The 115343-nt window shown below is 71.7% G+C and carries 86 protein-coding genes, 1 tRNA gene, 1 pseudogene and 3 riboswitches (1 of these 91 running past the window's edge); of the genes and pseudogenes, 36 read left to right on the top strand and 52 right to left on the bottom strand.

Annotated features, from left to right (window positions below; all coding sequences use genetic code 11):
* Positions 1-953, bottom strand: partial view of an MFS transporter gene (locus MXD59_RS01435; protein ID WP_248823107.1) — the 5' portion only. 532 nt of this gene lie to the left of the window's left edge; only the first 953 of its 1485 coding nucleotides appear in the window; its start codon is at positions 951-953; its stop codon lies beyond the left edge, outside the window.
* 82 nt (positions 954-1035) lie between these two features.
* Here MXD59_RS01435 and MXD59_RS01430 point away from each other — a divergent pair, with 82 nt between their 5' ends.
* Positions 1036-2166, top strand: coding sequence for a DUF3027 domain-containing protein (locus MXD59_RS01430; protein ID WP_248823106.1), 1131 nt, complete (start codon positions 1036-1038; stop codon positions 2164-2166).
* A gap of 1 nt (position 2167) precedes the next feature.
* Here the strand turns inward: MXD59_RS01430 and MXD59_RS01425 are convergent, their stop codons facing one another.
* The 3 genes from MXD59_RS01425 to MXD59_RS01415 all read right to left on the bottom strand — a co-directional run bounded on the left by MXD59_RS01425 (position 2168) and on the right by MXD59_RS01415 (position 5032).
* Positions 2168-3160, bottom strand: a complete 993-nt coding sequence (locus tag MXD59_RS01425; RefSeq protein ID WP_248823105.1) for an ABC transporter substrate-binding protein — start codon at positions 3158-3160, stop codon at positions 2168-2170.
* A gap of 472 nt (positions 3161-3632) precedes the next feature.
* The gene (locus MXD59_RS01420) at positions 3633-4310 is read right to left on the bottom strand and encodes an ABC transporter permease (protein WP_248823104.1); all 678 of its coding nucleotides are present in this window, start codon (positions 4308-4310) and stop codon (positions 3633-3635) included.
* Positions 4307-5032: an ABC transporter permease gene (locus MXD59_RS01415; protein WP_248823103.1), complete on the bottom strand. Its 726-nt coding sequence runs from the start codon at positions 5030-5032 to the stop codon at positions 4307-4309. The genes MXD59_RS01420 and MXD59_RS01415 overlap by 4 nt, the downstream gene beginning before the upstream one ends.
* Before the next feature lie 30 nt (positions 5033-5062).
* Here MXD59_RS01415 and MXD59_RS01410 point away from each other — a divergent pair, with 30 nt between their 5' ends.
* A complete protein-coding gene (locus tag MXD59_RS01410; protein WP_248823102.1) occupies positions 5063-6295 on the top strand; it encodes an ABC transporter ATP-binding protein in 1233 nt (410 codons plus the stop codon).
* On the opposite strand, the gene MXD59_RS01405 is transcribed toward MXD59_RS01410, so the two are convergent.
* Together MXD59_RS01405 and MXD59_RS01400 are read right to left on the bottom strand one after the other, a co-directional pair.
* The gene (locus MXD59_RS01405; RefSeq protein WP_248823101.1) at positions 6269-7000 is read right to left on the bottom strand and encodes an ATP-binding protein; all 732 of its coding nucleotides are present in this window, start codon (positions 6998-7000) and stop codon (positions 6269-6271) included. The two genes, MXD59_RS01410 and MXD59_RS01405, sit on opposite strands and share 27 nt — an antisense overlap.
* Before the next feature lie 45 nt (positions 7001-7045).
* Positions 7046-8008 (bottom strand): NAD(P)/FAD-dependent oxidoreductase, encoded by a 963-nt coding sequence (locus MXD59_RS01400; RefSeq protein ID WP_248823100.1) that lies wholly within the window; start codon positions 8006-8008, stop codon positions 7046-7048.
* Positions 8009-8484: 476 nt separating this feature from the next.
* On the opposite strand from MXD59_RS01400, the gene MXD59_RS01395 reads away from it, so the two are divergent.
* Both MXD59_RS01395 and MXD59_RS01390 read left to right on the top strand, forming a co-directional pair.
* Positions 8485-9540 (top strand): DUF5926 family protein, encoded by a 1056-nt coding sequence (locus MXD59_RS01395; RefSeq protein ID WP_372511867.1) that lies wholly within the window; start codon positions 8485-8487, stop codon positions 9538-9540.
* A 75-nt stretch (positions 9541-9615) separates the two neighbouring features.
* The gene (locus tag MXD59_RS01390) at positions 9616-10833 is read left to right on the top strand and encodes a geranylgeranyl reductase family protein (RefSeq protein WP_248823230.1); all 1218 of its coding nucleotides are present in this window, start codon (positions 9616-9618) and stop codon (positions 10831-10833) included.
* Positions 10834-10856: 23 nt separating this feature from the next.
* On the opposite strand, the gene MXD59_RS01385 is transcribed toward MXD59_RS01390, so the two are convergent.
* A complete protein-coding gene (locus MXD59_RS01385) occupies positions 10857-13511 on the bottom strand; it encodes a nucleotide-binding protein (protein WP_248823098.1) in 2655 nt (884 codons plus the stop codon).
* A gap of 358 nt (positions 13512-13869) precedes the next feature.
* Between MXD59_RS01385 and MXD59_RS01380 the strand changes: the two genes are divergently transcribed.
* On the top strand, positions 13870-14622 hold the full coding sequence (locus MXD59_RS01380; RefSeq protein WP_248823097.1) for a phosphatase PAP2 family protein: 753 nt from the start codon (positions 13870-13872) through the stop codon (positions 14620-14622).
* On the opposite strand, the gene MXD59_RS01375 is transcribed toward MXD59_RS01380, so the two are convergent.
* Positions 14566-16044: a hypothetical protein gene (locus tag MXD59_RS01375; protein WP_248823096.1), complete on the bottom strand. Its 1479-nt coding sequence runs from the start codon at positions 16042-16044 to the stop codon at positions 14566-14568. The genes MXD59_RS01380 and MXD59_RS01375 overlap by 57 nt on opposite strands.
* Positions 16045-16895: 851 nt before the next feature.
* Between MXD59_RS01375 and MXD59_RS01370 the strand changes: the two genes are divergently transcribed.
* The 9 genes from MXD59_RS01370 to MXD59_RS01330 all read left to right on the top strand — a co-directional run bounded on the left by MXD59_RS01370 (position 16896) and on the right by MXD59_RS01330 (position 27111).
* The gene (locus MXD59_RS01370) at positions 16896-17807 is read left to right on the top strand and encodes a GNAT family N-acetyltransferase (protein ID WP_248823095.1); all 912 of its coding nucleotides are present in this window, start codon (positions 16896-16898) and stop codon (positions 17805-17807) included.
* Positions 17804-18745 (top strand): dihydropteroate synthase, encoded by a 942-nt coding sequence (gene folP / locus MXD59_RS01365; RefSeq protein WP_248823094.1) that lies wholly within the window; start codon positions 17804-17806, stop codon positions 18743-18745. The genes MXD59_RS01370 and folP overlap by 4 nt, the downstream gene beginning before the upstream one ends.
* Complete coding sequence (gene folB / locus MXD59_RS01360; protein ID WP_248823093.1) at positions 18745-19146, top strand: dihydroneopterin aldolase; 402 nt, start codon at positions 18745-18747, stop codon at positions 19144-19146. The genes folP and folB overlap by 1 nt, the downstream gene beginning before the upstream one ends.
* Complete coding sequence (folK, locus tag MXD59_RS01355; RefSeq protein WP_504858125.1) at positions 19124-19726, top strand: 2-amino-4-hydroxy-6-hydroxymethyldihydropteridine diphosphokinase; 603 nt, start codon at positions 19124-19126, stop codon at positions 19724-19726. Before folB ends, folK begins: the two co-directional genes overlap by 23 nt.
* Complete coding sequence (locus MXD59_RS01350; RefSeq protein ID WP_248823092.1) at positions 19723-20160, top strand: DUF3180 domain-containing protein; 438 nt, start codon at positions 19723-19725, stop codon at positions 20158-20160. The genes folK and MXD59_RS01350 overlap by 4 nt, the downstream gene beginning before the upstream one ends.
* A 1306-nt stretch (positions 20161-21466) precedes the next feature.
* A complete protein-coding gene (locus MXD59_RS01345; protein WP_248811223.1) occupies positions 21467-21664 on the top strand; it encodes a hypothetical protein in 198 nt (65 codons plus the stop codon).
* A gap of 429 nt (positions 21665-22093) precedes the next feature.
* Positions 22094-22600: a hypothetical protein gene (locus tag MXD59_RS01340; protein ID WP_248823091.1), complete on the top strand. Its 507-nt coding sequence runs from the start codon at positions 22094-22096 to the stop codon at positions 22598-22600.
* Positions 22601-22677: 77 nt separating this feature from the next.
* Complete coding sequence (locus tag MXD59_RS01335) at positions 22678-25227, top strand: helicase-associated domain-containing protein (protein ID WP_248823090.1); 2550 nt, start codon at positions 22678-22680, stop codon at positions 25225-25227.
* Positions 25228-25446: 219 nt separating this feature from the next.
* Positions 25447-27111 (top strand): DNA repair helicase XPB, encoded by a 1665-nt coding sequence (locus MXD59_RS01330; protein ID WP_248823089.1) that lies wholly within the window; start codon positions 25447-25449, stop codon positions 27109-27111.
* Here the strand turns inward: MXD59_RS01330 and MXD59_RS01325 are convergent.
* The 3 genes from MXD59_RS01325 to thrC form a co-directional block, all read right to left on the bottom strand.
* Entirely contained in the window at positions 27108-27704 is a 597-nt protein-coding gene (locus MXD59_RS01325; RefSeq protein ID WP_248823088.1) for a Uma2 family endonuclease, read from the bottom strand. The two genes, MXD59_RS01330 and MXD59_RS01325, sit on opposite strands and share 4 nt — an antisense overlap.
* 798 nt (positions 27705-28502) lie before the next feature.
* The gene (gene groL / locus MXD59_RS01320) at positions 28503-30125 is read right to left on the bottom strand and encodes a chaperonin GroEL (protein WP_175084902.1); all 1623 of its coding nucleotides are present in this window, start codon (positions 30123-30125) and stop codon (positions 28503-28505) included.
* A 541-nt stretch (positions 30126-30666) separates the two neighbouring features.
* Positions 30667-31953, bottom strand: coding sequence for a threonine synthase (thrC, locus tag MXD59_RS01315; protein WP_163550659.1), 1287 nt, complete (start codon positions 31951-31953; stop codon positions 30667-30669).
* An 8-nt stretch (positions 31954-31961) separates the two neighbouring features.
* Positions 31962-32081: riboswitch (SAM riboswitch) on the bottom strand.
* A gap of 132 nt (positions 32082-32213) precedes the next feature.
* On the opposite strand from thrC, the gene MXD59_RS01310 reads away from it, so the two are divergent.
* Both MXD59_RS01310 and MXD59_RS01305 read left to right on the top strand, forming a co-directional pair.
* Complete coding sequence (locus tag MXD59_RS01310; RefSeq protein WP_248823087.1) at positions 32214-33011, top strand: HAD family hydrolase; 798 nt, start codon at positions 32214-32216, stop codon at positions 33009-33011.
* Positions 33012-33169: 158 nt separating this feature from the next.
* Positions 33170-34792, top strand: coding sequence for an alpha,alpha-trehalose-phosphate synthase (UDP-forming) (locus MXD59_RS01305; RefSeq protein ID WP_372511849.1), 1623 nt, complete (start codon positions 33170-33172; stop codon positions 34790-34792).
* Between the two features lie 18 nt (positions 34793-34810).
* Here the strand turns inward: MXD59_RS01305 and otsB are convergent, their stop codons facing one another.
* The 3 genes from otsB to MXD59_RS27190 form a co-directional block, all read right to left on the bottom strand.
* On the bottom strand, positions 34811-35680 hold the full coding sequence (otsB, locus tag MXD59_RS01300; RefSeq protein ID WP_248823085.1) for a trehalose-phosphatase: 870 nt from the start codon (positions 35678-35680) through the stop codon (positions 34811-34813).
* Positions 35681-35763: 83 nt separating this feature from the next.
* Entirely contained in the window at positions 35764-36426 is a 663-nt protein-coding gene (locus MXD59_RS01295; RefSeq protein WP_248823084.1) for a LytR C-terminal domain-containing protein, read from the bottom strand.
* Positions 36427-36433: 7 nt separating this feature from the next.
* The gene (locus tag MXD59_RS27190) at positions 36434-36949 is read right to left on the bottom strand and encodes a DUF3263 domain-containing protein (protein WP_372511848.1); all 516 of its coding nucleotides are present in this window, start codon (positions 36947-36949) and stop codon (positions 36434-36436) included.
* A gap of 67 nt (positions 36950-37016) precedes the next feature.
* On the opposite strand from MXD59_RS27190, the gene MXD59_RS01285 reads away from it, so the two are divergent.
* Positions 37017-37628 carry an RNHCP domain-containing protein gene (locus tag MXD59_RS01285; RefSeq protein WP_308301612.1) on the top strand — a complete coding sequence of 204 codons (612 nt, stop codon included), beginning with the start codon at positions 37017-37019 and terminating at the stop codon, positions 37626-37628.
* Positions 37629-37884: 256 nt separating this feature from the next.
* Here MXD59_RS01285 and MXD59_RS01280 read toward each other — a convergent pair whose 3' ends face one another.
* Positions 37885-39141 carry a Glu/Leu/Phe/Val family dehydrogenase gene (locus tag MXD59_RS01280; protein ID WP_248811232.1) on the bottom strand — a complete coding sequence of 419 codons (1257 nt, stop codon included), beginning with the start codon at positions 39139-39141 and terminating at the stop codon, positions 37885-37887.
* Between the two features lie 196 nt (positions 39142-39337).
* Between MXD59_RS01280 and MXD59_RS01275 the strand changes: the two genes are divergently transcribed.
* Positions 39338-40849 (top strand): glycosyltransferase family 87 protein, encoded by a 1512-nt coding sequence (locus MXD59_RS01275; RefSeq protein WP_248823082.1) that lies wholly within the window; start codon positions 39338-39340, stop codon positions 40847-40849.
* On the opposite strand, the gene mptB is transcribed toward MXD59_RS01275, so the two are convergent.
* On the bottom strand, positions 40758-42338 hold the full coding sequence (gene mptB / locus MXD59_RS01270) for a polyprenol phosphomannose-dependent alpha 1,6 mannosyltransferase MptB (protein WP_248823081.1): 1581 nt from the start codon (positions 42336-42338) through the stop codon (positions 40758-40760). The two genes, MXD59_RS01275 and mptB, sit on opposite strands and share 92 nt — an antisense overlap.
* Before the next feature lie 155 nt (positions 42339-42493).
* On the opposite strand from mptB, the gene MXD59_RS01265 reads away from it, so the two are divergent.
* Entirely contained in the window at positions 42494-44293 is a 1800-nt protein-coding gene (locus MXD59_RS01265; protein WP_372511847.1) for a hypothetical protein, read from the top strand.
* 240 nt (positions 44294-44533) lie between these two features.
* Here MXD59_RS01265 and MXD59_RS01260 read toward each other — a convergent pair whose 3' ends face one another.
* The 5 genes from MXD59_RS01260 to MXD59_RS01240 all read right to left on the bottom strand — a co-directional run bounded on the left by MXD59_RS01260 (position 44534) and on the right by MXD59_RS01240 (position 54705).
* Positions 44534-46492, bottom strand: a complete 1959-nt coding sequence (locus MXD59_RS01260) for an NAD-binding protein (RefSeq protein ID WP_248823080.1) — start codon at positions 46490-46492, stop codon at positions 44534-44536.
* A complete protein-coding gene (locus MXD59_RS01255; RefSeq protein WP_248823079.1) occupies positions 46489-48054 on the bottom strand; it encodes a PP2C family protein-serine/threonine phosphatase in 1566 nt (521 codons plus the stop codon). Before MXD59_RS01255 ends, MXD59_RS01260 begins: the two co-directional genes overlap by 4 nt.
* A gap of 421 nt (positions 48055-48475) precedes the next feature.
* The gene (locus tag MXD59_RS01250) at positions 48476-51577 is read right to left on the bottom strand and encodes a YML083C domain-containing protein (RefSeq protein ID WP_248823078.1); all 3102 of its coding nucleotides are present in this window, start codon (positions 51575-51577) and stop codon (positions 48476-48478) included.
* Positions 51578-51623: 46 nt separating this feature from the next.
* A complete protein-coding gene (locus tag MXD59_RS01245; protein ID WP_248823077.1) occupies positions 51624-52439 on the bottom strand; it encodes a hypothetical protein in 816 nt (271 codons plus the stop codon).
* Positions 52440-53058: 619 nt separating this feature from the next.
* The gene (locus tag MXD59_RS01240) at positions 53059-54705 is read right to left on the bottom strand and encodes a purple acid phosphatase family protein (protein WP_372511846.1); all 1647 of its coding nucleotides are present in this window, start codon (positions 54703-54705) and stop codon (positions 53059-53061) included.
* Positions 54706-54934: 229 nt separating this feature from the next.
* Here MXD59_RS01240 and MXD59_RS01235 point away from each other — a divergent pair, with 229 nt between their 5' ends.
* A complete protein-coding gene (locus MXD59_RS01235; protein WP_248823075.1) occupies positions 54935-55687 on the top strand; it encodes a sulfite exporter TauE/SafE family protein in 753 nt (250 codons plus the stop codon).
* A gap of 118 nt (positions 55688-55805) precedes the next feature.
* Here MXD59_RS01235 and MXD59_RS01230 read toward each other — a convergent pair whose 3' ends face one another.
* The 10 genes from MXD59_RS01230 to MXD59_RS01185 form a co-directional block, all read right to left on the bottom strand.
* Positions 55806-58310 carry an ATP-dependent Clp protease ATP-binding subunit gene (locus tag MXD59_RS01230; RefSeq protein ID WP_248823074.1) on the bottom strand — a complete coding sequence of 835 codons (2505 nt, stop codon included), beginning with the start codon at positions 58308-58310 and terminating at the stop codon, positions 55806-55808.
* A 578-nt stretch (positions 58311-58888) separates the two neighbouring features.
* Positions 58889-59821, bottom strand: a complete 933-nt coding sequence (locus MXD59_RS01225) for a (2Fe-2S)-binding protein (protein ID WP_248823073.1) — start codon at positions 59819-59821, stop codon at positions 58889-58891.
* A 354-nt stretch (positions 59822-60175) separates the two neighbouring features.
* On the bottom strand, positions 60176-61144 hold the full coding sequence (locus tag MXD59_RS01220) for an SGNH/GDSL hydrolase family protein (RefSeq protein ID WP_248823072.1): 969 nt from the start codon (positions 61142-61144) through the stop codon (positions 60176-60178).
* A 157-nt stretch (positions 61145-61301) separates the two neighbouring features.
* Complete coding sequence (locus MXD59_RS01215) at positions 61302-62054, bottom strand: type III pantothenate kinase (RefSeq protein ID WP_248811244.1); 753 nt, start codon at positions 62052-62054, stop codon at positions 61302-61304.
* Positions 62054-63154 carry a carboxylating nicotinate-nucleotide diphosphorylase gene (gene nadC, locus MXD59_RS01210; RefSeq protein ID WP_248823071.1) on the bottom strand — a complete coding sequence of 367 codons (1101 nt, stop codon included), beginning with the start codon at positions 63152-63154 and terminating at the stop codon, positions 62054-62056. Before nadC ends, MXD59_RS01215 begins: the two co-directional genes overlap by 1 nt.
* Positions 63151-64935 carry an L-aspartate oxidase gene (locus MXD59_RS01205; RefSeq protein ID WP_248823070.1) on the bottom strand — a complete coding sequence of 595 codons (1785 nt, stop codon included), beginning with the start codon at positions 64933-64935 and terminating at the stop codon, positions 63151-63153. Before MXD59_RS01205 ends, nadC begins: the two co-directional genes overlap by 4 nt.
* Entirely contained in the window at positions 64932-65414 is a 483-nt protein-coding gene (gene panD, locus MXD59_RS01200) for an aspartate 1-decarboxylase (RefSeq protein ID WP_163548868.1), read from the bottom strand. Before panD ends, MXD59_RS01205 begins: the two co-directional genes overlap by 4 nt.
* A 2-nt stretch (positions 65415-65416) precedes the next feature.
* Entirely contained in the window at positions 65417-66478 is a 1062-nt protein-coding gene (gene panC, locus MXD59_RS01195) for a pantoate--beta-alanine ligase (RefSeq protein ID WP_248823069.1), read from the bottom strand.
* A gap of 331 nt (positions 66479-66809) precedes the next feature.
* A complete protein-coding gene (locus MXD59_RS01190; RefSeq protein WP_372511842.1) occupies positions 66810-69374 on the bottom strand; it encodes an MMPL family transporter in 2565 nt (854 codons plus the stop codon).
* 211 nt (positions 69375-69585) lie between these two features.
* Positions 69586-70497, bottom strand: a complete 912-nt coding sequence (locus MXD59_RS01185; protein WP_163548864.1) for a phosphoribosylaminoimidazolesuccinocarboxamide synthase — start codon at positions 70495-70497, stop codon at positions 69586-69588.
* Between the two features lie 152 nt (positions 70498-70649).
* Here MXD59_RS01185 and MXD59_RS01180 point away from each other — a divergent pair, with 152 nt between their 5' ends.
* The 7 genes and pseudogenes from MXD59_RS01180 to MXD59_RS01155 all read left to right on the top strand — a co-directional run bounded on the left by MXD59_RS01180 (position 70650) and on the right by MXD59_RS01155 (position 74959).
* On the top strand, positions 70650-71156 hold the full coding sequence (locus tag MXD59_RS01180; RefSeq protein ID WP_248823067.1) for a hypothetical protein: 507 nt from the start codon (positions 70650-70652) through the stop codon (positions 71154-71156).
* Between the two features lie 265 nt (positions 71157-71421).
* Entirely contained in the window at positions 71422-71820 is a 399-nt protein-coding gene (locus MXD59_RS01175) for an HIT family protein (RefSeq protein WP_248823066.1), read from the top strand.
* Positions 71821-71840: 20 nt separating this feature from the next.
* Positions 71841-72380 carry an NUDIX hydrolase gene (locus MXD59_RS01170; protein WP_248823065.1) on the top strand — a complete coding sequence of 180 codons (540 nt, stop codon included), beginning with the start codon at positions 71841-71843 and terminating at the stop codon, positions 72378-72380.
* Positions 72319-72450, top strand: a pseudogene (locus tag MXD59_RS27185) (hypothetical protein); the annotation flags it as partial. The gene MXD59_RS01170 and the pseudogene MXD59_RS27185, both read left to right, overlap by 62 nt.
* Before the next feature lie 130 nt (positions 72451-72580).
* Positions 72581-72766 carry a zinc ribbon domain-containing protein gene (locus MXD59_RS01165; protein WP_308301620.1) on the top strand — a complete coding sequence of 62 codons (186 nt, stop codon included), beginning with the start codon at positions 72581-72583 and terminating at the stop codon, positions 72764-72766.
* A gap of 19 nt (positions 72767-72785) precedes the next feature.
* Entirely contained in the window at positions 72786-73943 is a 1158-nt protein-coding gene (locus MXD59_RS01160; RefSeq protein WP_248823064.1) for an LLM class flavin-dependent oxidoreductase, read from the top strand.
* A gap of 38 nt (positions 73944-73981) precedes the next feature.
* Positions 73982-74959: a CehA/McbA family metallohydrolase gene (locus MXD59_RS01155; protein ID WP_248823063.1), complete on the top strand. Its 978-nt coding sequence runs from the start codon at positions 73982-73984 to the stop codon at positions 74957-74959.
* On the opposite strand, the gene purB is transcribed toward MXD59_RS01155, so the two are convergent.
* The 9 genes from purB to fbaA all read right to left on the bottom strand — a co-directional run bounded on the left by purB (position 74908) and on the right by fbaA (position 85592).
* Positions 74908-76215 (bottom strand): adenylosuccinate lyase, encoded by a 1308-nt coding sequence (gene purB, locus MXD59_RS01150; RefSeq protein WP_163550035.1) that lies wholly within the window; start codon positions 76213-76215, stop codon positions 74908-74910. The two genes, MXD59_RS01155 and purB, sit on opposite strands and share 52 nt — an antisense overlap.
* Positions 76212-76769 (bottom strand): 5-(carboxyamino)imidazole ribonucleotide mutase, encoded by a 558-nt coding sequence (purE, locus tag MXD59_RS01145; protein ID WP_248823062.1) that lies wholly within the window; start codon positions 76767-76769, stop codon positions 76212-76214. The genes purB and purE overlap by 4 nt, the downstream gene beginning before the upstream one ends.
* 44 nt (positions 76770-76813) lie before the next feature.
* Positions 76814-78070 carry a phosphoribosylamine--glycine ligase gene (purD, locus tag MXD59_RS01140; protein WP_248823061.1) on the bottom strand — a complete coding sequence of 419 codons (1257 nt, stop codon included), beginning with the start codon at positions 78068-78070 and terminating at the stop codon, positions 76814-76816.
* Positions 78071-78203: 133 nt separating this feature from the next.
* Positions 78204-79217, bottom strand: a complete 1014-nt coding sequence (locus tag MXD59_RS01135; RefSeq protein ID WP_248823060.1) for a hypothetical protein — start codon at positions 79215-79217, stop codon at positions 78204-78206.
* Between the two features lie 228 nt (positions 79218-79445).
* Positions 79446-80729, bottom strand: coding sequence for an adenylosuccinate synthase (locus tag MXD59_RS01130; protein WP_248823059.1), 1284 nt, complete (start codon positions 80727-80729; stop codon positions 79446-79448).
* Positions 80730-80831: 102 nt separating this feature from the next.
* On the bottom strand, positions 80832-81302 hold the full coding sequence (locus MXD59_RS01125) for a DUF3151 domain-containing protein (protein WP_248823058.1): 471 nt from the start codon (positions 81300-81302) through the stop codon (positions 80832-80834).
* 42 nt (positions 81303-81344) lie between these two features.
* Positions 81345-82073, bottom strand: coding sequence for a transglycosylase family protein (locus MXD59_RS01120; RefSeq protein ID WP_248823057.1), 729 nt, complete (start codon positions 82071-82073; stop codon positions 81345-81347).
* 2 nt (positions 82074-82075) lie between these two features.
* Positions 82076-82221, bottom strand: a riboswitch (cyclic di-AMP (ydaO/yuaA leader).
* 507 nt (positions 82222-82728) lie between these two features.
* The gene (locus MXD59_RS01115; RefSeq protein ID WP_248823056.1) at positions 82729-83409 is read right to left on the bottom strand and encodes a transglycosylase family protein; all 681 of its coding nucleotides are present in this window, start codon (positions 83407-83409) and stop codon (positions 82729-82731) included.
* Between the two features lie 7 nt (positions 83410-83416).
* A riboswitch (cyclic di-AMP (ydaO/yuaA leader) is annotated at positions 83417-83647 on the bottom strand.
* A gap of 907 nt (positions 83648-84554) precedes the next feature.
* A complete protein-coding gene (fbaA, locus tag MXD59_RS01110) occupies positions 84555-85592 on the bottom strand; it encodes a class II fructose-bisphosphate aldolase (protein ID WP_248823055.1) in 1038 nt (345 codons plus the stop codon).
* A 387-nt stretch (positions 85593-85979) separates the two neighbouring features.
* On the opposite strand from fbaA, the gene MXD59_RS01105 reads away from it, so the two are divergent.
* The 5 genes from MXD59_RS01105 to MXD59_RS01085 all read left to right on the top strand — a co-directional run bounded on the left by MXD59_RS01105 (position 85980) and on the right by MXD59_RS01085 (position 91383).
* Positions 85980-86711 (top strand): DedA family protein, encoded by a 732-nt coding sequence (locus tag MXD59_RS01105; RefSeq protein ID WP_248823054.1) that lies wholly within the window; start codon positions 85980-85982, stop codon positions 86709-86711.
* A 155-nt stretch (positions 86712-86866) separates the two neighbouring features.
* On the top strand, positions 86867-87814 hold the full coding sequence (locus tag MXD59_RS01100) for a CAP domain-containing protein (RefSeq protein WP_248823053.1): 948 nt from the start codon (positions 86867-86869) through the stop codon (positions 87812-87814).
* Positions 87815-88101: 287 nt separating this feature from the next.
* Positions 88102-89328 carry an NAD-dependent epimerase/dehydratase family protein gene (locus tag MXD59_RS01095; protein ID WP_248823052.1) on the top strand — a complete coding sequence of 409 codons (1227 nt, stop codon included), beginning with the start codon at positions 88102-88104 and terminating at the stop codon, positions 89326-89328.
* Entirely contained in the window at positions 89321-89890 is a 570-nt protein-coding gene (locus MXD59_RS01090; protein ID WP_248823051.1) for a GNAT family N-acetyltransferase, read from the top strand. Before MXD59_RS01095 ends, MXD59_RS01090 begins: the two co-directional genes overlap by 8 nt.
* A gap of 419 nt (positions 89891-90309) precedes the next feature.
* Positions 90310-91383, top strand: a complete 1074-nt coding sequence (locus MXD59_RS01085) for a nucleotidyltransferase domain-containing protein (protein ID WP_163548806.1) — start codon at positions 90310-90312, stop codon at positions 91381-91383.
* Positions 91384-91432: 49 nt separating this feature from the next.
* On the opposite strand, the gene MXD59_RS01080 is transcribed toward MXD59_RS01085, so the two are convergent.
* From MXD59_RS01080 to MXD59_RS01035, 10 genes are all read right to left on the bottom strand, one after another.
* The gene (locus tag MXD59_RS01080; RefSeq protein WP_248823050.1) at positions 91433-92875 is read right to left on the bottom strand and encodes a PH domain-containing protein; all 1443 of its coding nucleotides are present in this window, start codon (positions 92873-92875) and stop codon (positions 91433-91435) included.
* Entirely contained in the window at positions 92872-93357 is a 486-nt protein-coding gene (locus MXD59_RS01075; RefSeq protein ID WP_248823049.1) for a PH domain-containing protein, read from the bottom strand. The genes MXD59_RS01080 and MXD59_RS01075 overlap by 4 nt, the downstream gene beginning before the upstream one ends.
* 25 nt (positions 93358-93382) lie before the next feature.
* Entirely contained in the window at positions 93383-95581 is a 2199-nt protein-coding gene (locus MXD59_RS01070) for an MMPL family transporter (protein ID WP_248823048.1), read from the bottom strand.
* An 80-nt stretch (positions 95582-95661) separates the two neighbouring features.
* Complete coding sequence (locus MXD59_RS01065; protein ID WP_248823047.1) at positions 95662-96582, bottom strand: pseudouridine-5'-phosphate glycosidase; 921 nt, start codon at positions 96580-96582, stop codon at positions 95662-95664.
* A gap of 68 nt (positions 96583-96650) precedes the next feature.
* On the bottom strand, positions 96651-99278 hold the full coding sequence (gene clpB / locus MXD59_RS01060; protein WP_248823046.1) for an ATP-dependent chaperone ClpB: 2628 nt from the start codon (positions 99276-99278) through the stop codon (positions 96651-96653).
* A 296-nt stretch (positions 99279-99574) separates the two neighbouring features.
* Entirely contained in the window at positions 99575-100135 is a 561-nt protein-coding gene (locus MXD59_RS01055) for a heat shock protein transcriptional repressor HspR (protein WP_248811268.1), read from the bottom strand.
* Positions 100132-101319, bottom strand: a complete 1188-nt coding sequence (gene dnaJ / locus MXD59_RS01050) for a molecular chaperone DnaJ (RefSeq protein ID WP_248811269.1) — start codon at positions 101317-101319, stop codon at positions 100132-100134. Before dnaJ ends, MXD59_RS01055 begins: the two co-directional genes overlap by 4 nt.
* Positions 101320-101519: 200 nt before the next feature.
* Positions 101520-102281, bottom strand: coding sequence for a nucleotide exchange factor GrpE (grpE, locus tag MXD59_RS01045; protein WP_248823045.1), 762 nt, complete (start codon positions 102279-102281; stop codon positions 101520-101522).
* Entirely contained in the window at positions 102278-104116 is a 1839-nt protein-coding gene (dnaK, locus tag MXD59_RS01040) for a molecular chaperone DnaK (protein WP_163548772.1), read from the bottom strand. The genes grpE and dnaK overlap by 4 nt, the downstream gene beginning before the upstream one ends.
* A 1104-nt stretch (positions 104117-105220) precedes the next feature.
* Entirely contained in the window at positions 105221-106504 is a 1284-nt protein-coding gene (locus tag MXD59_RS01035; RefSeq protein WP_248823044.1) for an NERD domain-containing protein, read from the bottom strand.
* Positions 106505-107188: 684 nt separating this feature from the next.
* Between MXD59_RS01035 and MXD59_RS01030 the strand changes: the two genes are divergently transcribed.
* On the top strand, positions 107189-109411 hold the full coding sequence (locus tag MXD59_RS01030; RefSeq protein ID WP_248823043.1) for a (Fe-S)-binding protein: 2223 nt from the start codon (positions 107189-107191) through the stop codon (positions 109409-109411).
* A gap of 199 nt (positions 109412-109610) precedes the next feature.
* Here MXD59_RS01030 and dcd read toward each other — a convergent pair whose 3' ends face one another.
* Complete coding sequence (gene dcd, locus MXD59_RS01025; RefSeq protein ID WP_163549903.1) at positions 109611-110198, bottom strand: dCTP deaminase; 588 nt, start codon at positions 110196-110198, stop codon at positions 109611-109613.
* 237 nt (positions 110199-110435) lie between these two features.
* Here dcd and MXD59_RS01020 point away from each other — a divergent pair, with 237 nt between their 5' ends.
* From MXD59_RS01020 to MXD59_RS01010, 3 genes are all read left to right on the top strand, one after another.
* Positions 110436-111206 carry an HAD family hydrolase gene (locus MXD59_RS01020; protein ID WP_248823227.1) on the top strand — a complete coding sequence of 257 codons (771 nt, stop codon included), beginning with the start codon at positions 110436-110438 and terminating at the stop codon, positions 111204-111206.
* Entirely contained in the window at positions 111203-113620 is a 2418-nt protein-coding gene (locus MXD59_RS01015) for a glycoside hydrolase family 65 protein (RefSeq protein ID WP_248823042.1), read from the top strand. Before MXD59_RS01020 ends, MXD59_RS01015 begins: the two co-directional genes overlap by 4 nt.
* Before the next feature lie 32 nt (positions 113621-113652).
* Positions 113653-113726 (top strand) — tRNA-Gly (locus MXD59_RS01010).
* 539 nt (positions 113727-114265) lie between these two features.
* On the opposite strand, the gene darG is transcribed toward MXD59_RS01010, so the two are convergent.
* Positions 114266-115312, bottom strand: a complete 1047-nt coding sequence (gene darG, locus MXD59_RS01005; protein ID WP_248823041.1) for a type II toxin-antitoxin system antitoxin DNA ADP-ribosyl glycohydrolase DarG — start codon at positions 115310-115312, stop codon at positions 114266-114268.
* Positions 115313-115343: the final 31 nt, after the last annotated feature.

Genomic DNA, 115343 nt, shown 5'->3' with positions numbered 1-115343 from the left:
TCCGGCCGGCGTTGGCCGAGGCGACCACCGGCGACCACGCCGAGCCCGCTGCCGACACCGGCGGCGACGGCGAGGCCGCCCAGCCACAGATTGTTGCCGCCGTTCGTGCGCAGCAGGAACGCCAGATAAAAGGTGAGGAAGCCGACCAGTCCGCGCAGGACCAGAGTGGCCCGCAACGCCACCGGCATTGCGCCCAGAACGGCGCGCAACCGGGCGCGCAACCGGGTCCGCATCCCGGCCCGCGATCCGGGCCCCGCGGCGTCGGGTTCCACCGCCACCGCCGCCGCCCGCAGCGGGAGTTCACCGGCCGCTGAATCGACGTGCCCGGGAAGGTTGAACGCCAGCAGCACGCCGGCCATGTACACGATCGCGCACATCCGCAGCACCCATGGGTAGCCGACGAACGGAATGTTCGCGAGGCCCAATCCCACCGGCGCCACAATCGCTCCGGCGACGACGTTGATCAGAGTGATGCGCGCATTGACCTTCACCAGGGTGAGTTCGGGCGGCGCCACCCGGGGGGTGACAGCGCTGCGGGCGACACCGAAGGCGCGGGAGAGCACCAGCAGCCCGAGTGCCAGCGGGTAGACCGACAGCCCGTCCAGCGCGCCGGCCAGCTGCCAGGCGAGCAGTCCCCGGGCCAGACAGAGCGCGGCGAGCGCCGTGCGCCGGCCGTGCGCCACCCGGTCGAGCAGCGGCCCGATCACCGGTGCCAGCAGGGCAAACGGCACCATGGTGATCAGCAGGTAGAGGGCGACCTTCGACCGCGCCTCGGCCGAGGACACCGAGAAGAACAGCGACCCGGCCAGCGCCACGGTGACCAGCGCGTCGCCGGCGGCGTTCACGAAGGACAGCTCGGTCAGCGAGGACAACCCGGTGCGCTCCGCGTCCGCCCCGCGGACCCGTGTGCGCAGGCGACGGGCGCCCCCCGAGATGCCTCTGAGCACGTTCACCGTGCCGAGTGTCCTCGTCCCTGGCCCGCGCTTCCACGACCATGTCGGGCAGCGCACGTGTCCGTGGGTGAGAATACGTTGCGTGGATGCTCCAGAGGCTCGTTTCGCCGCGACCGAGTCAACCCGCGTGCCCGTGTCAAGCCCGTCCGTCGAGGTGGCTCACGCGGACGAACTCGCCGGGCCGCCCGCGGCCTTCGACCTGCCCGCGGTGACCGACGAACCCGCGGCACCCCAGCCTCCAACCGACAGCGAACTTCCGGCTGGCAGCGAACTTCCGGCTGGCAGCGAACCCTCGGCTGATACTGGCGAGGCCCCTGCCGGCGGTGCGGGCGCGGTGGCGCCCGAACAGTCGCGGGGCGCGCGGGCAGGTCGGGATTCGGGGGTGGACGCGGCCTGTGCCGCCGCGGTCGATCTGGCCCGGGCCGCGGCCGTTGCGGAGGCCGGCAGCGAGGAGGCGGTCGGCGCGCATCTCGGTGTCGAAGCCGAGGGCGACCGGATCGTCCTGCACCGTTTCGCCTGCGAATCGCCCGCCTACTACGGCTGGGTGTGGACGATCGTGGTCACCCGGGCAGCCCGGGTGCGTAAGGCGACCGTCGACGACGTGGTGCTGATGCCCTGGGACGAAGCGCTGCTCGCTCCGGCCTGGGTGCCGTGGTCGCAGCGGCTGCGCCCCGGGGATGTCGGCGTCGGCGACCTGCTGCCGACCGCGATCGATGATCCGCGGCTCGCGTTGCGGGTGACCGACGTCGAGGAGCTCGTCGACACCGACGACTTCGTCGAACTCGGCCTGGGCCGGCCGCGGGTGCTGTCGGTGGCCGGCCGGGAGGAGGCCGTCGAACGCTGGTACGCCGGTGAGGCGGGCCCCGGCGCGTCCATCGCGAAGGTGGCGCCAGCCTCGTGCCTGACCTGCGGCTTTCACGTCCGGCTGGCCGGGGCGTTGGGTCGGCTGTTCGGCGCGTGCGCCAACGAGCTCGCCCCGGACGACGGCCGGGTGACTTCGATCGACCACGGCTGCGGTGCTCATTCCGAGGCGATGGTGGCCCCGTCGGCGCATCCGGAGCCGGTCATCTTCGACGAGGATCCCAGCGATCTCGTCCCCACGGACGTGGAACTGATCGGTGTCGGGGCTCATACCCCCGGCTCCGTGTCGGACCCGGAGCCGGGGGAGGAGTCAGGCGACGGTCCCGGCTCCGAGCCCTACGGCCACTCCTGACCTAGAGCAGGCCCTTGTCCTCGAGGTAGGAGCGGGCGACGTCGGCCGGCTTCTCCCGGGAGGAGTCGACCTTCTTGTTGAGTTCGCCCAGGTCGGCGGTGGTGAGCACCGGGGCGAGGCTGTTCAGCGCGGCGGAGATCTTCGGGGTCAGCGACTTCGTGGTGACGATTGGGACAAGGTTGTCCGCGTTCTGCAACTTCTTGTCGTCGGTCAGCACGACGAGGTCACTGTCGGCGACGGTGGCGTCGGTGGTCAGTACCAGGCCGAGCTGGGCCTTGCCGTCCTTGACGGCGGCCTTGGTCTGCGGGGTGTCCACTCCGGTGCGCACGATCTCGCTGACCTTGATGCCGTAGGTCTTCTCCAGCCCCGGCTGGCAGAACGGCCGGGTGGCGCACTCCGGGCCGGCGGCAAGCTTGACGCTCAGGCCGCTGGCTCCCAGGTCGGACAGGGTTCGCAGCTTGTGCTCGGTGGCGAACGACCTGCTCACCGCGAAGGCGTTCTGGTCGACGGCGGACGCCGGGTTGAGCACGGTCAGGCCGCGGCGCCCGGCGAGCGAACGCAGCGCCGTCAGGGACTTCTGCAGGTCAGGTGAGGAGACCGAGGCCGCCTGCGCGCCGTTGATCTCGGTGTTGAGCAGGTCCGCGTATGTCGCGACGTACTGCGGCATGGCGTCCACGATGCCCTTCTCCAGGGAGGACTGGGCGAGCTCGGTCTGCTGCACCGACGTCCGCTCGACCTTGTACCCGGCCTTCTCCAGCAGCGCCGCGTACATCTCCGCGAGAATCCTGCTCTCGGTGAAGCCGGCGTCGGCGACCGTGAGCGTCCCCCCGGCGGACGACGCGGTGGCACCGGACGAACGTCCGCCGCTGGTGCTGCCGCTGGTGTCCGAGCCGCAGGCGGCCAGCCCCAGGATCAGGGCGACCAGGGCGGCCAGGCCTGTCACCAGGGCACGCGGCCGACGCCGCGTTCCGATCAGTGCTGTCGGGTCTGTCACGAGGTCGGCCCTCCGGCGGTCTCTGGACGGGTTCGGCCGTCACCCTCCCGCAGCGGATGCCCCACCGCAACCGCAACCGACATAAACGACAGCGCCAAGGTGGGAAATCCCGATCCGCGTCCCGCCCGGCCGCCCCCGACGTGTGATCGCACACCGTCACGGTGGAGTCTGCCGTCGGCAACGATTCTGCCGGCTTGTTCGTGCGACGCGGCACAACCCTCAACCATGGCCACGTTCCGTGATGCCGTGGCTGGGGGGCGCGGGTGTGCAGGGTGCCCACGGGTCGTCGTGGGGGTGTTCGTGTCCGATTTGCCCCCATGGCGACCCGTGTAGGCGGATCTTGCTGTGGGGCTCGTGGCGAGGCGTGATGGGGGCGGGGTGGAGTGCTGTTCGTGCGGTCTGGCCGCGGAGAGTGGGTGTTCGGGTGGACAGGTTCGCGGCGGCTGGCTGGGACGGTCAGCGGTTGGGACGGTCAGCGGCGTGGACGGGTGGGCTGTGGGGCCCGGGTGAGCAGGCGGGTCAGGGCGAACAGGGTGCCGTCCACCACGAGGGCGAGCACGGCGACCAGGATGGCACCGCCGACGACCTTGTTCTGCTCGTGGTTGGCCAGACCGTCCACGACGAAACGGCCGAGGCCACCGCCGTCGATCAGCGCGGCGATGGTCGCGGTCGCCACCACCTGCACCGCGGCCAGCCGCAGACCCAGCAGGATCATCGGGAGGGCGAGGGGGAGTTCCACCCGGCGCAGCACCTGGCCACCGGACATGCCCATACCCCGCGCGGCCAGCACGGCGCCGGGGTCGACCTCGCGGATCCCCACGTAGCTGTTCGTGACCAGGGGGGCGATGGCGAACAGGGTGAGCGCGAGCACCGTGGTCAGGTCGCCGATGCCCAGCGGACCGATGGCCAGCAGCACCAGCACGGCGAGCGTCGGCACGGCCCGGCCGATGTTCGAGATGTTGATCGCCAGGGTGCCGCCGCGCCCGAGGTGACCCAGGGCGATCCCGATCGGCAGGGCCACCGCCGACGCGATCCCGACCGAGGCGGCGGTGAGCAGCACGTGTTCGCCGAGGCGGGTCGCGATCCCCTCCCCGCCGCGCCAGCTCGAGCCGGTGGTGAGCCAGTCGAAGGCACTGGTCAACGTGCTCATGCGGTCGTCGCTTCAGGTTGGCCGCCGCCCGGTCGGCGGCGGGACCGCCGGCGGTGCCGCCAGGGGGTGAGCAGCCACTGCAGGGCCACCAGCAGCAGGTCGGCGACGACGGCGAGGGCCACGCACAGCACCGAGGCGGTCAGCACCTCGGACTTGAACGAGCTGTTCAGACCGTCGTAGATCAGGTTGCCGAGACCGCCGTGGCCGATCACCGCCCCCACGGTGACCAGGGCGATGGTCGAGACGGTGGCGACCCGGATCGCGGCCATGATCGCGGGCAGCGCGAGGGGGAGTTCGACGGTCAGCAGCAGCCGGGTGGGGCCGTAACCCATCCCGCGGGCGGCCTCCCGCACGTCGTCCGGGACGGCGTCGAGCCCGGCCAGCAGGCCCCGGAACAGGATGACCAGCGTGTAGACCACCAGCCCGATGCGCACCGTCGTCACCGACAGGCCGGTGACCGGCAGCAGCAGTGCGAAGAACGCCAGCGACGGCACCGTGTACAGCACGTTCGTGAGCCCGCCGATCCAGGGCACGCTCACCCGGTAGCGCCGGGCGAACAGGACCAGCACAGCGGCGATCACCAGGCCGATCGGAACCGCGGTCACCGTCAGCGAGATGTGTTCGCGGGTGGCCGTCCACAGCTCGTCGGAACGCGTACGGACGTAGTCTCCGCAGATCCACGCGTTCTGCTCGAGGCAGGTCCCGGACGTGGCGATGGCCATCGATGCACCGTAACCGGTCGGGAGGACACGATGCCGACAACCGGTCAACCCACCGCCGCGAAGCCCGAAGCCGGCGCGGATCCCATGATCTCGCTGGTCGGGGTCGGTCGGCGCTATCCGGATGGCACAGTGGCCGTGCGCGATCTGAGCTTCGACGTGCCGGCGGGAGAGCTGCTGTGCATGGTGGGTCCGTCCGGCTGTGGCAAGACGACCACCATGAAGATGATCAATCGACTGGTCGAGCCCACCAGCGGGCGGATCCTGGTGGCCGGCGAGGACGTCGCCCGGACCAACCCGGTGCGGCTGCGTCGGCGGATCGGCTACGTCATCCAACAGGTCGGGCTGTTCGGGCACCTGACCGTCCGGGGCAACGTCGCCACCGTGCCGCGGCTGCTCGGCTGGCCGTCGACGCGCATCCGGGCGCGGGTGGACGAACTGTTGGAGCTGGTCGGGCTGGACCCGGCCACCATCGGACGGCGTTATCCCCATGAGCTGTCCGGCGGTCAGCAGCAGCGGGTCGGGGTGGCCCGGGCCCTGGCGGCCGACCCGCCGGTGTTGCTGATGGACGAGCCGTTCTCGGCGATCGACCCGATCGCCCGGGCACGGTTGCAGGCCGAGTTCCTGCGCCTGCAACAGGAGATCCGCAAGACGGTCGTGTTCGTCACGCACGATCTGGACGAGGCGATCCGGCTTGGTGACCGGGTCGCGGTGTTCAGTCAGGGCGGCACACTGGAACAGATCGACCCGCCCGCGCGCATCCTCGGCCGTCCGGCGACCGATTTCGTGGCCGACTTCGTCGGCGCCGACCGGGCGCTGCGCCGGCTGGCCGTCACCCCCCTGCTCCCCGCCGATCTGGAACCACCCCGCCCGCACTCTGCCGCCGGGACGAACGGCGCTGGTGGGACGAACGGCGCTGGTGGGACGGATGGCCGGGGCGCGGTGGGGACCGGCCCGGCCAGGGTTCGGGTGGGCGCACCGTTGCGCCAGGCGCTCGCCGCGCTCCTGGCTCAGGACCGGGACACCCTCGACGTCTATGCCGCGACCGCCGGGGCGAGCCCGTCCGGCGGCGGCACTCCTGGTGGCGGCGTGCCCGGTGGCGCCGTGTCATCCGGTGCCGCAGCGGACGAGGGTGATCCACGTGAGCAGCCGATCGGAATGCTCACGCCCGCCGGGCTGCACGCCGCCCTGCGTCGGTCGGTGGCCGCCGACGACGCCGGCGGCACGGGCGGCGGGCCGTCAGTGGGGCTTGTCGATGGTCTCTGACGCGACCGAGCGGCCGGGGATTTCTGCGGATGCCGAGGATGCCTGCGCGGGTGAGGGTGGCGCGGTGCTGGGGGTGAGGCCTGGGGTGGGAGTGAGGCCCGGGGTGGGGGTTCCCCATGGTCCGGAGGGAGTGCGTGGTCGGCTCAGGCGTGCGCCGGGTGCGCTCTCCTCCCAGGCCAGAACCTTCTCCAGATGGACGCGGGTGCCCCGGTGCGGACCGTCCACCCGGTGGAACTGCACCTGATCCATCAGCGCCCTCATGAGGAAGATTCCCCGGCCCTGCTCGGGAACGCCATCGGTGGCGATGTCACTGAGACCGTCCGGAGTGCTGCTGGGGGCGCTGTCGGGGGCGGCCTCCGCCGCGACCGCGCTGGCGATCAGGTCGGGATCGACGGTCAGGTCGAAACCGCCGCCGCGATCGCTGACCTCGATGACGGCAACCTCGTTGTCCACGCCGACCGAAACCTCGTACTCGTCCTCGATCTGGGCGTGAATCAGCACATTGGCACAAGCTTCTGTCAACGCAAGCTCAACGTCGTCGATGCATTCACGGATGACACCGAGAACCTTCAGGGATTGCGTGCAGATTCTTCGAACCACCGGAATGGAGATCTCATCGCGTGGCAACGACAGACTGAGTTTGATCTCCATGTCGGCAGGTGTACCCCCCCGTGACAGCATCAATCGAACCAGCTCGGCCGACATTTGTCAGTTCTTGGTCACATGCGCCGGCGCCGGTCGGCGTGTCGCTCAGGAGAGCCGCTCGATGATCGCATGGCCCAGCGCGGTGCCGGAGAGCCAGGCATTCTCGATCTTCGATTGTGTGCCCCAGCCGTCACCGGCCAGGCCGATCGCATTGTCAGACAGGAAGAAAGGATGATCGTGGACCTGCGCGGGTCGGGCGAACGACCAGCGCTGCACCTGCAGCCACTGCGGCGCCTCGTCGACGGCCAGCAGCCGGCGCACCGCCGCGAGCAGCCCGGGCCCGGCGGCCGCGGGCTCGACCAGCCGAGGGGCGGCATAGCCGGCGGTGGAATGGGCGACCAGGACCGCCGCCTGGTCGCCCCGGCGGCGGCCATCGTCGGCGATCCATGTCAGGGTGTCGTCCTCGTGGACGAAGGCACCGTCGAGCGGCGTCCAGCAGCGGTGCGACCAGCCGGCGAGCAGCGTCAGCGCGGGTAGCCACGGCCGGTCGACGACCATCGCCCGCTCGGCGGTGAGGGACGCGTCCAGGTGTCGGGCGGCCTGCGGGTCGGGCATGGCCAGCACCGCGGCGTCGACCCGTTCACCATCGACGCACGGGCCGGGGGTGATCCGGGCGATCGGCGCCGCCTGGGTGACCCGGACGCCGCTGCGGGAGGCGAGGTCGGCGACCAGGGACCGCAGGCCGCCCGGCGCGGTGTAGCGCATCGGGCCCGGCTCGCCGACCACCAGAGCCTGGTCCGAGCCGCGCAGCACCGACATCCGTCTGGTCCAGGCCCGGGCCACCCCACGGGTGGTCCAGTCCGCGACGACCTCGGCGAACTGCGGCGAGGTCACCGTGAAATACGACGCGCCCGTATCGACGATGCGACCGTCGATCCAGCGTGAGGCCATCCGGCCACCGATCACGCGGCCGCGGTCACGGACCCGCACCGAGATCCCACCCGCCTGCAGCACGCAGGCGCAGGCGATTCCCGCAATTCCCCCACCGGCGACCAGGACCTTTGGCACCAGCCCCCCAATGTCCTACTCGACGACAGTCCAACACAACTAACGTCCAACTACCACCAGGGCGCCGGTGCGGCCCGTCCAGCTCACCATCATCGTGCCCGGTCGACCTGTGGATCGCCGGGTCGAGGTGACATCGGCGTGGGATAACGTGCGTCCCGGTCGAGGGTTTTCCCGGACATTTTCTGGGGGCTGCCGCCCGATTGAAGGGGTAACGGTGTGGCACCGGCGGGAATCACCCTCGCTGCCGTCGCGTGTCCGGCGGTGACGATGGCCTAGCCTTACCGGGGCCGGAGTCCCCCGGTGCCAGGTTGCCCCGAATCCTCCAGGAGCCAGCGATCGCACGTCGAACCGCCTCCCAGCGCCCGGGCGCCCGCTCCACCCGGCCCACCGCCACCGGCTCCCGGTCCGGCTCGTCCGCCGGCGCCGGTACGGTTGATCGAGACCGGTCGGGCGCGCAGCCGTCCACCGACGGGGAGATCGCGGTGGTCGGGCCGCGCGAACCCTGCCCGTGCGGGTCGGGGCGCCGCTACAAGGCCTGCCATGGTGGGCGCAGTCGGCCCGCCCCCGTCCTGCGGCCGTTCGTCGGTCGCCGCGACGAGCCGGACCTGGTCGCCCTGCGGGAACTGGTGCCAAGCGCGACCGCGCCGTTGCAGCTGTCGGCGGCCCATCTGGAGGCTCATCCCGAGCATGCCGGGCGGCGCATCATCCTCGGCACGATGCTGCCGCAGGCGGCACCGGCGCTGGTCCGCGATGACGGCGAGATCCTCATCGCGATCCAGACCGCGGTGCCCGGCCTGGACGCGTCCCGCGACATCGCCGGCGCGCTGCTGGCCGCCCTGGACGCCACGCCGGGCAGCGTGATCGACACCCCGGCCGCCTCGTCGCCGTTGCTCGTCAACCAACAGGCCGGCGGCCTGGCGGCGCTGCCCGGACTGGTCGACGTGCTGGACCCGGCGCCGCTGGAGATCACCGTCTGGGACGGGTTCGGCTGGTGGCTGCCGTCCACGGACGGCGCCGAGGGGGACGCCCTCAACCAGGAGGCGGCCGCGCTGCTCGAGCGGGCGAACGCCACGGTCGTGCCCACCGTCCGACTGGGTGGTGTCGCGGCCGCGTACTGGTGCCATCCCGGCGACCGCTGGCATCTGCGCTGGTCACTGCCGCTGGCCGCACCCGGCGGCACCGACGCCGGCTCGCCGTCCGACAGCGACACCGATGCCGGCACCGACACCGATGCCGACGCCGTGCCGGTGGCCGCTTCGGAGGAGGCGTTGCTGGACGCCCTCGCCCGGCTGGCCGCCGCCGATCAGTTGACCGTCGGCCCGGGATCGCGCTTCGTCGGCTTCTTCCGGGCGAATGGCCTGGTCGTCCCGGTCTGGGATCTGGCCGCGGGTACCGAGGCGTCGGCCTGCGAACAGCCGGCGGTCGAGCTGCTCACCGCCTACCGGGCCGCACTGGCCGAGCGGGTCCCGCTCGACGCTGCCCAGCGGCGGATTCGTGCCGGCCTTGTCGGCCGCAGCCTCACCCTGCGCTGATCCATGCCGGACGCTGACCCCATGCCGGACGCTGACCCCATGCCGGCCGTGGACCCCATGCCGGCCGTGGACCCCATGCCGGCCGCGGACCGTGGGCCGGATGCCGCTGGTGGAAACGACGTGTTCGATGTCGTCGTGGTCGGGGCCGGGCCCGCGGGGGGCAGTGCGGCCCGGGCAGCCGCGGCGGCCGGCGCGCGGGTCTGCGTGCTCGAACGCGCCGCGGTGCCCAGGTACAAGACCTGCGGTGGTGGGCTGGTCGGACTGTCCGCCGATCATGTCGGGCTTGACCTCACGGGCCTGGTCCGCGCGACGGCCAGCTCCCTGACCCTGACCCTGGACGGCCGGTACGAGGTCAGTCGTGGGCGACGCCACGGCCAGCCGTGGCTGTCGATGGTGATGCGCGCGGAGCTGGACGCCGCCCTGCTCGCGGCCGCCCAGACGGCCGGTGCGACCGTCCGGACCGGGGTGCAGGTCATGGGCCTCACCGAAGCGGCCGAGGACGGCGAGGACGCCGGGTGGGTCACGGTGCGGTTGCGGCAGGGCGCCGATGTGCGCGCTCGGGTCGTGATCGGGGCGGATGGCACGTCCGGTCGGTGCGGTACCCATGTCGGGGTGCGCTGCGACCAGGTGGACGTGGGACTGGAAGGCGAGTTCGTCGTCGACGCCGCGATGGCCGACCGCTGGACCGGTCGGATGCTGATCGACTGGGGTCCGGTTCCCGGATCGTACGGCTGGGTGTTTCCCAAGGGACGGGTGCTGACCGTCGGCGTGATCGGCGACCGGGAGCAGGGCGCGGCGCTGCGGGGCTACTACCGGAGTCTCGTCGACCGGTACGGGCTCACCGATCTGCCCCGGGAGCATGACTCGGGGCATCTCACCCGGGTTCGGGCGGCCGGCTCACCGCTGCGCCGCGGCCGGGTGCTGGTCAGCGGCGACGCGGCCGGTCTGCTCGATCCGTGGACGCGGGAGGGGATCTCGTTCGCGCTTCGTTCGGGCCGGCTCGCCGGGGAGGCCGCCGCCGCCGCGGTGGCGGCGCCCCGGGCCAGCGGGCCGCACGGTGTGGCGGCGCTGGCGGCCTATCCCGCCCGGGTCGAGCGGATTCTCGGCCCGGAGATGGATGCCGGTCGCGAGGTGCTGGCCGCGTTCGCCCGTCGGCCGGCGGTCATGCACGCGCTGCTGTCGAGCCCGGGCACGTTCGGCCTGTTCACCCGGCTGATCGAGGGCCGTACGACGGTGGCCCGCCAGCTGCGCAGACCCGGTGTCCGCGCGGCGGTCGCCGCACTCGCCCGCTGAGCCCGCCTGACGGGGGCGTCCCGTCAGGGCCGGCCGCCCTCCTGCCCGAAGCGTTCCGCCACCGCGCCGGCGATCTCCCGATACGCCTCCTGGGTCTCCCGACGCAGGTCCGCGAGGGCGATCCGGCCACCGGCGGCCAGGTGCGGGTCGTGCGGGACCTGCACCACCCGACGGGTGCGTCCCTCGAAGTGGTGGGTGAGTTCGTCCACGTCCACACGTGGGGCCGTGGCCGGGAACATGGAGATCACGGCCACGGCCTCGCGGACCTGGGCGGCGTAGCCGTTGTCCTCGAGCCAGTCGAGGGTTGCCTCGGCGCTCTCCCCGCCGTCCGCCGTGGCGCTGCTGACGATGACCAGGGTGTCGGCCATGTCCAGGACCCCGTGCATGGCGCTGTGCAGGATGCTCGTCCCACAGTCGGTGAGCAGGATCGAGTAGTGCCGCTGGAGCAGGTCGTCCACGGCCCGGTACTCGGGCTCGCCGAAACTCTCGGCCAGCTCCGGATCGTTCGCCGAGGCCAGCACCTCGAGCCGGGAGTCGGCCTGGGAGAGGTACTTGCGGACGTCCACGTAGCGGTGCAGGCGCCCGGCGTCCGCGAGCAGCTCCCGCACGGTGTGCGCGGACGTGCGTGGCACCTTGGAACTGAGGGTGCCCCGGTCCGGATTGGCGTCGATCGCCACCACCCGGTCGCCGCGCAGGCTGGCGAGCGTCGAACCGAGGGCGACCGTCGCCGTCGTCTTGCCGACCCCGCCCTTGAGGGAGAGCACCGCGATCCGGTGACAGTCCTGTAGCGGGGTGCGGATGCGGGCGACGAGCCGGTTGTCGCGAACCTCGTCCGCTGACGGCCCGGGGTTCACCGCACCGGCCGACACCTGGTAGACGAGCTTGCGCCAGCCGCGCGACGCCGTCTGCGCAGGTGCGGGCAGCAACGCGCTGGTCAGCCGTGGCTGGCCGGCGGCTGCGTGCGCACCGGTCGAAGCCGGCTGGTCTGGCCCCGAGCGCGGGTCCGGCCCCGAGCGCTGCCCCGGCGGGTTACCCGGCCACGTTCGGTAGCCCGCCCACGCCGCCGCGACGTCGTCCGGCGACTGGTGGGTCGTGCCCTCCGGACGGCCAGGCCGGTCATCCGGATAGGGCTGATAGTCGGAACTGGGCGGGTAGGCGGAGCGGTCCGGGTACCCGTCGTCCTGGTACTCGTCGTCCTGGTACCCGTCGTCCTGGTAGCGGTCGTCCTGGTAATCGTCGGCCGGGTAGCCCTGACGACCCTGGCGCTGCTCGGCCGGGTAGCCACCGGTCTGGTAGCAATCGGCCTGGTAGGCGGACTGCGCCGGGTAGCCGGAATCGAGCTGACCCGGATGAGGCTGGTAGCCGGGGTCGGCCTGGTAACCAGGTTGGGGCTGGTAGCCGGGGTTCGACGGTTGGCGCGGGTCGATCGGGCGAACCTGCTGGCCTGGTTGCGGCCGGTGAGCGGGATGCGGCTGTCCCGCTGGGACCACGCGCGCGGCGGCGGGCAGCGGCTGGGCGCCGGAGAGCGACGGCGGTAGATAGCTCGGATAACTGGGATGCTCGCGATAGCCGGGGTGCGGCTGGGTTCCCGGCGGCGGCTGGAGCGCCGGGGGCGGGCCGTGACCTGTCGGCGGGCGCTCGTCCAACGGCAGTGACCGGGTCGGCTGCTGCCGCGGCGGCAGTGGTGGCGTTGGCGGCAGCGGTGGTGGTGTGTCGCCAGAAGCCACCGGGGCCCCTGGGCGGGGCAGCATCCCGCGGGGCACGATCCGGCGCCGTCCGTCCGGGCGTGGGTGGGCCGGGTGGGCCGGTGCCTGACCGGCGAGCGGGTCCGGTGTGGACGGCTCGGGATCCCGAAGCCAGGACGGCACCCGACCGGCCGTGGTTCGCGCCCGCATCGGACGGGTCCCGGGATGGCCGTACGACGAGGTGTCGTCGGCGACGGTGGGCGGCGGGGCGGGATATTCAGTGGACGGACGGTATGCCTCGAACTGCGCGTCGTAGGCGGGTGGCACCACGCCGGGCCCGGTCGAGCGCCCGAGCCCACCCGCGACCGTCAGCCCACCGACCGTGGGCCCCACACCTGCGGGTCCGGTGACCGTGGGGCCAGCGACCGGGGGGGCGCCAACCGTGGGGCCGCCAACCGTGGGGCCGCCAACCGTGGGGCCAGTGACTGTGGGGCCGCCAACCGTGGGGCCAGGGACCGTGGATCCGGCGACGGTGGGCTCGCCGATCGTGGGGCCGGTGACGGTGGGGCCGTGGAGGGGATCGAACGTCCGTGTCCCGAGCGGCGACGCCCAGCCGTTCGAACTGTCCGGTTCGCGGGCTGGTGCGGGCCACGCGGCTGTCGGAGTGGCCGGATCCGCGCGGGCCGGCGCGACATCTCCCACCGACCAACCCTGATCAGTCAGGGCGGCGATGGAACCGTCCCACATGGAACTGTCGGCCGGTGTGCCGCCGACGACCGGGCCGCGCTGGTCGCGGCCGCTGGCCCAGACGCCGTAGGCGGGCTGGCTCGCCACGATGGGCTGGCTCGCCACGATGGGCTGGCCGGTCACGGTGGGGTAGGTGGGCGGGGGCGGGTCGTCGACGCCGTCCACGCGGATGAAGTCGAGGTCGCGCCGATCGTCTGCCCACGGATTGTTTGACGGCGAGCCGTCCGGTGGAATCGATCCCTCCACGCGGTTCAAGGGTCTCCCTCCAGACGGTCGGCCCGCTCGGGCGGCCAGGTCGCTTTGGCGCCCGACACGGGCGGTCGGTCCTGCACGGGCGGGCGACGTGCTGCGGTCACCGTCCGACGTGAATGTGCGGTCCGTCGCACCCGACGGGTTTGACCAGAATGACATGCGTCCGACGGGACCGCACGGACCGCCCAACCCGAATCGACGGACCGCCCGCCGCCGCACCGGGCCGCCGTGGCCGGCGGTAACCACACCCGGGGGTGGGCAGGAGGTCCGCGGGGGGCGCAGTACCGGGGGACGAACGGCGAGGGGCCGGACACCGGGGAGGACACCAGGCAGTGATCGGATGATGACGCGGATGCGTGGCGCGGCGCGGCGCGTGGTGCGGGCGGGGACGCGGGCCGGAGGGCGTGGCTGGTCGTGGCCGGCGGTCGCGGCCGGCGTGTTCGGGGTGCTGCTGCTGGCATTGGCGGTTCGGGTGCCCTGGGCGCCCTGGGTGCGCGTCGATGTGGACATCACCGCGACGCTGGTGCGGGTCTCCGCCGGCGACGACGCCCTGGCTGGTGCCCTGCGGTGGGTCAGTGTGGTGTGCGCTCCCACTGTCTGGCGGGTGCTCGCGGTTGTTGCGGCCGCCTGGCTGTGGTGGCGCGCGCGTGGTGGTCGGGGGGTGGGTGCCCGCGACCCGGATCTCATGCGGCGGCTTGCCACCTTTGTGCTGGTCACGGTGGAGGTCGGTGGGCTGGTGGCCCGCCTGGCCAAGGAGGTCGTCCGCCGGTCGCGGCCGTTGGTCGACGATCCGGTCGCATCGGCGGCCGGGTTCAGCTTCCCGTCCGGCCATGCGTTCGGGGTCGTGGTCGCCGCGACGGTGGTGCTCGTCGTCACGGGCGCGCTGACTGGGCGGACGGCCCGTCCGGTGTGGTGGGGCATCGCCGCGGTGGTGATCGCCGGCACCGGCTTCGCCCGGGTGGGGCTCGGCGTCCACTATCTGTCGGACGTCGTCGCCGGATACCTGCTCGGGGTGGCATGGGCGCTCGGCCTGGCCGCCTGGTTTCGGCTACCGGTGGCCGGGAGCCGTGACCGCGCCCGGAGCGGGTCGCTGGTTGGCGGCTGAGCGCTGCCACTCCCGGACCAGCAGCGCGACGCGGCGCACCGCCCGGACCTCACTGTGCGCTCGGGTGGCGGTGAGCAACTGGTCGGCGCGGATGGAGACCGACGCCACGGTGCGACCCCAGGAGATCTCGATCGCCTCGCTCGCCAGCGTGCAGACCCGGTCGAGTTCGAGTCGACCCTGCCGGGAGAGGGCGATGGCGAGGTCGAGACGGATCACCGAGCGGAACCCGGGCACCTCGAGGGCGTCGAGTCCGGGCAGGGCGAGTTCGGCGTGCTGCTCGGCCGCCGTCGGCCGGCCGAGCAGGCACATCGCCGTCGTCGCGTGGTAGGGCACCAGTACCGGGTGGCACGTCTCGAACGCCGGTCCTGGTCGTCCCCACTGGTCGGGGGGGACGAGATCGGCCAGGTCGTAGGCCTCGTCCAGGGACAGCGCGGCACCGCGGACGTCACCCAGGGCGGCCAGGGCACGGGCGACCTGACAGACCAGTCGGACGTGCACCGGACCGTCGTCGACCCGGGTCAGGCCGTCGCGGGCCAGCCGCAGCGCCTCCTCCGGCCGTCCGGCGTAGAACTCCGCGACGGCGGCGACCTCACGGGCCGACCCGCACAGTGCCGCGTCACCGAGGGCCTGACCCACCTGGAAGCCGAGCGTGGTCAGGGAGCGGGCGGTGACGGTGTCGCCGAGCTTGAACGCGGCGTCCGCGCCGAGGACGGCCACTCGGCCGATCAGCAGGTCCCGTCGTCGGGCGTCGCCGCCGGGCACGGAACGCCGAGCGAGCCGTTCGAGCCCGCGGCGTAGCCGGACGGTCTGGGCCAGGATGTGCGCCGGGGGCGTCCGCTCGTGCGCGCAGAGCAGATCGTCGAGCAGGTCCTCGGCGCGCTCGAGGGCGAGGTCCACCGGGCTCGCGGCGAGGACGTCGGAGACCTCCATGATCTGACCCTCGGCCAGCATCGCCGTCATCATCGTGGCGCCCGCGTACCCGCGGCGCCGTCGGGAGCGCTGCGCCGGTGCCCGCAGACCCGTGACGGTGGGGCCGGCGACCAGACGGCCGGCGACCGGGTTCCCGGCGGTCAGCGGACCCGCGGTCGCGGGGCCCGGGACGGGTCGTGGCGCCGGAGCGAGCCTGGTGCGGCGGTTGAGGACGGGAAGCAGGGCGGGTACGGCGAGTTCGCTGCGGCGGGCGAACGCCGCGAAGCCGAGCGCGTACGGATGGCGGGCGGGCGCGGCACAGGACGGCGGCGGCGGCGGGGGTGGTTCCACCGGGTAGTCCTCGGGGCAGTCGTCCGGTGGGGTTCGGGCGGGGGGGATGAGGATCGACTCGCCGGACGCCGATCGAACCGGGTGCGGGCCGGGACGACCGGCCGGACCCGGGATCCCGCGCTCGGGACCACGGTCCGGCGAGGATCCGCTCGACTGCGGCATGCCGCGCGTCCTTCCTTCCGATAACACCACGGTCAGCGACCGTGCCGACAAGGTAGCGGAGAGTCGGCCCGCTGCGAGGAGTGACGTGGCGCAAGCGCACGGTGGGACCACGCTGCTGGGCTGACGCTCCGGTCCGTCGGCGACGGTGACGACGGTGGTGGCCCTCCGGGCGGCGACGCCGCCGCGGGTGGGCCGGCCGGATGAACCGGTGGGCGCCGGCTCGTCCGGCACTACCGGATCCGCATGGCCAATAGTAGGAGCACCCCTGCGCCGGAGGGTAACGATGGGGATCGTGAAAGGTATCAGCCATCGTGGCTCTACGTGGTGTTTCTCGCGGGTTTCCGCAGCCGATCCGGTCGGTGCGGCACCGGATTACCGGCCGCCGCGGGCGTGGTTGATCCGGTCGAAGGGCATACGGACGAACGAACACGCGGCGTGAGCAGGCTGAGCGACGGAAGCCTTGTGCACCAGCCCGAGAATGCGCCGACGGAGTTCGCCGTCGGCGCGTCGGACGGACCGGGAGCCGATCCTCACAGTGCGTTTATATCGGGACATGTTTGGAACAATCTCGCAATAGTCCCGCAACTATGTCATTAGGTCATAGGCGCCCGGAGGTGGGCGTGTCGGTGCCGGCGATGCGACCAAGGTCGCCGGTCGAGGCGCCCCCCGGGTCGGTAGCCTCGGCACGATGGCTGACGCGGCCCCGCGGGACCTTCCGACGCGCCCGACTCGCCCGACGCGCCGCGGGCGCGGGCCCGGCGGCCGCTGCACGGTGTCCGGAGCCGACGGAGCATGCGGGCTGACCCCGGTCGGTGGCGCGGCTCGGGGCGCCGCCCCCGGCGAGGCCCGCCATGTCGGATGATCCACTCGTCGCACCCCGGGCCGGCCTCACCGGAGCGCGGGCGGAGCTCGCCCGCGACCTCGAGGTGGTGGCCCACCGGGCCTGGCCGCCGCTGCACGTGACGGAGCTCGCCGGTTGGACACTGCGGGCCTCCGCCGGGGCGTCCCGGCGCGGGAACTCGGTCTGGGCCCACGGCGACGTCCCCGACCTGCCGGCCGCGCTCGCCACGGTCACCGACTTCTATCGCGCCGCCGGCCTGCCACCCACCTTCCAGCAGACACCGGTGAGCAGACCGAGCGGGCTGGCCGCCGTGCTCGACGCCGCGGACTTCGACGACACCGGCCCCACCGACGTCTGCACCGCGCCGCTGACCGGCTTCGCCCGCCCCGTCCGAGCTGGCCCGCCCACCCTGCGGGTGCTGTGCGCGAGCGGGCCGGACGAGACCTGGCTGACGGTCGCGGGCCAGGTACTGGCCACCTTCGACACCCAGCGGGACGCCACACTGGCCGTGCTCGGCGCGCTGCGGCTGCCCACGGTCTATGTCACCGCCGCCGTCGACGGAGTGCCCATCGCGGTGGGTCGAGGTGTCGCGGACGGCCGCTGGCTGGGCATCTACAGCATGGCGACGCTGCCCGCCGCCCGCGGCCAGGGCGCCGCCCGTCAGGTGGTCGCCACCCTCGCCAGCTGGGCGGCCCAGCAGGGCGCGACCTATGCCTACCTGCAAGTTGAGGAGGTCAGCACCGTGGCCAGGCGGTTGTACGCCGAGCTCGGCTTCCGACCGGTCTACCGGTACTCCTACCGGCGCGGCCCGATCCCACCCGCTCCACCGATCCCAGCGACCAGTTCGACCAGTTCGGCCAGTTCGACCAGTTCGGCCAGTCCGGCTCGTCCGGCTTTCTCGGCGCAGGAGCGGAACGCATGAACGCGGATGTGGCGGGACTGTTCACACCGGGTGAGCTGACCCGGGTGATGGGAGTGGTCAACGTGACCCCGGATTCGTTCTCGGACGGCGGCACGTTCCTCGACCCCATCGACGCCGTACGGGCGGGCCTGCGGATGGTCGCCGAGGGCGCCGATCTCATCGATGTCGGGGGCGAGTCCACCCGGCCCGGTGCGCTGCGGGTGCCCGCGAGTGAGGAGATGCGCCGGGTGCTGCCGGTCGTCGCCCAGCTCGCGGCGGCCGGCGTGCGGGTCAGCGTGGACACGACCAGGGTCTCGGTCGCCGCCGCGGCGGTGGACGCCGGCGCCGTGCTCGTCAACGACGTCTCCGGCGGCCACGATCCGGAGCTGCTGGCCATGGTGGCCGACCGTGGGGTCCACTACGTCCTCATGCACGCCCGTGGGCCGAGCGCGACCATGGCCGAACAGGCCGTCTACGGTGACGTCGTCGCCGAGGTGGTGGCGGAGCTGGACAGTCGTCTCGAGGCGGTCCTGGCCGCGGGCATCGCCGAGGAACAGGTGGTCATCGATCCCGGGATCGGCTTCGCCAAGACGTCCGCGCACAACTGGGCGCTGCTCGGCCACCTGCACGCGTTCGCCGCCTTCGGTCGTCCCCTGCTGGTCGGGACGTCACGCAAGTCGTTCCTCGGCACGGTGCTCGCCGACGGCCAGGCGCAGCCACGCCCGAGCGACGCGCGTGACGACGCCACCCAGGCCACCACCGCCCTGCTGGCCGCCGCGGACGTCTGGGGTGTGCGGGTGCACGCCGTACGTCCGGCCGCCGACGCCGTGCGGGTGGTCCGCGCCTGGAAACGCAGCGCCCAGGCCACCGCGCCGACCACACTGGTCGCGAACCCCACCACCAGCGCCCCCGGTGGTTCCAGGACCGCCGACGCCTCCAGGACAGGATGGTCGCCTTGATGAGCGCAGCCGTGGATCCGACCGGTCCGCACCAGGATCGGATCACGCTGCGCGGCCTGCGGGTGCGTGGCCACCACGGGGTGCTGCCCGCCGAACGGGAACTCGGCCAGGAGTTCGTCGTGGACGCGGTGCTCTGGCTGGACGTGACCGATGCGGCCCGCACCGACGATGTCACCCGCACCGTGCACTACGGCGAGCTGGCCGAGGCGCTGGCCGCCATCGTCGCCGGCGAACCGGTGGACCTGATCGAGACGCTGGCCCACCGCCTCGTCGATGCCTGCCTGCGCCCGCCGCGGGTGCTGCGGGCCGAGGTGAGCGTGCACAAGCCGGCGGCGCCGATCCCGCTGGTCTTCGACGATGTGGCCGTGACGGTCGTCCGTGACCGCCCCGAACCCCGCTGAGCCGGCGGTGACACCGGACGCCCCCGCGCCGGACCGCTCGGCCCGGCACGCGGTGTTGGCCCTCGGCTCCAACCTCGGCGACCGCCTCGCGCTGTTGCGGGCCGCGGTGGCCAGTCTCGACGCGCGGCTTGGCGTACTGGCCTGCTCGCCGGTGTACGAGACCGCGCCGGTCGGCGGGCCGGAGCAGGACGACTACCTCAACGCCGTCGTCCTGGTGGCGTCGGCCGGGCCGCGCGAGCTGCTGGCCGCCGCCCACGTCGCGGAGGCGGCGGCACACCGGGTCCGACAGGTCCGTTGGGGACCTCGCACCCTCGACGTCGACGTCATCGCGCTCGGATCGGTCCGCAGCGACGATCCGGAGATCATCCTTCCGCACCCGCGGGCACATCTGCGCGCCTTCGTCTGCGTGCCCTGGCTGGACGTCGAACCCGCGGCCATCCTGCCCGGTCACGGCCCCGTCGCCGACCTCGTCGCCCGGATGGCCCAGGACGGGGAGCTGGCCGACCTACGGCGACTGCCCGCCCCACTGCGTCCCGCTGATTCCGCTGGTCGTGCTGGTTCCGCTGGGGCGCCGTCGTGAACCCGACGCGGGGGCGTGACCTGGCGCTGGTGGCCGTCATCTTCGGGGCGCTCGCGTACGTGCTGCTCTGGTGGACGTACCGGTCGATCCCGGCGCTGCCACGTACGGCGCCGGTGTCGGTGCTCGTCATCGGTGCGCTGGAACTGCAGATCGCCGGGCACACCCGGCGTCGACTGGAGGGTCGACCGGGGACGCGGCCGATCGTGGCGCTGACCGTCGCCCGGCTCGCCGCGTTCGCCAAGGCGAGTTCGGTGGCCGCGGCCGCGCTGGCCGGCGGCTGGGCCGGAACGCTGGGCTACACCATTCCACGCACGGACGAGTTCGGCAGCGCGGGTGGCGACGCGATCACCGCCGGCCTGGGTCTCGCCGCGGCCGTCGTCCTGCTGGTCGGTGGGCTGGTCCTGGAACGGGTCTGCCGGGTCCGCCGCAAATAGCCCCCGGGACGGCCGCGGCCACGCCCCACGACGAGCCCGCAGCAGAACCCGCCTGATGACGCTACCGAGGGTCATGGACGGAGGGTCATGGACGGGCCGGCGCCCGGGGGCGCGGACGGTGGGAGCGCGGGTTGTGGGCGCCGAGCGGGTGTCGGGTAGTTGGCTCAAGCCCGGAAAATCGGCCCTACTCGTCTAGTCTGGGCGGTATTGCCGCAGATGGCGGCGCTCGGAGCGGCGATGCGTCCGGGTCGGATCGCTCGTCGTGCGGCGGATGTCGGGCCGGTGCGCTGATGTCGAGCCGCAGAGGCGGAAGGTGCGGGCGGTGGTCGCTGAGGGCCGGGACCGCGGCGGCGCGGCGGATCGTCGGTCCGGCTCGGCTGGGCGGCGGCAGACCTTCCGGGCGGTGGCCTTCGGTGATCCGACCGCGGGCGGCGCCGGAGTCATCCGTACCGCCCCCGTGGTGGACAGGTCCGCCCTCGACCCGTCCGCCTGGCCGCAGGCCCCAGGTACGCCGCCGGTTCCAGGAACGCCGCCAGCTTCAGGAACGCCGCCGGTTCCAGGAACACAGCCGCCGCCGGTCGGGGCACGGCCGCCGGCCGCCGGAGCAGGGCCGCGCCCGGCGCCGGTTTCTCCCTCGATCAATCCAGCGAATCCGCCGGTAACGCAACGGCGGGGTTCGGCGGAGAAATCTGGTGCGGTCCGTTCCGCGCCGATTACTGATGCGTCCCGCTCGACGAGAGCGGCGGACATTCGTCCGATGCGAGCCGGTGGTCCGGGCGGAAACCGGGTGACCCCGTCGACATCGCAGCGTGATTATCGGCCGGCGCCGCCGGCGACCGAGCGTGGTTATACCGGTCTGCTGGACAGCGTCAGTTCCACCGGTCTCCGGCCCGCGCTGCGCGATGTTCCACTGACGGGTCCGGTCCAGCCCGCGCGGCGCGACGCACCTGCCGGGCCCGGCCCGTCGCGGCGGCGTGTTCCGCCTGGGCGCTTCGGGGCGCCCGAACAGTCCGATCCGTCCGAGCGGTCCGAGCGGTCCAGGCCGGCGGCCGGACCTGTCCCGCCGGACAGGTCCGTTCCGCCGGACAGATCCGTTCCGCCGGACAGGTCCGTTCCGCCGGGAAGGTCCCTTCCACCGGGAAGATCCGCCCTGCAGGGAAGGTCCGTCCCGCCGGAAGGATTCGTCGCGCCGGGGAGGTCCGCCACCTCGATGCGGGATGAGCCCGCAGGGCGGGATGGGTGGTCGGGGCGGGAGGCGTCGTCGGCGTCCGCCGCCGGTTCAGGTGTGGGGCGCAGGCGTGCGGGGGTGGGCGCCGGTCCGGGGCGGCGTGCGGTCGCGCTGCTGGTGATGTCGGCCGTGGTCGTGGTCGCTGTGCTGATCGCCGGGGTGTCACTGGGACGCACGCTGGCGCTGCCCGGCGATGTCGGACCGATGACCCGGCTCGCCGACTGGGGTCGGGCCAATCATCTGTCCTTCGTCGTCAACCGGGTCGATCGCCGCTGAGCGGGCGCCGTCTCCGGTCGGGGGCCCCGAAAGGGGGCATCGGCCGACCGTTCCACGGCGGCACGGGATCTTCGGGGGCGGACGGGGCGATGTGCGGGCGGGGCGGAGATCGTTGTCGTCTGTTGTTGTAATTGTTGCCTTATGGTCACTCGTTCGGATGCTTGCGGCGCTATTCGCCGAGTATCTGGCTCGGCGGGCCGGCGCCCCTTCCCGTCGGCTGTGGTCCGCCGTGTGGGCCATGTCAAAAATAGCCCGTTCTGGTGGTCCCGATCCCTTGCCTGAAGGCGCCTTCGGCGTGTCCAATCGGTATTGGCAGGTCTGTCGTATTCCGTCGACCTCGGCTGGTGTGCTCCGTCTCGTCGGTGCACGCTGTCATCACGATTGGCCGAGCGCGCATCCCGACCTGCCAAAGGCATCCAGGGAGGCCATGTGCGTCCGAGACCGGCAGCGGCCCCCGAGGTCGCGCTGACTGGTGACGGCGGCCTCGGCTCCTCGCTACGGCGTGGGCTGGGGCCCGGTTCGGTGGGAGCGCCCCGCCTCGTCCCCGTGGCTACCGAGGTCAGCGATGGTCCGGGTCGTCCGGCCACCGAGGCCGAGGCAAGCGCGATCACCGCGGCGGTGGTGAACAGCCCGCTGGTCCCGCGCGGCGAGGTGAAGGTCAGCGGCATCCGCACGTCCACCGGCGCGCCGGACTGGGCGTTCGCCGTCCTGCGTGTCGTCGGCGGGCGTGATCCGTCCATCGCCGTGCTGCGGTGGGATGTCAGCTACGGCTGGGTTCTCGACCAGGTCGGCAGCGCTCGGCTTGGCTGCGGGGTAGGCGGCCAGGTGGCGGCGCGGCGGCCCGAACTGACAGTGGTTCCCCCGGCCGGCCAGGCGCAGCGGAGTGGTCGGCCGCAGCGGGAGGCCGCCGGGCCAGCCCGCGGTGTGGCGCGGTAGGCGAGCCGGGGCGGGTAGTCCACACGACGGCACTTCGTCACCTGCGGCGAGCGCCAGCTACCGTCATGAGAGTGACGATGCCGGCTGACGAGGCGCAGGACGAGTCCGTGACCCTGGCGGACTGGCTTCGCGCGCAGCCGGATGAGGCGATTATCCGGCTGTTCCTGCTCAGGCCCGACCTTGCTACCCCGCCCCCGCCGGACTTCACCGTCCTGGCCGCGCGGATGGAGGTGCGGGTCAGCGTCACCCGCGTGGTGGACCGGCTCGACACCTTCGTCCATGAGGTGCTGCAGGCCCTGACCGTGCTGCCCGCCGGTGCGTCGCTGGCCGAACTGACCGCGTTCACCGGGCACCGCGAGGTCGCCGCCGCGGTGCGGCGGCTGCGTGAACTCGGCCTGCTGTGGGGCGACGACACGGCGTTGCGGATCGTCGGGATGGCCGTCGACCTGGTCGGCGAGCGGCCGCTGGGGCTTGGCCGCCCGGTCCGGCAGTGCCTGTCCAGCTACCGCAACGTCCAACTGAACCGGCTGGCGGCCGCGCTCGGCGGCATTCCCAGCCAGGGCGTCGGCGCGGGCTCGGGTTCGGATCGGGACGGGGGCGGCGGCTGGGGTGGTCCGGGCGGGCGCCCGGACCTGGTCAGCGTGGTCGGGGCGCTGTTCGACGAGCCCGCGCGGATCCACGGCTGGGTCGAGAGCTGCACCCCGCGGGCCCGTGAACTGCTGGAGCGGCTGGCCAGTGAAACGTCGCTGGGCAGCACCACGGCGGCGCACCGGGTGGTGCCGGTCGAGCAGGCCCGCACCCCCGTCGAGGAGCTGCTGGCCCGCGGGCTGATCATCGGGATCGACGACGAGAAGGTCGAACTGCCCCGCGAGGTCGGCCTCGTGGTCCGCGGCGGGACACCGGCCGGTCCGCTGCATCCCCGTCCGCCCGAGCTCGAGGGCACCGCGATCGGTGTGGCGAGCGTGGACGCGGCCGCGGCCCTCACCGCGCAGACGATCGTGCGCTGGGTCACGACCATCGTGGAGGCCTGGGGTGAGACGCCGCTGACGCCGCTGCGTACGGGCGGACTGAGCGTGCGCGACCTGCGGGCCACCGCCCGGCTGCTGGACACCGACGAACGGGTCGCCGCCTTCGTCGTCGAACTGGCCTGGGCCGCGGGGCTCGTCGACGCGACCACCGGCAACGACGTCCAGTTCATGCCGACGGCGGCGTACGACCGTTGGGGCACCGAACCGATCGAGGTCCGCTGGGCCGTCCTCGTCGACAGCTGGCTGCGTGCCCCCATCGCCACCTGGCTGATCGGTGAGCGGGACGAGCGGGGCCGTCAGATCGCCGCGCTGTCGTCGGAGGTGCGCCGCGGTGTCGCCCGGGAACTGCGGGCCGACGTGCTGCGGGCGCTGGGCGCAGCGCCCGCCGGGATGGCGCCCAGCGCCGCGTCACTGCGGGCCCTGCTCGCCTGGCGAGCCCCCAGACGGACCGGAACGTTCCTGGACCGCACGGTCGAGAGCACGGTGGTCGACGCCGAGCTGCTCGGTGTCACCGGCCGAGGCGCGCCCAGCACCGTCGGGCGGGTGATCATCGACCGGCTCGAGACCGAGGCGGCCGATCCCGCCCACACCCCGCTCACCTCCGGGCGGCCGGCCGGAGGCGACACCGACCTGTGTCAGCGGCTCGCCGACGTCCTCGGCCCGCTGTTGCCCGAACCGGTGGAGGAACTGCTGCTCCAGGCGGACCTGACAGCCGTCGCCCCCGGGCCGCTGGTGCCGCGGGTCGCGGCTCGGCTGGCGCGGATGGCGGACATCGAGTCCACCGGGGCCGCCACCGTCTACCGGTTCACCGAGGAATCGCTGCGCCGCGCGTTCGACTCGGGGCTGACCGCCGAGGACCTGCACGACGATCTCGCCCGCTGGGGCCGCACCGGCATCCCGCAGGGACTCACCTACCTGATCGACGACACCGCCCGGCGGCACGGCCGTATGCGGGCCGGACCGGCGGCGAGCTACCTGCGCTGCGACGACACGGCCCTGCTCTCCGAAGTGGTCGTCAGCCGGGGAACGCAGGCTCTGGGTCTGCGCCGGATCGCACCGACCATCGTCATCTCGTCGCTGCCGGTGAACGACCTGCTGGCCGGTCTGCGTGAGGCCGGGTACGCACCGGTGGCGGAGGCCCCCGACGGCCGGGTACTGCTCAGCCGTCCCACCACCCACCGGACGCCGGCCCGGGCTCGCTCGAGCTCCGGTGACGTCGCCGACAGCCGGCTGGCCCAGGCCCGCGACGTACTGCGACTGGTGCGCCGCGGCGACGACAGCGCCCGTACCCTGCGAGCGGCCAGGTCCACCGACATCGCCGGCTTCGGGCTCACCCGATCGGCCCCGCTCATCCTGACGATGCTGCAGGACGCGGTGCGCGAGAAACAGCGCATCCTGCTGGGTTATGTCGACCAGCAGGGCACCCCCCGAGACCGGATCGTGCGACCGACCGCCCTGGACGGCGGCTGGCTCACCGCCTGGGACGAGCTCACCGACCAGCCGCGCCGGTTCGCGCTGCACCGGGTCACCGGCATCGCCGAGCTGGGTCGCTCAGGCGGGACTCCGGCCGCCCGGCAGGATTCGGACGCGTCGCACTGACCCGCCTGTCGTACTGACCCGCCTGTCGTACTGACCCATCCGGTGGGCTGACCCACCCCGCCGGGCTGACTCGTCTCGGCCCACTGGGTGTCACCTTGTCGGAGGCCGCCTGTACCGTCGAAGAAGCTCGATGGACGTCCGGCGGGTGACCACCGGCGTTCGGGACGGCTCCCGGGCGACCCTGAGCGCCCGGGTGGTGCAGCGAGAGGGTGGTGGCGAGTGGCGGACGGCCCTCTGATCGTGCAGTCGGACAAGACCCTCCTGCTGGAGGTCGGCCATCCCGGTGCGGCGGAGGCACGGGCGTCCATCGCTCCGTTCGCCGAGCTGGAGCGGTCCCCGGAGCACGTGCACACCTACCGGATCACGCCGCTGGCGCTGTGGAACGCCCGGGCCGCCGGGCACGACGCCGAGCAGGTCGTCGACGCGCTCGTGCGGCACTCCCGGTATGCCGTCCCACACGCGCTGCTGGTCGACGTCGCCGACACGATGGACCGTTACGGTCGGCTCCGCCTGGAGAACGATCCGGTCCACGGGCTGGTCCTGCGGGCGCTCGATCGGGCGGTGCTCGCCGAGGTGGCCCGCGCCAAACGGATCATCCCGATGCTCGGTGAGCGCATCGACGATGACAGCATCGCCGTGCATCCGTCCGAGCGGGGCCGGCTCAAGCAGGCGTTGCTCAAACTCGGCTGGCCCGCGGAGGACCTCGCCGGTTACGTCGACGGTGAGAAGCACTCGATCGCCCTCGTCGAGGACGGCTGGCAGCTGCGCGACTACCAGCAGGGCGCGGTCGCGGGCTTCTGGGAGGGCGGCTCGGGTGTCGTCGTGCTGCCCGCGGGTGCCGGCAAGACCATCGTCGGTGCCGCGGCGATGGCCCAGGTCGGCGCGACCACCCTCATCCTGGTGACGAACACGGTGGCCGGTCGCCAGTGGCGCCACGAACTGCTGCGGCGAACCTCCCTCACCGAGGACGAGATCGGCGAGTACTCCGGCGAGCGCAAGGAGATCCGGCCGGTCACCATCGCCACGTACCAGGTCATGACAGCCCGCCGCAAGGGCGAGTACCTGCACCTGGATCTGTTCAGCGCCCGCGACTGGGGTTTGATCATCTACGACGAGGTGCACCTGCTGCCGGCCCCGGTGTTCCGGATGACCGCCGACATCCAGTCCCGTCGCCGGCTTGGTCTCACCGCCACCCTCGTCCGGGAGGACGGCCAGGAGGGCGACGTGTTCTCCCTGATCGGCCCGAAGCGCTTCGACGCCCCGTGGCGGGAGATCGAGGCGCAGGGCTGGATCGCCCCCGCCGAGTGCACCGAGGTGCGGGTCACCCTCACCGATGACGAGCGGATGGCCTACGCGGTGGCCGAGCCCGAGGAGCGCTACCGGATGTGCGCGACCGCGGCCAGCAAGCGGATGGTCGTGCGCCGTCTGGTCGAGCGGCACGCCGACGACCGGGTCCTGGTGATCGGCGCCTACCTGGACCAGCTCGACGAGCTCGGTCGGATGCTGAACGCCCCGGTCATCCAGGGTTCCACCCGCAACCGGGAACGCGAGCGCCTGTTCGAGGCGTTCCGCACCGGGGAGATCACCACCCTGGTCGTCTCCAAGGTCGCCAACGTCTCCATCGACCTGCCCGAGGCCGGTGTCGCCGTGCAGGTGTCGGGCACGTTCGGCTCACGCCAGGAGGAAGCCCAGCGCCTCGGCCGGGTGCTGCGCCCCAAGGCGGACGGCCGCGCCGCCCACTTCTACACGGTCGTCTCCCGCGACACCCTCGACCAGGAGTACGCCGCGCACCGCCAGCGCTTCCTCGCCGAACAGGGCTACGCGTACACGATCGTCGACGCCGACGACATCCCCGACGGCGCCGGCAGCTCCGACCAGAGCTAGTCGGGGTCGGGCGGGTCGATCAGGTCGGCTGGTCGCACGCTCACCGGGAACGGGCGGACGGTGTGGAACTCGCCGTCCGCCCCGGTCACGCTGGACGTCACGTAGGCGCCGCCGACCAGCTCGAACGCCGTCAGCGTCATCGAGTCCGGGTCGACCAGCCAGCAGGCCGGGACGCCCCACTCCCGGTAGAGATCGAGTTTGACGGTCCGGTCGTAGCGGCGGGTGCTCGCGTCGGCGACCTCCACGACCAGAAACGGCCGCTCCCGCAGCGTTCGCCCGCCCGGTGCGGGGCTGGAGGCGACGACCACATCCGGCACCAGCAGACAGCGGTCGGACACCTCGACGCTGACGCCCGCCGGCAGCACCTGCGCGCCGGAGGTGGACACGCCGGCCAGCAGCTGGGCGAGGCGGCTGGTCACCCGGGCACGCAGCGGCGTGGGCCAGGGTCGCACGACACACAGGCCGTCGACCACCTCGACGCGGGCATCGCCACCACCCGCCGCGAGGTCGGCGACAGTGACCGGCGGGGCGGGGACTGTCAGCGACGGACGACGGGCACGGAACTGCGCACTGGCCTGGACCACGCCGTCCATCGTGCCGCGCGGACCGCGGCGTGTCGAAACCCGCTCAGGTCAATTGTCCGTGTCGCGCAATTCGTCGACTTCAAATGATCAGTCGACGGAAAATTGTCGATAAGAAGTGACATAAAACTCTTGCCGGGCCGTCCTACTGCCTGGTAACTTGCTCTCCGCTGCAGGAGATTGTGATTTACCCGCAGAAGGCCGTCTTTGGGAGCGCCTCCCGGCGCTCGCTCCGTCCCGAGTGTGCGCCTGCTCCCAGGCCGCGGCGGCTCACCTCCGTGGAACCTCCCGTCCACGGAGGTGAGCACCCGCCTCCCCGCCTTCCGCCTCCCGGTCTCCCCCGGTCCCCCTGATGCCTCGCCAGCTCGACTGCGGGCTCCTGTGGGCCCTTCTGTCTCCGCTTCGGGTCGGGTCTCTGGCGTGCCGGCCCGCCTGTGCCCCTCCCGGTCGAGGGGTGGAGTGCCGTCGGGGCCGGGAGGATCGACCATCCAGTCGGATTGATCCACGCTGATCCGTGGTGGCTCGGATTTGTCCACCCCATCCGGGGGGTATCCCCAGGTTCAGTCGAATCTGCGTGATGAATGCCTCTTTTCTGGCATTGTCGCTGCGATCAAGCGGTTCGGGAGAACCACCACAGAAACGGCGAAAGGCGACTCCGCGTCGAAGCGGAGCCGCCTTTCGCCGTTACCATTCGTGCTGTGTCGACGCGGTGCGGGTGGTGCGCCGCCCCACCTCGACCCGGCCGAGCCCGGTCTGATGTGGCCGGGACGGCCGGTGGTGCCGAGCTGACGTCCTGAGACTGGAGGAGTCTCAGAAGTCCATGTCGCCGCCGCCGCCGGGGACGGCGGGGGCCGGGTTCTTCTCCGGCTTGTCGGCGATGACGGCCTCGGTGGTGAGGAACAGGCCGGCGATCGACGCGGCGTTCTGCAGCGCCGAGCGGGTGACCTTGGCCGGGTCGATGATGCCGGTGGCGATCAGGTCGACGTACTCACCGGTGGCGGCGTTGAGGCCGTGGCCGGTGGGCAGGTTACGGACCTTGTCGACCACGACGCCACCCTCGAGACCGCTGTTGAAGGCGATCTGCTTGATGGGGGCCTCGAGCGCGAGGCGGACGATGTTGGCGCCCGTGGCCTCGTCGCCGGAGAGGTCGAGCTTCTCGAAGGCGGTGATCGACGCCTGGAGCAGCGCGACGCCACCACCGGCGACGATGCCCTCCTCGACGGCGGCCTTGGCGTTGGAGACCGCGTCCTCGATGCGGTGCTTCTTCTCCTTGAGCTCGACCTCGGTGGCCGCGCCGACCTTGATGACGGCGACACCACCGGCGAGCTTCGCGAGGCGCTCCTGGAGCTTCTCGCGGTCGTAGTCCGAGTCGGACTTCTCGATCTCGTTGCGGATCTGGCTGACCCGACCGGCGATCTGGTCGGGGTCGCCCGCACCTTCGACGACGGTGGTCTCGTCCTTGGTGACGACGATCTTGCGCGCGCGGCCGAGCAGGTCGAGCGAGGTGCTCTCGAGCTTGAGGCCGACGTCCTCGGAGATGACCTGGCCACCGGTGAGGATGGCGATGTCACCGAGGATCGCCTTGCGGCGGTCGCCGAAGCCGGGAGCCTTGACCGCGACGCTCTTGAAGGTGCCGCGGATCTTGTTGACGACCAGGGTGGCCAGGGCCTCGCCCTCGACGTCCTCGGAGATGATGACCAGCGGCTTGCTGGTCTGCATGACCTTCTCCAGCAGCGGGAGAACGTCCTTGACCGCCGCGATCTTGCTGTTGACGATCAGGATGTACGGGTCGTCGAGGACGGCTTCCTGGCGGTCGGCGTCGGTGACGAAGTACGGCGAGATGTAGCCCTTGTCGAAGCGCATGCCCTCGGTGAGCTCAAGCTCGAGACCGAAGGTGTTGCTCTCCTCGACGGTGACCACACCCTCCTTGCCGACCTTGTCCAGCGCCTCGGCGATGAGCCCGCCGATCGCGGGGTCACCGGCCGAGATGGAGGCGGTGGAGGCGATCTGCTCCTTGGTCTCCACCTCCTTGGCCTGCTTGGACAGCTCCTCGGAGACGCGCTCGACCGCGACCTCGATGCCCTTCTTCAGGCCGAGGGGGTTGGCGCCGGCGGCCACGTTGCGCAGACCCTCACGGACCAGCGCCTGGGCCAGGATCGTCGCGGTGGTGGTGCCGTCACCCGCGACGTCGTTGGTCTTCTTCGCGACTTCCTTGACGAGCTCCGCGCCGATCTTCTCGTACGGGTCCTCGAGCTCGATCTCCTTGGCGATGGAGACACCGTCGTTGGTGATCGTGGGGACGCCCCACTTCTTCTCCAGCACGACGTTGCGACCCTTGGGGCCGAGCGTGACCTTGACGGCGTCGGCCAGCTGGTTCATGCCGCGCTCCAGGCCGCGCCGAGCCTCCTCATCGAAGGCAATGATCTTCGGCATGGTTTCTGGGTCCTCCCAGTGGGATGGCAGGTTCGATGGCCTGGCCACAACGACGCCCGCGACGGACGGCTCCCGCCAGCTCCGGCCAGGTGCGGACAAACCGCCATGACAGCCGGGAGGACTGGGCAGCCTCGCCGTTTCAGCCTTGGCACTCCCATCACGAGAGTGCCAGCTCATGTTTAGCACTCACCCTGGGAGAGTGCAAGCGCGCCCTCGGTCGGCGAGCCCCGCCGCACCCGTTGTTCCCCGTCCCGAGCCGCCCCCGCAACCGGCTGTGCGACCGTTCGTCCCCTGCTGTTCCCCTCGTCCGCGTCCGGCGGCACCGACAGCCGCTTCTAGGACATTTCGGATGCCTCCTGGACGCCCGCTGGCCGCCGGTGGACGTCGCTCCACGCCGGTGGACGCCCGGTCCTGAGGTAACCGAGAGGAGAAACCGGCACCCGCGGTGGCCAAGGCGCACCGAATGTCACGAAGCCCGCTCGGCGGACCGTCGCACCACGCCCCCGTGACCAGGGGTCAGGCACGGGGCCGTGGGCAGGCCTCAGGCGGCGGAGTCGTCGCCCAGGCCTGCGGCCTCGAAGGCGCGCAGGGAGGGCTTGATGGTGGCGGTGGGGCCACCGGTCTCGACCAGCGGGTCGAGGGTCTTCAGGCCGTCACCGGTGTTGTAGATGACGGTCTCGGCCTCGGGGTCGAGTAGGCCCTCGCGCAGCAGACGGCGCAGAGTCGCCACCGTGACGCCACCGGCGGTCTCCCCGAAGATCCCCTCGGTGCGGGCGAGCAGGCGCATGCCCTCGAGGATCTCGGGGTCGGTGACGTCGGTGATCGCGCCGCCGGTGCGGCGGGCGACGTCCAGGGCGTAGGGGCCGTCGGCGGGGTTACCGATGGACAGCGACTTGGCGATCGTCGACGGACGGACGGGGGCGACGGTGTCGACCCCGCGGCTGAAGGCGGCGGCGACGGGGTTGCAGCCGGCGGCCTGGGCGCCGAAGACCCGGTAGGGGGTCGGCTCGACCAGGCCGAGCTTGCCGAGCTCACCGAACGCCTTGTCGACCTTGGTCAGCAGCGAGCCGGACGCGATCGGCACGACGACCTGCTGGGGGAGCCGCCAGCCGAGCTGCTCGGCGACCTCGTAGCCCAGCGTCTTGGAACCCTCGGCGTAGAACGGGCGCACGTTGACGTTGACGAACGCCCACTCGTACTCGCCGGCCAGTTCGCTGCACAGCCGGTTGACATCGTCATAGGTGCCCTGGATGGCGACCAGGGTGCCGCCGTACACACCGGTGGAGACGGTCTTGCCGGCCTCGAGGTCGTGCGGGACGAGGACGACCGAGCGCAGCCCGGCACTGGCGGCGTGCGCGGCCACCGACTGGGCGAGGTTACCGGTGGACGCGCAGGCCACCGTGGTGAAACCAAGCTCACGGGCGGCGGACAGGGCGACCGAGACAACCCGGTCCTTGAACGAGTGGGTGGGGTTGGCGCTGTCGTCCTTGACGTACAGCGTCTTCATCCCGAGTTCGGCGGCCAGCCGCGGGGCGTGGCGCAGTGGCGTCCAGCCGGCACCGAGGGAGACCCGGCGGGACGGGTCGTGGCCGGCGGGCAGCAGGCCGACGTAACGCCACAGGTTGCGCGGGCCGGCCTCGATCGACTCCCGGGTGACCCGGCGCAGCAGGTCCGGGTCGTAGGAGATCTCCAGCGGGGCGAAGCACTCGACGCACACATGGCTCGGTGACAGCGGGTAGGTCGCTCCGCAGTGGCGACAGGACAGGCCGACGGCGGGGTTGGCCACGTCCAGGGCGGAGGCGGTGGCGCGCTCGGGCGCGAGAGTCATGGAGAAGCTCCTCATCTTTCCCGCGGCAACCTGCCACAGGTCGGAATTAGCACCTGCCGCGCACGCACAGCGTGCGGGTGGTTGCCGGGGCTTCGCCGGGCCGTTCCCTCTGCCCCTCTGGATGAGCCAGATGAAGTTGTCTGTCCGTACTGTAGACCGCGTGCCCGAGATCGTGCACCGATGTTTCCTGGTTCACGGTTGTGTGTCGCGTCAGCCAGTGTCCCACCGGGTGCCGTCCTAGGACCAGGGAGTTCATAACAGTGAGTGTCCGCGTCGTCTACACCGATCTTGACGGCACGATGGTCGGGCCCGGGGGCTGCTTCTTTCTCGCCGAGGGCGGGGGGGTGACCCTGGAGCCCGCGCAGGCGCTCATCGAGCTGCACACCGCGGGAGTCCTGCTGGTGCTGGTGAGCGGGCGCACCCGGCCGCAGCTGCTCGAGGCGGCGCAGATCTTCGGCGCGGACGGGTTCATCGGCGAGCTCGGTGCGATCGTCGGCTGGAACCGCGGGCGCGACAGCGAGATCCTGCGCGGTGCGATGCCGTCCGACTTCGACCAGGTCCCACCCGTCCTGCTGGACAAGCTGATCGACCGTCATCCCGGTGAGCTGGAGCTGCACACGCCCTGGCACACCGGGCGTGAGATCGATGTGATGCTGCGCGGGCGGATCGAGGTCGCCGAGGTCGACGCGTGGCTCACCGAGATCGGTTTCGGCTGGCTGAGCATGCGCGACAACGGGCTGATCTCGCCGTCGCACATGCCGCATCTCGGCGGCCAGCCGCACGTCTACCACCTGGTGCCAGACGGCGTCAGCAAGGGCGACGCCGTGGCCTACGACCTGCGCCGACGTGGGCTGTCGCCGACCGAGGCGATCGCGATCGGCGACTCGGCGAGTGATCTGGAGATGGCCGCGCACGTCGGTCGGATGCACCTGGTCGCCAACGCGCTGCGTCATCCCAGCATCCCCGGGCTGCTACCGAAGTACGACAACGTCACCATTGAGGACGGCTCCGTCGGCGCCGGTTGGGCCAATGCGGTGCGTCAGGCCATCGTCGACTGAGAGTCACCGAGGGTTGCCTCGGGTCGATGGTGCGTGGGCGGTGGCCGTCCGGCGAAAAGGCATCGGTACCAGCGAGAGACCAACATCTGGGCTGAGCGGTGCGCCGGAGCGGGCCTTCACGGCGGCGCAGATGGCCTACTCTCCGCTGTGTGCAACGCATGTCGGACGTCACACACAGCACCGCTGTGGCCCCTGCTTCCGTATCGGCGGACCCTGCCCCCGTGCCCCCGGATGCTGCGCCCGCGCCCCCGGAGCCTGTTCCCGCGCCCTCGGCTGCTACCGGGACGGCGCGGGTCCTCGTCGCGTCGAACCGTGGGCCGGTCGCGTTCGCCGATGGTCCGGACGGCGAGCTGCTGCTGCGACGTGGCGCCGGCGGGCTGGTGTCCGGGCTCGGGCAGGCGGCCGCCGACGCGCCGCCGGACGCCGACCGCCTGGTGTGGGTGTGCGCGGCCCTGGGGGACGCCGATCGGCGGGCGGCGAGCCGGGCGCCCGACGGGCGGCTCGACCGGGCTGGCTTCGACACCGGCCGCGCCGCGGTGCGCATCCTCGACATCGATCAGGAGATCTTCGACCGGGCCTACAACGCCGTGGCGAACCGGGTGCTGTGGTTCGTCCAGCATCTGTTGTACGCGCCGGCGTCGCAGCCGGTGTTCGGTGCGCGGTTTCGCCAGGACTGGGCCGCCTACCAGGCGTACAACGCGATGTTCGCCGAGGCGCTGGCGCAGGAGGCGGCGCCCGGAGCCTGCGTCCTCGTGCAGGACTACCACCTGATGCTCGTCCCCGGCCAGCTCCGTCGGATGCGCCCTGACCTGCGGATCGCCCACTTCAGTCACACCCCGTGGGCGCCACCGGACTACTTCCGGATTCTGCCCGACGACGTCCAGGCGCAGCTGCTGCACGGTCTGCTCGGCGCGGACCGACTGGGTTTTCTCACCGATGCCTGGGCCGACGCGTTCGAACGGTGCGCCGAGGCGCTGCCCGGTGTGGCCGTCCACGACCGTCAGGTGCGGGTACTGGCGCAGGCGGACGGGGCGCAGGCGGACGGGGTGGAGGCGGACGGGGGACGGCTGGTTCGGATCGGCGTCCATCCCCTGGGGGTGGACGTGGGGGAGTTGCGGGACCGGGCCGCGCAGGCGGATGTGGCCGGGCGGGCGGCGGAACTCGCGGCGCTCGCCGGCGGACGACGGCTGATCGTGCGGGTCGACCGGACGGAGCTGTCCAAGAACATCGTGCGGGGCCTGCTGGCCTACCGTGAGCTGCTGCGCGCCCAGCCGCGGTGGCGCGGGCAGGTGATGCACCTGGTGTGTGCCTATCCGTCGCGGCACAACCTGCCCGAGTACCGCGAGTACACCCAGGCGGTGCGTCGGCTCGCCGCCGAGATCAACGACGAGTTCGCCGAGGACGACTGGTGTCCCCTGCACCTGGAGGTGACCGACGACTATCCCCGCTCGATCGCGGCGCTGTCGCTGGCCGAGGTGCTGGTGGTCAACCCGGTCCGGGACGGGATGAACCTCGTGGCGAAGGAGGGGGCGGCGCTGTCCCGCCGCGACGCGGTGCTGGTGCTGTCCCGGGAGGCGGGGGCGTACGCCGAGATGGGTGGGGCCGCGCTGGTGGTCAACCCGTTCGATGTGCAGGCGACGGCGGCGGCCCTGCACACGGCGCTGATCATGCCGGCCGCGGAGCGACGGCGGCGAGCCGCGGAACTCGCCGCCGTCGCCGGCCGCCTCCCCCCGCGTATCTGGTTCACCGACCAGCTCGCGGCCCTGGCCGCCGCCCCCTGACCGGCGGGGCCTTCCCGGTCAGCGGCTCAGGCGCTCGATGAGGACCTCGAGCAGGGACACCATGCCGGCCGGGCCGCCGACGACGAGATCGGCCCGTTCCCGCACGGCGTTCGGCACCTCGGGGCTGTCGCTGCACACGGCGATCCCCGGCACACCGGTCGCCCGCAGCTCCTCGACGGCGTCGAACGCCGGCAGATCACCGAGATCGTCCCCGGCGACCAGCACCGAGCGCGCACCGCGGGTGGCCACGAGCTCCCGCAGCGCACCGCCCTTGTCGTGGCCCGGAGGACGTAGCTCGAGCACCCTTTTGCCGGGAGCCGCCTCCAGGCCGTTCTCCGTCGCGAGCGTGGTCAGCGCGGGGGAGAGCGCGGCGAGGGCCGCGTCCGGATCGGCCGCGCGGCGCACATGGACGACCAGCGCGTGGTGCTTGTCCTCGACGACGGTGCCGGGCGGCGCGTCCCGTAGCACCCCGGGCAGCGCCGCGCGCACGGCCGCGACACCGGGCAGCGGATCGGGGCTGGTGATCTCCCGTCGTTGGGAGTCCCAGCGCTGCAACCCGTACTGGCCGAGGATCACGAAGTCGCCGAGGTCGGCGAGCTTCTCCAGCCGGGTCAGTTCCAGCACCGCGGCCACCGGTCGGCCGGTGATGATGGCGACTGTGCCCACCAGCCGGGAGATCGCCAGCAGTGCCTCGACCGCCCCCGCCGCCGGAACGGCATCAGCGGGACGGGCGACGATCGGGGACAGGGTGCCGTCGTAGTCGAGGGCGACCAGCGCCCGCTGCGGGGCGGTCAGCAGGGCGGCGAGCCCTGCCCCGCCCGCGGGGGTGCGCGGCGCGGGCTGCGCGGGCTGGTCGGAGGCGGGCTCGTGGCGGGTGGATTCGGTCACGGGGCCTTCCCGGGTCGATGTCGGAATGGTCGAGTTCCGGCGGACACGCCCACTGTGGGATGTCGCGACCGGCGATCAGGCGATCATTTTTCCGGGTCTGCGGGGAAGTCGCGCGTAATGACGAGAATCAGCGGATCGTCGACGACGATGCGGGTCTCTGACCTGGGCACGATCTTTTCGATACCCGGGACGGAGTCCTTGAGGGTCTGGGCGGCCTGCTCCTGACCGTCGGCGTAGTACACGGTCGTGACCGGGACGTTGTAGGTCGACAGGAAGTTTCCCGTCCGCGAGACCGTGAAGCCGGTGTCGGTGAGCTTCCTGGCCGCGGCCTCGGCCAGGCCCTTGATCTGCGATTTGTTGAGCACCGCGATCGGGGTCGACACCGCGGCGCCCGGTCGTGCGCCCGGACCCGCGGCCGGCTGTTCGGGCGGCGGAGTCGGTGCCGGGGTGGTCCTGGCCGGATCGGGCCTCGCCGACGCCGACGGTGTCGCCGTCGGCGAGGCGGTGGCCGACCGGGCGGTCGAGGGCGACGTGGTGCCGAGGGCGGCGTCCAGCGGGGTGCGGCTCGGCGCCGCGGCGGACGCGTTCGGATCCTTCGTGGCGTCTTCCCCGTTGACCAGGTTCACGACCAGAATCCCGACGAGCACGGCGAGAATCGCGATGATCCCCGCCCACACGCCGCGTAGCCGCGACCCCCGCCCCGTCGGCGCGTGTCGCCGCCCCGGAGCACCTGTGCCATGCGCCATGCGGGAACTACTCCTCGTCCCGGTCGCGCCGGCCGGCTCGTGCCGCCCGCCGCTGCTCACGTAGCCGACGTAGCCGACGCACGAGCATCGGGTCGGTGACCAACGCCGCCTCGCTGTCGATCAGCCGGTTGAGAATCTGGTAGTACCGCGTCGACGAGAGGCCGAACTCGGCCCGGATCGCCTCTTCCTTCGCCCCCGGATGCCGCCACCACCCCTGCTCGAACGCCAGGATGCGAGCATCCCGCTCCGACAACCGAGGCTCGCGGACCTCCGGCCCCCCGGCCCGCTCGGCTTCACCAGCCCGCTCGGCTTCACCAGCCTGTTTGGCCTCACCAGCCTGTTTGGCCTGTTCCGCCTGTTCGGGTCGCTTCGGCTGCCCGGTGTCGCCGGGCTGCTCTACCAGTTCGGACGGGCTCGCCGGTGCGGGCCGCCCTGGTTGTTCGGGGTGCCCGGGGTGCTCCGGCCCCGCGGGCCGGTCAGGCTGGGCTGGCTGTTCGGAAGGTCGGGGTGCGGCGGCCTGCACGGTGCGACCTCCTCGAGACGCGGGTGGGACGACGGGCGCGACCGGACGTGGGTGAACCCCGCCCGGTATGACTCGACGCCCACTATTTCACCCCGTCGGTCCGACATCCTCGCTCCTCCCCACCCACGCGTCCCATCCACACACGTCCGGCCCACACGGCCCACCCACCTACGTCACCCACAGGAACGACAGCAGGATCACCATCCCGCCCGCCACCGTCCTGTCAGCACCTCTGATGTCGGTGGGCGCGGATCTTCGGGGATGTGCGCACTACGCTGACGGGGTGACGCGGCGCTTCACCCGGGTGCGGGAGGACTTCACCTGCCTCACCTGCGGGCTGGATGTGCAGGGTAACGGCTACAGCAATCACTGTCCGCGTTGCCTGTGGTCACGACACGTGGATCGCAACCCCGGCGACCGGGCGGAGGCGTGCGGCGGGGCCATGCGGCCGATCGCTGTCGAGTTCGGGGCGGACCGAGCGGTGCTCACCCATGCCTGTGAGCGCTGCGGGAACCGGCGTCGTTGCCGCACGTCAGCCGCGGACGACGGGGACGCGCTCCTCGCGGTGGCCGCGGCCGCCGCGGCCGAGGTGGAACGGACCGGTCAGCTGCCCCCGGCACCGTCGCGGCCGTCGTCAGCCGCCACCAGAACGCGCAGGTCACGGGGGCAGCGCGGGTAACACGGGCAGCGGCATCCATCCTGCCTGCCCCGGACGTCCGAACGCCCGAACGGTCCGGGCCCTGGGGGGGCGGCCGGGATCCGTCCGGGCGCTGTCCGGAACGTGCGCCGGACAGGTGCGGGACGTGGCGCCGGACAGGTGTGGGACGTGGCGCCGTGCTGGTCGGGGATGTGTGGGCCGGACTGGCCCGGGGCCTGGGACCCGGGGCGTGGGGTCTGGGTGATGGGCCGGTCCGGCGGTCGGGTGGGTCGGACGGTCAGGGGTAGAGGCCGCGGGTGCGGTGGGCCTCGGCTACTCGGCTCACGCCGATGCAGTGGGCGGCGTTGCGCATGCTGATGCCCTGGGTCGTGGCCAGCATGGCGACCTCGCTGTAGGCGCGTTCCATCAGGGCCGCGAGGCGGTCGTTGACCTCGTCCTCGGACCAGAAGTACGCCTGGATGTCCTGCACCCACTCGAAGTAGGAGACGGCGACACCGCCACCGTTGGCCAGGATGTCCGGGACGATCAGGATGCCGCGGTCGTCGAGGATGCGGTCGGCCTCGGCGGTGATCGGGCCGTTGGCGCCCTCGACGATGATCTTGGCGCGGACGCGGTCGGCGTTCTCGATGGTGATGACGCCTTCGAGTGCGGCGGGGATGAGTACGTCGACGCCCAGTTCGATCAGGTCGTCGTTGGTGATGCTGTCGGTGCCGGGGAAGCCGACGACGGTCTCGGCGCCGTCGGCGAGGTGGCGGATGAGGGCCGCGGGGTTGAGGCCCTGCGGGTTGTGGACGCCACCCTTGACGTCCGAGACGGCGACGACCCGGCAGCCGGCGTCGTGCAGGTACTGGGCGGCGAGCGCCCCGACCTTGCCGAAGCCCTGGATGGCGACCGTCGTCTCGTGCGGGTCGCGCCCGGTCTGGCGCAGCGCGGCGAAGACCGCGAGCTGCACACCACGGCTGGTCGCCCCGGCCCGACCGGCGGAACCGCCGATCGACAGGGGCTTGCCGGTCACGACGCCGGTGGCGATGTGGCCGGTGTGGGTCGAGTAGGTGTCCATGATCCAGGCCATGGTCTGTTCGTCGGTGCCGACGTCGGGGGCCGGGATGTCCTTCTCCGGGCCGATCAGTGGTACCAGTTCGGCCGCGTAACGGCGGGTCATCCGCTCGCGCTCCTGACGCGAGAGCATCCCCGGCTCCACCGCGATGCCGCCCTTGGCGCCGCCGTAGGGGATCCCCATCAGCGCGCACTTCCAGGTCATCCACATCGCCAGGGCCTTGACCTCGTCGAGGTCGGTGCTGGGGTGGTAGCGGATGCCGCCCTTGCCCGGACCGCGGGCGAGGTTGTGCTGGACGCGGTAGCCGGTCAGCACCATCAGCTGCCCGTCGTCCCGTAGCAGGGGCACGCTGACGGTGATCGACCGTCGAGGCGTGCGGAGCAGTTCGTGCATTCCGTCGTCGAGACCCAGATGCTGGGCCGCGTTCGCCAGTTGAACGCAGGCCGTGTCCCATGCTGAGCCGGATCCGAGGATCACAGGCACCTCCACGGCGCGTTTCGAGTCACCCTCCGCCGTCGGACGCGCCGCCCGGTCCGCCGGCCACGCCGTGCTCCGTTGCACGCCATGGGCAGTGACTCGATATGGCGGAAACAATAGGTGACAGCGGCGGGAGTCCGCCGAGCGCATCGGGGTGAGCCATCGCGCATCACGGGCCCCGGGTACGTTCGCGGACGTGCGTGCGCGCCGATCGGCCTTCCTGCCCGGGCCACGTCGCCCGCCGCCGCCGCCTCCCTCGGCCACCGCGGCGCCGTCCGCCGGGGGGACCAGCGCGTCCACCGCGTCCACCGGCCCAGGCCGGACAGCTCCGGGCTGCCCGCGCGCAGGCGCCGGTCGGCTGGTGGCGGCCTGGCTGGTCACGCGTGCCCTGCTCACTGTCCTGGTACTGACCGGGCAGACGTTCGGTGCCCAGCAGAACGTGCGGGGGGACCTGCGGATCTACGCGGACTGGGCGAGCACTCTCGGTCACGGCGGCGGGCTGCCGGTGGGGGACGAACGGTGGCAGTACCCGCCGGCGGCGGCGGTCGTGTTCGTCCTGCCGGAGCTCGCGCACACACTTTCGGCGTTGTCCTATCGGGTGGCATTCGTCGGCCTGGCCCTGCTGGTCGACGCGGCGGTCACGGTCGCCCTGGCGCGTCGCGGGCGGGACGCCGCCTGGTTCTGGACGCTCGGCCTGACCGCGCTCGGGCCGGTGGCACTGGCCCGTTTCGATCTGCTGCCGGCCGCCGCCGCACTGGCCGCCGTGCTCGCCGTCGCCCGTGGACGTCCCGGCCGGGCCGGGTTCGCGATCGGCGTCGGCGCGGCGTGCAAGGTCTGGCCGGTGCTGATGCTCGTCGCGCTGCCCCGTCCGATGTCATGGGCGCCGTTGCGTCGCCTGCTCGGCGGGCTGGTGGGCGCGGTGGTGATGTTCGGTGCGGTACTGGTGGCCACGGGATGGTGGCGGGACGCCTTCGGCTTCGTCGGCGCCCAACAGGCGCGCGGCCTACAGGTCGAATCGGTCGCGGCGACCCCGTTCGTGCTCGTCCACATGGCCGGTGGGCCGGGTCCGCGGTACTCCTACGGCTCCCTGCAGTTCGACGGACCATGGGCCCGGGCCGTCGCGACGGCCTGTTCGCTGACCGAGGTCGTGGTGATCGTCGCCGCGGCGCTGTGGTGGTGGCTACGCGCCGTACCACCCACCGAGTGGCCGTTCGCTCCCAGGCGGCCGTCCGCTTCCGGGCTGACGGAGGCTGGGCTGTCCGAGGCGGGGTCGGCGGGTGCGCGGGCGGTCGCGGAGGTGCTGGCCAGCCGGGCGTTGGCGTTGGTGCTGGTGGTGGTCGTCACCGCCCGGGTGCTGAGCCCGCAGTACCTCGTCTGGCTGCTGGCGCTGGCCGCCGCGGTGATCGCCGTGCGGCCGGCCGGTGGGCCCGGTGGGCTTGGTGAAGGGGCGGGGAGTCGTCCCGTACGAGCGGCGGCGCGTCGGGGCGGACGGGTGGCGGTGGGTCTGCTGGCCGTGGCCGCGGTGTCCCAGCTGATCTATCCGTGGCGGTACAACGACGTCGTCCAGGGCCGGATCGTGCTCAGCGTGCTGCTGGTGCTCCGCAACCTGGGGATGGTCATCGTGTGCTGGTGGGCGCTGCGGGCTGTCGCCGGGCCGCCACCATCGCGGCGCGGCCGCCCCCCAGCACGGCCGATGCCACCACCGTGACCAGCAGCGCCAGCCCGACCGGCCCCAGTAGCCGCCACGTCGCGGCCAGTGGCGACAGCGTCGCCAGGCACAGCCACACCGACGCCACGATGGCCCCCAGCGCCGCCGCACCGAGCGGACCGGTCGCGGCGAGGGTGCGCGTCCGCGCGGGCAGTTCGGTGCGCAGCACGGCGAGGATGGCCAGCGCCGGCAGGCAGGCCGCCAGATACCAGGGATAGACCACCGGATTGGCCAGGGCCACCGCCAGCCCGCCGTACCCGACCACCGCGAGATCAGGCCGGACCATCCCGGGTGCCGCGTCGTCCGAGGTGGGCGTGGGGGTGCGGCGCCAGGCGCGCAGGACGAGCCCGACGAGGAACACGGCCGCCAGAGCCAGGCACAGGTCACGCGACGCCTTCAGAGTCGTCTCGGCGGCGGTGTGGATGCCGACGAGGCCGAGCAGCGCGTGGACGGCGTGGGCGAGCAGTGAGGCGGGGGCGATGCCGGTGCTCAGGGCACCGGAGGTCGCCAGGGCGTGCACCCAGGTGGGCCCGAATCCGGCGGCGACCGTGCACAGGGCGGTGGCCACCGCGATGGCCACGACGTCCGCCGCGAGCCGGATCATGGCGTCCGGTACCGGCCGCGGGCCGCGCCGGGCGTCGAGCAGATGGGCGACGACCAGCCAGACGACCACCGGCAGCACCGTCACCTTCACGTTCCCGGCGAGTGCGGCGAGCCCCGTCGCCCCGGCCCCCACCAGTACGGCCGCCCACCGGCCGCCGCCGTCGGTCCTGGCGGCGTCCCGCGTCCGGCCCTGGAGCAGGAGCGCGGCGACGACAAGGGCCGCGGCGGCCGCGTCCAGGTGGGCGCCGCCGACAAGATGGACGGCGAGCACCGGGTTCGCGGCGACCAGCACCGCGACGACCGCGCGTCGCCGCGGGTCACGGCCCGCCAGCCGCAGCGCGCCGGCGATCAGGGCGAGGACGGCGACCACGGCGAACACCCGCAGCGTCACGACCGTCCCGGCTGGTCCGCCGCCCACCACCGCGGCGACCTTCTCCACGGCCACGGCCGCGCCGCCGTAGGGGCTGTGGGTGAGCGTCCAGCGGGGGTCGACGGCGCGGACGAACACCGGTCCCGATCCGTCCACGGCACCGGACGTCGCGAGGGCCGCGATGCCGTGCCTGGCCGGGTCCAGGCCGAGACGGGCGAGTTCCCCCTGACCCGCATAGGCGTAGACGTCCCGGCTGAAAAGAGGCGGACCGAGGGCGAAGGGAAGGGTCCAGGCGAACGCGGCGGCCAGGCCCGTTCGGGTGGGTACGCGGCCGGCCAGGGCGGCATATCCGAGGGCCGCCCAGCATCCACACAGAGTGATGATCCCCAGGGCGGACAATCCGGCCAGGATGCCCCTCGTGGTCTCGCCCGGTGGTGCCGATGGGAGAATTCCCCACCAGGACGTCGGGTCGGTGACGTTCAGATCACGTGGCCCGAGCCGTCCTTCGGTGATCATGGCTGTGGCCGCGGCGATAGCACCGGCGATGACCAGTGCGAGGACCCAGACCGGCGTGGTGACGTCCGCGGCCCGTTCGCCCAGGGGCGGGTCGCCGGGAGATGATCGGTGCGATACGGCGGACGGACCGTCGGCGATGGCGGGGGAGGACGCGTGTGACTGCGCTCGCCTCGACCGGAGCTGCCGTACCCGCCGACCCCGACGCGGCGTCGGCTCCGCCCCCGGGGGGCGTCCCTGCTCCCCAGACCGCTGCGGTGTCCCTGCCGGAGCCGGTCGGGACGGGGTCCGCGCCGCTGGGCGAGACCGGGCTTCGGGCGGCTCCACCTGGCCAGGCCCCTTTCCTTGCGCTTGGGTCGTCGCGACGCCGCGGGCGGTTCGTCCGCGGCCTGACCGTGCTGGTCGCGATCGTCCGCCGTTGGCCGTGGACGCTGACCGCCGCACTGTGCGTGCTGTGCCTGGGTCTGGCGGTGACCGGCCCCGACACACCCGCCCAGGAATACCGTGTGTGGCTGTTCCGCCACGGAGGGCCCGTCCTCTGGGACGACCAATGGTACGGCGGACATACCATACCCGGGTACAGTGTGCTGTTCCCGCCGCTGGGTGCGCTGCTCGGGGCGGAGCTGCTGGGCGCGCTGTCGTGCCTCGCGTCCACGGTCATCGTCACCCGCCTGTTGCGGGGCCCGCGGGCGCGCGGCGGTCATGACCTGGTGCTGGTCTGGTTCGCCGCGGCCACCGTGGCCAACCTCGTGGTCGGGCGGATGCCCTTCGCCCTCGGGATGGCCTTCGGCGCGCTGGCGCTGCTGGGCGCCCGGGAGCGACGCACCCGGCTGACCTGGGCCGGCGCGGTGCTGTCGTCGCTGGCCTCGCCGCTCGCCGCCGGGTTCGTGCTGCTGGTCGGGCTCGCACTGCTGGCGACCCTCGGCTGGCGGCGTGTGGTCCCGTTCGCCGGCGCCCTCGCCGGCATCATCGTCGCGCTCGCCTTCCCCGAGGACGGCTACCAGCCGTTCCCCGCCATCACCTACCTGTCGCTGCTGGCGTTGATCGGGGTGGGGCTGCTCGTCGTCCCACCGCAGGCCCGGGCGATCCGGCACGGTCTGCTGCTGTGGGCCGCCGCCGCGACCCTGTTCTTCTTCGTCCCCACCCAGATCGGCGGGAACATCACCCGCCCGGCCACCCTGCTGGCCGGCCCCGCCGCGGCGCTGCTGCTCGCCGACCGCCGCCGGGTACTCGCCCTCGTCGCCATCCCGCTGCTCGGCTGGCAGATCGGCCCGATCCACGGTGCCCTGCTCACCCGGGGCGACCCGTCCGCCAGGTCGAGTTACTACACCGGCCTGCTCGACTACCTCGACCGGGGCACGCCCGTCCCCGCCGGACGCGTCGAGGTGCCGTTCACCGAGGCCCACTGGGAGGCCCGCTACGTCGCGCCGTCCGTGCCGATGGCCCGCGGCTGGCTACGCCAACTCGACAGCAAGTACAACTCCCTGTTCTACGACGGGACGTTGAGCGCCGCGACCTACCATCGTTGGCTGCTCGCCCGTGGCATCCGCTACGTGGCCCTGCCCGACGTCGACCTCGACCCGTCCGCCGTCGCGGAAGCGGCCCTGCTGCGCGCCGGTCTGCCCTACCTCGATCTCGCCTGGCAGGACGCTCACTGGAAGGTCTGGCTGGTCAAGGACTCACCCGGTCTGGTGCAGGGCCCGGCGAGTCTGACCGAACTGGGTGTGAGCTCCATCGGCGTCGACTTCCGTTCCCCCGGCATCGCCACCGTCCTGGTCCACTACACCCCCTACTGGCGGCTCTCCCAGGGCCAGGCCTGCGTCTTTCGCGCCGCCGGCGGCTGGACCGGCATCGTCACCGAATCCTCCGGTCCCGTCCGCCTCACCGCCCGCCTCTCGGTCGACGGCCTCACCCGGGCCAGCGCCCTGGACTGTCCCGTCGACCAGCGCATCTCCTGACCAGCAGGGCGGCCCGCTTCGTCATCATGGCCGGATCATGGCCGGATCATGGCCGGATCGCGGCCGGATCGCGGACAAGATCACGACATGCCGAGGGTTGTTCAAGGATTCCGGCCTCGGCGCACCGAACAGTCCTCGGCATCCGACCGAACAGCCCTCGGCATCCGGCCGCGGCCCGGCGTGACGGCCCGGCGTGACGGCTCCATGCGGGCCGGGGGTGCCGGACCGACTCGGGTGCCGTCAGGTTGGCTCGTCGAGGCGGACGATGCGAAGGCCCGCGTGGGCGAGGATGGTCGGCATGGTGCGGATGACCTCGCGGTCGCGTTCGCGGTCGACCTCGGTGAGGGCCTCCCAGTCGACCATGGAGGGGTGGCGGCGATCCGAGCCGCTGTCCTGACGGACGGGGCCGAAACGGTAGCCCTGGGCGGTGCGTTCTCGCAGCCAGCGTTCGTGTTCCAGGTGGGCGAGGCGTTCGACTTCGGCGTCGGTGAAGGCGAAGGCGGTGTCGGCGGTGCCGGCGGGCAGCAGCATCAGGTGCTGCGCGCGCAGGATCTCACCGAAGCCGGCGACCTGATCCCGGTTGGAGGCGCGCAGGTCGTCGGGTAGCTCGTCCCAGGGGACCATCGAGCGGCGGGAGCCCAGCTCCGCTCCGCGCCGCAACTCGGAGTCGAGGAACCTGGCGTGGGAGGTCTGCGCGAACCGTTCGATCAGATCGGTGTCGCCAAGGTCGATGGGGAGCGCTTCATCGTTCACGGCGAAGAACCGTACGCCGCCCTGGAGATCCTCGAGCAGCGGGCGGGGGCTGGTCGGTGGCTGGTGCGCGGAGCCGGGCTGGCCGAAGACCTCCTGGAGGCTGAGCTGACGGTCGGTGCACACAACGACGGTGCTGCGGCCGACGCCGAACCGGTCGTTGACGAGCTGAGCGGCGTCCAGGCCGGAGAGCAGGGCCTTTTCCTCGTCGTCCTGGCAGACGTAGATGAACTCGGGCGGACCCCCCGGACCACCCGGACCCCCTGACCCCGGCGGACTGTCCGGGCCGTCGGAGCCCTCCGGTGGGTCTGGGCGGGCGGCGGCGAGGACAGCCGGCGTCAGCTCACCGTGCGGGGTGTCATGGCCGGTGAGGTGGATACGGGCCAGGGCCGGCTCGCGGGTTCGTAGTGCGGCCAGCTGGGCGGTGGCGGTCGGGTCGGACACGGCGATGGGCAGCAGTGGCCCGTTCGGGCCAGCGTAGGACGACCAGCGACGGGCCAGTTCGAGGACGAGGGCCCGGCCGAGGCGGGACAGACCGAGAACCACCAGCGGGGCCGGGGCTGGCCTGGGCGACGGTGGTGGGGGAGGCGTCGGGCCGTCAGCGGGATCGGCGCTGGCCCAGTCCGGGGGGTGTCGGGCGAGCATGGCGTGCGCGCCCAGCACCTCGACGGCGAAGAAGTCGAGGCGGAAACCGGTGTCGTCGCTGAGGCCGATCCGCCGGGCGCGCAGATGGGGGATCAGGGAGAGATCGCCCACCTGGGCCAGGCAGCGCAGTGGCTGGTCCCCGCGGGCGGCGGCGAGGCGCCGGGCGGCCAGAGCGATGGCCAGGTTGGCGGAGGTGTCCGGTAGGCAGCCGTAGACGACCTCGGCCCGGGCGATGCCGGCCTGGGCGAGGACCAGCGGCTCCATCGGATCGCCGACGACCCGCAGCAGCCCGGGTGGGAGTTCGGTGTCCGGGTACTCCCGCTCGGCGTCCTCGGCGACCAGCACCACCCGTCTGGACCAGGAGAGCCGGTCGACGAGGGCGGTCGCGGTCGGGCCGCAGCCGCAGACGACCACGTGATGGCGGGCGCGGCGGGCCCGGAAACGCTCGAACCGCTGCGCGAAGACGGTGCTGACGGCATCGGCGACACCGACCGCGGTGGCGATCGGCGCGAGAAAGCGGGCGATCTCCAACGACAACGGGTAGTGACCGAGATCCTGGAAGATCGTGCCGTCCGCGATGAACAGGGTGGCGGCGAAGAACACGACGTTCGGCCAGCTGAACGTCGCCGGGTCGGCGTGGAACTCCCGGTAGGCGCCGATCAGACCGAGGGTGAAGGCGATGATCCCGAGCACGGCGAACGCGCCGAGCAGGTGATGTCGTAGCCATCGGGCCAGCCGTCCAGCCAGCGCGAGCGGAGCCGCTGTCGCGGGATGCGGCCGGTTTCCCTGCCGGCCGGAGGTCACCGCCCGGCGGGTTCGGACACCAGATCGGCGACGACGATGGTGGTGTCATCCCGGGCCCCGGCGAGCAGCGCGGCCTCTACCAGCGCGTCCGCGGCCCGTTCCGGCGGCTCGGAACCGAGTTCGCTGAGCAGGCCGTCGAGCTGCTCGGGTGACATCACCTTGGTGATGCCGTCGCTGGCCAGGACGACTCGGTCCCCGGCGCGGACCGGTTCGCTGAAGATGTCGGCCTCGATCTCGTCGGCCAGGCCCACGGCGTTGAGCAGCGGGCCGTTGCGGATCGCGTGCGGGGTGGTGAGCGCACGGGGTCGACCCCGCCCCGGCTGCAGCCAGACCGAGCTGTCCCCGACGTGGGCGACGGTGAGGAACTCCCCGGTGCTCTGCTGCCGGCCGAGGATGACGACGTCCAGCGTGCAGGCCATACCCAGCCAGGTCGGTTCCTCGCGGGCCCGTCGACGCACCTCATGGTTGGCGCGTGCGACCGCGCGGCGCAGACCGACCAGCGGATCATCGGCGTACTGCGGACGGAAACCGGCGACGGTGGTGACGGTCAGCGTCGAGGCGATCTGGCCGGCCGCCTCGCCACCCACCCCGTCCGCCACGGCGAGCAGGCCGTCGACGACGACGAAGGCGTCCTCGTTGGGACCGCCGCGCTTGCCTCGCCTGGTCCGCCCGGCGGCGGCCAGGCGCAGCGGGGCGGCCGTGGTGCGCTCCGGCTCGGTCGCGATCAGGTCCGCGGCCTGCTCCCGAGGCGGGCCTGACGAGATCGTCGCCGCGGTGGAGCTGGCCTCCCAGCGTGGGTCCACCCCGTCCGTACGGCGGGGGCCGGTGCCAGCGATGCCCGCCGGGACCGGCGCGCCCTCGGCGGGGGTGACCGGCGGCACGGGCGGCGGCGTGCGGGCCGTGCGCGGCGGTGCGAGGGGGTGCTCGCCGGTCTGGGGGTCGAAGTAGCGGGTCGCGTTCTCCCGCTCGTCCTCGTAGGAGGGCAGCTGATGCGGCGGTGTGGCCGGCGGTGGCGTCCAACCGGTCTTGTCCGGATCGCGAGTGTCGTCGTATCCGCCGTGTGGCACCTGCGCGGTCACGTCCCCTCCCCCTGGTGCGCCCGCATTGCTGCCGCTGTCGATGTGCCCCGACCATCCGGCTGACTGCCCAGATCGCGGGTCGTGGACCGGGGCGACCCCGATGCCCCAGTCTTCATGATCGTCCCATGGGTTGGCGGCTTGCGCCGACGGCGTGTCGGCGTCGGCCGAGCTGGACACCGGCGTGGCCGTGGCCGCGGCCCGCCCGGGGCCGGGGGTGGCGGGGGGGCCTGCCGTGGCGGCCGCCGGCACCGCCACCGTGGGTGCCACGCCGGTGTCAGCGAGATCATCGGGAGCGGGCGGTGGCGTCGCGCTGCCCGCGGGCTCGTTGATCGGCACTGTGCCGGACGGATGGCGCTGCCGGTCAAGACCGCGAGCATGGCGCTGGCCGGTGCTGCGGGGAGGCCGCTTGCTGAGGACTCCGAAGACCACCGCGGCCACCAGCACCACGACGATCAGCATGATCGGCACCAGCGTGCTACCCATGGCCTCCGTCCTCGCCGAACCAGTTCACGATCACGCTGTCGGACGTGTCGCCGGGTGTCGCTCCTTCATACCCAAAGGCACCGCCGAGCCGAAGGCCCCACGCATGTCACGACACCGACACAGACGTGCGTGCACGACCGCGAGGTGTCCGACGTGCGCTCCAGGACCCGAAGCCGGGTGCGTTCCGGCAGCGGACACAGGCCCGAGGCCGGGCGCGATCCGACACCGGTGCGGGTCATTGTTCCAGACTCCTCCGATCTCGAGTAGGGCGAACCGTGCGACGGCGACGTTCCAGTCGACGCCGCTGGCGCCAGTACGGCGCGCCCGGGTGTCTCCCGTGGCCGGCCGCGCTGCCGGGGGTGACCCTGGACGGGTCCCACCGCCGTCCGACCGGGCCCTGTCAGCGGGCCGGTGAGCCGTGTCATCGAGCCCCGGAGGGCCCCGCGGAGGCGGCGGCGGTGAGGGTGAACGTGAGGGGCAGCACGGGCAGCCCGAACGGGCGGCGACGTCGCCGGTTCGGGCCGTGTTCGGTGATCGCGGCGACGATCCAGGACTCGACCGCACGGACGAGTTCACCGGCCGCGCGCGGCCGGGTTTCCTCCGGCTGGTCCGCCGCCGGGACGGCCATGGCACCCGCGGGGCCCGCGACATCCGGACGGCCCACGACGTCCGCCACGTCCGGAAAGTACAGCGTGATCAGGCGGCGGGTCACCCGCTCCAGGTCCGCCGGCTGCGGTCCACCGGACTCGGCGAGTGCTCCCCGCAGGGCCCGGCGGAAGTACTGCTCGGCCGCGGCGGCCAGCTGCGATCGGCTCGGCCGGGCGCCGTCGCGTCCCTGGCTCGGTGGGCCCCATCGGCAGAGCGCCTGGTAGAGGTCCTGGTCCGCGCTCCAGTCCGGCACATGTCGCGCGAGCAGGCCAAAGGCCCGGGCGGCGTCGGGCTGCCCCGGCCCACAGGCCGCCAGAAACGCCGCCGCCGGATCGCGCCGCTGCCCGGCACCCCCCTGCCCCACGGGCCGCTGTTCGGGGGGCGACAGTGCGAGGGGCCGTTGTGCGAGGGGCGGCTGTTCGGGGGACCGCTGTGCGGTGGGCGCTGGCACCGGCGCCTGTGCCGGGTGGGGGTGTGCGTCGCCTGGCGCGAGGCGGGTGTCGAGTTCGACGCGCAGGGCGTGCAGGTCGCCGCCGGGGCCGGCCTGTGTTGTCGAATCGCCCCGCGCGTACAGCGCCAGGATCTGGTGGATGACCGCGCGTCGCAGCCCCGGGCCGGCCGCGGGGGTGTCCGCCGCGGTCAGCGCGCGATAGTACGGCCGGGCTCCGGCGGCCAGCACCGCGCGGCGCAGGTCCGGTGCCCCGGACCAGTCCGGGACGTAGCGGACCAGCAGCCGGAACGCGTCCGCGCCGGAGGCATGGGTGGACCGCATCAGCCGGACCGCCGTGGCCGCCGGCGATTCGGTGGACCTGGACGGCGTCCATCCCGTGCGCGGACTGGCCTGGCGGGGCGATGGACCATGGTCGGCCGGGTCAGGCTGCCCGGCGAACCCTGGAGCCGGGTGCTCCAGGCGCAGAGCGGACAGCGTCCGGGTGGCCAGCCGGCGGGCCAGCGCGGCCGGCGCGGGCAGCTCACAGGCGAGGAAAAGCGCTGTCAGACCGGCGCCAAGCGTCGCCTCGGCCTCGTCCAACGCCACCGCCGCGGCCCGCACGGGCGAGGGCCCACGCAGGGCGGCGAGCGCGTCGGCCAGGGTCACCACGGAACCCGTGACCTGTCGCCGCGCCGCGAGGACGGCGGCTTCGACCGCGGCCTCGACCGCGCCGGTCCCGACGGCGGACGTGGCCGCGTTCCGACCGAAGTAGTGGTCACCCTCCGATCGGGCCAGCACGGTGGTGACCACGGCGAGGCGGCGGGCCTCGGCCGACACCGTGGGCGACACGGCGAGCGACGCCACGGCCGACGCCACGGCCGACGCCACGGCCGACGCCACGGCCGGTACCGCTGCCGGTACCGCGGCAGACCCGGCCCGGTCGGGGGTGGTCGGCTGGGCGTCGACCTGGCCCGGGCGGTGCAGCTGGCCGGCGAGACGACGGAGCTGACCCCGCAGACGTTCGGCCCCGGGGAGCTCGCAGGACAGCCCGATCGGAGCGGTCAGCAAGGTGAGCAGCCGCCGGGCCGGATCAGGCTCACCGCTTCCCGTCCCGCTCCCGGTTCCCGTCCCTGTCCCGCTCCCGGGTGTGGCCGCGGCGGCGAGCTCGTCCTGGGCGAGTAGTTGGGTGTAGGCGTCGCGCAGATACGCGCCGACGGCCTCGGTCGGTGGGCTGCGACGGTCGTCCGAGGGGCTGTGGGTGGTGGGCGGAGCCGACGGCGGGATGGTCCGGTCGGGGGGTGGCGGGGCTGGTGTCGACACGGGAGTTCGGGCCGCGGCGACGAGGCGATGACTCCAGCGGGCGGGCTCGTCGACATCGAACGGTTCCGGGCCGACCAGAGCCAGCAGGCTGGCGACCGCGCGCATCCCGCTGTGGCCGTACACGGTGGTCAGAATCCCGGCTGCCGTCTGGATGATCGGCGCGGTGCGGGGCGCGAGCCGTGGATCGACATGGATCATCGCCGCCGACGTGTCCGGTCCGGGGGTCGGCGGTCGCAGGGAGATCAGGAACCTCGGCCCGGCGGCCCCGCCCGGTGCCAGGTGGCTGGCCGGGTCGGGTGGGTGGGTGGGTGGGCGGCGGGACGGCGCTGCGTCCAGGCCGGGGCGTTCGTCCCAGGCGAGGCTCGGGGCCATCCGGGAGGCGAAGGTCAGGCGATAGGGGAGCACGTCCTCGAGCAGTTCGATCAACGCCCACATCAGGGTGGTCGCCTCCTCGCTGCCCGTATGCGAGATGGCGAAGGGCTGGCCGGTCCCGGATGAGGCGAGGACGGCGGCGATCACGTTGGTCAGTCGGTGGTGCCGGGCGGGGGCGCGGGCGGCCTGGCGCAGCGCGCGTTCCCCGATCCGGCGCGCGGCGGTCAGTTCGGGCAGGTGCAGCGGGGTGAGGCGGGTCGAGGTACGCGGCGCCTCGGCCCGCGCGGTCCCCGCCGCGTGCAGTGCCAGCGCCACCCGTTCGGTGAGATGGTCCGCCCGGCCGGTCAGGACGTGCGCCCGCAGCCGGCCGGGGCCGGAGCCAGTGCGCCGAGGTACCCGGACCCGGTGCACCAGTGCGGCCCGTTCGGGCGGTGCGTCCGCTGACACGTCGAGCACCGTCCGAGGCCCGCCCCCCGGACCGGACGGACCGGACGGACCGGACGGGCTGGTCGGACTGGTGACATAGGCCAGGGACGTCGTCGCGTCGGCGGCGAGGGCGTCCTCGGCCAGCAGGTGCGCGGCCGGCAGGTCGTCCCAGGAACGGGCCGCCGCCGACCCCAGGGAACTCGCGACCGGGAAGAAGCCCTGCTCGCCCGTCCGTGGATGGCGTGACCAGACGTAGACGACCTGATCGATGCGGGTGGCGTCGTGAACCCGGCCAGGCGGCAGCGGCACGGTCGGATCGCCGATCATGGGAGGTCGGTTCCGATCGGGCCGCCGCCGTGGCCGGGCCTGGTCATCAGTGCCAGCCGGTGGGGGTGTCGCCGGGACGGTCATCGGTCGTCCCGGGAGCCGGACCGGTGCCGCCGGGGGAGTCCGCGTCGCCGTGGGAGTCCGCGCGGACGGCGGCAAGGGGCGCGAAACGTCGGATGCGGGCTGGTAGCAGGGGGTAGAGGCGGCCGAGTCGGTCTCGCGGTGCTCGCCGTGCCAGGCCGGGGCGTCCGACGGTGCGCGGCGGTGGGTCGTGCCGTGACCGCTCGGGGAGCTGGTGGACGACGGCGCCGATACCGGGCAGAACGAGACCTCCGGCGACCGCGCCGACGGCCCGGTGGACCCGGTCGAAGGCCTCGGGTTCGCGCAGAACGTCGAGCATCATCAGCAGGGGATCGTAACCATCGGTCGGGTCGTGGGCCGGGCGGTGCGGCGGGCTGTGGTCCGGGTCATGGCGTGCGGGACCGGGGGCGGGCCACTGGTCGGACGGTGGCCGCAGGTCCAGGTCCGCGGTGGGCCCTGCGTTCGCGGCCCGCGGGGTGCCCGCGGGTGTGCTGTCGTGCGCCGGGGTGCCGCCGGTGCGGGCGATCGGCTCGTCCGGGTCGGCTTCGAGGAAGGTGTACAGGTCGGGGTCGTAGCGGGTGTCGAGGTCATGCTGGTCGTCGCGCGCGGGCTCGTGCCCCGCTGCCAGGGCGGTCGGCGGCTCGACCAGGACGAACAGCACGGACGGGTGGGGGCGCCCGGCGAGTAGCGGGGCTGGCACGGGGCGGTGCGCCGCGCAGGCGTCGGAGGTACCCACCAGCACGAGCCGGGAGGCGGCCGGCAGCTCGGCGGCCGCTGGCATCCTCCGCTTGGGCCAGGGCCCGCGGAGATCGACGATGGTGACCGGGTCTGGACCCGGGCGAGCACTCGGGGTCAGGGACTGCGGTGGTGACTCACTCATGGAAGATCCCCGCCGGCCCGCCAGCTTTGCTGGCGAGGCCTTTGTGATCGGTACGGATCGTGATCCGGCAATGCGGGCACGCAATAGAGGTCAGCCAATGTGCGGGCAGCTCCTATGTGCGGAACCCGTTGTTCCGTTGCGTGGCCACTGGCCAATGATTGTCCCCCCGGGGCAAGTCCCACCCGGACCAATGATCGTGTAGTTAGCTGATTACCAGTACCTGGCGAAAGGTAATTCCTGGACCTGTCCGCCGTCCAGGAAAAGGAGAAAAATCATCGGGAGCTGGCCGCGAACGCCTGGTGGGTCGGGGATGAGGCCGCTTCAGCGCCATGGGTAGGGGCTTTCGGCCGGGATTTCCCCTGGGAGCCGGCCCCCGCCGGCGGCAGTGATCCGATCGGACGGTGATTGCCCGTGCAGCGGCATGTGCAGCGTCCGGTCGCGTATTCCGTTGCGCTTCGCGGGGGCGGTAACGGATCGGCCTCCGCTGGTTCGGTGCCGGGCGAATACCGGCCACCCTGGGTTACCTGTCGGCGCGTGGACGGACCAGCGTGACGCGGTCGATCGGCACCTGGTCGGGATTGGGCGAACTCGAGTCGAGTACCGAGATCCGCAGGCGCGTCGATCCGCCCGGCTCGCCCGGGTCGACGTCGACCAGCGCGAACGCGTACGGATGATCACTGGCCCGGAAGGCCAGCCAGTCCGCCGGCTCCACGGCATGCACCGGACGCCGCCGACGGCGCCCGGGTTCGGGATCACGCAGGTCGACGATCACCCGCCCGGCTGGCGGGTCGAGCAGGTCGCCCGCCGTCGGCGAGCCTGATCCGCCGGTACCGACCAGAAGATGGACGGTCCCGGCGGTGGCGTCCACGACGTCGCCGTCCGGCACGCCAAGCTCGGTCGGGGCACCGACCTGGGCCGTCCGGTTCGGGACCGGCAACGGTATCTGGGTGGGGCTGCCCGGAACGTGGCCGCGCACCGGATGGCTGCGCTCGTAGTGGTGCTCGTGCCCGTGCAGCACGAGGTCGACGTCGAACTGGTCGAACAACGGCCGCCAGGCCGCCCGGATGCCCAGGTCCGCGCCGTGATGCGACGCCGAGGTGGACATGATCGTCTGGTGCATGACCACGACGACCCAGTCGATGCCCGGGTCGGCGCGCGCCTGGGCGAGGGTGCGGGCGAGCCAGCTGGTCTGGCGGCCGGCGCTGAACCCGTGCAGGTGCACCGGGCTGCCCTCCTGGAGGCAGACATCGTCGGCGGCCAGGACCACGAGCCGCACCGAACCGACCGTGATCGCGTACCAGAGCCCGGCCAGGTAGCTCTCGTCCCCGTGCTCGGGTAGCTGGAAGTAGGTCTGGTAGGCCGCGACCCCCAGCACGCCGTTGCCGCGTTCGATCTCGTGGTTGCCCAGACACGGCAGCCACGGCCGGGACGCCGCGGACGAACTGATCATCTCGAACCAGTCCGACCAGGTCCGCACCGGATTGTCGCGGATGTTGGCATAGGAGAGATCTCCGCCGACAACGGTGAACATCGGCGCGTGCCGCTCGATCGCCGCCACGGTGTAGCCGGCCGCGGGCGAGCCGAACGGGTCGCCTGGACGGTCCGTTCCCTGGTCGGCGAGGAAGGCGAAGGAGAACGGCGCCCGTCCCGCCGGTGCCGTCCGAAACTGCCCGGTCGCCGACCCTGACCCCGAGCCGGCTGCGTCCGCCGGGCATCCGGCGTCCTCGAGGATGGTGTAGCTGTAGATCGTGTCCGGGAGCAGGCCGCGCAGCGTGGCATGGTGGACCTGCACCTCGAGGCCGGTGTGTGCGTCCCGGTAGGACCTGCTGTGCGCCGTCACGGTCCTGGCTGGCGCCGGCTGGTCGGGCACGGGTCCGGTGGCCGTGCCCCGCACGCGGGCGTACCGGATCGACGGTGTGCCGCTGCCGCTGCCGCTGCCGCTGCCGGTGGTGCCGGTGCCGGTGTTGGTGGTTTCGGTGGCGTCGGCGCCGGGGGTGGCGGGCGCCAGCCAGGAAATGACCATCGTGGTCGCGGGATCAGCGCCGAAGGTCAGATGGACACCTCGGGGATCCTGGGGCCTGATGCCGCCGGATGCCGCCGCCGGTTCGGCCAGCGGCGACCGTGGTCGCGTTCCGGGATGCCTGCCGGGTAGTCGCCATGTTCCCATAGATCCCGTTCCCGAAGTTCCGTGCCCGCGGCGTTCTGTGCCGCGGCGTCCTGTGCCGCGGCGTTCTGTGCCGCGGCGTTCTGTGCCGCGGCGTTCTGTGCCGCTGCGTCCTGGCCGTGCGTACCTGACGTTACGTCCGTCCTGTGAGATTACGTCCGGCCTGCACGGTGCGTGGGCTGTGTTGGGCGGACAGTCCCGTTTCAGCCGTGTGATCTTTTCGAGGGGGGCGATGTCCGCCGGGGATGTGCTGTTGCTGATCGGCGCGGGTGTGCTGGCTGGTATCACCAGCACCGTGGCCGGGTTGGCCTCGCTGGTGTCGTATCCGGCGTTGCTGGCGACCGGGCTGCCGCCACTGGCCGCGAATGTCACCAATACGTCCGCGTTGCTGTTCGTCGCGGTCGGGGCGGGTGTCGGCTCGCGACCGGAACTGGTCGGCCAGGGCGCTCGGCTTCGCCGGTACGGCGTGGCGATGTTCCTCGGTGGGGCGGCGGGTGCGGCGCTGCTGCTCGCGCTGCCCGCGTCCGCCTTCGAACGGGTGGTACCGGTGCTGATCGCCGGCTCGGCGGTGGTGCTGTGGCTGCAACCGTCGATTCTGGCGCGGCGGCGCGCCGATGCGGCCGAGGGCGGGCCGGTGGTCTTCGGGCTGGTCCTGCTCACCGGCGTCTACCTGGGCTACTTCGGTGCCGGTGGGGGGATCGCGCTGCTGGCCGCGCTCGCGGTGGCGATACCGGAGCCGCTGGTGCGGGTGAACGCGCTGAAGAACGTCGTGTCGGGGTTCGCGAACGTGGTCGCCGCGGCGACGTTCGCGGTCTTCGGGCCCGTCCGGTGGCTGTCGGTGCTGCCACTGGCGGCCGGGCTGCTGGTCGGCGGCGCCGTCGGGCCGTCACTCGTGCGACGGCTGCCACCCGGCCTGCTGCGGGCACTGGTCGGGCTTGCCGCCCTCGGCCTCGCGACGAGCCTCGCCCTGGACGCCTACCGCTGAGCCCACCCGCACCGGCCCGCACCTGCCCGCGGATAGGGCTGAGCCCCGGAGACCTCTGGGAGGTTCCGGGGCTCAGGCCACCGCGCTTGCGCCTGCCGGCGCGGCTCGTGACTGCTGCCTACTCGCTGGACTTGGCGAGGTCGACCGGCGGGGCGTCGGGAACCTCGACCGGCTTCGTCTCGCCGCGGAAGATGAACTTCGCGTCCTCTCCCTCGCCTTCGACGTCGCCGACGACGATCTCGCCCGGCTTCAGCGTGCCGTACAGGATCTTCTCGGACAGGACGTCCTCGATCTCCCGCTGGATCGTCCGGCGCAGCGGCCGGGCGCCGAGCACCGGGTCGTAGCCCTTCTTCGCCAGCAGCGCCTTGGCCGCGGACGTGAGCTCGAGGGCCATGTCCTTGTTCTTGAGCTGGGTGTCGACCCGGGCCAGCATGAGATCGACGATCTGGATGATCTCGACCTCGGACAGCTGGTGGAAGACGATGATGTCGTCGATCCGGTTCAGGAACTCGGGCCGGAAGTGCTGCTTGAGCTCGTCCTGGACCTTGGCCTTCATCCGCTCGTAGTCGACCGCGCCCTGACCGGTGGCGAAGCCGATGCCCGGGCCCTTGGAGATGTCGCGGGTGCCCAGGTTCGACGTCATGATCAGGACGGTGTTCTTGAAGTCGACCAGCCGGCCCTGGGAGTCGGTCAGGCGACCGTCCTCCAGGATCTGCAGGAGCGTGTTGAAGACGTCGGGGTGGGCCTTCTCGACCTCGTCGAACAGGACGACCGAGAACGGCTTGCGCCGGACCCGCTCGGTGAGCTGGCCACCCTCCTCGTAGCCGACATATCCGGGCGGGGAGCCCACCAGTCGCGAGACGGTGTGCTTCTCCATGTACTCGGACATGTCGAGCTGGATGAGGGAGTCCTCGTCGCCGAAGAGGAACTCGGCGAGCGTCTTGGACAGCTCGGTCTTACCGACACCGGACGGGCCGGCGAAGATGAACGAGCCACCGGGACGCTTGGGGTCCTTCAGGCCGGCACGGGTACGCCGGATGGCCTGGGAGACGGCCTTGATGGCCTGCTGCTGGCCGATGACGCGCCGGTGCAGCTCGTCCTCCATGCGCAGCAGACGCGCGGTCTCCTCCTCGGTGAGCTTGAAGACCGGGATGCCCGTCCAGATGGCCAGGACCTCGGCGATCTCCTCGTCGCCCACCTCGGCGACGACGTCCATGTCGCCGGCCTTCCACTCCTTCTCCCGCTTGGCCTTCTCCGACAGGAGGGTCTTCTCCTTGTCGCGCAGCGAGGCGGCCTTCTCGAAGTCCTGCGCGTCGATCGCGGACTCCTTGTCCCGGCGGACGTTCGCGATGCGCTCGTCGAACTCGCGCAGGTCCGGCGGGGCGGTCATCCGGCGGATACGCATCCGGGAGCCGGCCTCGTCGATCAGGTCGATCGCCTTGTCCGGCAGGAAGCGGTCGGAGATGTAGCGGTCGGCCAGCGACGCGGCGGCGACCAGCGCGGCGTCGGTGATCGACACCCGGTGGTGCGCCTCGTACCGGTCGCGCAGGCCCTTGAGGATCTCGATGGTGTGCGCCACCGACGGCTCCGCGACCTGGATCGGCTGGAAACGGCGCTCGAGCGCCGCGTCCTTCTCCAGGTGCTTGCGGTACTCGTCGAGCGTGGTGGCACCGATGGTCTGCAGCTCACCGCGGGCCAGCATCGGCTTGAGGATGGAGGCGGCGTCGATCGCGCCCTCGGCGGCACCCGCGCCGACGAGCGTGTGCAGCTCGTCGATGAACAGGATGATGTCGCCGCGGGTGCGGATCTCCTTGAGGACCTTCTTCAGCCGCTCCTCGAAGTCACCGCGGTAGCGGGACCCGGCGACGAGCGCGCCGAGATCGAGGGTGTAGAGCTGCTTGTCCTTGAGGGTCTCGGGCACCTCGCCCTTGACGATCGCCTGCGCCAGGCCCTCGACGACGGCGGTCTTGCCGACGCCGGGCTCGCCGATCAGCACCGGGTTGTTCTTGGTGCGGCGCGACAGCACCTGCATGACGCGCTCGATCTCCTTCTCGCGCCCGATGACCGGGTCGAGCTTGGACTCGCGCGCCGCCGCGGTGAGGTTGCGGCCGAACTGGTCGAGCACCAGCGACGTGGACGGGGTGCCCTCGGCGGGAGCGCCGGAGGTCGCCGTCTCGCCCTTGCCCTGGTAGCCGGACAGGAGCTGGATGACCTGCTGGCGCACCCGGTTGAGGTCCGCGCCCAGCTTGACGAGCACCTGGGCCGCGACACCCTCACCCTCGCGGATGAGCCCGAGCAGGATGTGTTCGGTGCCGATGTAGTTGTGGCCGAGCTGCAGGGCCTCCCGAAGCGACAGCTCCAGGACCTTCTTCGCGCGTGGCGTGAACGGGATGTGCCCGCTCGGCGCCTGCTGGCCCTGGCCGATGATCTCTTCGACCTGGGACCGCACACCCTCAAGGGAGATGCCGAGGGACTCGAGGGCCTTGGCAGCTACGCCCTCACCCTCGTGGATCAGTCCGAGCAGGATGTGCTCGGTCCCGATGTAGTTGTGGTTGAGCATCCTGGCCTCTTCTTGGGCCAGGACGACGACCCGACGTGCCCGGTCGGTGAATCTCTCGAACATGTGCGCTCCTTCGAGCTGCGACCGACCACACGACAGCCGGTATCCGCATGCTAGCTCCGCCGAGGCATGTCCTCACGCATCGAACAGAAACCTACCCGCCGACTCCGACCTCTTCGTTGAGCCCGGACGACCGGCACGAAGGCCGGCACGACCAGCGGAGACGCTTAGGGCAACCGTGGCCGACCAGCCATGATTCCGTCACGTCGTTCCGCCAAGAGCAGAACGACAGGTGCCGGACGGCGCCGGTGCGACCCCGGCTTCCGGGCCCTCCGGGCGCTCTTTCCGCCCGGCGCGAAATCCGGCCTGTCGTCACTGACGGTAGTGCAAATCCGGCTGCACTCTGATGTGGCGCATATCATAAAGATTGCATTTTGTAATTATTAAACTGCGCTACGTGCCCGTCTGGTGATGGTCGCGCGGTGGTCGCACCGTGACCCGCACAGCCGCCAGATCCGTGTGGAGCCCGGAACCGCCCGGAGGCCGGATCCGTACGGCGGTTCCCTCCGCACGGGCGGAGGGACATGCCGTTGCCGTACTACTTTACGTGCGTCGATGCCGATCGTTACTTTGATGTTGTCTCATACAGCGAGCCCACCATCACCCTGGGTGTCAATCCAGGTGCGCATCCGCTGCTCTCGATCGGCATCGCCGGTGAACGGGCAGGTGGTGCAGTACTCCGCGTCCAGCCGGTGAGCCAGGCAGCAGGAGCCGCGGCGCATACCGATGTAGGTCCGGCCGCGGTGGACGAACTCCTGCCACCGCGGCCGGGCGAGCATCGTCGGCGCCGCCAGCGCGAAGAACGCGTCTGCCTCGTCCCGCCCCGTCATGGGATCGCCGGTCGCCCGCTCGGTGAGCAGGAAGGCCCGCGCGCACTGCGCCGCCGCCGCCCCCCACAGCGCCGGCCGGCCCAGGCGCACCATCGACCGCAGGTGCCGCAGGAACGGGTCGAGGTGCGCCAGGATCTCCTCGACCAGCACCGTGCGCAGTTCGGTCGCGGTCTCGACCACGCGAATCCCACCGCCGGGGGGCGCCGTGGGCGCGCCGGTGGCGTCGAGCTGGCCCGTGGCGCCCGCGAGTGTCGGTGGGGCCCCGAGACCGGGTATCGCCCCCAGCCCGGGCGCCGGTGCCAGCCCGGGCGTCGCCGGAGCGAGGCCGGCGGCCAGGGGGTCGTTGGCCAGCGCCGTGGCGACCGGGCGGTACAGCGCTGTGCGGTCGAACCAGCCGCTGTCCGGAACGCTCAGGGCCACCTGCGCGGGGGTGAGGTCCGGCACCCGGCGCAACAGGACGTAGGACGCTATGGCCGGGCCGACGACCGCGGCCGAGTACCAGTTGGCCAGATAGCTGGCCGCGACCTCGGCGCTCGCGCCCGGGTTGGCCGCCGTGACGCGGGCCAGGGACTCGGACACCCCGGCCTGGGTGGTCAGCTCCGCACAGTTCACCCAGGGCGCCCCGGCCGGTACGCCGAAGTGGAGCCCGCGGGGAGCGAGCGACTCGACGATCGCGGATGGCACAGACCAGACCGGGGCGCCACCCGTGCGGCCGTCCCGGGGTGTGGTCGCGGTCGCGACCCCGGTGATCGGCTCCCGTGCGGGTGTCGACGGCGACGTGGGAAGGAGCATGAAGTTAGGTAAGGATAACTTCACGGTCCTGTCAAACGATGCGCGCCGGAGGTGCCACGTGGCGCCCGGACCTTCGGGATGTCGCGCCGCACGTGGCGGCCCCTGTGACGGCCCCCGGGGGTCGCTGGTGGCCGCCCCGTCCGGTGAGGATGTGACGAACATCATCGTCATCGGCGAGGACCGGTCGCTGCGGACAGTACGTGATTCTCCCTGCTCGGAACGCGTGATGCATCCCGACAGGCCCGATCAGCGGTCGTGGGCGTCCAGATACCGACTTACGGTCTTCGCGATCGCGAGCTGGCCGTCGGCATTCGGATGGGCGCTGAGGTCACGGGCCGGGGCGAACACGCTGATCGGGGCGACCCACGAGTCCTTTGTGCACAACTCGTGCCCGCGCAGGGCACGATCGGTCGAAACGTACTCGACGCCGGCCTTGGCGGCCGATTTCCGGATCACCTGGTTCAGCAGGCTGTTGAGCCTGGTCAGCTGGCCGCGTTCGGAGCTGCTGAGCCAGCGGCAGGTGTTCTTGCTCTGGCTGGAAGGAATAATGCTCGGATAGCCGACGACGAGTATCCGGGAGTCCGGGGCAGCGACCTTCATGGCCTTGTAGCTGGCCACCAGGAGGTCGGGCAGATCCTTGCTGACGTAATCGCGCTCGTATTTGTCGTTTCCGGTCCAGAAGCACTTCCACGTGTAGCAGCTCACGATGACCCGGCTGAAGCCGGCGTCGTTGCCGCCGATCGTGATGGTGACGACGTCCGGTGGGGGACTGGCCTCCCGCAACTGGGTTATCTGGGGTAGTTCGCCCCGGAATGGTGAGGTCAGTGCCTCGGTGGTGGCGCCGGCGCAGGCAGCGAACACGTCGATCGAGATCGAGGGGTCGAGCGTGGTCAGCAGCCGCGGCCAGGCCTGCGCGCTGTGCCGACAGCGCGGATCGACGGTGTCGAACGGTGGGGTTCCCTCACCGGAGGAATACGAGTCGCCCAGCGCCGCGAGGGTACGGGGCTCGGTGGGTGCGGCGGCGGAGGCCGGTTCACCCCAGCCGGCGGAGACCGTACCCGTGATGGCGAAAATCACCAGCGCCAGGATGAGCCGAACGGGCCGGTTGGGGTATCTCTCGACAAATGTCAGGCGACCGAGCCGGCGCCCGGAGCAGGTCGCCACTTCTCGGTCCCGCATAGTCTCGAATGGTAACTGCTCCGCCGGGCCGTGCACCTGCGGATCCGACCCGATGTCAGCTGTCCGACGCCGGGCGGCCAAAAACAGTGGCCGGGGGCCGGGTGGCACGTACCCACCCGGCCGGACGGCCAAGCACGGAAGGCACCTTCGGGTGCTGCCGGCGGTGCTCCCCAATAGCGGCCGATGGCCGAATTCAGCGGTTCTTCTCGAACACCAGTCGCAGACCGATGAGGGTCAGATGTGGTTCGTGCCGGTCGAGTGTTTCGCTTTCCTTCAGTACCAGTGAGGCGAGTCCACCGGTGGCGATGGCGGTCGCGTGGGTGCCCAGCTCCGCGCGGATGCGCCGGACCAGCCCGTCCACCTGCCCGGCGACACCGTAGATCATCCCGGACTGCAGGGCCTCGACGGTGCCCCGTCCGATGACCGAGCGGGGCGGGACGAGCTCGACCTTGCGCAGCTGGGCGGCCCGGTTGGCCAGCGCGTCCAGGGCGATCTCGATGCCGGGGGCGAGGGCCCCGCCGACGAACTCGCCACGCTCCGAGACCACATCCAGGTTCGTCGACGTGCCGAAGTCGACCACGATCGCCGGACCGCCGTACAGGTGATAGGCGGCGAGCGTGTTCATGATCCGGTCGGCGCCGGCTTCCTTCGGGTTGTCGATCAGGATGGGCACGCCGGTGCGGGTGCCGGGTTCGACGATGACCACCGGCAGATCGCGGTAGGCCCGCACGACCATCCGGCGCAGCTCGCGCAGCGCCGCCGGCACCGTCGAGCAGATCGACACGCCGGAGATCTCGTAGTCGCCCAGCAGACCCCGGTAGAGGAGCACGAGTTCGTCCGAGGTGGAGTGCGGATCGGTGCGCACCCGCCACGAGTCGACGAGGGTGTCGCCCGCGAACACCCCGACGACCGTGTTGGTGTTGCCGACGTCGATGGCGAGCAGCATCAGCCCTCCCGTAGGTCGAGGCCGAGGTCCAGGGCCGGCGCCGAGTGGGTCAGCGCGCCGACCGCAAGATAGTCCACTCCGGTCGCCGCGACCTCGGCCGCCACCGCGAGGCTCAGGCCCCCGCTGGCCTCGAGGCGCACACCCGCCGGCCGGGCGATCGCCACCGACGCGCGCAGCTCCCGCGGACCCATGTTGTCGCACAGGATGAGATCGGCCCCGGCCGCCACGGCCTCGGCGACCTGCTCGACGGTGTCGCACTCGACCTCGACCGAAAGCCGCGGGAACCGAGCCCGGACCGCGGCGAACGCCGCCGTGACCCCACCGGCCGCGACGACATGGTTGTCCTTGATCAGTGCCGCGTCGGACAGCGACATCCGGTGGTTGACACCGCCGCCGCAGCGCACCGCGTACTTCTCCAGGGCGCGCAGCCCCGGCAGCGTCTTGCGGGTGTCGCGGATGGCCGCGCCGGTGCCGGCGACCGCGTCCACCCAGGTCCGGGTGAGGGTGGCGACGCCGCTGAGATGGCACAGCAGGTTCAGCGCGGTCCGTTCGGCGGTGAGCAGCCCCCGCACCGGGCCGTTGACCTGGGCCACGGCCTGGCCGGGGGTGATGCGGTCGCCGTCGGCGGCGGTGAGAGTGACAGTCACCGCGCGGCCGAGCACGGTCTCGAACACGGCGGCGACGACCGGCAGCCCCGCCACCGTCCCCGCCGCCCGGCTGACCAGGGCACCGTGCCCGACCAGCGCGGCATCGACGGTCGCGGCCGAGGTGGCGTCGAGGGCACCGGGTGGTTCGGTGGCGCCACCGCTGGCCCCGGTCGGTCCCATGGTGGCGGCGCCGGGGTCCGCGGTGGGGTCGGCGGTCCAGCCGGGCAGGTCCTCGGCCAGGGCGAGACCGATGACGGCGACCACCTGGTCGGCGTCCAGACCGGCCGCGGCCAGCTGACTGCGCGTACCCGGCGACAGCCGTCCGGTGTGCACTGGCGGCCCGGGCTGGAAGCCGTGGCCGGGCTGGGAGCCCTGGGAGCCCTGGTTGAGCTGGGGGCTCTGGCCGGTGGCAGAGCGCAGGGTCGCCGGGCCGGGGGCGTGCGGGGCGGTCATGACCCGGTCCGGGCGGGTTCGGCGGTCGGCTGGGCGGGTGCGATGGCTTCGATCTCCACGACGAGCTCCCCTTCGGGGCCGAGCCGGGTGAGGACCCGGCCGAGCCAGTGCGCGTCGTCGCGTTCGCCGAAGTCCTCCCGCCAGTGTGAGCCGCGGGTCTCGGTACGGGCGGCGGCGGCGGCGACCAGCGCCGTCGCGACGGTGCGCAGGTTCGTCATCTCCCAGGCCGGCGGGCCCGCGGTCACCGTGGCGCCGCTGACCCGCAGATCACCGAGGCCGGCGAGGACCTTGGCGGTCGCGCGCAGACTCTCGGCGCTGCGCAGCACACCGGCGCCGTCGGTCATCGTCCGGGCCAGGTCGGCCCGTTCGGTCGGGTCGGTCAGCCCGCTGCCCCGCCCCACCACGGGTGCGGCCGGGACGACGTCGCGCTGCCGACGCGCCCCACCGCCAGCACCGCCACCGCTGCCGTCGCCGTCGCCGTCGCCGGACTGCCCGGCGATGTGGCTGGCGATCCGCGCGGCGAACACCAGCCCCTCGAGCAGGCTGTTGGACGCCAGCCGGTTCGCACCGTGCACACCGGTGCAGGCCACCTCGCCGCACGCGTACAGCCCGGGAACGGTGGTGCGTCCCCACAGGTCGGTGCGGACCCCACCGGAGGCGTAGTGGGCGGCCGGCGCGACCGGGATCGGCATGCTCACCGGGTCGACGCCGAACGACCGGCACCGGGCGGTGATCGACGGGAACCGCCCCTCGATCATCCGCACGCCGAGGCCACGGGCGTCCAGGTAGAGATGGTCGACCCCCTGGGCGGCCATCACCCGTGACATCTGCTTGGCCACGACGTCGCGTGGTGCGAGGTCGGCCAGCGGATGCGCGCCGTCCATCACCCGTCCCCCGGCGGCGTCGACCAGCACCGCGCCCTCGCCCCGCATCGCCTCGCTGACCAGCGGCTGCTGTCCGTCGGCTGACGCGGCGGCCCGGGCGTTCTCGGCCGCGCCGTGGCCGGGTGGCACCCACAGCGCCGTCGGATGGAACTGGACGAACTCCAGGTCGGCGACCACCGCGCCGGCCCGCAACGCCAACGCCACCCCGTCGCCGGTGGACACCCGCGGGTTCGTCGTCAAGGCGAAGATCTGGCCCATCCCGCCGGTCGCGAGCACCACGTGCGGGGCGGTGACCGCCCCGACGCCGTCCTGGCTGCCCGCGCCGAGCACGTGCAGGGTCGCCCCGGCGGCCCGGCCGTCCGCGTCCAGCAGCAGATCGAGGACGAGGGCGTTCTCGATCACCTCGATCGCCGGGTCGGCCCGCACCGCGGCGATCAGCGCCCGTTCCACCTCGAGACCGGTGGCGTCACCGCCGGCGTGGACGATCCGGTTACGCAGATGACCACCCTCGCGGGTCAGTGCGAACGAGCCGTCGGCGGCCCGGTCGAACCGGGCACCGAGTTCGGCGAGTTCCCGGACCCGCGCCGGCCCCTCGTCCACGAGCACCCGGGCGGCCGCGACGTCGCACAGCCCCACCCCGGCGACCAGCGTGTCGGTGAGATGGTCGGCGGGTGAGTCCTCGGCGGCCAGCGCCGCGGCGATCCCGCCCTGGGCCCAACGGGTGGAACCGGCATCCAGCTGGGCCTTCGTGACCAGCAGGACACGGGCGGCGGGCAGCTCGCGGCGCGCGTGCAGCACGGTGGTCAGGCCCGCGATCCCCGACCCGATGACGACGATGTCAGCGGCGCGGCTCCACCCCGGGCGGGGTGCGCCGAGCCGGCAGGGCAGCACTGTCACCGGGTGGCCAGGACCGATCGGCTGACCGGAACGGCACCGGCGCCGGCGCCGGCCGCGTTCGCCGGCACCGTGAGGTCGCCGCGCAGACTGGCCGGGTCATGCGGCAGCGCCTCGGCGGGGTCGCCACCCTGACCGATGATGCGGTTCTCGGCGTCGACGAACAGCACCCGCGGGACGTACCGGCGTGCCTCGGCGTCCTCCATCATCCCGTAGGCGATGATGATGACCAGGTCACCCGGGTGCACCAGACGGGCCGCGGCCCCGTTGATGCCGATCACCCCGCTACCGGCCGGCCCCGGGATGGCGTAGGTCTCCAACCGGGCACCGTTGTTGATGTCCACGATCGTCACCTGCTCGCCGGGCAGCAGGTCCGCCGCCTCGAGCAGGTCGGAGTCGATCGTGACCGAGCCCACGTAGTTCAGGTCGGCCTGGGTCACCGTAGCTCGATGGATCTTGGCGGTCAGCATGGTGCGCAACACGGTCAGGCCCCCTGACGGTCGGCGGGGAGAACGGGTTCGGCGGTGCGAGTCGGTTCGGCGGTGTGCGCGGGTTCGGGGCGTTCGGCGCCCTGGGCGGGCACAGTGACGTCGGCGGGCACAGTGACGTCGGCGGGCACGGTGACGTCGGCCGACAGCTCGAGCGAGACATTGTCGATCAGACGGGTGCTGCCCACACGGGCCGCGACGAGCAGCAGCGCCGGCCCGGCCCGCACCGGCCCGAGATCATCCGGGCTGGCGAGCGTCAGGTAGTCGACCTGGACTTCCGTCGCCGCATCGAGCACGTCGCGGGCGGCCGCGAGCACCTGCGGCGCCGCGCCGCCGGCGGCGGCCGCGGCCTGTCCGGCCCGCAGTGCGCCGGACAGCGCCAGCGCGTCCTGACGCTGACTCGGCGAGAGGTAGACGTTGCGGCTCGAACGGGCGAGCCCGTCGGCCTCGCGGACGGTCTCCACTCCGATCACCGTCACACCGAAGGCCAGATCGGCGACCATCCGCCGGATGCACACCAGCTGCTGGGCGTCCTTGCGTCCGAAGAACGCCAGGTCCGCCCGGACCAGATGCAGCATGGTCGCCACCAGGGTCAGCATCCCGTCGAAATGACCCGGTCGGGACGCCCCCTCCAGCACCTCGCCCAGCGGACCGGCGCTCAGCCGGACCAGGGGTGGCGTCTCGTGCACCATGGTCGGCGCGAAGACGACGTCCACCCCCTCCCGGGCGCAGATCGCCAGATCGGCCTCGAGGGTCCTCGGATATCGATCCAGATCCTCACCGGCGCCGAACTGCAGGGGATTGACGTAGATGGTCGCGACCACCTGGTCGGCCTGTGCCCGCGCCGCCCGCAACAGGCTGGCGTGCCCCTCGTGCAGCGCTCCCATGGTCATCACGACAGCCCTGGTGGACGGGGGAGCCCCCTGGGCCGGGCCGGCGGCGGTAGGCGGGAGCGCGGCGAGCGCGGCATGTAGCGAGGCCCGGTCCCGGGCGACTACCGGCGGACGAAGCCGCTGGTCACGGTCCCGTTCGGGCGCGGAGGAAAGATCGATGATCATTGCTTCTCGTTCCAGTCCTCGGGTGGGTACCGGACGTCGAGCGACACTGTAACTCGCCTGCAATGGTTCCCGCGACCCACTGTGACCCGCGCTGCGCCGAGCTGCATCGCCCTGTGTCGTCCCGTGGCGATCTCGAGAACTGTTTCCAGTATTTTCCTTTTGTCTTATTTGGTTTTTTTGGTGTTCTTGTCGGCCCTGCTCGGACGCCTGGCACGACGGCCGCCGGCCGGACCGACGGCGAGGCCGGTCCGGCCGGCGGCCGGTGCGATGCGGTGCGGCGAGACGGCTGGATGTGGCAGGAACGGCCGGGTGGTCGCGGGTGGCTTCCGGATCAGGCGGGGGGAGCCCACCACCGGGGCGTGGCACGGTGCTGGGCCGGGGTGGGCCGGGCCCGGGCAGGCGGAGCCGGGACGGGCAGGGCCGTGGCGGGCAGGACGGGAACGTCCAGGCCGGGGCTCGGGAGCCTGGAACCGCGCGGGCCGAAGGCACCCAGGTCAGGGTCGTCCAGGTCAGGGTCGCCCAGGTCAGGCTGGGACTGGTCAGGATGGGACGGGGCGTGGCCGGACGGGTCGTGGTCGTGCGGGTTGGCGAGGTCCTGCCACACGCGGTTCTCCAGCAGGGTGAGCACGGCGGGCATGAGGATCACGCGGATGAGGGTGGCGTCCAGCAGGATGGCGGCGCCGAGGCCGACGCCGAGCTGCTTCATGCTGACCTGGGAGAGCGTGGCGAAGATCGAGAAGACGGCGACCATGATGACGGCGGCGCTGGTCACGACCCCGGCGCTGCGGCGCACACCGACGGTCACCGCGTCCCGCATGGGCAGGCCGGCCTGGCGGGCCTCCCGCACCCGGCTGAGCACGAAGACCTGGTAGTCCATCGACAGGCCGAACAGGATCACGAACAGCATCAGGGGCAGCCAGATGGTGATCGCCCCGGTGGAGGTGTAGCCGAGCAGGCCGTCGGCCCAGTGATGCTGGAAGACGGCGGCGAGCAGGCCGTACGCGGCGCCGACGGAGAGCAGGTTCAGTCCGACGGCGACCGCGGCGACCAGGGCGCTGCGGAACGCGGCCAGCAGCAGCACGAACGCGAGCACCAGCACGAAGCCGATGATCAGCGGTGTACGGGTGTGCAGGCGGTCGTTGAAGTCCACGGAGCCGGCGGTGGGGCCGGTGACGTCCGCGTGCAGGTTCACCGCGGCCGCCGCGATCGTCGCCGGGATCACCGTGGTGCGCAGTTCGTGCAGGGCCCGGACCGACACGCCGTCGGTGCCGCTGCCCGCGACCGGGATCGAGACCTTCGCGACCTGCTGGTCGGGGGTGTACGTGACCTGCACCGGTTCGAACATCTGGCCGGTGGTGGTCGCCCGTCGGCGCAGGTCGTCAAGGGCGCGCTGCGCCGCCGGGGCGGTCAGGGCGGAGCCGTCCGTGCTGGAGACGACCACGGACGCCGCGACCTGGCCGCCGGGGAAGGCCGCTGACAGCCGCTCGTACGTCGCCATGATCGGCAGCTTGCGGGGGATGTCGTCGACGCCGGGCTCGGCGGTGTGCATCCCGAGCGCCGGCAGGGTGAGCAGGACGAGCAGCCCGCCGGTGATCGCGGCGACCGGCTTCGGCCGGCGCAGCAGCCGTCCCAGCACTCCCGGCTTCGCCAGTTCGCGCTGGTAGGCGGCCGCTGTCCGCGAGGCCGTCCCGCCGGAGGCGGAAACCGAACCGGACGCGGCGCCGCCGGCCGCCGAGTGGCCGCCGGCGCGGCGGCGGCGCCAGGGCAGGCGCAGCAGTTCGACCCGGTCGCCCAGCAGGGAGAGCACGGCGGGCAGGACGGTCAGGGAGCCGAGCACGGCCACCAGCACGACGATGATCGTGCCGACGGCGACGCCGTTGAACGTCGAGATCCCGGTGAGCAGCAGACCGGCCATCGACACCGCGACAGTCAGACCGGAGATGAGCACGGCATGCCCGGACGTGTCGGCGGCGATCTCCAGGGCCCGTTCGGGGCTGTGTCCGGCGGCGCGTTCCTCCCGTTCCCGGCGGATGTAGAACAGGGCGTAGTCGACGCCGACCGCGAGGCCGATCAGCAGCATCACCGAGGTGGCGGTCTCATCGGTCGGGAACGCCCGGCTGGCGAAGGCGACCAGGCCGATCGCGGCGACGAACGAGGTCAGGGCCAGCGCCATCGGGATCAGCGCGGCGACGACCGCGCCGAACACGGCGAGCAGAATGCCGAGCGTCAACGGGATCGCGAGCAGTTCGGCGCGCTTGAAGTCCTTGCCGACGGTGGCGCTGAGCGCCTTGTCGGAACTGGCGTCCCCGAACTGTTCGACGGACACGCCCGGATGCGCGGCGTGGACGGCGGCGACCGCGTCGAGCGTCGGGTCGACCTTGGCGCCGTCGCGCAGATCGAAGGTCACCAGTACCGACCGCAGGTCGTGGGAGACCAGACCCGGATCGGTGCGCACGCCGGGCGCGGCCACGGGTGCGCGTAGTCCGGTGGCCACCCCGGTGGCCTGGATGCGGGTGGCGGTGTCGGTCAGCGCCGCGTGGATCCGCGGGTCGGCGAGCAGCGCCGACGGGTCCGCCGCGGGGGTCGCCCGCTGGATGAGGACGTTCTCGCTGTCGGTGTCGACCCAGCCGTGCGCGGTCAGGGTCTGTTCGGCTCGGCCCGACTCGCCGAGGCCCTCGTCGGCGTCGGTGAGGGTGTGGGTGCCGATCAGGCTGCCGAGGAGGATCGCGAGGACGACCCCCACCAGCCAGCCACCGACGGCCGGTCTCCGGTGGCGCACACTCCAGCGCGCCGCCCGCGCGGCGAGGTGCGTCGGCTGCCGGGACGGGCCGTCCGCCCATCCCGGCCCGGGTGCCTGACCTGGGATTTCGCCTGCTGTACGAGGTGTCGTTCGCATGGGAACGACGATCTCGTCTCGACCGTTCAAGGTCACTGCGGCGAGCTACCGAATGCCTACTGTGGCCCGCCGCCGACCGCGGACTATGGCCTTCCGCCCTGCCGGGGTGGGGTTGTCCCCACCCCGGCCCCCGTCCGTCCGTCCAGCCGGGCCGTCCGTCCAGCCGGGCCGTCCGTCCAGCGGGGCCGTTCGTCCAGCGGGGGAGTGCGGGTCAGGCGCCGGAGAGGTAGTCCTTGAAGGAGATGCCGGTGAGGCGCTCGTAGGCCTCGACGTAACGGGCGCGGGTCGCCTCGACGACGTCGTCCGGCAGCTCCGGGCCGGGCTCGGTCTTGTCCCAACCGGTGCTGACCAGGTAGTCCCGGATGAACTGCTTGTCGAACGACGGCTGCGAGCTGCCGGGAGCCCAGGTGTCCTCGGGCCAGAACCGGGACGAGTCGGGGGTGAGCACCTCGTCGGCCAGACGTAGGGTGCCCTCGGCATCGTGGCCGAACTCGAACTTGGTGTCGGCGAGCAGGATGCCGCGCTCGGCGGCCAGGTCGCTGGCCCGGCCGAAGATCTGCAGGGTGAGTCGCTCGAGCTCCGCGGCGAGCTCCGCGCCGACCCGGCCGGCGGCGTCGTCCCGGCTGATGTTCTCGTCGTGCTGGCCGATCGGTGCCTTCGTGGACGGGGTGTAGATCGTCGTGGGCAGCTTGCTGCCGTCGACCAGGCCTTCGGGCAGCGGGTGGCCGCTGACGGCGCCGCTGCGGTTGTAGTCCTTCAGACCGCTGCCGGTGAGGTAGCCGCGGGCCACGCACTCGATCAGCACCATGTCCAGGCGGCGGCACAGCATCGACCGGCCGCGCAGCTGCTCGGTGTACGGCGCGAGCTCGGCCGGATACTCATCCACGTTGGAACTGATGACGTGGGACGGGACGAGATCGGCGAGCTGGTCGAACCACCACAGCGACAGCCCGGTCAGCACGGCGCCCTTGTCCGGGATCTCGGTGGGCAGGACCACGTCGAACGCCGAGATCCGGTCGCTGGCGACCAGGAGCACGGCGTCGTCCCCGACGGCGAACAGCTCCCGCACCTTGCCCGAACCCAGGTGGGTGAGCCCGGCGAACTCCTCATGTGTCAGCGGCATGTCCTGACCGTACCCATCCTCACCTGCTGCTGGTTCGGTTCCACCGCGTCCGGTGAATCGCCGGCCGATGGCCGCGGCATCCCGTGTGATCGGCAGATCATGATCGATGGTGGGCCCTGTTGGGTGGCGGAGGCTGACGGGAGCAGGGCTGCGTGGACATCTGGCGCGCTTGTCTGGTCGGTGCGGGACGACCTGAGCATGGGATCTACGGGACGGTCCTGACGGCGGGGCTGATCGCCGCGCAGGATCCGAAGGTCGACCCGCTCGGGCAGATCGTCATCGACGTCCTGATCACGGTGGCCGTGTTCTGGCTGGCCCATGGCTACGCGCACGCGGTCGCCCGGCCGCTTGGGCCCGACGAGGTGCCGGGGCCGCCGCGGCGGGGACTGCGGCTGGCCCGGTCGGCCATGGTGGAGAACTGGCCGCTGGCCCGGGCCTCGGTCCTCCCGATCGCCGTGCTGGCGCTGGTCCGGCTGCTGGGTGCGTCGATGGACGACGCGCAGGAGGCCGCGTTGTGGACCTGCGTCGTCCTGCTGACCCTGTGGGGCCTGCGGGCCGGCCAGGCCGCGGGTCTGGGCGGCTGGCGGCTGGTGCGCTACACCAGCGGCAGCGCCCTGCTCGGTGTGGTGCTCGTCGTCCTCGAGATCGCGATCCACTGACGATCGGAAGCCGGCTCGCCGCGAGGCCAGCTGGTGCGCCGCGAGGCCAGCTGGTGCGCGTCCCGTCCCGCCCCGCCACGCCCCGCAACCGGCCTCAGAGCAAGATCGGTCTACGCGGGTCGTTGTGGGGGCATATCGGACACGAACACCCCCACGGCGACCCCTGTGCACCCTGCATACCCGTAGCCCTCGATGGCCGCGTCGCGGAGCGTGGTCATGGTCGGTGGGCGGCGCTGTGCTGTCTGAACAAGCCGGCAGGGTCTCCATGTCTGACATCGTGGCCGACTTCGGTGCGATGATCCATGCGGACGACGTCGACCATCTAGCTGATCTTCCGTATGCGGAGCGTTCCGCTTTCCTGTTGGATCTCTCGTTGCTCGGAGAGGCCGTCGGTCGGGTCTGCGCGGCGAACGATCCGGGTTTTCTGCGGATCAACTACGAGGTTCTCGGGAACCTCTGGCCGCATCTGCACGGCCACGTGCGTGCCCGGTACACCTGGGAGGAGGAGCGTTTCCGGGTGGGGCCCGTGCATCTGTACGGCGAGGTGCGCCGCGATGCGCAGTACGCTGCCGGCCCGGCGCACGATGCCCTGCGCGCCCAGCTCATCGACAGACTTCGCGCGGTCACCCGGGAGGCCTACGGCGAGGATGAGCGTCGCCGCTGAGAGAACGGGAGGCGGGGTCTGTGCGCTGGCAGGTGACGGGTCGGCGGCTCGCCTTCGCCACGCCGTGGCTCGGCGTGTGGTTTCTGGACGTGGAACGGCCCGACGGCACGGCCGGCGAGTATCACGTGGTGCAGCTGCGGGACCTGGCGGTGGTCGCCGCCGTGGACGAGACGGACCGGGTGCTGATGATGTGGCGACACCGGATCGCCACGGACAGCTGGGGGTGGGAACTTCCCATGGGTCTGGTCGAGGACGGCGAGGATCCGCAGGCCGCCGGAGCGCGGGAACTCGAGGAGGAGACCGGCTGGCAGCCCGGGACGATCAGCCCACTGATCTATGCGGAACCCGCCGGTGGAATTACCAACACCCGCCATTTTCTTTTCCGCGCCGACGGCTGTGTCCAGGTCGGTGCACCCACCGAACGCAACGAATCCGACCGTGTCGCGTGGATCCCGCTCGCCGAGCTGCGCGGGATGATCGAACGCCGGGAGGTCGTCAGTGGCGCCACGATCGTCGGCGTGCTGTCGTTGCTGCTCGGTCGTCCTGCTCACCCTGCTTGACGTCGAGCCCTCCTCCCTGCAGGCCGGGCTGGACCAGGTGCGGGCCTCCTACGGATCGATGCAGAACTACGCGACCGAGGGGCTCGGTCTGAGCCCCCGGACGCTGCGGGCCCTGCGGACAAAGCTCCTCGTCGGTCAGGCCCGACAGCCCCCGTGTCACGGCGGACGGCACGCTCCGCGGCGAGCAGGAGGACGCGCGGATCCAGCGGGCATCCTCCTGCTCGTCCTGCGGGACGCTCGTCGAAAAGCTGCCGTTGAACATCCGGGAATGGGCCTGCGCTTGTGGTGCGGTCCACGACCGGGATGTGAACGCGGCACGGAATGTTCTCGCGGCGGGGCTCGCCGTGATCGCCTGCGGAGACGGAGTGAGACCACCCCACTCCTAGAGTGGGGAGGCGTCTGTCAGTGAAACAGGAAAACCTGTCCGCGAGGGTGGGAATCCCCGGTCTTCAGGCCGGGGAGGATGTCAAGACACTGACCAGTACGGAAACCGCCGGCGCGGATGCGGCCAGGCCGACGACGCGGCTCGGGTTCAACACCCGGGTGTCCTTTACCGCCGGCGAGGCGGGACGCGGGCTGCGTGACGGCATCGAGCTGTTCAGGGCGGCCGAGGAGCTCGGCTACCAGTCCGGCTGGGCCTACCAGCGGCACTTCGACAACTACCTGTCCTCGCCGCTGCCGTTCTTCGCCGCCGCCGGGCAGCACACCAGCCGGATCACCTTCGGCAGTGCGGTCATCCCGATGCGCTACCAGGAGCCGATCCTGCTGGCCGAGGCGGCCGGCACCACCGACCTGCTCACCGGCGGACGGCTCCAGCTGGCCTTCTCCAGCGGTTCCGACACCTGGGACGACGTCTTCGGCGCCGTCGACACGGACGCCCGCACCGAGGGCCAGCGGCGGCTACGCCGGTTCCTGGCCGGTGTCTCCGGCGAGGTGCTGCACACCGTCACCGAGCATCGGCCGCCCGGCCCCCCGGTCGGCACCGAGCTGCGGGTGACCCCGCACAGCCCGGGCCTGCGCGAACGCATCTGGTACGGCTCCGGTCACGTCGACTCGGCGGTGAACGCGGCCCGGCTCGGGCTACGGCTGATCACCGGGACCATTCTGCGTGGACTGGCCGAGGGGGAGACCTTCGGCGAGTACCAGGCCCGCCTCATCGGCGAGTACCGGGCCGCCTGGACGGCCACCCACGGCACCCCGCCGCCGCCGGTCGCGGTGTCCGCGTCCGTGCTGCCCGGGCCGACCGGCGAGCTGCGCGAGACCTACGCCGCCTACGACCTGGAACGACGCACCTACGGGCCGGCCGCGTCCCGGCCGCAGGGCGCCCTGCCGCCGATCAGACTCGCCGAGCTGCCGGCCGGCTTCGCGATGAGCCCGGTCTACCACGGAGATCCGGACGCGGTGGCCGCGGCGGTGCTCGCCGACCCGGGTATCTCGGTCGCCGACGAACTGGTGCTGTTCCTGCCGCCGGCCTTCGGCCTCGACCAGAACATCCGCCTGATCACCGACCTGGCCACCACCGTCGCCCCGGCCCTCGGCTGGACCCCGGCCGATCCCACGTAGGCCACGCCTGACCGGATTTGATCGACTACGCTTCTGGAGTGGATGCCTCGCTCCCGACGGAGAACAGTCTTCCGTTCGGTAGACCTGGCCGGTTCTGGCGAGGAAATCTGCACACCCATACGGACCGGTCCGACGGGGCGCTGTCGCCGGCGGAGACGGCGCGGCACTACCGGCAGGCCGGTTACGACTTCCTGGCGATCACCGATCATTTTCGAGCCAGGTTCGGGTTCCCGCTGGTCGACACCCGTGACCTGCGCACCGAGGGATTCACGACCCTGATCGGTGCCGAGCTGCACGCGCCGCGTACGGAGTTCTCCGACGAGTGGCACATCATCGCGGTCGGCCTGCCCCTGGGCTTCCCGCCGCCGGGGCCTGGGGAGACCGGCCCGGCACTGGCCCGCCGGGCGCGGGCGGCGGGTGCGTTCATCGGTATGGCGCATCCGGCGGCGTCCCTGCTCACCCTGGCGGATGCCGAAAGCCTCGACGCGGCCCACGCCGTCGAGGTGTTCAACGCACTGGCGGCACTGGAGGACCGCGGCGACAGCTGGCACCTCACCGACATCCTGCTGGGCCGTGGCCACCGCCTGGGTGCCTACGCCGCCGACGACGCGCATTTCCAGCCTCAGGATCCGCCGGCCTGCGCCGGCTGGGTGCACGTCCGCGCCGTCGCCCTCGATCCGAACGAACTCCTGGCCGCTCTCAAAGCCGGCCACTACTACGCGAGCACCGGCCCCGAACTACACGATGTCGAGCTGCGTGAGGGTCAGATCACCGTCCGGTGTTCGCCGGTGCGCAGGATCCTGCTGACCGGTGGCGTCCCGGGCAAGCAGGTGCTGGTGGGAAAAGAACTGACGGAAGGCTCACTCCCGGTCGCGATGTTCGGTGACGGCTACTGCCGGGTCACCGTCGAGGACGCCGCCGGCGGCCGCGCCTGGACCAACCCCATCCACCTTCGACGTCCCGCTCAGGTCAGGGCGGCCAGCGCGTCGAAGACGCCGGTGAGGCGTTCGGTGTAGCGCTCGGGGCGGCTGACCTCGTCCAGGCGGGGCTCGTCCAGGGGGAGATCGCGTTCGGCGGCCTGTTTGCGCAGGGTGTCGCGGAAGGGGATACCGGTCTGCCAGGTCTCCATCGCCGCGGCCTGGGTGATGGCGTAGGCGTCCTCGCGGGACAGGCCCGTCTCGACCAGTTCGAGCAGCACCGCCGAGGTGTAGACCAGGCCGCCGGTGGCGTCCAGGTTCGCCCGCATCCGGGCGGTGTCGACGACCAGGCCGCGGACCAGCCGGGTGGTCAGGTGCAGCAGGTAGTCGACGCCGGCGGACGCGTCCGGCAGGGCGATCCGCTCGGTGGACGAGTGGGAGATGTCCCGCTCATGCCACAGCGGCACACCTTCGAGCACCGGGACGTACTGGGCGCGGACGATCCGGGCGAGGCCGGCGATGCGCTCCGACATGATCGGGTTCTTCTTGTGCGGCATCGCCGAGGAACCCTTCTGCCCGGAGCCGAACGGCTCGGACAGTTCGCGGACCTCGGTGCGCTGGCCGTGGCGGACCTCCAGCGCGATCGCCTCACACACGGTGGCGAGCCCCGCGAGCGCGGCCACCCAGTTCGCGATGCCGTCGCGCAGCACCACCTGGGTGGCGACCGGGGTCGGGCGCAGCCCCAGCTTCTCGGCGACGTGGATCTCGACGTCCGGCTCGATGTTGGAGTAGGTGCCCACCGCGCCGGAGATCTTCGCGAGGCCGACCTCCGTGCGGGCGGTGCGCAGCCGGTCACGGCAGCGGGCCAGGCCGAACGCGAGGTCGGCGACCCGGTGGCCGAACACGGTCGGTTCCCCGTGGATGCCGTGGGTGCGTCCGACCCGCAGGGTGTTCCGGTGCTCGAGGCCAAGATCACGCAGGGCGGCGACCAGGGTGTCGGCCTTCGCGAGCAGCAGGTCGGTGGCCTCGACGAGCTGCAGGGCGAGCGCGGTGTCGAGCAGGTCCGACGAGGTCATCCCGAAATGGACGTAGGCGGCGGCCGAGCGGGGCTCGGTGTTGTCCGCCCAGGCCGACAGGAAGGCGATCACGTCATGCTGGGTGACGGCCTCGATCTCGGCGACCGCCTCGGGCGTCGGCGCGGGGGCGGCCCGGACCGGTTCGACGCTGTCGGCGGGAATCCGGCCGGCGGCGGCATGGGCCTCGCAGACCAGCACCTCGACCTGACACCACAGTTCGTACTTGTGTGCCTCCGACCAGACCCGGCCCATCTCGGGCAGGGTGTAGCGGCCGATCACTGACCGGCGCCGACGCTGGCCCCGGCGCCCGCGGTGGCGTCCGCGGGGGCGGCGAGCGCGGCGAGGCCGTCGGCGGCGGCGCGCTCGAAGTCATCCTTGAACTCGGCGAGCCGCAGGCTCAGGTCCGGGTCGGCAAGCGCCAGGATCTGGGTGGCGAGGATCGCCGCGTTCGTCGAGTTGTTCAGGCCGACGGTCGCCACCGGCACACCCGGCGGCATCTGCGCGATCGCGAGCATCGAGTCCATCCCGTCCAGCGCCCCACCGGAGATCGGCACGCCGATGACCGGCAGTGTCGTCATGGACGCGACGGCGCCGGGCAGCGCCGCGGCCAGGCCCGCCCCGGCGATCACCACGGAGATCCCGCGGCCGCGCAGCTGACCCACGTACTCGGCCAGTGCGCGCGGTGCGCGGTGCGCCGAGATCGACACCTCCTCGTACCCCACGCCGAACCGCTCGAGGGTCGCGCCGGCCTTGCTCATCGTCTGGGCGTCCGACGGCGATCCGAAGACGATGGCCACCCGTGCCTGCCCCGGCGCGCTGCTGCTCTGCGACACGCTCTGCTCCTGTCCCTGTCGATATCGTTGTCAGTGCCCGCGCGTCAGGCGCCGGCGGTGTGGCGCATCCGGGACGGATCCCCGATGTCGGTGCGGTAGTGCGCGCCGGCCAGCGAGATCCGGCTGACCGCCTCATATGCAGATCCTCGTGCGGATTCCAGGTTGGAGCCGATCGCCGTGACGGACAGCACGCGCCCGCCGGCCGACACCACCTGACCATGCTCGTCCCGCCTGGTCCCCGCATGCAGGACGTCCACGCCGGTGAGGGCATCGGCCGCGGCCAGGCCCCGGATCGGATCACCCAGCCGCGGTGACTGCGGGTAGCCGGCCGCGGCGACGACGACGGTGATCGCGGCGCCCGAACGGAACCGCGGTGTGGTCCGTCCCGTCAACACGTCGGTCAGCGGGGTCGACAGCAGCGCGAGGATCGCCTGCGTCTCGGGATCACCGAACCGGACGTTGAACTCCACCACCCGCAGGCCCCTGCCGGTCAGCGCCAACCCCGCGTACAGCAACCCGCTGAACGGGGTGCCGCGCCGCGCCATCTCGTCGACCGTCGGCCGGATCACCTTCTGGACGATCTCGGCGGACAGCCCGTGCGACGCCCACGGCAACGGGGTGTACGCACCCATCCCGCCGGTGTTGGGCCCGGTGTCCCCGTCTCCCACCCGCTTGTGATCCTGTGCCGGGAGCAACGGCATGATCGCCCCGGACTCGGTGACGATCGCGAACAGCGACACCTCCGGCCCGTCCAGGTACTCCTCGAGGACGACCCGGTCATCCGGCCCGCGCAGACTCGCCCGCACCGCCGCGACGGCGGCCTCGCGATCCTCGGTGACGGTGACGCCCTTACCCGCCGCGAGCCCGTCGTACTTGACGACGTACGGCGGGCCGAACGCGTCCAGATCGGCGAGCGCCGGCTCGACCTCGGTATGGTCGCGGGCGGCCGCCGTCGGCACCCCCGCCGCACGCATCACCTGCTTCGCGAACGCCTTACTACCCTCAAGCCGCGCCGCCGCCGCGCTCGGCCCGAACACGGCGAGCCCCCGACGGCGCACCTCGTCCGCCGCCCCTGCGACCAGCGGCACCTCCGGCCCGATCACCGTCAGATCCGCGCCCACCTGTTCGGCGAGCACCGCGACCGCGTCCGGATCGCCGACATCCAACGAGCGCGGCTCGGCGATGTCCGCCGTACCCGCGTTACCCGGGGCGCAGACCAGCGCGTCCACCCGCGGATCACGGGCCAGCGCCCGGCACAACGCGTGCTCACGCCCACCCGAGCCGACGACCAGAATCCTCATGCGCTTCCCTCATCGACGTCGGAGCGCCGATACCGAAATGCGAGCCAGCCGGGTCGAGTCACCCTGACACACTAGCGTGCCAGCTGATCATCTCGCCCGCCGTGCGAGTTTGCTCGCTTCGGCTTCGGCGGTGTCACAGGCCGACGCCGGATCGCCAGAGAAGGTGTGCCATCCCGTGGACGAGTTGGAGTGCGCAGCGTCGGGCGTCGACCTCGGCCATGCCCGCCACGATGGCGGCGGCGTCGACGGGCCAGACCCGGACCTCGCGTCCGAGCACCGTCAGCGGGGCCGGATCGTCGCGGCCCTCGAAGGTGCGACCGTCCGGCTCGACGAAAAGGTGCAGGGAACGACCCGCCGTGGGGAACGACTCGCACCGCCAGTAGAGCAGGGGCCAGGCCTGGAGCCGCTCTCGCCGGTGCGGTCGGCGTCGGCGACGCTCCTGGGACGTGCCCGGTCGTCCGGTGACCCGGTGGTGTCGCTGCGATCCGCGCCGCCCTTCGGTCTCGTGCCGCGAGCCGTCGGGGCCGCTCAGATCATCGGCGTGGGGCGGGTCGGCGACCAGGTGGTGCGGATCGTCGGCGAGGTGGTGGGCCTCGTCGGCGAGGTGCTGCGGGTCGGCGGCCAGGGGGGGTGGGTCGTCCGGGCGGGGTGGGCGGCCGTCGAGGTGATGCCAGGGGTCGAGGCGATCAAGATGGTCGAGGCGGCGCAGCTGGTCGATGCCGGTGGTGGGGCCTGGGCTGGTGCCGAGGTCGATGCCACTGCCGAGGTCGAGGCTGGCATCGGGGTGCGAGGGGACGGGGTGTCGGGTGGTGGATCGGCGCGGCCGGGCACCGTAGGCACGGACGGTCACGGGGGGGACGAGGTGCTCCGCGGCGCAGAAGTCGAGGAAGTCGCGGAGCTGGGCGTCGACGTGGTTCGCGACGGCGGCGGCGCGTTCGAGTCGTTGGGCCTCGGCCCGCTTGGAACTGCGGATGGCGTGGCTGCCGCGGAGCAGGACATCGGTGAGGGTCTCGGGCAGGGCTTCGCCGGTGGGGGAGAAGCCGACCGGCCAGGCATCCGAGTCGGTGGGGTCGGCGCGGTGCAGGTAGCGGCGGCGCACCGCGGGGACGAGGGCCGTGGACGGTACCGGGGCCGCCTGGCCGGGCACAGAGCGATCATCACCCGATGACCGCGAGCCGATTGTGGTCACCGCCTTCACCCCACCCCACTATCGCAGTCCGTGACTGCACCAGCGTCACTGGTAACTCTGCGTTACGCAAGTGAGTGGCGTGGCGGAGCACGGGCCCGGCCGGGCCGGGGCGAGGTGAGGCGGGGTGAAGGTCGGGACGGAACGAGGCGGAACGGAACCAGACGGAACGGGCGGGGAGAGGTGCGGTCAGACCAGGTCGTTGATGACGAGGGTCTGGTCGCGACCGGGGCCGACGCCGATCGCGGACACGGGGGCGCCGGAGAACTCCTCCAGGGCGCGGATGTAGTCCTTGGCGTTGGCGGGCAGATCCGCGAAGTCGCGGACGGCGGAGAGGTCCTCGTGCCAGCCGGGGAGCTCGGTGTAGATCGGCTTGGCATGGTGGAACTCGGTCTGGGTCATCGGCATCTCGTCGACGCGTTCGCCGCCGATGTCGTAGCCGACGCAGATCGGCACCCGGTCGAAGCCGGAGAGCACGTCCAGCTTGGTGAGGAAGAGATCGGTCAGGCCGTTGACCCGGACCGCGTACCGGGCGATCACCGCGTCGAACCAGCCGGTGCGCCGGGCCCGGCCGGTGGTGACGCCGAACTCGCCGCCGATGCGGCGCAGCTCCTCGCCGACCTTGTTGTCCAGTTCGGTGGGGAACGGGCCGGACCCGACCCGGGTGGTGTAGGCCTTGATGATGCCGATCACCCGGTTGATCTTCGTCGGGCCGATGCCGGCACCGGTGGCGGCGTAGCCGGCGGTCGGGTTGGACGAGGTGACGAACGGGTACGTGCCGTGGTCGACGTCGAGCAGGGTGCCCTGGGAGCCCTCCAACAGGACGACCTTGCCCTCGCGCAGGGCGGTGTCCAGGATGAGGCCGGTGTCGGCGATGTGCGGGCCCAGGCGCTTGGCGTACTCGGCGTACTCGTCGCACACCTCGTCGAGTTCGATCCGGCGCCGGTTGTAGACCTTGACGAGGACCTGGTTCTTCTCCCGCAGCACGAGCTCGAGCTTCTTGCGGAAGATGCCCGGGTCGAGCAGGTCCTGCACGCGGATGCCGGTGCGGGCCACCTTGTCACCGTAGGTCGGGCCGATGCCGCGACCGGTGGTGCCGATCCGGGCCTTGCCGAGGTAGCGCTCGATCACCCGGTCCAACGCCCGGTGATGCGGCATGATCAGATGCGCGTTGGCGCTGATCAGCAGGCGGGAGACGTCGATCCCACGGGCGGCGAGGCCGTCCATCTCGGTGAGCAGCACGCCGGGGTCGATGACGACCCCGTTGCCGATCACCGGGATGCAGTCGGCACGCAGGATGCCACTGGGGATCAGATGCAGCGCGTAGCTGTCCGCCCCGATGACCACCGTGTGGCCGGCGTTGTTGCCGCCCTGATAGCGAACGACGTAGTCGACGGCGCCGCCCAACAGGTCGGTCGCCTTTCCTTTTCCCTCGTCGCCCCACTGGGCGCCGATGAGGACGAGAGCGGGCACTCGGGCGAGGTTACTAGGGATGACCGCCGCGCGTGGCCGAAGTGTCAGGTCAGACAGCGTCCGACCGTACGGACCGGCTCCGCGGGAGGCCTCCGACGGGCCTCAGACCAGGCCGAGGGCGCCGGCGACGGTGGGGTCGCTGTCGGCGAGGAAGGTGCGGCAACGGTCGGCCTCGGCCGTCTCGCCGATGACGGCGGCGGCCTGGCCGAGGACGGCGAGCGCACGCAGGAAACCGCGGTTGGGCTCGTGGGACCAGGGGATCGGACCGATGCCCCGCCAGCCGGCGCGGCGCAGCGCGTCCAGCCCCCGGTGGTAGCCGGTGCGGGCGTAGGCGTAGGCCTCGACCGTGCGACCCGCGGCGAAGGCCTGCTCGGCGAGAACCGCCCAGGCGGCGCTCAGCTCCGGCGTGGCCGCCGCGACGGCGCTGGGATCCGCACCGGCGGCCAGCGCAGCGGTGGCGGCCGCGTCCGAGGGCAACCGCGTGGGGGGCGGGCCGGACAGCAGGTTGTGACCGGCCGCGGTGCCGCCATGGCCGCTGTGGCTGCCGTGGCCCGAATCCGACGAGGTCATCATGACCTCATCCTGCCGCACCCGGTCGTGCGGTGCCGCACCGGGTCAGGAGCGGACGGTGACGTTCCACAGGTTCTCGCCGACCACACCGGCCTGGCCGTCGCTGGTCCGGGTCAGGTAGCCGTACAGCGCGGCGATGCCCTGCGACTGCGGGCCGAACTTGCCGTCGACGGTGAGCACGAAGCCCTTGTTGCGCATCGCGGCCTGCCAGACGAACGCGTCGGGCCGGACATCCCCGCCGTAGCTGGCGTTCAGGACGGTGCCGCTGAACGAGCCGTCGCCCATCTCCTGCCGGGCCCGGTCGAGGGTCATCGGCTGTTCGGCCGGGGTGAGGGCCTGCTCGATGACGTCACCGGAGCCGGAGCCGACGCTCGCCGGGCCGTTGTTGACCAGCCCCATCTTGCGGGAGCAGGACGGCCACGGCTGCCAGCCGCGGGAGTTGTACAGCTTGGCGGCGGCCTCGTCCTGGGTGGCCGGGGATGCCTGGTACGGGCGGCCGGAGTAGCCCAGGCCGTGCCAGGTCTGATCATCGAACTGGTAGGCGCCGGTGAAGCCGTTGCCCGTGTTGATCGCGTAGTTGCCGCCGGACTCGCACTGGCGGAGCTTGGCGAAGTCGTCAGCGGTGGCGGCCCCGGCCGGACTGGCGCCGACCGCGGTGACCGCGAGGCCGCTGCCCACCAGGGCGGTGACCGCGCCGGTGGTGCGCAGGATACGGGTCGCAGCCGAGGGGGCCTGCGCTGCCCGGTGCTTACCTCCACGCCGTGCTGACGGCATGTCAGTCCAATCCCGTGTCGCCTGCGGGGTGAGCTGTCGGGTTCGGACTGGGATGGCCCGGCCGGCGTGAGCCGACTTAACCCCAAGGACGTCCGGAGACGCCCGGTAGTGGTTCCCCCACTCCTGCCCATGTCGGTGCGCTCGGCCAGCCGCCTGGACAGTGGGCAGGACTCGGCGTCCGTCCCGACGGCATCGCCTGATGGCGAGTGAGCGGCACTCTAGCGATACCGGTCCAGGCCGTGCAAACCGGGGTGGTTCGTGGCAACCGGGCGACCCACGCACAAGGCGTGGCCCGGACGGGCCGCCCGATCGTGGAACACCGGTGCACCTCAGGGGTCGCTCCCGTGTACCCGAAGGGTTGGCCGGGTAGTACCTCGGTGCTCGGGGTGCCCCGGTGGGGGGTGGTGCGCCCGACCGGCCCGTTGACTCCCGCGCGCCGGAGATCGTCCGGGCTGTGCGGGGGGACCGGTCGGGTCGTGGCGTCACGCTGCCCGGCCTGTGCGGCCGGGGTGGGACGGCTGGCGCCGCCCGGGGCTTGTGTCCCCATGCCCCGGGCGGGTCGGACCAGATGCGGATGGTGCCGGATGGCGGCGTCGCAACCGGTCCAAGGACGCGTTGTGGGTGGCGTCCGGCTCAGTGCGGTGCGGCGGGTGGCTCAGCCGAAGGTGGCGTGCCATGTCGCCGGTCCGACGACACCGTCGGCGGCGAGACCCCTGGCGGACTGCAGCGCGCGGGCGGCAGCGGCGGAGCGTGGGCCGAAATGACCATCTGGGACGAGCGGGTAGCCGATCTGGCTCATCCGCGCCTGCCAGGCTCGTACGTCGGCGCGGTTCTGCCCGGCCAGCGCGGTCGAGAGGGTACGGGTGTACGAGGGCGTCGAGAGTGCCGCGGGGGCGACGGTCAGCGCGCCGCGCTGCGCGGTGCGGGACGCCTGCACCGCCGCGCCGGACGAGGAGCCGCCGGCGAGCTGCGCCGTGCCCATGCCACGGCCGCAGACCGGCCACTGCCCGAAGCCGGAACGCTGGGCCAGGCGCAGCGCGGCCTCGTCCTGGACCGCGGGTGCGGCCTGGTGCGGCAGGCCGGTGTAGCCGAGGCTGCGCCAGGTGCCGGCCGAGAACTGGTACGCCCCGAAGTAGCTGTTGCCGGTGTTCGTCGTGTAGTTACCGCCGGACTCGCACTGCCGCAGTCCTTCCCATGTGGTCGCCGCCTGCGCTGGACCGGCGACGGCGAGTGAGCCGCCGACCGCCGCTGCGAGAACTGGAGCAACCATGAGAACCCGCGCCCGTATACGGGTGCCGGCGCTCCATTGTCGGCCACTGGTACGTGCGTCGGACATGTATGTGTAGTCCTTCCCCACGCCTGCGAGGTGAGCTGTCGGATTCGGGCTGGGAACTGCCCGGTCATGCCAGGGACATCCTGGGACGCGCACAGACCGAAACCACGGCCGGTCTGGCGACGCATGACTTCACCCCTAGAGCATCGAATCCTTTCGATGCTCGGAGATGGTTCCCCCGTTCCTGCCACATGGTGACGGAGAAATCGCCGGTCGGGGGCAGGATTCGGCGTGCCGCCCGACGAATGCCGCACGTTGTCGTTCGGCACGGCGATGACCATAACCACGCCGTCCGGCGAGTCGCCAAGCATTGAATAGGGTGCGTGACCAACAGCACACTCGGCGTGGCTGCTTGGTGATGGGGTGCATTGGCTGGTAACGCGCGTGCGCGCCCGCTCATCAACCTGGCGACATCTTCGAATGGCCGTTTTGTGCGCGCCTGCTCACGCTGTTTGCCGATGGGGCACGATGGGCGGAGCGTAATGATTTATGTCGAACGCGTCACCTGGTCGCCGACACGCCGCGATGTGCGGCCGTATCCGACTGATGGCTTTGTGTGCAGATTCTGCCTTGATGGGGTTCGACATGGCAATACGCCGATGCTGGTCGATGCGTGGGCAGCTGTGAGATACGCAATGATCTGCAACCGGCTTGTTACATGGCTGTGATTTGGTCTCGCAAAGTAAATCGATCATGTCTCTGCGTGACAGCTTCGGGGCGGATTGCGGACTCTGACGGGTGGGATGTCCGGTCCATGTCGCCTGTCCGGGGACGCGGCCGGGCGGCCCCGCCGCCACGGATCTGACGCTGCGTAGAGAGGTCGTGGCGTTTGGCTGGTAGGTGGGCGGGTGGTCCGAGCCCCATGGGTCGGCCATGGCGCTGTCATGCCTATCCGGCACGGCCGGAGGCTTTGGGCGGAACCGTCTGGCCGCGATGGAGCACGGTGGCGGTGCCCTCGATGTGCCGAGATGACGGTTCCGTGACCGAGATGACGGTGTCGCAACGCAGTGGTCCCCCAGTCGCGAGCGGCAACTGGGGGACCGGCGGTTCTGGGCGGTGACTCCGGTGCGGGACTGTTTCTCCCGCCCGGGGCCGTCCCGCCCCGGATGGATGGAGCCCGGCTGGTTCGTCGGGCCTTCCTGTCTGGGTCAGGCCTTCCCGAGCGAACGGCCGGTGGAGCGCAGGTCCTCACAGGCCTGGGCGACTCGGGCGGCCATGCCCGTTTCGGCAAGCTTTCCGTAGGTTCGTGGGTCGTAGGCCTTCTTCACGCCGACCTCGCTGTCCACCTTGAGGACACCGTCGTAGTTCTTGAAGGCGTGGTCCACAATGGGGCGGGTGAATGCGTACTGGGTGTCGGTGTCCACGTTCATCTTGACGACGCCGTAGTCCAGCGTCTCCCGGATCTCGCTGAGGTCCGAACCGCTACCACCGTGGAAGACAAGGTCGAACGGCTTGGAACCAGCCGCAAGGCCCAGCTTCTGTGCGACGTGGTCCTGGCCGTCCCGAAGAATCGTGGGGCGCAGCTTCACGTTGCCGGGCTTGTAGACGCCATGGACGTTGCCGAATGTCGCGGCGAGCAGGTAGCGGCCCTTGTCACCCGAGCCAAGAACCTCGGCGGTCCGCCACATGTCACCGGGGGTGGTGTAAAGCTTCTCGTCGATCGCGCCGACGACACCGTCCTCCTCGCCGCCGACCACCCCGATCTCGACCTCGAGGACGATCCGGGCAGCGGTCGCGTCCGCGAGCAGTTCCTCGGCGATCTTGAGGTTCTCCTCGAGCTCGACCGCGGAGCCGTCCCACATGTGCGACTGGAACAGCGGGTCGCGACCGGCCGCCACCCGCTCGCGGGAGATCGCGATCAGCGGCCGGATGTAGGTGTCCAGCTTGTCCGCCGGGCAGTGGTCGGTGTGCAGCGCGATGTTGACCGGGTAGGCCTTCGCGACATGGTGGGCGAACTCGGCCAGCGCCTCGGCGCCGAGCACCATGTTCTTCACCGTGGAACCGGACAGGTACTCGGCGCCGCCGGTGGACACCTGGATGATGCCGTCGCTGCCGGCTTCGGCGAAGCCGCGCAGGGCGGCGTTCAGGGTCTGCGACGACGAGACGTTGATCGCGGGGTAGGCGAAGGCCTCGGACTTCGCACGGTCGAGCATCTCGGCGTAGATCTCTGGCGTGGCGATGGGCATCGGTGGGGCTCCTTGTCGAAGCTGTCGGGGCGCCGATCAGCCATAAAAGGCGGCACGGGCCGGCCCGATCGGGCGCAAGCGCACCCGCGCGACTGTTGGTGGGCGAAGGGTATGACGACGCGCGTCGTTCGGGTGGCCGGATGCGGTGGACGTCGCGGCACAGTTGCGCCGACGCCGGTCGGCCGCGTCCGAGCATGGCGCGTCCGGGCGAAGCCACGCCGTCCGGGCGAAGCGGTGCCGTCCGAACGGCCTGGGACAGCGCGGGATGTGGTCCACCACGGCGACCAAGGGCTCCGCGTCGGACTGTCCGCGGTGGATTGCCGGCACACTGGACGGGTGGATGTCGGTCACCTGTCCGGGACGACCCTGTACGCCGTCGTTTTTGCGATGATCTTTATTGAGAGTGGTGTGCTGGTCGGTTTCTGGCTGCCCGGCGACACCATTCTGTTCGCCGCCGGTCTGGTCGCCGCCGACGGCGGCGCCGACGTCTCCATCTATGCCCTCTCCGGCGGGGTCGCGGTCGCCGCCAGCGCCGGTGCCGTGGCGGGCTATTACACCGGGGCCCGGCTGGGTCGGCCCTATCTGGAACGGCGGCACGGAACAGCCCTGGCTCGGACGGACGACTTCTATCGCCGGTTCGGCGCCGTGACGCTGATCGTGGCCCGGTTCGTGCCCTGGGCCCGGACCTTCGCACCCGTGCTGGCCGGCGCGGTGGCGATGCCGTGGCACCGGTTCCTGGCCGCCGCCGTCGCCGGTGCGCTGGTGTGGGGCAGCGGCCTGATCGTGCTCGGGTATCTGGCGGCGGACATTCCGGGGCTGCGGGATGCGGCGGGCCCGATGGCCGGGGTGGTCGTGCTGGTCTCGGTGCTGGCCGGGCTTGGCGGTGAGCTGCTGCGCCGACGCGCGGGCCGACGCCGCGCCGCGAACACGGATCCAGCCGCTAACACGGATCCAGCCGCGAGCACAGATCCAGTGGTGGCGACCGCGACGCGGGCGGATGCTGTGCGGACCGACTCTGCGGTGGACGAGCCGGTGATCGTCGAGGTGCCGTCGACGGGGGTGGCCGTGGTCGACGCGCCGCGGACAGTCGACACGCCGCACACAGAGGAGAGGAGGTAGCCAGGGCCGAAACGTGGTTCGCCACCGTTGGGCTGGGCTGCGACCGATCCGGTGACCTGGGTCGGGGGGCCGACCAGGCGAAGGATTCGATGCCACGTCCTCGTTCCTGGCGCTCGCCCGCGGGCTGCCAGCCTCTTCCTGCCAGCTGTCATCCGGTGGACCGCCGTCCGGTCGCTCGTCGCCGGGCGGGCCTGCTGCCCCCGCTCGTCACGGCGGCCCTGGCCGCGGGGTTGACCGCCTGTTCGCTGGCGCCCGGCCCCGGGGCATCCGAGGCGCTGGGCACCCGCGCGACGGACCCCGCCGTCCAGGCCACCTCTACTACCTTTACCACTGGCGCCGCGGTTACCACTGGCGCCGCGGTGGGCGCGGCCGACGTGCCGGCGTCCACCGCGGGTGTCGCCACGCCGAGCGGGGCACCGTCCTCGCCGGCGGAGACGCCGGGCAGCCCACGCGCGGATGTGCCCAAGTCGACCGCGTCCGCGCGCCCGCAACTCCTGGCCGCTACTCTGGGTAGTGATCCCACGGTGCCGGCGAGCTCTGCCGGCGAGACGGGCCTGCCGGCGGGGAAGCCGCCGTCGGTGATCGTCGCCGTGCCGACCCCCACCGCCGTCCAGGCTGGTGGTGTGACACCGGGGTCGTCGCCGGCCGCGACCGCGTCGCCCGCGGCTTCGGCCGCCTCCGTGGGGTCGGCGAACGCCCAGGCGACGGCGCTCGCGAACATCCTCAACACCGTGGTCAACCTCACCAACCAGCAGCGCGCCCTGGCCGGTTGCCCCGCGCTGGTCGCCGATCCGGCCCTGACCCTGGTCGCGCAGGCACACAGCGTCGACATGGCGACGGCGAACTACCTCGCGCACAACAGCCGTAACGGTGCCACGCCGTTCCAGCGGATCTCCGCGGCCGGCGTCGCCTACGTGATCGCCGCGGAGAACATCGCCGCGGGTCAGCCGACACCCGACGCGGTCGTGCGAGCCTGGATGGCCAGCCCCGGACACCGGGCGAACATCCTCAACTGCTCGCTGCGGCGGATCGGCGTCGGCTTTGCCGGGGGTGGGTCCCACGGGGCCTACTGGACCCAGGACTTCATCGCGCCCCCGCGCTGAGATCTCCCGACGTTGGCGGACAGACTCAGTCCTTGTGATATAGAACACATCCGCGGTGATGGTGGAGGGAACGGTACGCGCCGGTCCGACGGCGAGTCCCACCGGATTCTCGCCGCCGGACCGGCGCCACTGGCCTGGATACGGTGTGGCCGGACGATCCCGTAGGGTCGAAACGTCGTCGCCGAGGGCAGTCGGGCCACCTTTCCGGCGCCCTGACGGCGGCGGCAGCGACAGCACGCCGTCACACGGGTGGCCCGGCGCGGGTGCCCCGGGCAGGAGGAGGGGCCGTGGTTCGCGCGGTGGTCACCGGCGCGGCCGGTTTTCTCGGTGGGGCGATCACGCATGCGCTGCGCCAGGCGGGCACCGAGGTGGTGGCGCTGGACATCCGCCGGGCACCGGGCATCACGACGGCCGACATCACCCGTCCGGGAGACTGGGAGCGGGCGCTGGACGGTGCCGATCTCGTCGTCCAGGCGGCCGCCGTCGGCCTGGGTGGAGTGGCGGAACTGACCCCGGTCCGGCCGGGGCGGGCCGGCGCGCCGGTGCGGGTGGCCGCCGGTGAGATCCGGCGGGTGACCCTTGCGGGCACGGCGAACCTGCTCGACGCCGCCGGCCGCGCGGGCGTCGACCGGTTCGTTCATCTTTCCTGCGTGGACGTGGTCAACATCGCCGCCACCCAGCGAGCGTCCACACCGGAGAAGACCATGTCCGCCCCCGGTTCGCCGCGGGCGTGGGCCGAGGGCCTGGCCGGGTCCGGCGGGCCGCTCGACGAGTCGGCGCCGGTCGGGCTCACCGGGGATGCCCGGGCGGACGCGCTGGCCGCGGCGGAGCAGGCGGTGGCCTCGGCGGCCGCGCACGGGCTGGGCGCGACCGTCGTGCGCGTCGGTGACGCCTACGGGGCCCGGGCGGGGCGTTGGACACTGTGGCCGGTGCTGCTGCTGCGCGCCGGGCGGTTCGTGGTGGTCGATGGTGGCCGCGGCATCCTCAGCCCGGTGCACGTCGACGATGTCGTCGACGCGGTCGCGGCGGTGGTCGCGGCCCCGCGAGCCGTGGTGGCCGGCGAGGTGCTCCAGGTCACCGGGGGCGAGTCGGTGCCGGCCGCGGACTTCTTCGGTTACTACGCCGACATGCTGGGCGTGGCGGCGCCCCGCTCGGTGCCCGCGGGCATCGTCGGGGCGCTCGACGGCTGGGAGCGGCTGCGCGCACTCGCCGAGGGGCGTCGTGGTCGTGGCACGACCACGACGACGGCCGGGACCGGGGCGGGTGGACCGCGGGCGCTGGTGCGTGGGGTCGGTGCCCGGCTCGGCGCCGGGGTCGACCCACGGGCTCGGGTGGACGTCGGGCCGCTCGGTGTCCGGGAGCTCACCCGCGAGCGCGGCTTCTCGTCCAGCCGGGTAGGCGAGCTGACCGGCTGGGCACCGAGGGTGCCGCTGGTCGAGGGGATGGCCCGCACCCAGGACTGGCTGCGGGAGCGGGGGCTGCTCGGCGTGCGGGAGCCGTCCCGTCGTGGGTGAGGGGCCGACACTCACCACATCCCGGCTGCTGGCGCTGCCCCTGACCGTGTGGAACGCGGGCTATGTCGCGGAGGAGCTGGCGTCGGCGTTGTCGTTCACCTCGGTCGTGGTCGGTTCGGGTGGTCCCCGGCAGTCGGGGGTGGGGCCGGACGGGGGTCTGGTCGGCACCGATCCGTATGCCGACCGGTCGGACCCGCGTGACCCGGCCGGGTCGCTGCGTCGTGAGCTGCGTCGCCGGGCCGGGGCCGGTCGGTCCGTGCTGACCTGGGTGCTGCGGCGGCGATCGGAGCCCGCGGCGGTCGGCCTGCTGGTGGCCGACACCCAGGGCCGGCGGGCGGTGGTCGGGGTGTCGATCGCGTTCGGTTGCCGCCGGGAGGGCTACGCCACCGAGGCGGTGCGGGCGGCCGCGGTCTGGCTGGAGTACCGCGGTGTGCTCGTGGAGACGCGGATCCGGCGCGGTGACGCCGTCGGCAAGCGCCTCGGGCAGGCGACCTCGTTCGTGCCGACCCCCGTTCTGGTGGCCGGATGGTGGCGGGTCTGGCTACGGCCGCCGGCCGGCTGAGACCGACCCCCGGCCTGCGCGCATGCCACCAGTGGACTACCGCGCGGTCCACGTCGTCGGGCCCATTGGTGCCAACCGGGGGCTGTCCCGTGGGCGTCCCGAGGGCCCCTGGCCAGGGGCCCTAACACGGACGAAAATCGTTGTGTGTCTGTTGCGTCGATGATGTCCTGTTGACCGGGATCTGGCCGCGACCTTCTCGTAGTTTTCTCGTCACTGGACGAGCGGTGGAACACGCCACGCCGACAGCCCCCTGTTCAGACCGTGACGCCCTGGGGCACCATGTAAAGCGATGTCGCGACCAAGGCCGACGGGCCGAGGGCAGGGCGGGGCGACCGGGGCGGGCTGTGGGAGGTCCGCCGCGCGTCCGGGGAGGGGAGCCCGAACGTTTCGGCGCCACCTGCGCCTGGGAGGTCAGCAGCATGAGCGTGGACACCCCTCGGGGAACACCGGCCGGAGCTCGGCCCGGTGAGGTCACCTATGACCATCTGGTCATTCCGTCGCACTGGCGGCGGTCACCCGCCTCCACGCCCGGCGAGCCCAACGCGCTGTTCCCGTCCGAGGACGGTGCGTCCGGGCAGCCTGATGCGATGCCGCTTGGTCCGCCCTCGGGGGCGATGACCGGGCCGTTGCTGGTCGGGACGACCGCGCGTGCGTTCGCCAAACTCGACGACATGATTCGGCTCAGCGCTGAGGAGAAGGCGGTGATCGCCGCCCGCCGTGACGAGGCCGAGCGGGCACTGCGGGCGATCTTCCCGCCGCGGTGCGCGCTGCCGCTGGTCGGCGTGGCCACGATCGGCTCCGCCGGTCGCGACACGATGATCCGCCCGCTGGACGAGGTCGACATCTTCGCGGTCTTCTCCGCCGCCAACAGCGCGTGGAAGCGGTTCCGCTGGGACTCGCGCGACCTCGTCCTGTGCGTGCGCAACGCGATCGGCGGCGAGCGTATCCAGACCATCGGCAGCCGCGGCCAGGCCCTGCGCATCGTCTACGACGCCCCGCCGGATGTGCATCTCGTGCCCGCCTTCGACCATCCGCGGGCCGGTTACGTCATGCCCGACCGGGTCGGCGGCTGGTTGCCGACCCGACCCGAGCGACACCTGGGCTGGACGGCGGATCTCGGCCCCCGGGTGATCTCGGCGGTGCGGCTGCTCAAGGCCTGGAACCGGGTGTGCGGCAGCCACCTGCGCTCGTTCCACCTCGAGGCGCTCGCCGGGCAGGTGCTCGGTGGGCGTGGTCTGAACACCCGCCAGGGCCTGGCCGAGGTCTTCCGGTACATGGACGAGGTGGGTCTGCGCGTCGCCGACCCGGCCGATGTCGGTGGCGATCTGTCCAGCTATGTCCGCTCCGAGGATCTTGACGTGCTCGGGGAGAACGTCCGCTTCGCCCGGCTCTACTCGGCGAAGGCGCTGGCCGCCGAACAGGCCGGTGACCACGGGGAGGCCGTGGCCCTGTGGGGCGCGGTGTTCGGCCCGGAGTTCCCCACCTTCGGCTGAGCCCCAGCGGCCCCGTGGCCCCGTGGCCGGCTGGGCCGCTGCTCAGCGATCAGCGGTCGGGGTGATCGAGTCGTCGGCCCAGGCGGGACAGTTCCGCCTGGGCGTAGACCAGTGCGGTCGCCGACCGGCGGTCGCGGTGGCCGCTGCGCACCCGGACGGGGCCGTCGATGGTGTCGAAATGGACGTCGGCCAGCCGCAGGAGCCGGGCCAGTGGGTTCGCGATCAGCCGGATGCTCTGCACCTTGCCGTGCGCGATGATGTCGGTGTGGCGCCGGAGCAGTCCGTGCCGGGCGACGAAGATCCGGTCGTCGGCGCCGCAGGCGAGCACCCACCAGTGCGCCGGCGCGAGCAGCAGCGCCCGGCGCGGTCCGCGGGTGAGCGCCACCGCGGCGACGTCCACCCCGGGCAGCAGCGCGCCGACGAGCGCCATCGCCTCGTCGTGGCGGGCCACCGGCAGCAGGACGGTCGGGCCGCTGCCGGCGACGTTCATCCGCAGGGTCACCCAGCCGAACGGTCGCCACAGCAGCGGCGCCGTGATCCGTAGCGCCTGGACCCGCCCCGGTGGCACGGTCGCATGGGCCCGTTCGATCAGGCCGCTGTCCAGGCGTAGCCCGTCCGCCGAGGTGGACACCGTGTACGGATAGCCGACGGCGAACACCCGGACGGTGCGATGCCACAGCCAGCCGAGGATCGGGATCGCGCCGAGCACACCGGTGCGGGTCCCGGTCAGCAGGGACGGGACGGCGATGGCCGCGACGCCGAACACCGCCACCCACGGCGCCGGGGACAGCGCGATCGCCGCGGCCAGCCGGGTCGGCGGCACCTCGGCGAGCGTCGCCGACCCGTCCGACCTGTCCGACGGGTCGGACCCGTGCGAAGGGCCGAAGGGAGCCGGGGCCGCCGGGTTCGCCGCCGCGGGGCGCGCGGAGCCGGTCAACAGCTGGCTGCGCAGCCGCTGGGCGTGGCCGAGCGAGAGGTAACGCAGGTCGGAGGTGGCGCTGCCGCCGTCGGAGTCGGCCCGGTCCCGGCGTTCGTGGCCGGCGAGGTCGAGTCGCACGACGGCGAGCCCGACCAGCCGGGCGAGCAACGGCTGGACGAGGTCGACGGCCTGCAACCGGTCGAGGCGGACATAGCGGGTACGTCGCACCAGCAGACCGGTGTCCAGGCGCAGCCCGTCGCCGTCGAGCCGGTAGCGGGTGAACCGCCAGACGCAGTACCCGTAGATGCCGGCCGCCGGCACCAGGAAGAGCATCGTGAGGCCGATCGCTCGGGCGGTCACCTCCTCGGCGAAGGTCCGCCCGACCGTCGCCGCGAAGGCGGCGACGATCACCCAGCCGCGCAGGAACGGCGTCAACGGATGCAGCCGTCGGTACCCGTCATCGCCCGACTCCGGCGACTCCGGTGACTCCGACCGCTGCGGTGGGTCCGGCGGCTCCGGTGGTTTCGGCGGGTCCGCCACGGTTGGTTCGGTGGCCTCCCAGGAGGTGGTCAAAGCCCGGCCGATCTGGCCTCGCCGCGTTCGGTGAGGGCGTCGCGCAGCCGGGCGGCCTCGGCGGGGCGCAGGCCGGGGATGACGGCGTCGCTGGTGGCGGCGGCGGTGTGCAGCTGCACCTTGGCGATGCCGAACCGGCGGGCGAGCGGTCCGGCGCTGACGTCCACCAGTTGCATCCGGCCGTAGGGGACGACCACCAGGCGCTGGATGAGGATGCCCCGACTGATCAGGAGATCGTCCTCCCGCTCGGCGTAGCGCCAGGCGCGCCAGACCCGCTCGATCGCGAACCAGGCCCAGCCGGCCACGGCGATCGGGACGGCGGTCAGCAGCAGCCACGGCCAGCCGTCCACCATCACTGTGATCAGCAGTGTGAGCATGACGGCCGGCACGGTCACGCCCAGCAGCAGGGTTCGCCGCATCCGGCGTAGCTGCGGCGGCAGGACCTGCCAGGACGCCGGGTCCGGAATGAGCGCTTCGGCCATGGGGCAACCTTAGGTCGCCCGCTGATTACGTCTGCCTCGATTTCGGCCAGTGGCGTGACCGGACCGGTTCGACCGGGGCCGCCTGATCCGGACGGGCGAGCCGCCCCGGCCACCAGATGCGCCGACCGATGTCCAGACTCAGCGCCGGAACCAGCACCGATCGCACGACCAGGGTGTCCAGCAGGACGCCGAAGGCGACGACGAAGCCGATCTCGGCCAGCTGGACCAGCGGAAAGATGATCAGTGCCGAGAAGGTCGCGGCGAGCACGATGCCGGCGGAGGTGATCACCCCGCCGGTGACGGCGAGCGCGTGCAGCACGCCGGGCCGGGCACCGATCCGCTGCGCCTCCTCCCGGACCCTTGTCATCAGGAAGATGTTGTAGTCGACGCCGAGGGCCACCAGGAAGATGAACGCGAACAGTGGCAGTGACGGGTCGGCGCCGGGAAACCCGAACAGCCAGCGGTAGGCGACGGCGCTGGCCCCGAGCGCGGCCAGATACGACAGCACGACCGTCACCATCAGCAGCAGCGGCGCGATGATCGCCCGGAGCAGGAAGATCAGAACGGCGAACACGACCGCGAGGACCAGCGGGATGACCACGGTGCGATCCCGGACGGCGGCCCGGCGCACGTCGAGGTTCACCGCCGTGTTGCCGCCGACCATCGCCGCCGCGTCCGGGATGCGGTGCACCCGCCGCCGCAGGTCACGCACCGCCGCGAAGGACGCGGCGCTGTCCGGCCGCTCCCGCAGGACCACCAGGAACTGCACCTGGTGGCCGGCCCGTCCGGTCTCGGCCACCGCGGCCACCCCGGGTGCCGCGCGCACGGTCGCCTCGACCGCCGCCGCCGCCGACGTGTTCGCGATCACATAGGTCGGCGCCGCGACGCCCGGCGGGAAGTCGGCGGCCACCAGGTCCACGCCGCGCACCGACTCGACGTCGCGGCGGAACCCCTGGTCGCCGCGCAACGAGGTGTCCATCGCGAACAGCCCGAGGGTGAGCCCGCCCAGCAGCAGCGACGTGATCACCCAGACCGTGCGTGGCCGGCGGTCGATCGCCGTACCGACGCGGACCCAGCGTCCCGGCTCCTCGGCGAGGTCGAACTCGGTCAGATCCTCATGGCCGGGGACGGTCGGGGCGGCGAGCGCGGCGGCGTGCGCCGACCGGGCGGCCGCGCCGTGGCGGGCCGCCTCGGTGACCGGCGGGTGTTCACCGAAGTGGGGAATCCGCGGCCAGAACAGCCGCCGTCCGCACAGCACCAGCGCGGCCGGCAGCAGGGTGGTCATCGTGACCAGGGCGGTGGAGATACCGATCGCGCCGACCGGGCCGAGCCCCCGGTCGGAGGCGAGCTCCCCGACCAGCAGGCAGAGCATGCCGATGACGACGGTGCCGGCGGAGGCGACGATCGCGGGGCCCGCCCGGCGCATCGCCTGGCGCATCGCATGGCGCGGATCACGATGCCGGGTCAGTTCCTCCCGGTAACGGGCGATGAGCAGCAGGGCGTAGTCGGTGCCCGCGCCGAAGACGAGCACCCGCAGGATGCCGGAACTCTGCCCGTTCACGGTGAGCCCGGAGTGCCGGGCGAGCAGGTCGATGATGCCGGCGGCGGCCTGGTCGGCGATGCCCACGGACGCCAGCGGCACCAGCCACAACAGCGGACTTCGGTACACCACCAGCAGGATCACGGCGACGATCCCGGCGGTGACCAGCAGCAGCCGGGACTCGATCGTGCTGAACAGGTGGTAGGTGTCGGCGACCAGGCCGGCCGGTCCGGTCACGGCGATCTGGGTGCCCGGGGGAGCGAGCCCGGCGGTGATCCGGCGCATCTGGCGCACCTCGTCGGTGAACCGGGCCACGTCGTCGGACTGGGCCAGGGGCACGGTGAACACCAGTGTCCGGCCGTTGGGCGAGAGCACCGGCCCCAGAATCCGCCCGGACGCGAAGGGCCTGAGCGCCGCGGCGATCGCGGTGGCCGCCGTCCGGTCCCGGGCGGCCAGACCGCTGGGTCTGGTCATCACGACGACGGTCGGTACGGCGTCGCCGCCGGGGAACTCGCGTTGTGCCGCGAGCAGCCGGGTGGACTCGGCCTCGGCCGGCAGGAAGGCGGCGGCATCGTTCTTCTCCGCCTGCGGCAGGTGGAAGGCCAGCGGGCTCAGCGCCGCCGCGACGACGATCCAGAAGGCGATGACGAACCAGGCTGACCGACGGCCGAGAATCCACGACACGGTCGGTCACCTCCCTGCTCGCTCACCCACCGTTACGGCGTCGGGTGAAATCGTCGCAGGTCCGTGCCTGGGGCGCTGGTTCAGCCCGTCGCCGCCCAGGCGCGGGCGACGTCGGCGGCGACCGCGACGTTGTTATGCACCGCGTTGATGTTGACCTCGAGGCTCGCCCCGCCGGTCTCGCGATGGAACGTCTCCAGCAGGAAGGGCGTGACCGACTTGCCGCGGATACCGCGTTCGGACGCCCAGGCCAGCGCGTCGGCGAGCACCCGGTCGTGCAGCCCGGGGTCGAGGGCCAGTTCCACCGGCAACGGCGCGGCGACCACGATCGCGTTGCGCAGCCCCAGGTCGTCGGCCGCGCTCATGGCGGCAGCGACCTGCGCCGGCTCACTGACCCGCCAGTCCAGGTCGTAGGAGGTGTGTGGCAGGTAGAAGCCGGGAAACGTCGACGTGCGGTAGCCGACGACGGTGACCCCGAGGGTCTCGAGGCGTTCGAGGGTGGCGCCGACGTCGAGAATCGACTTCACCCCCGCGCACACCACCGTGATCGGCGTGGTGGCCAACGTGACCAGGTCTGCGGACTCGTCGTAGCTGTCGCCGGCGCCGCGGTGCACGCCGCCGAGCCCGCCGGTGGCGAACACCCGCACGCCGACCCGGGCGGCGAGCAGCGAGGTGGCCGCGACGGTCGTCGCGCCGGTCCGGCCGGTGGCGCGGGCGACCGGCAGGTCACGCACGGACAGCTTGACGACGTGCGGGTCGTCGGCGATCCGCAGGAGATCCGGCTTGTCCAGCCCGACCCGGGGCACGCCGTCGATGACCGCGACGGTCGCCGGGGTCACCCCCTGCTCGCGCAGCTGCGTTTCGAGCTGGGTGGCGACCTCCCGGTTGCGGGGCCGCGGCAGCCCGTGCGCGATCAGGGTCGACTCCAGGGCCACCACCGGCTCCCCGGCAGCCAGGGCCTGGCGCACGGCCGCCGAAACGACGATGTTCGATCTGCCCGCCATACGCCGACCCTATGCGACTCACTGATTAACCTGTTGTAACCTTTTTGTTCGGTCGGCTACGTCCGCCGCTAGAGGGTTTTTCCGGTGCTGGCCGCCGACGCGGGCGCGGCGGTGACGGTCAGCGCGGCGGCGCCGGGTGTCGCGTCCACCACAACCTCGTCGCCGTCGCGGATCTCTCCGGCGAGCAGCTGGCGGGCCAGCTGGTCGCCGATGGCGGTCTGCACCAGCCGGCGCAACGGCCGGGCGCCGAACACCGGGTCGTAACCGACGTCGGAGAGCCATGCCTTGGCCGCCGGGTGGACGGTCAGGGCGATCCGCCGGTCCCGCAGCCGGTCCCGCAGCCGGTCGAGCTGCAGATCGACGATGCGGGTCAGGTCGTCCCGGCCAAGCTGCTCGAAGACGAGGACGTCGTCGAGCCGGTTGAGGAACTCCGGCTTGAACGCCTCCCGCACCGCGACCATCACCGACTCGCGTCGCACCTGCGGGCTCAGGGTGGGATCGGCGATGAACTGGGAGCCCAGGTTGGAGGTGAGGACGAGGATGGTGTTGCGGAAGTCGACGGTGCGCCCCTGCCCGTCGGTCAGCCGGCCGTCGTCGAGGACCTGCAACAGGATGTCGAACACGTCGGGGTGGGCCTTCTCCACCTCGTCGAGCAGGATCACGCTGTACGGCCGGCGCCGGATCGCCTCGGTGAGCTGGCCGCCGGACTCGAAGCCGATGTAACCGGGGGGCGCGCCGATCAGGCGGGCCACCGAGTGCTTCTCGGCGTACTCGCTCATGTCGATGCGCACGACCGCCCGTTCGTCATCGAACAGGAAGTCGGCCAGCGCCTTGGCGAGCTCGGTCTTGCCGACGCCGGTGGGCCCGAGGAACAGGAACGACCCGGTCGGACGGTCGGGGTCGGCGATGCCGGCCCGGGCCCGCCGGACCGCGTCCGACACCGCCCGCACGGCCTCCTCCTGCCCGATCACCCGGGCGTGCAGCTCGGATTCCATCCGCAGCAGCTTCGCCGTCTCGCCTTCGAGCAGCCGCCCGGCGGGGATGCCCGTCCACGCGGCGACGACCTCGGCGACATCGTCGGGGCCGACCTCGCCGCCGAGCATGGCGCCACCGGACGAACCGGCCGCGGTCACGGCGTCGGTGGCCTCGGTCAGGCGCCGCTCGAGCGCGGGGATCGTGCCGTACCGCAGCTCACCGGCCCTGGCCAGGTCGAGATCACGCTCCGCGAGCTCGGCGGCCCGCCGGCCGTTCTCGAGCTCCTCCTTGATCTTCTGGACCTCGGAGATCGAGTCCTTCTCGCGGTGCCACCGCGCGGTCAGGCCGGACAGCTCCTCCCGCCGGTCGGCCAGTTCCCGCTGCAGGCGCTCGCGGCGCTCCCGGGAGGCGTCGTCGCTCTCCTTCGACAGCGCCATGTCCTCGATCTCCAGGCGGCGCACCGCCCGCTCGAGCTCGTCGATCGCCACCGGACGGCTGTCGATCTCCATCCGTAGCCGGGAGGCGGCCTCGTCCATCAGGTCGATGGCCTTGTCCGGCAGGAACCGCGCGGTGACGTACCGGTCGGACAGGGTGGCCGCGGCGACCAGGGCGGCATCGGTGATCCGCACGCCGTGGTGCACCTCGTAGCGCTCCTTGAGGCCACGCAGGATGCCGATCGAGTCCTCCACCGTGGGCTCGCCGACCAGCACCGGCTGGAAGCGGCGCTCCAGGGCCGGATCCTTCTCGATGCGGGTGCGGTACTCCTCGAGGGTGGTGGCGCCGATCATGCGGAGCTCGCCGCGGGCCAGCATCGGCTTGAGCATGTTGCCGGCATCCATCGCGCCCTCGGCCGCGCCGGCGCCGACGACGGTGTGCAGTTCGTCGATGAAGGTGATGACCTGGCCCTCGGCCTCGCGGATCTCGTTGAGCACCGATGTCAGCCGCTCCTCGAACTCCCCCCGCAGCTTGGAGCCGGCGACCATCGAACCGAGGTCGAGCGAGACGATCCGCCGGCCGCGCAGCGACTCGGGGACGTCGCCCGCGACCACGCGCAGCGCCAGGCCCTCGACGATCGCGGTCTTGCCGACGCCGGGCTCGCCGATGAGTACCGGGTTGTTCTTGGTACGCCGGGCCAGCACCTGGATCACCCGGCGGATCTCGGCGTCCCGCCCGATCACCGGGTCGAGCTTGCCCCGCTGGGCACGCTCGGTGAGATCGATCGAGTACTTCTCCAGCGCCCGGTAGGACCCCTCCGGATCACGGCTGGTGACCCGGTGGGCGCCGCCGCGGACCTGGTCGAACGCGGCCCCCAGCGCATCGGGCGTGGCACCGACCCCGGTCAGGATGCGCCCCGCCTCGCCGCCCTCCTCCGCGATGGCGACCATCAGGTGCTCGACCGAGGTGTACTCGTCGCCGAGGCGAGCGGCCTGCCGCTCGGCGCCCGTCAGCACGGCGATGAGCTGGCGGGACAGCTGGGGGGCGGAGACGCTCATCCCGGTCGCGCGGGGCAGCCGGGAGAGGGCGGCCTCCGCGCGGGTGCGGACGGCCTCGGCCGAGGTACCCACGGACGACAGCAGTGTGGCGCCGACGCCATCCGCGGTCTCGAGGAGCGCGGTGAGCAGATGCAGGGGGTCGACGAGCGGGGACCCGTCGCCGGTGGCTCGACTGATCGCCGCGGAGAGGGCCTCCTGCGAGCGGGCGGTGAGGCGTTCAGCGTTCATCGTTCACCATCCATCGTTCACCGTTCACCGCCCGTCCTGCACCGACGACGACCACCATGGAGGTTCACCCTCGGTGCTCACCGTCGGCGTCTGCCGGTGTGGCGGATCGCGGAGGTCACAGAAGCAGGTCGGTCTGTTCAACGCTCACTATACCTGAGTCGTTCCCACTCAACCTTGATATGGAACCTGGGCTCCCCGCCTGGGGGCGCGGACCGGTTGCGGTCGCCACTCGGGCCGGAGACGGCGAAGGGCTTCTCCTCCGCCGGACAGCGGGAGAGAAGCCCCATGGGACGTGGTCAGCGCCGCGGCAGCGGCCGCCATATCACCACCGCCCCACGCTCGATCGGGACGAGATCACGTCGATGACTCGCGTGCGCCTCGGCCACCCGGCGTTCCGCGTCCGCGCGGGCGTGGGCCAGTTCGTCGGCGAGCTGGCGAACCTGGGCCTGCAGCGCCATCACCTGGGCACCCAGCCGCAGGATCTGCCGAATGCCCTCGAGGTTGACGCCTTCCTCCTGGGACAGCCGCTGCACCTCACGCAGCAGCGCGACATCCCGGGCCGAGTACCGTCGTCCGCGCCCGGGCGTGCGCCCCGGGGTGACGAGCCCGAGCCGGTCGTAGGACCGCAGCGTCTGCGGATGCATGCCGGCGAGCTGCGCGGCGATCGAGATCACGTAGACGGGTGCGTCCTCGTCATGCGCCAGCCCGGGCAGCGGACCGGTGGGGAAATAGCCCTCCGGTCGCCCCTCTGCCACCGGCAGCTGGGCCGGATTCGGTGTGGCGTGCGAGGTCGGTGCCGCCTTCGGCACGGACCTCGCGCCGGGCGGGTCGGATGTGCGATTGGGACGTGCGGTCATTCCCCAGCCTCCATCTGCTCCATCATCGCCGCCCGTGGATCCTCGGGGTGGGCCTGAGCGAACTCGAGCAGCGCGGTGCGGGCCCGGGCGGACAGCGACGACGGCTTGGGCACGACCACCTCAAGGGTGACGATCAGGTCGCCATGACCGCCACCGGAGGTGGGAACACCCCGGCCACGGGCCCGCAGCCGCCGTCCGCTGGAGGTGCCGGCGGGAACCTTCACGGTGAGCGGGGCGCCGTCCAGGGTCGGTACCCGCACCGACGCGCCCAGGGTGGCCTCGGTGATCGTGACCGGCAGCGTGACCATCAGGTTACTGCCCTCCCGGTCGAAGATCGGGTGCCGCAGCACGTGCACGGTGACCTCGAGGTCACCGCCCGGTCCGCCACGCTCGCCGGGCGTGCCACGCCCGCGCACCCGCAGCCGCTGCCCGTCGCTGACCCCCGGCGGGATGCGGATGCGCTGCTCACGCTCCCGCCGACCGGTGCCCCGGCAGTCCGGGCAGGGATGGTCGATCATGGTGCCCTTGCCGAGGCAGTCACGGCAGGGCTCGGACAGCGCGAAACCGCCCTGGGCGCGGGAGACCACGCCGAGCCCGCGGCAGGTCGAACAGGTCCGCGGGGAGGTTCCCGGCCGGGCGCCGCTGCCCTCACAGGTGGTGCAGGTGGCGGCGCCGGGGAGCCGAACCGAGGCCTCGAGACCGGTCAGCGACTTCTCGAACGAGATCGTGAGCTCGGCCTCGATGTCCGTGCCACGGCGGGGACCGCGCCCCGGCGACGAGCGCTGGAACATGTCGAAGAAGCCACCGAGGCCACCACCGCCGTTACCGAGCAGATCCTCGAAGTTGAGGTTCGCTCCGCCGCCCGGGGCACCGAAACCGCCGCCCGGGCCGAAGCCGCCACCGGGTCGGCCGCCGGCGCCGCCGAACGAGCCGGGCCGTCCGCCGGCCGCGAACAGCGCCCGAGCCTCGTCGTACTCGCGCCGACGTGTCTCGTCGGAAAGCACGTCATAGGCTTCGGACACCTCCTTGAACCGGGCCTCCGCCTTGGCGTCCCCCGGGTTCTTGTCGGGGTGCAGCTCGCGAGCCAGCTTGCGGTACGCCTTCTTGATGTCGGCCGCCGTGGCGTCCTTGGGAACGCCGAGAGCGGCGTAATAGTCCTTCTCGACCATGTCGCGAACACTCACGGCGCCCCTCCTTTCGTGGTCGTCTCACCCGGCCGGGCGCCCGCCCCAGCCGACCGTTGCCCGGGTCGGCGCCTGCCCGCCCGACCCGTAGCCCGGGTCGGGCGCTGCTCGGCCGGCCGCACCGTGCCCTGCCCTGCCCTGCTCGCACGCCGCGGTGGTGGCCCGGGAACGCTCCCCGGGCCACCACCCACCCACCGGTCTCAGCCAGCGCTGACGGTAGGCCCGCCGTTGTCCGGGCCGGGAATCGTGCCGGTGTCGTCCGGTACCGGTGCGGCCCGTTCGGTGACCTCGTCGTTGGCTCGCGCCACCGGCTCGGCCGGTTCCCCGGAAGGTTCCGCGACGGACACCTGGGCCGGACGCAGCACCCGACCCGCGTGAAGATAACCGGCGCGGAAGATATCGACGCAGGTGGGGCCGCTGACATCAGACCGGTAGGAGTGCATGAGCGCCTCATGCACGGCCGGGTCGAACTCGTCGCCCGCGACGCCGAACCGCTGGAGCCCGGCCGCTTCGAGCGCGGTTTCCAGCGCCTCCGCGATGGCCTTGAACGGGCCTTCGAGGTCGCCGTGGTCGCGGGCGCGGCCGATGTCGTCGAGGGTGGACAGCAGGCTGGTGAGCACCTTGGCCGTGGCCTGCTCGCCGATCTGCTGCCGGTCCCGCTCGACCCGACGACGGTAGTTGTCGAACTCGGCCTTGAGCCGCTGAAGATCGGCCGTACGCTCGGACGCCTGGAGCCGCAGCGACTCGATCAGCTCGGCATCCGCCGGGTCGACCGCCGAGTGGGACCCGCCACCCTCATCGCCAGGACTGCCACCGGGACCACCGCCGGTCACCGTGCCGCTCTCCGGGCGGACCTCGCCACTGTCCGGGTCGATCCGCCGCCGATCGCGGACGACCACCCGAGGCTCGTCGCCCTCGTCCGGCCCGGAGCCCCACCAGTCGCCGGACTGGCTGGAAGTCACTTCCCGCCCTCCTTGTCCTCGTCGACGATCTCCGCGTCCAGCACGTCGTCGTCCACCGGCCCACCGGCAGCGCCCGGGGTGCCGGCGCCGTCCTGAGCGGCCTGCTCGTACATGGCCTGGCCCATCGCCTGGCTGGCCGCGGCCAGCGCGTCGGCGGCGGTGCGGATGGCGGCCGAGTCGGTGCCCGCGACGGCGCCGCGCAGGGTACCGAGCTTCTCCTCGACATCCGCCTTCAGCGTGGCGTCGAGCTTGTCGCCGTTCTCCGCGAGGAACCGCTCCGTGGAGTAGACCAGCGTCTCGGCCTTGTTACGGGTGTCGGCCTCCTCGCGACGCTGACGGTCCTCCTCGGCGAACTGCTCCGCGTCCCGGACCATCCGGTCGATGTCGTCCCGCGGCAGGGCGGAGCCGCCGGTGATCGTCATCGACTGCTCCTTGCCGGTGCCGAGGTCCTTGGCGGACACGTGCACGATGCCGTTGGCGTCGATGTCGAAGGTGACCTCGATCTGCGGCAGACCACGCGGGGCCGGCGGCAGACCGGTCAGCTCGAACATGCCGAGCTTCTTGTTGTAGGCGGCCATCTCGCGCTCGCCCTGGAAGACCTGGATCTGCACGGACGGCTGGCTGTCCTCCGCCGTGGTGAAGATCTCCGAACGCTTGGTGGGGATCGTGGTGTTGCGCTCGATGAGCTTGGTCATGATCCCCCCCTTCGTCTCGATCCCGAGGGACAGCGGGGTGACGTCGAGGAGCAGAACGTCCTTGACCTCGCCCTTGAGTACACCGGCCTGCAGCGAGGCGCCGACGGCGACGACCTCGTCCGGGTTGACGCCCTTGTTGGGCTCCTTGCCGCCGGTCAGGTCACGAACCAGATCGACGACGGCGGGCATCCGGGTGGAACCACCGACGAGCACGACGTGGTCGATGTCGCTGACCTTGATCCCCGCGTCCTTGACCGCCTGCTGGAACGGGTGCCGGCAACGGTCGATCAGATCCGCGGTCAGCCGCTGGAACTCGGCGCGGCTCAGCGCCGTGTCCAGATGCAGCGGACCATCGGCCGACGCGGTGATGTACGGCAGGTTGATCGTCGTCTGGCTGGACTGCGAAAGCTCGATCTTGGCCTTCTCCGCGGCCTCACGCAGCCGCTGCAACGCCATCTTGTCCTTGCCGAGATCGACCCCGTGCTGACCGTTGAACGTCTTGATCAGATGATCGGTGATCCGCTGGTCCCAGTCGTCACCACCGAGCTTCGTGTCACCGGAGGTCGACTTCACCTCGACCACACCGTCACCGATCTCCAGCAGCGACACGTCGAACGTGCCACCACCAAGGTCGAAGACCAGGATGGTCTGTTCCTTCTCGCCCTTGTCCAGCCCGTAGGCGAGCGCCGCGGCGGTCGGCTCGTTGACGATCCGCAGGACGTTCAGACCCGCGATCGTGCCGGCCTCGGTGGTCGCCTGACGCTGCGCGTCGTCGAAGTAGGCGGGGACGGTGATGACCGCGTCCGCCACCGGCTCGCCCAGGTAGGACTCGGCGTCACGCTTGAGCTTCTGCAGGATGAAGGCGCTGATCTCCTGCGGGGTCAGCTCCTTCGTGTCGACCTTCATCTTCCAGTCGGAGCCCATGTGGCGCTTCACCGACCGGATGGTGCGCTCGACGTTGGTGACCGCCTGACGCTTGGCGACCTCGCCGACCAGGACCTCGCCGTTCTTCGCGAAGGCCACGACCGACGGGGTCGTGCGGGAGCCCTCAGCGTTGGCGATCACCGTGGGTTCACCGCCCTCAAGCACGCTCACGACGGAGTTCGTGGTGCCGAGGTCGATGCCGACCGCTCGTGCCATGTCTGTGTGCCTCTCGATCCATGTCGGCGACGCCCACCGGTGCGCGCGAGCCGACCTCGTGGGGATGGGACCTCTCGAATGACCGCCCTCACCGAGGGTCACCCGGAGATACGGCGCTACTGATGTCGGGACTGACGTACAAAGCTACGTTAGGAGGTCTCGATAGATTGAGTGTACTCGACTCAGGATCAGGCGCCTAGTCCTCCCGGCTGAAAATGAGCCCACCGAACTCAACTTTTCGGCTGTCGCTGGTGTTCCCCGGCCGTCCATGTCCCTCGGCTCGGTCGCCCCCCGCCGGGCCCCGCAGGGCCCGGCCGAGGCATTCGCTCCCAGAGCTACCCAGCCCCGCCCGCCGTCCCCGTCCCCGCCATCCGCCATCCGCCATCCCTGTCGGTCCTGTCGGTCCTGTCGGTCCCGTCCGCCATCCCTGTCGGTCCTGTCCGCCGTCCCCGTCCGACCTGCTTGCCGGGCCTCGGCGGATGGGGTGCGACCTCGACCTGACGGTTCGGATGCGTCGCCGATCGCCCGGGGTAGCTCGACGCTGACGTCACGTGGTGATATCCCCCATCGGCGCCGACACCCCGCTCGCCGACAGCCTGGCGTGACCATAGGCAACTAGTCGGACGCTTGTAGTCACGATCGGGCGGCGTGCGGACGGCCACGCGACTTGCCTCGCCTCATGCCGAGGGTTGTAAGGCCACATGCCGAGGGTTGTTCGGTGAGGCGGGGCCTCGATCTCCGAATAACCCTCGGCATCCTCGATGAGGGCGGCCGCCGCGGCGGCCATCGCGGTCGCGGATCGGTCAACAGCCACTTTCCGGCATCAAGAGAGCACCCTCCGAACGCTGAAAACCGAGCGTTGAGGGTCGGCCCGAAGCCTGAACGGAGAGAAGGTGCCTGACGGACGCCAAGCGCCCGACCGGCTGGCCGGCGACTAACCCATGGCCGACCAGTGACCGGCCGACCAGTGACCGGCCGAGTGATGACCGGCCGACCAGCGGCCGGCCGAGTGATGGCCGGCCGAGTGATGGCCGGCCGAGTGATGGCCGGCCGAGTGATGGCCGGCCGAAGACTGGCCGGCCGAAGACTGGCGACGATGGATGGTCAGGCGTCCGTGGGGGGTGGCGGGTCGGCGGGGGGGTCGCCGCGGTGGCCGGGGGCGCCGGTGCGCTCGGCGGGGTCCCGCGGGGGGCGCACGGCGGCCAGGATGCGGCCGCGTCGTGGGCGGGGGGCGTTCTGGTCGGGGGTGGCGGCCAGGCCGATCGAGGTGATCGGGCTGGGGCTGGGGTCGGCGGGGGAGTCGGGCGCACCGGCGGCGGGGTCGTCGTCGATGGCGGTGTCCGCACGGGCATCCGTGGACTGGCCCGGGACGGCCAGCGGGACGCCACCGCGGGAGTCGGCGCCGGGTACGAGCAGGCCGGTGGGGTCGTCGGCCGTGGGGCGGGGGGTGGGGTCGGCCTGGCGGCGCAGATCGTCCTCGAGCTGGGCCAGACGGTCCAGCAGGTCGCTGGCGTCGCCGTCCCGTTCGCGGATGGTGTGCAGGGTGTCCATCAGGGTCACCCACTGGTCGCGGTCGACGGTGACGTGCTGGGAGAGGCGGTTGGCGCTGTACGCGGGGAAGAGGCGCTCCGCGGCGCTGACGATCTGGCGCACCTCGCCGGGGTTGAGCCGGCCAGCCTTCTTGCGGATGAAGTTGGCGACGTCCTTGATGCTGATGATCGTGACGCCCTCGAGCGCGCCGTCACTCCACAGGACGTTCGCCTCGACCATGACCATGACGGGGCTGACCGGGATCTTGATCATGGGGAGGGCGCCACGGATCTGGCTGCGGACCTCGCCGCCGAGCCAGGCGATGCGGTCGATGACCGGCTTGAGCGACTCGCCGTCGCAGATCGCCCCGCCCTTGGTGTAACGCAGCGTGCCCTTGCTGTTGTCGCTGCCCAGCACCATCACGCCGCCGGGGCCGATGAGCAGGTGGCCGATGGTCGCGTCCGAGTACGGCACTGCCCGGTCATGGAGAATGAGGTATCCGTTACGTCGCAGACGGGCGATGGCCCGGGCTGTCTTGCGCTCCGCCTCGGCGCCTTCGCGCAGCAGCTCGATGTCGGGCGCGGTGCCGAAGGACGCGGCCACGATGCCGGCCGGCCAGGCCACGAGCACCAGGAAGAACACGGCGACCGCCACCGCCGGTTGCCCCAGCCCGAACCCGATGACCAGGGCCAGGATCAGCCCGACGACGGCGGCGCGGGCGGCCGTGCGTGGTAGCTGCCGGGCCAGCCGGTCCCGACGGACCAGGGCCTGGGTCTCCCGGGCTCGCTGGTACTCGGTCTGCAGGGAATGACCGGGGCGGCCGACTCGGGTCATCGTCGGCCGGGTGATCGTTGCCATCGTGCCCACCATGGTTCGCAGGGATCGTCAACGTGGGTAGGGAGCTCGTCCGCGCGGTGCGCCGGACGCCGTCACGGCAGCGCTGGTGCGGACCCCCGTGCAGCCTGATGATCCAGCACCTTGATGATTCAGGTGTCACGCATGGTCCGATCGCCCGGTGACCGTGGGCGAGAGGCCAGTCCTATGGTGCGTCGATCGTCCCTGTGACACAAGGACTGACATCATCGGCGGACGCACGTGTGGGCCGAGAGGGGCGCCCACGCGGCAGGCGAACGTGGCCTGGATGGGTCCGCCTCACCCACCGCGGCCCGAACCGGGTCCGACCAAGCGCAGGGCCTCGTTCTGTCAGACCGTGACGACAGGTAGTCGAAACGGGGGTGGACTGTTGCGTGCCGGTTGGGACTATGGCACCGAAAGTAGCAGGCCGGGTCGATCGGTGCGGGCGATCGGACCTTCCAGCCCCCTATGTCGGGCCGCTTGGACCACATCGTGGCAGGGTCGGGGGTGGACGGGAGTGCCACCTCCGGTGTTGCTGGGTCGGCTCAGGCCGGGATCACAACCCGGAGCAAAAGAAGCCACTCGGACCACGGTTCGGGGGGCGGGTGGCACAACTCACTCGCCACATATGTTACCGGCCAGTACGAGTAGGCTCGCCCGAAGTGGTGGGTCCAGATGGAGGATGCTGTGAGACTTGCGATCGGTGGAGCGATCACCCTGATCGCTCTCGCGGTTGCCGGGCGTCGGGTTTTCTGGCTGTTCCGGCTGATCCGGTCGGGCCAGCCGGCACCGGGCCGCCTGGACGATCTACCCGGCCGCATCTGGACGGAGATCAGTGAGGTCGGCGGCCAGCGCAAGCTGCTGAAGTGGTCGGTGCCGGGTATCGCGCACCTGTTCACCTTCTGGGGCTTCACGATCCTGCTGCTGACCGTCATCGAGGCCTATGGCGGCCTGTTCGACGACGACTTCCACATCCCGCTGTTCGGGCACTGGGCGGCCATCGGCTTCCTGGAGGACTTCTTCGCCGTCGCCGTCCTGGGCGGACTGATCGCCTTCACGATCATCCGGTGGAAGAACGCGCCGGCCCGCCTCGACCGCAAGTCGCGGTTCTACGGCTCGCACACCGGGCCGGCCTGGGTCATTCTCGGCCTGATCACGGCGGTCGTCGTGACCCTGCTGATCTGCCGTGGCGCCCAGTACAACACCGGTAACCTGCCGCAGGGCCAGACCAAGTGGGCCTTCGCCTCCTACGCCGTCAGCCGCGCCTTCTCCGGGCTGTCGCACGAGGTGAACGAGAACATCGAGACCGCGTTCCTGCTGCTCAACATCGCCGTCATCATGGGCTTCTCGGTCCTGGTGGTGTACTCGAAGCACCTGCACATCGGCCTGGCGCCGATCAACGTCGTGCTCAAGCGCCAGCCGGTCGCGCTCGGCCCGCTGGGCAGCACCCCCGACATCGAGAAGCTGATGGAGGAGGACGAGCCGGTCGTCGGTGTCGGCAAGGTCGAGGACTTCTCCTGGAAGGCGATGCTCGACTTCTCCACCTGCACCGAGTGCGGCCGTTGCCAGAGCCAGTGCCCGGCCTGGAACACCGGCAAGCCGCTGTCGCCGAAGCTGCTCATCATGGACCTGCGCGACCATCTGTTCGCCAAGGCGCCGTACCTGCTGGCCACCAAGGGTGCCGGCGCGGGCGAGGGTGACGAGGCGCCGAAGGCGGTCACCGGGGTCGAGGAGGATGCCGGCCACGGCCACCACGGTGTGCCCGAGTCCGGCTTCGGCCGCGTCCCGCAGCCCGGCCAGCCCCAGGTCGACCGTCCGCTCGTCGGCACCGCCGAGGAGGGCGGGGTCATCGACCCCGACGTGCTGTGGTCCTGCACCAACTGCGGTGCCTGCGTCGAGCAGTGCCCGGTGGACATCGAGCACGTCGACCACATCGTCGACATGCGCCGCTACCAGGTGATGATCGAGTCGGCGTTCCCGTCCGAGGCCGGGGTGATGCTGCGCAACCTGGAGAACAACGGCAACCCGTGGGGGGTCTCGCCGCGCACCCGGACCGAGTGGACCGAGGGCCTGCCGTTCGAGGTCCGCATCATCGGCGACGGCGAGCAGATCCCCGAGGACGTCGAGTACCTCTACTGGGTCGGCTGCGCCGGTGCGATCGAGGACCGGGCCAAGAAGGTCGCCCGCTCCTTCGCCGAACTGCTGCACATCGCCGGTGTCGAGTTCGCCATTCTCGGCACCAACGAATCCTGCACCGGTGACCCGGCCCGCCGTCTCGGCAACGAGTACCTGTACCAGGAGATCGCCAAGGCGAACATCGAGCTGTTGAACTCCACGGGCGTCAAGAAGATCGTCGCGACCTGCCCGCACTGCTTCAACAGCCTTGCCCGGGAGTACTCCTCCCTCGGCGGCACCTACGAGGTCGTGCACCACACCCAGCTGCTCGGCAAACTGGTCGAGGACCGCAAGCTGGTGCCGATCACGCCGGTGGAGTCCTCGGTCACCTACCACGACCCGTGCTTCCTCGGTCGGCACAACAAGGTCTACACGCCGCCCCGGGAGATCCTCGAGGCCATTCCCGGTATCCGCGGCCAGGAAATGCACCGCTGCAAGGACCGCGGTTTCTGCTGCGGCGCCGGTGGCGCTCGGATGTGGATGGAAGAGAAGATCGGCAAGCGGGTCAACGTCGACCGGATGGAAGAGGCGCTCGGCCTCGACCCGGACGTCGTCTCGACCGCCTGCCCCTTCTGCATCGTGATGCTGACCGACGCCGTCACCGAGAAGAAGCTCGCCGGGGAGGCGAAGGAGAGCGTCGAGGTGCTCGACGTCTCCCAGCTACTGGCACGCTCGCTGCAGCCGGCCGCACCGGCGGCTCCGGCCGAGCCCGCTCCCGCGGAGCCGGTCTCCTGACCGAGCCGCGCCGGCCCGTCTGACACCACGACCCGGCCCCCGAGTCCGCCAGCCGCACCGGTTGGCCGCTCGGGGGCCGTCGTCGTCGCAGGGCCGTCGTCGTTGCAGGGGGCTTCGTCGTTTCCGGGTGTTTCCGGGTGTTTCCGGGTGCGCCCGGTGTCTCGGCGTTTCTGGTGCTTCGGTGCTGCTGGTGGCCTGGTCAGGTGGAGTCGCGGACCGGCCAGCGGGTGAAGTCGCGGTGGGCGCGGGACGGGGTGGGGCCGCGCTGGCCCTGGTAGCGGGAGCCGTAGACGGCGGAGCCATAGGAGTGCTCGGCGGGCGAGGACAGCCGGAACAGGCACAGCTGGCCGATCTTCATCCCTGGCCAGAGCTTGATCGGCAGGGTGGCGACGTTGGAGAGCTCCAGCGTGACATGCCCGGAGAAGCCGGGATCGATGAAGCCGGCGGTGGAGTGGGTCAGCAGACCGAGCCGGCCCAGGCTCGACTTGCCCTCGAGCCGGCCGGCGAGATCGTCCGGCAACGTGATGATCTCCAGCGTGGAACCGAGCACGAACTCGCCGGGGTGCAGCACGAACGGATCCTCGCCGTCCGGCTCGAGTAGATCGGTGAGGTCGTCCTGTTCCACCGACGGGTCGATGTGGGTGTAACGGTGGTTCGCGAAGACGCGGAACCACCGGTCCAGGCGCAGGTCCACGCTGGACGGCTGGATCAGCGCGGGGTCATGGGGGTCGAGGCGAACCCGGCCCGCGGTGATCTCGGCCCGGATGTCCCGGTCGGACAGCAGCACGCGTATGAGCATGTCACGTCCGTCGGCCGGACGAAGCGGCCCGCTGTGCCGTCCGCCCGGCCAGCGGATGTGGTGACCGACTCGGGAGTGGCATCGGGGCGCCCGGCGTGTTGGTACGTAGCGTGACACGGGTAGGACTCGGACCGCCCGGACGGGATGTTTCCGGCCGGCGATCAGTCGGCGATATGCCGATGGATGGGCGACAGACGACGAATGCGGAAGACAGGCGGGAGAACCATGCTCGGGCTACCCGATCACGTCACGGCATGTCTGTTCGATCTCGATGGCGTGCTGACGAACACGGCCACCCTCCACGCGGCAGCGTGGAAGGAGATGTTCGACGAATTCCTGGAGAACTGGGCACATCGAAGTGGCGACCCGTTCGTCCCCTTCGACATCGGCAGCGACTACACCGCGCACGTCGACGGTCGGCCACGCGTCGACGGTGTCCGTGCGTTCCTCGCGTCCCGCAATATCGGGATTCCGGACGGGACGGTGGACGATCCGCCGTCCGCGCTCACCGTGCACGCGCTGGCCACCCGAAAGAACATCCTGGTGCAGCGGCGGATCACCGCCGACGGGGTGGACGTCTACCCGGGCTCGGTCGACTACCTGCGCGAACTCGCCGCCGCCGACGTGCCACGGGCGGTGGTGTCCTCGAGCGCGAACTGCGTCGAGGTGCTGCGGGTGACAGGCCTGGACGCCCTGGTGGCCGAGGTGGTCGACGGGGTGGTCGCGGCGCGTGAGGACCTCGCCGGCAAGCCGGCGCCGGACACCTTCCTCGCCGGGGCGCGCCGCCTGGGCGTACGCCCCGAGCAGACGGCGGTGTTCGAGGACGCGTTGGCGGGGGTGGAGGCCGGCCGGGCCGGTCGGTTCGGCTACGTGGTGGGGGTCGACCGGGTCGGTGCCGGCCACGGCGAGGCCCTGCGCGCCCACGGCGCCGACATCGTCGTGCGCGACCTGGCGCAGCTGCGGGAGCCGGCCGGGTCCGGGCACGGCCAGGCATGATCGAAAAAGCCAGCTATGTGGTCGAGCCGTGGACGCTGCGGGAGTCGGGGCTGGACGTCGACGATCTCGGCCGGTCGGAGTCGCTGTTCGCGCTGTCGAACGGCCATATCGGCCTGCGCGGCAACCTGGACGAGGGCGATCCGCACGGACTGCCCGGCAGCTATCTGAACTCCGTACACGAACTACGGCCGTTGCCGTACGCCGAGGCCGGCTACGGCTATCCGGAGTCCGGGCAGACCGTCATCAACGTCACCAACGGCAAGCTGATCCGTCTGCTGGTCGACGACGAGCCGTTCGACGTCCGCTACGGGGAACTGCGCTCCCATCAGCGCCGGATCGACTTCCGGGAAGGGGTGCTGCACCGCGAGGTCGAATGGGTCTCCCCGGCAGGCCAGGCCGTCCGGGTACGTTCCGGTCGGCTGGTGTCGTTCTCCCAGCGTTCGATCGCCGCCTTCTACTACGAGGTCGAGGCGATCGGTGACGCGGCGCGGGTGGTCGTCCAGTCGGAGCTCGTCGCCAACGAGCAGCTGCCGGTGTTCAAGGGCGATCCGCGGGCGGCCGCGGCCCTGGAGTCACCGCTGGTGTCCGAACTGCACCATGCGGGCGCCACCAAGGTCGAGACGCTGCACATCACCCGCAACAGCGAGATCCGGGTGGCCGCGGCGATGGACCATCATTTCGAGGGACCGGATTCGATCGGGGTCTACACGGAAAGCGAGCCCGATGCCGGCCGGGTGACCGCGACCGTCGTCCTGCAGCCAGGGCAGAAGCTGCGGATGGTCAAGTGGCTGGCCTACGGATGGTCGGAGCAGCGTTCGCTGCCGGCGCTGCGCGACCAGGCGTCCGCCGCGCTGATCGCCGCCCGCCAGACCGGCTGGTCCGGGCTGGTACAGGAGCAGAAGGAATACCTGGACGCGTTCTGGGCCCGCGCCGATGTCGAGGTCGACGGGGACCCGGAGGTGCAGCAGGCGGTCCGGTTCGCGCTGTTCCACGTGCTCCAGGCCGGGGCGCGGGCCGAGCGGCGGGCGATTCCGGCAAAGGGACTGACCGGTCCCGGCTACGACGGGCACGCCTTCTGGGATTCCGAGTCGTATGTCCTGCCGGTGCTGACCTACACCGCGCCGGACGCCGCCCGGGACGCGCTGCGCTGGCGGCACACGACGCTGCCCCTGGCCCGGGAACGCGCCGAGCTGTTCAATCTGGCGGGCGCGGTGTTTCCCTGGCGGACCATCCACGGTGAGGAGTGTTCCGGATACTGGCCGGCGGGCACGGCCGCCTTCCACGTCAACGCGGATATCGCCGACGCCGTCGCCCGCTACGTCAACGTCACCGAGGACACCCGGTTCGAACGCGACGAGGGCCTGGAACTGCTCGTCGAGACGGCCCGGCTGTGGCGCTCACTGGGCCACCACGACCTGGACGGACGATTCCGCATCGACGGCGTCACCGGCCCGGACGAGTACTCGGCGATCGCCGACAACAACGTCTACACCAACCTGATGGCCAAACGGAACCTGCTGGCCGCCGCGGCCGCCGCCCGCCGCCATCCGGGTCGGGCCGCCGAACTCGGCGTGAACGCCGAGGTGGCGGCCTCCTGGCGGGACGCCGCCGAGGACATGTACATCCCCTACGACGCGAACCTGGGCGTCCATCCACAGTCGGAGGGTTTCACCGAGCACGAGGCCTGGGACTTCGAGAACACCAAGGCCGAGCAGTATCCGCTGCTGCTGCACTTCCCCTATTTCGACCTCTACCGCCGCCAGGTCGTCAAGCAGGCGGATCTGGTGCTCGCCATGCAGCGATGCGGCGACGCCTTCACACACGACGAGAAGATCCGCAACTTCGCCTACTACGAGGCGCTGACCGTCCGGGACTCGTCGTTGTCGGCGTGTTGCCAGGCCGTGCTCGCCGCCGAATGCGGCCATCTCTCCCTCGCGCACGACTATCTGCGCGAGGCCGCCCTGATGGACCTGCGCGACATCGAACACAACACCCGCGACGGCCTGCACATCGCCTCCCTGGCCGGTAGCTGGATCGCCCTGGTGGAGGGATTCGGTGGCCTGCGCGACTCCGGCGAGGTCATCGCGTTCGCACCACGGCTGCCCGAGGGCCTCACCCGGCTCAGGTTCGGTCTGGGGGTGCGAGGCCGGCTGCTGCGGGTCGAGGTGACCGCCGCGGAGGCCACGTACACGGTGTCCTCCGGGCCGGCGATGACGTTGCTGCACCATGGCCGGACGGTCCGCGTCCAGCCCGGCGAGCCGGAGAGCCTGGAGATCCCGCCGGTGCCGCTGCTCGAACGCCCGAAACAGCCCGCCGGCCGCGAGCCGCTGAGCTACCTGCGCCCACCCGGCTCCGGCGCCCAGTCGACCTCCTCCACTCCCGCGTCCCGCCCAGGCGGTGACGTCAACGGCTGAGCCGCTCATCCGGTACGATGCGGTTGCACCACGCGGGCGTAGTTCAGAGGCAGAACACGAGCTTCCCAAGCTTGCAACGCGGGTTCGATTCCCGTCGCCCGCTCCATCTCTTCGTCCCTGATCAGAGCTCACTCCGGCCAGGGGCTCTTCGTAGCTGCTCCCGATCGGGCTACGAGCCATCCATGGGCCACTCCGTGTATGGCAGCGCTGTAAGCTACGCGATCAGCTACATATACGTCGATCGAATTCTAGTCAGGTGCAGCATTCCTTCACTGGTAATTGCCGAGCCCCAACTAGCCATGGTAGCCGGCTGAACTGTTTTTCTGACCCCTGTTGCCGGACGCCAGCCGGGTGCATGCCACCACGGCTGATATCGGCACTGTCACGATGCTCGGTATCCTCGGTACGGAGTGGCATATGTACTGAACTGCCGAATCATAGCTGACGAGGGGCCGACGACATCATCATCAGTGATCTATCTTTGGCTGATCGTGGCTCTCACTCTTGGCATGCTCGTACCTGGTGATTTGCGTACGAGCGTAATCGTCAGTGGAGAATCCTCGTGTTAGGGGGAGTTGCTGCTCTCCGAGAAAAGGGCCCGGGTATCGCTGAAATGCAGATTTTGGGAACCATGCTGGATGCAACTCACATCCAACTGCGATGGCTAACTGTGCCAGTGGAAACCAGATGGTCGACAGCGCGATCAATCTGATTTTCCTTGAATAGCATCGCTTTTCGGGGAGTCCAGGAGGCAACGTATTTATGAAGACTCTCACGACTGCTGATCTGCTTCTCAGCGCGGGTGAGCGCCCAATGCGTGGTCGCGAGAAGCTCCAGACCATAGGGTGTCTCCCAGCCATCAACCAGACGGCGGACTTGCACCAAGTGGTCTAGCGATTCTTCCCGGCCCTGCAGGAACGACTCGGCTTCTCGCTCTGCTCCCGGCAGCAAGTGGATACGAGGCTCCCGGCTTCGGTCGCCATATCCGCGGGTGTAGTGACCCTCCATCGCCTGCAGTACATGATTGAGGTTCTCGGCGTAGGGGCCATAGGCAGCTTTCGTGTATCTTAGAAGCAGCTTTTCGCCGACTTCTTGCATGAAATAGGCAAGTTTTTGAACTTCGAGCGCGCTTAGGCGAAAATCATCGCTTGTGCGGTATTGATGCATCATGAGTATCATGATCGCGCGACCCGCTGTCATGCGCGGACGATCGGTGTGGACGGGCATGACATCGGCGGAAGGAGCGCCTTCTGGCGAATAAAGCTTGATTTCCACGTCGAGTTCGCTAAGCGCTGCAACAACGAGTGGACGTACGTCGTTCCAATCGAGACCACCATTACCGCAGCCCAAAGGCGGGATGGCGACGCTCTTAATTTTATACTTGACAAGTACCTTGACGAGATCCTGCAGTCCATCTCGAATATCGGCTGTTCGGCTGCGTTCCCGCCAATGTCGCTTTGTTGGGAAGTTAATTATGTAGCGAGGGTGTAGCTGTTCGGTTATGTGAACGAGCATCCGTCCCGGTGTTACCTCGCCATGCCGCGCCGCTCGCTGGTACTCCTTGAAATTCTCGGGAAAGGCCTGGCGAAATTGAAGCGCGATCCCTTTTCCTGCGACTCCGACGGTGTTAACCGTATTAACCAGGGCTTCGGCTTCTGCTTCAAGGAGATTCCCCGATGCTTCGATAATCATCACCTTCCTCCTTTCCTGAGATTCCTAATAA

The organism is Frankia umida, from assembly GCF_023242945.1.
Lineage (GTDB): Bacteria > Actinomycetota > Actinomycetes > Frankiales > Frankiaceae > Frankia > Frankia umida.
The sequence above is the reverse complement of the archived record's forward strand: the minus strand, read 5'-3'. Positions and strand labels throughout refer to the sequence as shown.

Coding starts and splice junctions, on each gene's coding strand:
- MXD59_RS01305 (WP_372511849.1), top strand. CDS start 33,170: ATGTCGGACGTCACACACAGCACCGCTGTGGCCCCTGCTTCCGTATCG.
- MXD59_RS01115 (WP_248823056.1), bottom strand. CDS start 83,409: ATGTCCGACGCACGTACCAGTGGCCGACAATGGAGCGCCGGCACCCGT.
- MXD59_RS01230 (WP_248823074.1), bottom strand. CDS start 58,310: ATGTTCGAGAGATTCACCGACCGGGCACGTCGGGTCGTCGTCCTGGCC.
- MXD59_RS01390 (WP_248823230.1), top strand. CDS start 9,616: ATGCCGGCCGCGGACCGTGGGCCGGATGCCGCTGGTGGAAACGACGTG.
- MXD59_RS01410 (WP_248823102.1), top strand. CDS start 5,063: ATGCCGACAACCGGTCAACCCACCGCCGCGAAGCCCGAAGCCGGCGCG.
- MXD59_RS01375 (WP_248823096.1), bottom strand. CDS start 16,044: ATGCCGCAGTCGAGCGGATCCTCGCCGGACCGTGGTCCCGAGCGCGGG.
- MXD59_RS01250 (WP_248823078.1), bottom strand. CDS start 51,577: ATGATCGGCGATCCGACCGTGCCGCTGCCGCCTGGCCGGGTTCACGAC.
- dnaK (WP_163548772.1), bottom strand. CDS start 104,116: ATGGCACGAGCGGTCGGCATCGACCTCGGCACCACGAACTCCGTCGTG.
- MXD59_RS01240 (WP_372511846.1), bottom strand. CDS start 54,705: ATGGGAACATGGCGACTACCCGGCAGGCATCCCGGAACGCGACCACGG.
- MXD59_RS01035 (WP_248823044.1), bottom strand. CDS start 106,504: ATGGCAACGATCACCCGGCCGACGATGACCCGAGTCGGCCGCCCCGGT.
- MXD59_RS01175 (WP_248823066.1), top strand. CDS start 71,422: ATGTCTGACATCGTGGCCGACTTCGGTGCGATGATCCATGCGGACGAC.
- MXD59_RS01245 (WP_248823077.1), bottom strand. CDS start 52,439: ATGCCAGCGGCCGCCGAGCTGCCGGCCGCCTCCCGGCTCGTGCTGGTG.
- MXD59_RS01255 (WP_248823079.1), bottom strand. CDS start 48,054: ATGGGTAGCACGCTGGTGCCGATCATGCTGATCGTCGTGGTGCTGGTG.
- MXD59_RS01325 (WP_248823088.1), bottom strand. CDS start 27,704: ATGGACGGCGTGGTCCAGGCCAGTGCGCAGTTCCGTGCCCGTCGTCCG.
- nadC (WP_248823071.1), bottom strand. CDS start 63,154: ATGACCGCCCCGCACGCCCCCGGCCCGGCGACCCTGCGCTCTGCCACC.
- panC (WP_248823069.1), bottom strand. CDS start 66,478: ATGATCATCGATCTTTCCTCCGCGCCCGAACGGGACCGTGACCAGCGG.
- MXD59_RS01125 (WP_248823058.1), bottom strand. CDS start 81,302: ATGATGACCTCGTCGGATTCGGGCCACGGCAGCCACAGCGGCCATGGC.
- folP (WP_248823094.1), top strand. CDS start 17,804: ATGAACGCGGATGTGGCGGGACTGTTCACACCGGGTGAGCTGACCCGG.
- MXD59_RS01020 (WP_248823227.1), top strand. CDS start 110,436: ATGCTCGGGCTACCCGATCACGTCACGGCATGTCTGTTCGATCTCGAT.
- MXD59_RS01215 (WP_248811244.1), bottom strand. CDS start 62,054: ATGCTGCTCGCCATCGACGTCGGCAACACCAACACGGTCGTCGGGGTG.
- MXD59_RS01415 (WP_248823103.1), bottom strand. CDS start 5,032: ATGGCCATCGCCACGTCCGGGACCTGCCTCGAGCAGAACGCGTGGATC.
- MXD59_RS01335 (WP_248823090.1), top strand. CDS start 22,678: ATGCCGGCTGACGAGGCGCAGGACGAGTCCGTGACCCTGGCGGACTGG.
- MXD59_RS01380 (WP_248823097.1), top strand. CDS start 13,870: ATGCGTGGCGCGGCGCGGCGCGTGGTGCGGGCGGGGACGCGGGCCGGA.
- MXD59_RS01370 (WP_248823095.1), top strand. CDS start 16,896: ATGTCGGATGATCCACTCGTCGCACCCCGGGCCGGCCTCACCGGAGCG.
- MXD59_RS01185 (WP_163548864.1), bottom strand. CDS start 70,497: ATGCCGCTGACACATGAGGAGTTCGCCGGGCTCACCCACCTGGGTTCG.
- MXD59_RS01015 (WP_248823042.1), top strand. CDS start 111,203: ATGATCGAAAAAGCCAGCTATGTGGTCGAGCCGTGGACGCTGCGGGAG.
- MXD59_RS01065 (WP_248823047.1), bottom strand. CDS start 96,582: ATGGCGGGCAGATCGAACATCGTCGTTTCGGCGGCCGTGCGCCAGGCC.
- MXD59_RS01190 (WP_372511842.1), bottom strand. CDS start 69,374: ATGCGAACGACACCTCGTACAGCAGGCGAAATCCCAGGTCAGGCACCC.
- groL (WP_175084902.1), bottom strand. CDS start 30,125: ATGCCGAAGATCATTGCCTTCGATGAGGAGGCTCGGCGCGGCCTGGAG.
- MXD59_RS01075 (WP_248823049.1), bottom strand. CDS start 93,357: ATGGCCGAAGCGCTCATTCCGGACCCGGCGTCCTGGCAGGTCCTGCCG.
- MXD59_RS01055 (WP_248811268.1), bottom strand. CDS start 100,135: ATGACCGCACGTCCCAATCGCACATCCGACCCGCCCGGCGCGAGGTCC.
- fbaA (WP_248823055.1), bottom strand. CDS start 85,592: ATGCCCATCGCCACGCCAGAGATCTACGCCGAGATGCTCGACCGTGCG.
- mptB (WP_248823081.1), bottom strand. CDS start 42,338: ATGATCACCGAAGGACGGCTCGGGCCACGTGATCTGAACGTCACCGAC.
- folB (WP_248823093.1), top strand. CDS start 18,745: ATGAGCGCAGCCGTGGATCCGACCGGTCCGCACCAGGATCGGATCACG.
- MXD59_RS01285 (WP_308301612.1), top strand. CDS start 37,017: ATGACTCGACGCCCACTATTTCACCCCGTCGGTCCGACATCCTCGCTC.
- darG (WP_248823041.1), bottom strand. CDS start 115,312: ATGATTATCGAAGCATCGGGGAATCTCCTTGAAGCAGAAGCCGAAGCC.
- purD (WP_248823061.1), bottom strand. CDS start 78,070: ATGAGGATTCTGGTCGTCGGCTCGGGTGGGCGTGAGCACGCGTTGTGC.
- MXD59_RS01295 (WP_248823084.1), bottom strand. CDS start 36,426: ATGGCGCATGGCACAGGTGCTCCGGGGCGGCGACACGCGCCGACGGGG.
- thrC (WP_163550659.1), bottom strand. CDS start 31,953: ATGACTCTCGCGCCCGAGCGCGCCACCGCCTCCGCCCTGGACGTGGCC.
- MXD59_RS01105 (WP_248823054.1), top strand. CDS start 85,980: ATGATCTTTATTGAGAGTGGTGTGCTGGTCGGTTTCTGGCTGCCCGGC.
- MXD59_RS01405 (WP_248823101.1), bottom strand. CDS start 7,000: ATGTCGGCCGAGCTGGTTCGATTGATGCTGTCACGGGGGGGTACACCT.
- clpB (WP_248823046.1), bottom strand. CDS start 99,278: ATGAACGCTGAACGCCTCACCGCCCGCTCGCAGGAGGCCCTCTCCGCG.
- MXD59_RS01420 (WP_248823104.1), bottom strand. CDS start 4,310: ATGAGCACGTTGACCAGTGCCTTCGACTGGCTCACCACCGGCTCGAGC.
- MXD59_RS01085 (WP_163548806.1), top strand. CDS start 90,310: ATGAGCGTGGACACCCCTCGGGGAACACCGGCCGGAGCTCGGCCCGGT.
- MXD59_RS01120 (WP_248823057.1), bottom strand. CDS start 82,073: ATGCCGTCAGCACGGCGTGGAGGTAAGCACCGGGCAGCGCAGGCCCCC.
- MXD59_RS01235 (WP_248823075.1), top strand. CDS start 54,935: ATGTCCGCCGGGGATGTGCTGTTGCTGATCGGCGCGGGTGTGCTGGCT.